The 115,343-nt window shown below is 31.4% G+C and carries 91 protein-coding genes, 1 tRNA gene and 2 other RNA genes (1 of these 94 running past the window's edge); 59 read left to right on the top strand and 35 right to left on the bottom strand.

The annotated features are described in order from the left end of the window. Positions 1 to 352: 352 nt before the first annotated feature. The 6 genes from T329_RS0101650 to T329_RS0101675 all read right to left on the bottom strand — a co-directional run bounded on the left by T329_RS0101650 (position 353) and on the right by T329_RS0101675 (position 7,104). The gene (locus T329_RS0101650) at positions 353 to 1,537 is read right to left on the bottom strand and encodes a phosphoglycerate kinase (protein ID WP_029608707.1); all 1,185 of its coding nucleotides are present in this window, start codon (positions 1,535 to 1,537) and stop codon (positions 353 to 355) included. A gap of 129 nt (positions 1,538 to 1,666) precedes the next feature. Next, positions 1,667 to 2,416 (bottom strand): triose-phosphate isomerase, encoded by a 750-nt coding sequence (gene tpiA / locus T329_RS0101655; protein WP_029608708.1) that lies wholly within the window; start codon positions 2,414 to 2,416, stop codon positions 1,667 to 1,669. A gap of 26 nt (positions 2,417 to 2,442) precedes the next feature. After that, positions 2,443 to 4,416, bottom strand: coding sequence for an NAD-dependent DNA ligase LigA (gene ligA / locus T329_RS0101660; RefSeq protein WP_029608709.1), 1,974 nt, complete (start codon positions 4,414 to 4,416; stop codon positions 2,443 to 2,445). A 56-nt stretch (positions 4,417 to 4,472) separates the two neighbouring features. After that, positions 4,473 to 5,339, bottom strand: a complete 867-nt coding sequence (locus T329_RS0101665; protein WP_029608710.1) for an energy-coupling factor transporter transmembrane component T family protein — start codon at positions 5,337 to 5,339, stop codon at positions 4,473 to 4,475. After that, positions 5,339 to 6,316, bottom strand: coding sequence for an energy-coupling factor transporter ATPase (locus T329_RS0101670; RefSeq protein WP_029608711.1), 978 nt, complete (start codon positions 6,314 to 6,316; stop codon positions 5,339 to 5,341). The genes T329_RS0101665 and T329_RS0101670 overlap by 1 nt, the downstream gene beginning before the upstream one ends. Then, positions 6,307 to 7,104, bottom strand: a complete 798-nt coding sequence (locus T329_RS0101675) for an energy-coupling factor transporter ATPase (RefSeq protein ID WP_029608712.1) — start codon at positions 7,102 to 7,104, stop codon at positions 6,307 to 6,309. The genes T329_RS0101670 and T329_RS0101675 overlap by 10 nt, the downstream gene beginning before the upstream one ends. 229 nt (positions 7,105 to 7,333) lie before the next feature. On the opposite strand from T329_RS0101675, the gene T329_RS0101680 reads away from it, so the two are divergent. From T329_RS0101680 to T329_RS0101805, 27 genes are all read left to right on the top strand, one after another. Then, entirely contained in the window at positions 7,334 to 9,286 is a 1,953-nt protein-coding gene (locus tag T329_RS0101680; RefSeq protein WP_029608713.1) for a transketolase-like TK C-terminal-containing protein, read from the top strand. Positions 9,287 to 9,374: 88 nt separating this feature from the next. After that, complete coding sequence (gene secY / locus T329_RS0101685; RefSeq protein ID WP_029608714.1) at positions 9,375 to 10,850, top strand: preprotein translocase subunit SecY; 1,476 nt, start codon at positions 9,375 to 9,377, stop codon at positions 10,848 to 10,850. Next, complete coding sequence (locus T329_RS0101690; protein WP_029608715.1) at positions 10,844 to 11,500, top strand: adenylate kinase family protein; 657 nt, start codon at positions 10,844 to 10,846, stop codon at positions 11,498 to 11,500. Before secY ends, T329_RS0101690 begins: the two co-directional genes overlap by 7 nt. 266 nt (positions 11,501 to 11,766) lie before the next feature. Then, positions 11,767 to 12,516 (top strand): type I methionyl aminopeptidase, encoded by a 750-nt coding sequence (gene map, locus T329_RS0101695; protein ID WP_029608716.1) that lies wholly within the window; start codon positions 11,767 to 11,769, stop codon positions 12,514 to 12,516. Further along, positions 12,517 to 12,732, top strand: coding sequence for a translation initiation factor IF-1 (gene infA / locus T329_RS0101700; protein WP_029608717.1), 216 nt, complete (start codon positions 12,517 to 12,519; stop codon positions 12,730 to 12,732). Between the two features lie 9 nt (positions 12,733 to 12,741). Beyond that, positions 12,742 to 12,855 carry a 50S ribosomal protein L36 gene (gene rpmJ / locus T329_RS0101705; protein ID WP_029608718.1) on the top strand — a complete coding sequence of 38 codons (114 nt, stop codon included), beginning with the start codon at positions 12,742 to 12,744 and terminating at the stop codon, positions 12,853 to 12,855. Between the two features lie 9 nt (positions 12,856 to 12,864). Continuing rightward, positions 12,865 to 13,230, top strand: a complete 366-nt coding sequence (rpsM, locus tag T329_RS0101710; protein ID WP_029608719.1) for a 30S ribosomal protein S13 — start codon at positions 12,865 to 12,867, stop codon at positions 13,228 to 13,230. A 13-nt stretch (positions 13,231 to 13,243) separates the two neighbouring features. Continuing rightward, positions 13,244 to 13,645 carry a 30S ribosomal protein S11 gene (gene rpsK, locus T329_RS0101715; protein ID WP_029608720.1) on the top strand — a complete coding sequence of 134 codons (402 nt, stop codon included), beginning with the start codon at positions 13,244 to 13,246 and terminating at the stop codon, positions 13,643 to 13,645. 26 nt (positions 13,646 to 13,671) lie between these two features. Then, positions 13,672 to 14,691, top strand: a complete 1,020-nt coding sequence (locus T329_RS0101720; RefSeq protein ID WP_029608721.1) for a DNA-directed RNA polymerase subunit alpha — start codon at positions 13,672 to 13,674, stop codon at positions 14,689 to 14,691. Continuing rightward, positions 14,691 to 15,053 (top strand): 50S ribosomal protein L17, encoded by a 363-nt coding sequence (gene rplQ / locus T329_RS0101725; RefSeq protein ID WP_029608722.1) that lies wholly within the window; start codon positions 14,691 to 14,693, stop codon positions 15,051 to 15,053. Before T329_RS0101720 ends, rplQ begins: the two co-directional genes overlap by 1 nt. An 85-nt stretch (positions 15,054 to 15,138) precedes the next feature. Beyond that, complete coding sequence (locus tag T329_RS0101730; protein WP_029608723.1) at positions 15,139 to 17,586, top strand: MAG1360 family OppF-related protein; 2,448 nt, start codon at positions 15,139 to 15,141, stop codon at positions 17,584 to 17,586. Positions 17,587 to 17,685: 99 nt separating this feature from the next. Beyond that, on the top strand, positions 17,686 to 20,190 hold the full coding sequence (locus tag T329_RS0101735; RefSeq protein ID WP_029608724.1) for a valine--tRNA ligase: 2,505 nt from the start codon (positions 17,686 to 17,688) through the stop codon (positions 20,188 to 20,190). Further along, positions 20,178 to 21,041: a bifunctional 5,10-methylenetetrahydrofolate dehydrogenase/5,10-methenyltetrahydrofolate cyclohydrolase gene (locus T329_RS0101740; protein ID WP_029608725.1), complete on the top strand. Its 864-nt coding sequence runs from the start codon at positions 20,178 to 20,180 to the stop codon at positions 21,039 to 21,041. Before T329_RS0101735 ends, T329_RS0101740 begins: the two co-directional genes overlap by 13 nt. Positions 21,042 to 21,154: 113 nt before the next feature. After that, complete coding sequence (locus T329_RS0101745) at positions 21,155 to 22,141, top strand: phosphotransacetylase (RefSeq protein ID WP_029608726.1); 987 nt, start codon at positions 21,155 to 21,157, stop codon at positions 22,139 to 22,141. Then, positions 22,141 to 23,328, top strand: coding sequence for an acetate/propionate family kinase (locus tag T329_RS0101750; RefSeq protein ID WP_029608727.1), 1,188 nt, complete (start codon positions 22,141 to 22,143; stop codon positions 23,326 to 23,328). Before T329_RS0101745 ends, T329_RS0101750 begins: the two co-directional genes overlap by 1 nt. Then, positions 23,328 to 23,756, top strand: a complete 429-nt coding sequence (coaD, locus tag T329_RS0101755) for a pantetheine-phosphate adenylyltransferase (protein WP_029608728.1) — start codon at positions 23,328 to 23,330, stop codon at positions 23,754 to 23,756. Before T329_RS0101750 ends, coaD begins: the two co-directional genes overlap by 1 nt. Then, positions 23,756 to 24,346, top strand: coding sequence for a ribosome biogenesis GTP-binding protein YihA/YsxC (gene yihA / locus T329_RS0101760; protein WP_029608729.1), 591 nt, complete (start codon positions 23,756 to 23,758; stop codon positions 24,344 to 24,346). Before coaD ends, yihA begins: the two co-directional genes overlap by 1 nt. An 8-nt stretch (positions 24,347 to 24,354) precedes the next feature. Further along, the gene (locus T329_RS0101765) at positions 24,355 to 25,845 is read left to right on the top strand and encodes an MAG1430 family protein (RefSeq protein ID WP_029608730.1); all 1,491 of its coding nucleotides are present in this window, start codon (positions 24,355 to 24,357) and stop codon (positions 25,843 to 25,845) included. Between the two features lie 139 nt (positions 25,846 to 25,984). Continuing rightward, positions 25,985 to 27,415 carry a pyruvate kinase gene (gene pyk, locus T329_RS0101770; protein ID WP_029608731.1) on the top strand — a complete coding sequence of 477 codons (1,431 nt, stop codon included), beginning with the start codon at positions 25,985 to 25,987 and terminating at the stop codon, positions 27,413 to 27,415. Next, complete coding sequence (locus tag T329_RS0101775) at positions 27,415 to 28,170, top strand: thermonuclease family protein (protein ID WP_029608732.1); 756 nt, start codon at positions 27,415 to 27,417, stop codon at positions 28,168 to 28,170. The genes pyk and T329_RS0101775 overlap by 1 nt, the downstream gene beginning before the upstream one ends. Before the next feature lie 11 nt (positions 28,171 to 28,181). Next, the gene (whiA, locus tag T329_RS0101780; protein WP_029608733.1) at positions 28,182 to 29,018 is read left to right on the top strand and encodes a DNA-binding protein WhiA; all 837 of its coding nucleotides are present in this window, start codon (positions 28,182 to 28,184) and stop codon (positions 29,016 to 29,018) included. A 42-nt stretch (positions 29,019 to 29,060) separates the two neighbouring features. Further along, complete coding sequence (gene holA, locus T329_RS0101785; RefSeq protein ID WP_029608734.1) at positions 29,061 to 30,011, top strand: DNA polymerase III subunit delta; 951 nt, start codon at positions 29,061 to 29,063, stop codon at positions 30,009 to 30,011. A 34-nt stretch (positions 30,012 to 30,045) separates the two neighbouring features. Continuing rightward, positions 30,046 to 30,313: RNase P RNA component class B (rnpB, locus tag T329_RS03835), an RNA gene on the top strand. 66 nt (positions 30,314 to 30,379) lie between these two features. After that, complete coding sequence (locus T329_RS0101790) at positions 30,380 to 30,865, top strand: NfeD family protein (protein ID WP_029608735.1); 486 nt, start codon at positions 30,380 to 30,382, stop codon at positions 30,863 to 30,865. Beyond that, entirely contained in the window at positions 30,866 to 31,792 is a 927-nt protein-coding gene (locus tag T329_RS0101795; protein WP_029608736.1) for an SPFH domain-containing protein, read from the top strand. 98 nt (positions 31,793 to 31,890) lie between these two features. Beyond that, positions 31,891 to 32,991 carry a redox-regulated ATPase YchF gene (ychF, locus tag T329_RS0101800; RefSeq protein ID WP_029608737.1) on the top strand — a complete coding sequence of 367 codons (1,101 nt, stop codon included), beginning with the start codon at positions 31,891 to 31,893 and terminating at the stop codon, positions 32,989 to 32,991. A gap of 53 nt (positions 32,992 to 33,044) precedes the next feature. Next, positions 33,045 to 33,118 (top strand) — tRNA-Trp (locus T329_RS0101805). Between the two features lie 390 nt (positions 33,119 to 33,508). Here the strand turns inward: T329_RS0101805 and T329_RS0101810 are convergent. From T329_RS0101810 to topA, 9 genes are all read right to left on the bottom strand, one after another. Next, on the bottom strand, positions 33,509 to 33,904 hold the full coding sequence (locus T329_RS0101810; RefSeq protein ID WP_029608738.1) for a hypothetical protein: 396 nt from the start codon (positions 33,902 to 33,904) through the stop codon (positions 33,509 to 33,511). A gap of 53 nt (positions 33,905 to 33,957) precedes the next feature. Continuing rightward, positions 33,958 to 34,836, bottom strand: a complete 879-nt coding sequence (locus tag T329_RS03770) for a ribonuclease III domain-containing protein (RefSeq protein WP_051630128.1) — start codon at positions 34,834 to 34,836, stop codon at positions 33,958 to 33,960. A gap of 227 nt (positions 34,837 to 35,063) precedes the next feature. After that, positions 35,064 to 36,098, bottom strand: coding sequence for a ZIP family metal transporter (locus T329_RS0101820; protein ID WP_051630129.1), 1,035 nt, complete (start codon positions 36,096 to 36,098; stop codon positions 35,064 to 35,066). Then, positions 36,091 to 36,645, bottom strand: coding sequence for a hypothetical protein (locus T329_RS0101825; protein ID WP_029608741.1), 555 nt, complete (start codon positions 36,643 to 36,645; stop codon positions 36,091 to 36,093). The genes T329_RS0101820 and T329_RS0101825 overlap by 8 nt, the downstream gene beginning before the upstream one ends. A gap of 1 nt (position 36,646) precedes the next feature. Next, the gene (locus T329_RS0101830) at positions 36,647 to 38,545 is read right to left on the bottom strand and encodes an MAG3240 family lipoprotein (RefSeq protein WP_029608742.1); all 1,899 of its coding nucleotides are present in this window, start codon (positions 38,543 to 38,545) and stop codon (positions 36,647 to 36,649) included. Continuing rightward, positions 38,545 to 40,683, bottom strand: a complete 2,139-nt coding sequence (locus T329_RS0101835; RefSeq protein ID WP_029608743.1) for an OppA family ABC transporter substrate-binding lipoprotein — start codon at positions 40,681 to 40,683, stop codon at positions 38,545 to 38,547. The genes T329_RS0101830 and T329_RS0101835 overlap by 1 nt, the downstream gene beginning before the upstream one ends. Next, a complete protein-coding gene (locus tag T329_RS0101840) occupies positions 40,676 to 41,767 on the bottom strand; it encodes an ABC transporter permease subunit (RefSeq protein ID WP_029608744.1) in 1,092 nt (363 codons plus the stop codon). The genes T329_RS0101835 and T329_RS0101840 overlap by 8 nt, the downstream gene beginning before the upstream one ends. After that, positions 41,754 to 42,677, bottom strand: coding sequence for an ABC transporter permease subunit (locus T329_RS0101845; RefSeq protein WP_029608745.1), 924 nt, complete (start codon positions 42,675 to 42,677; stop codon positions 41,754 to 41,756). The genes T329_RS0101840 and T329_RS0101845 overlap by 14 nt, the downstream gene beginning before the upstream one ends. A gap of 89 nt (positions 42,678 to 42,766) precedes the next feature. After that, positions 42,767 to 44,587 carry a type I DNA topoisomerase gene (gene topA, locus T329_RS0101850; protein WP_029608746.1) on the bottom strand — a complete coding sequence of 607 codons (1,821 nt, stop codon included), beginning with the start codon at positions 44,585 to 44,587 and terminating at the stop codon, positions 42,767 to 42,769. A gap of 271 nt (positions 44,588 to 44,858) precedes the next feature. Between topA and rpsF the strand changes: the two genes are divergently transcribed. Genes rpsF through rpsR form a run of 3 tightly spaced genes read left to right on the top strand, consistent with a single transcriptional unit; the run spans position 44,859 to position 46,075 of the window. Next, positions 44,859 to 45,260, top strand: a complete 402-nt coding sequence (gene rpsF / locus T329_RS0101855) for a 30S ribosomal protein S6 (protein WP_029608747.1) — start codon at positions 44,859 to 44,861, stop codon at positions 45,258 to 45,260. A gap of 15 nt (positions 45,261 to 45,275) precedes the next feature. Then, positions 45,276 to 45,776 carry a single-stranded DNA-binding protein gene (locus tag T329_RS0101860; RefSeq protein ID WP_051630130.1) on the top strand — a complete coding sequence of 167 codons (501 nt, stop codon included), beginning with the start codon at positions 45,276 to 45,278 and terminating at the stop codon, positions 45,774 to 45,776. Between the two features lie 14 nt (positions 45,777 to 45,790). Further along, positions 45,791 to 46,075 (top strand): 30S ribosomal protein S18, encoded by a 285-nt coding sequence (rpsR, locus tag T329_RS0101865; protein ID WP_029608749.1) that lies wholly within the window; start codon positions 45,791 to 45,793, stop codon positions 46,073 to 46,075. Between the two features lie 89 nt (positions 46,076 to 46,164). Here the strand turns inward: rpsR and T329_RS0101870 are convergent, their stop codons facing one another. The 9 genes from T329_RS0101870 to T329_RS0101910 form a co-directional block, all read right to left on the bottom strand. Further along, positions 46,165 to 49,110 carry a hypothetical protein gene (locus tag T329_RS0101870; RefSeq protein ID WP_029608750.1) on the bottom strand — a complete coding sequence of 982 codons (2,946 nt, stop codon included), beginning with the start codon at positions 49,108 to 49,110 and terminating at the stop codon, positions 46,165 to 46,167. Between the two features lie 171 nt (positions 49,111 to 49,281). Further along, entirely contained in the window at positions 49,282 to 49,953 is a 672-nt protein-coding gene (locus tag T329_RS0101875; protein ID WP_029608751.1) for a hypothetical protein, read from the bottom strand. Positions 49,954 to 50,105: 152 nt separating this feature from the next. Beyond that, a complete protein-coding gene (locus T329_RS0101880) occupies positions 50,106 to 53,105 on the bottom strand; it encodes a transglutaminase-like domain-containing protein (RefSeq protein ID WP_029608752.1) in 3,000 nt (999 codons plus the stop codon). 9 nt (positions 53,106 to 53,114) lie between these two features. After that, positions 53,115 to 53,573 (bottom strand): L-threonylcarbamoyladenylate synthase, encoded by a 459-nt coding sequence (locus T329_RS0101885; RefSeq protein ID WP_029608753.1) that lies wholly within the window; start codon positions 53,571 to 53,573, stop codon positions 53,115 to 53,117. A gap of 8 nt (positions 53,574 to 53,581) precedes the next feature. After that, the gene (locus T329_RS0101890; protein ID WP_029608754.1) at positions 53,582 to 55,915 is read right to left on the bottom strand and encodes a UU173 family protein; all 2,334 of its coding nucleotides are present in this window, start codon (positions 55,913 to 55,915) and stop codon (positions 53,582 to 53,584) included. Further along, positions 55,884 to 56,729: an MAGa7180 family putative nuclease gene (locus T329_RS0101895; RefSeq protein WP_084273866.1), complete on the bottom strand. Its 846-nt coding sequence runs from the start codon at positions 56,727 to 56,729 to the stop codon at positions 55,884 to 55,886. The genes T329_RS0101890 and T329_RS0101895 overlap by 32 nt, the downstream gene beginning before the upstream one ends. A gap of 99 nt (positions 56,730 to 56,828) precedes the next feature. Further along, the gene (locus tag T329_RS03775) at positions 56,829 to 58,526 is read right to left on the bottom strand and encodes a hypothetical protein (RefSeq protein WP_051630131.1); all 1,698 of its coding nucleotides are present in this window, start codon (positions 58,524 to 58,526) and stop codon (positions 56,829 to 56,831) included. 169 nt (positions 58,527 to 58,695) lie between these two features. Next, positions 58,696 to 59,136 (bottom strand): MAG0130/MAG3770 family membrane protein, encoded by a 441-nt coding sequence (locus T329_RS0101905; RefSeq protein ID WP_029608757.1) that lies wholly within the window; start codon positions 59,134 to 59,136, stop codon positions 58,696 to 58,698. After that, entirely contained in the window at positions 59,129 to 60,469 is a 1,341-nt protein-coding gene (locus T329_RS0101910) for a TrkH family potassium uptake protein (protein ID WP_245595523.1), read from the bottom strand. Before T329_RS0101910 ends, T329_RS0101905 begins: the two co-directional genes overlap by 8 nt. A gap of 257 nt (positions 60,470 to 60,726) precedes the next feature. Between T329_RS0101910 and T329_RS0101915 the strand changes: the two genes are divergently transcribed. The 5 genes from T329_RS0101915 to T329_RS03780 all read left to right on the top strand — a co-directional run bounded on the left by T329_RS0101915 (position 60,727) and on the right by T329_RS03780 (position 65,208). Continuing rightward, positions 60,727 to 61,398, top strand: coding sequence for a potassium channel family protein (locus tag T329_RS0101915; RefSeq protein WP_029608759.1), 672 nt, complete (start codon positions 60,727 to 60,729; stop codon positions 61,396 to 61,398). A gap of 181 nt (positions 61,399 to 61,579) precedes the next feature. Further along, positions 61,580 to 62,011 carry a division/cell wall cluster transcriptional repressor MraZ gene (mraZ, locus tag T329_RS0101920; protein WP_029608760.1) on the top strand — a complete coding sequence of 144 codons (432 nt, stop codon included), beginning with the start codon at positions 61,580 to 61,582 and terminating at the stop codon, positions 62,009 to 62,011. Further along, positions 62,011 to 62,913 (top strand): 16S rRNA (cytosine(1402)-N(4))-methyltransferase RsmH, encoded by a 903-nt coding sequence (gene rsmH / locus T329_RS0101925; protein WP_029608761.1) that lies wholly within the window; start codon positions 62,011 to 62,013, stop codon positions 62,911 to 62,913. The genes mraZ and rsmH overlap by 1 nt, the downstream gene beginning before the upstream one ends. 15 nt (positions 62,914 to 62,928) lie before the next feature. After that, complete coding sequence (locus tag T329_RS0101930) at positions 62,929 to 64,086, top strand: MAG3720 family protein (RefSeq protein ID WP_029608762.1); 1,158 nt, start codon at positions 62,929 to 62,931, stop codon at positions 64,084 to 64,086. A 9-nt stretch (positions 64,087 to 64,095) separates the two neighbouring features. Further along, positions 64,096 to 65,208 carry a cell division protein FtsZ gene (locus T329_RS03780; protein WP_051630132.1) on the top strand — a complete coding sequence of 371 codons (1,113 nt, stop codon included), beginning with the start codon at positions 64,096 to 64,098 and terminating at the stop codon, positions 65,206 to 65,208. Between the two features lie 63 nt (positions 65,209 to 65,271). Here the strand turns inward: T329_RS03780 and T329_RS0101940 are convergent, their stop codons facing one another. Further along, the gene (locus tag T329_RS0101940) at positions 65,272 to 72,456 is read right to left on the bottom strand and encodes a GA module-containing protein (RefSeq protein ID WP_029608764.1); all 7,185 of its coding nucleotides are present in this window, start codon (positions 72,454 to 72,456) and stop codon (positions 65,272 to 65,274) included. Between the two features lie 187 nt (positions 72,457 to 72,643). Between T329_RS0101940 and T329_RS0101945 the strand changes: the two genes are divergently transcribed. From T329_RS0101945 to T329_RS0101960, 4 genes are all read left to right on the top strand, one after another. After that, a complete protein-coding gene (locus T329_RS0101945) occupies positions 72,644 to 73,348 on the top strand; it encodes a 16S rRNA (uracil(1498)-N(3))-methyltransferase (protein ID WP_029608765.1) in 705 nt (234 codons plus the stop codon). Further along, on the top strand, positions 73,348 to 74,169 hold the full coding sequence (gene mutM / locus T329_RS0101950; protein ID WP_029608766.1) for a bifunctional DNA-formamidopyrimidine glycosylase/DNA-(apurinic or apyrimidinic site) lyase: 822 nt from the start codon (positions 73,348 to 73,350) through the stop codon (positions 74,167 to 74,169). The genes T329_RS0101945 and mutM overlap by 1 nt, the downstream gene beginning before the upstream one ends. After that, the gene (locus T329_RS0101955; RefSeq protein WP_051630133.1) at positions 74,169 to 74,408 is read left to right on the top strand and encodes a Smr/MutS family protein; all 240 of its coding nucleotides are present in this window, start codon (positions 74,169 to 74,171) and stop codon (positions 74,406 to 74,408) included. The genes mutM and T329_RS0101955 overlap by 1 nt, the downstream gene beginning before the upstream one ends. An 82-nt stretch (positions 74,409 to 74,490) precedes the next feature. After that, complete coding sequence (locus T329_RS0101960) at positions 74,491 to 75,087, top strand: variable surface lipoprotein (protein ID WP_051630134.1); 597 nt, start codon at positions 74,491 to 74,493, stop codon at positions 75,085 to 75,087. Between the two features lie 78 nt (positions 75,088 to 75,165). On the opposite strand, the gene T329_RS0101965 is transcribed toward T329_RS0101960, so the two are convergent. From T329_RS0101965 to rpoB, 3 genes are all read right to left on the bottom strand, one after another. Further along, positions 75,166 to 75,753, bottom strand: a complete 588-nt coding sequence (locus T329_RS0101965; RefSeq protein ID WP_029608769.1) for an NAD(P)H-dependent oxidoreductase — start codon at positions 75,751 to 75,753, stop codon at positions 75,166 to 75,168. A gap of 95 nt (positions 75,754 to 75,848) precedes the next feature. After that, a complete protein-coding gene (locus T329_RS0101970; RefSeq protein ID WP_029608770.1) occupies positions 75,849 to 80,252 on the bottom strand; it encodes a DNA-directed RNA polymerase subunit beta' in 4,404 nt (1,467 codons plus the stop codon). Next, positions 80,245 to 83,865, bottom strand: a complete 3,621-nt coding sequence (gene rpoB, locus T329_RS0101975; protein ID WP_029608771.1) for a DNA-directed RNA polymerase subunit beta — start codon at positions 83,863 to 83,865, stop codon at positions 80,245 to 80,247. Before rpoB ends, T329_RS0101970 begins: the two co-directional genes overlap by 8 nt. 276 nt (positions 83,866 to 84,141) lie before the next feature. On the opposite strand from rpoB, the gene T329_RS0101980 reads away from it, so the two are divergent. Genes T329_RS0101980 through T329_RS0102000 form a run of 5 tightly spaced genes read left to right on the top strand, consistent with a single transcriptional unit; the run spans position 84,142 to position 89,433 of the window. Beyond that, positions 84,142 to 84,978 carry a deoxyribonuclease IV gene (locus tag T329_RS0101980; RefSeq protein ID WP_029608772.1) on the top strand — a complete coding sequence of 279 codons (837 nt, stop codon included), beginning with the start codon at positions 84,142 to 84,144 and terminating at the stop codon, positions 84,976 to 84,978. 35 nt (positions 84,979 to 85,013) lie between these two features. Next, the gene (locus tag T329_RS0101985) at positions 85,014 to 86,597 is read left to right on the top strand and encodes a ribonuclease E domain-containing protein (protein ID WP_029608773.1); all 1,584 of its coding nucleotides are present in this window, start codon (positions 85,014 to 85,016) and stop codon (positions 86,595 to 86,597) included. Between the two features lie 7 nt (positions 86,598 to 86,604). Then, positions 86,605 to 86,946, top strand: a complete 342-nt coding sequence (locus T329_RS0101990) for a thioredoxin family protein (protein WP_029608774.1) — start codon at positions 86,605 to 86,607, stop codon at positions 86,944 to 86,946. Then, positions 86,946 to 88,664: an excinuclease ABC subunit UvrC gene (gene uvrC, locus T329_RS0101995; protein ID WP_051630135.1), complete on the top strand. Its 1,719-nt coding sequence runs from the start codon at positions 86,946 to 86,948 to the stop codon at positions 88,662 to 88,664. Before T329_RS0101990 ends, uvrC begins: the two co-directional genes overlap by 1 nt. Position 88,665: 1 nt before the next feature. After that, positions 88,666 to 89,433: a hypothetical protein gene (locus T329_RS0102000; RefSeq protein ID WP_029608776.1), complete on the top strand. Its 768-nt coding sequence runs from the start codon at positions 88,666 to 88,668 to the stop codon at positions 89,431 to 89,433. A gap of 56 nt (positions 89,434 to 89,489) precedes the next feature. On the opposite strand, the gene T329_RS0102005 is transcribed toward T329_RS0102000, so the two are convergent. From T329_RS0102005 to aspS, 3 genes are all read right to left on the bottom strand, one after another. Further along, positions 89,490 to 90,185 carry a hypothetical protein gene (locus T329_RS0102005; RefSeq protein ID WP_029608777.1) on the bottom strand — a complete coding sequence of 232 codons (696 nt, stop codon included), beginning with the start codon at positions 90,183 to 90,185 and terminating at the stop codon, positions 89,490 to 89,492. Positions 90,186 to 90,324: 139 nt separating this feature from the next. Continuing rightward, complete coding sequence (gene pip, locus T329_RS0102010; RefSeq protein ID WP_029608778.1) at positions 90,325 to 91,272, bottom strand: prolyl aminopeptidase; 948 nt, start codon at positions 91,270 to 91,272, stop codon at positions 90,325 to 90,327. A gap of 386 nt (positions 91,273 to 91,658) precedes the next feature. Then, positions 91,659 to 93,371 carry an aspartate--tRNA ligase gene (gene aspS / locus T329_RS0102020; protein ID WP_029608779.1) on the bottom strand — a complete coding sequence of 571 codons (1,713 nt, stop codon included), beginning with the start codon at positions 93,369 to 93,371 and terminating at the stop codon, positions 91,659 to 91,661. A 336-nt stretch (positions 93,372 to 93,707) separates the two neighbouring features. Between aspS and tuf the strand changes: the two genes are divergently transcribed. The 13 genes from tuf (at position 93,708) to T329_RS0102080 (ending at position 106,510) form a co-directional block, all read left to right on the top strand. After that, entirely contained in the window at positions 93,708 to 94,898 is a 1,191-nt protein-coding gene (gene tuf, locus T329_RS0102025) for an elongation factor Tu (protein WP_029608780.1), read from the top strand. Between the two features lie 150 nt (positions 94,899 to 95,048). Beyond that, complete coding sequence (gene tsaE / locus T329_RS0102030) at positions 95,049 to 95,444, top strand: tRNA (adenosine(37)-N6)-threonylcarbamoyltransferase complex ATPase subunit type 1 TsaE (protein WP_029608781.1); 396 nt, start codon at positions 95,049 to 95,051, stop codon at positions 95,442 to 95,444. After that, positions 95,444 to 95,998: a peptidase M22 gene (locus T329_RS0102035; RefSeq protein WP_029608782.1), complete on the top strand. Its 555-nt coding sequence runs from the start codon at positions 95,444 to 95,446 to the stop codon at positions 95,996 to 95,998. Before tsaE ends, T329_RS0102035 begins: the two co-directional genes overlap by 1 nt. Continuing rightward, the gene (gene tsaD, locus T329_RS0102040; RefSeq protein ID WP_029608783.1) at positions 95,998 to 96,933 is read left to right on the top strand and encodes a tRNA (adenosine(37)-N6)-threonylcarbamoyltransferase complex transferase subunit TsaD; all 936 of its coding nucleotides are present in this window, start codon (positions 95,998 to 96,000) and stop codon (positions 96,931 to 96,933) included. The genes T329_RS0102035 and tsaD overlap by 1 nt, the downstream gene beginning before the upstream one ends. A gap of 84 nt (positions 96,934 to 97,017) precedes the next feature. Beyond that, positions 97,018 to 97,257, top strand: coding sequence for a YdbC family protein (locus T329_RS0102045; RefSeq protein ID WP_029608784.1), 240 nt, complete (start codon positions 97,018 to 97,020; stop codon positions 97,255 to 97,257). A gap of 60 nt (positions 97,258 to 97,317) precedes the next feature. Beyond that, the gene (locus T329_RS0102050) at positions 97,318 to 98,130 is read left to right on the top strand and encodes a GNAT family N-acetyltransferase (protein ID WP_029608785.1); all 813 of its coding nucleotides are present in this window, start codon (positions 97,318 to 97,320) and stop codon (positions 98,128 to 98,130) included. Continuing rightward, positions 98,123 to 99,481 (top strand): signal recognition particle protein, encoded by a 1,359-nt coding sequence (gene ffh, locus T329_RS0102055; RefSeq protein WP_029608786.1) that lies wholly within the window; start codon positions 98,123 to 98,125, stop codon positions 99,479 to 99,481. The genes T329_RS0102050 and ffh overlap by 8 nt, the downstream gene beginning before the upstream one ends. Next, positions 99,468 to 100,394, top strand: coding sequence for a YwaF family protein (locus T329_RS0102060; RefSeq protein WP_029608787.1), 927 nt, complete (start codon positions 99,468 to 99,470; stop codon positions 100,392 to 100,394). Before ffh ends, T329_RS0102060 begins: the two co-directional genes overlap by 14 nt. Positions 100,395 to 100,508: 114 nt before the next feature. Continuing rightward, positions 100,509 to 102,017 carry a hypothetical protein gene (locus T329_RS03950; RefSeq protein WP_029608788.1) on the top strand — a complete coding sequence of 503 codons (1,509 nt, stop codon included), beginning with the start codon at positions 100,509 to 100,511 and terminating at the stop codon, positions 102,015 to 102,017. Positions 102,018 to 102,938: 921 nt separating this feature from the next. Continuing rightward, positions 102,939 to 104,150, top strand: a complete 1,212-nt coding sequence (locus T329_RS0102070; protein ID WP_029608789.1) for a hypothetical protein — start codon at positions 102,939 to 102,941, stop codon at positions 104,148 to 104,150. Between the two features lie 7 nt (positions 104,151 to 104,157). Continuing rightward, entirely contained in the window at positions 104,158 to 105,417 is a 1,260-nt protein-coding gene (locus T329_RS0102075) for a hypothetical protein (protein ID WP_029608790.1), read from the top strand. 364 nt (positions 105,418 to 105,781) lie between these two features. Then, positions 105,782 to 106,176, top strand: a transfer-messenger RNA (tmRNA) gene (gene ssrA, locus T329_RS03840). 55 nt (positions 106,177 to 106,231) lie between these two features. After that, the gene (locus tag T329_RS0102080; RefSeq protein WP_029608791.1) at positions 106,232 to 106,510 is read left to right on the top strand and encodes a hypothetical protein; all 279 of its coding nucleotides are present in this window, start codon (positions 106,232 to 106,234) and stop codon (positions 106,508 to 106,510) included. 32 nt (positions 106,511 to 106,542) lie between these two features. On the opposite strand, the gene pgsA is transcribed toward T329_RS0102080, so the two are convergent. After that, on the bottom strand, positions 106,543 to 107,361 hold the full coding sequence (gene pgsA / locus T329_RS0102085) for a CDP-diacylglycerol--glycerol-3-phosphate 3-phosphatidyltransferase (protein WP_084273869.1): 819 nt from the start codon (positions 107,359 to 107,361) through the stop codon (positions 106,543 to 106,545). After that, on the bottom strand, positions 107,342 to 107,860 hold the full coding sequence (locus T329_RS0102090; RefSeq protein WP_029608793.1) for an MHJ_0274 family protein: 519 nt from the start codon (positions 107,858 to 107,860) through the stop codon (positions 107,342 to 107,344). The genes pgsA and T329_RS0102090 overlap by 20 nt, the downstream gene beginning before the upstream one ends. 110 nt (positions 107,861 to 107,970) lie before the next feature. Here T329_RS0102090 and T329_RS0102095 point away from each other — a divergent pair, with 110 nt between their 5' ends. Next, entirely contained in the window at positions 107,971 to 109,215 is a 1,245-nt protein-coding gene (locus T329_RS0102095) for a hypothetical protein (protein ID WP_029608794.1), read from the top strand. A 60-nt stretch (positions 109,216 to 109,275) separates the two neighbouring features. Here the strand turns inward: T329_RS0102095 and T329_RS0102100 are convergent, their stop codons facing one another. Beyond that, the gene (locus T329_RS0102100) at positions 109,276 to 110,532 is read right to left on the bottom strand and encodes a hypothetical protein (protein WP_029608795.1); all 1,257 of its coding nucleotides are present in this window, start codon (positions 110,530 to 110,532) and stop codon (positions 109,276 to 109,278) included. A 1-nt stretch (position 110,533) separates the two neighbouring features. After that, positions 110,534 to 112,798, bottom strand: coding sequence for a S8 family serine peptidase (locus tag T329_RS03785; protein WP_029608796.1), 2,265 nt, complete (start codon positions 112,796 to 112,798; stop codon positions 110,534 to 110,536). A 377-nt stretch (positions 112,799 to 113,175) separates the two neighbouring features. On the opposite strand from T329_RS03785, the gene T329_RS0102110 reads away from it, so the two are divergent. Beyond that, on the top strand, positions 113,176 to 115,343 hold the 5' portion of the coding sequence (locus tag T329_RS0102110; RefSeq protein ID WP_029608797.1) for a P68 family surface lipoprotein. The gene runs 88 nt beyond the window's last position; only the first 2,168 of its 2,256 coding nucleotides appear in the window; it begins with the start codon at positions 113,176 to 113,178; its stop codon lies beyond the right edge, outside the window.

Consider the following 115,343-nt stretch of genomic DNA (forward strand, 5'->3'; position numbering starts at 1 on the left):
ATTTCAATGGATTAATCAGAAGAAAATATAAGAAAGGATTTGACTTTAATCTATTGTCTGAAGAAGAGCTTAACGAGTACATCGATTCAATAAACAATATGCCAAGAGAAATTTTAGGTTGAAAAACATCCAAAGAAGTTTTTCAACGTTATTCTTCTGTTAGTGTGTAAGCACACTAAGAAAATTTGTTGCACAAATTTATGTCGGTTTTACAAACCGAGAATTTTCTAATTAAAATAAATAAAAAACAACGTGCTCAACCATGAGTTTGCACGTTGTAATATAATAAAAGTAAGTGTTGCACTTGAACCTTCATTATAGGAAAATCCAACATTAGTCGTTGGATTTTTCTTTATTTGTCTTGAATAGCATCAATAGCTGGTAATGAATGTTCTAATAGATATTGTTGACTAGCACCACCGCCTGTTGAAACGTGGTTTATATTTGCTTTAAAGCCGAATTTTTCACTAGCCGAAATAGTATCACCGCCGCCTATAATTGAATAAGCATTTGAATTTACAATTGCTTGCCCTATTGATTTAGTTCCTTGTTCACCAAAACCTAATTCAAATACACCTAAAGGCCCATTTCAATAAATCAGTTTTGCTTGAGCAATAATTGAGCTATATAAGTCTATTGTTTTAGGACCAATATCAATACCCATTTTGTCTTTAGCGATGTTTTGATCTTGAGAATAGGTAGGCTCAACATCTTCAAAATTATTAACTAAAGCATGGTCAAGTGGGAAAAATAATTGAGCTTTAGAGTTAGCAATTAATTCTTTAGCAAAATCAATTTGGTCATCTTCAACTAATGATTTACCAATTTGATAGCCTTGAGCTTTTAAGAATGTATATGCCATTGCTCCACCAATTAAAATTTGGTCAGCCTTTTGACTTAATTTAGTTAGATATGAAATTTTATCTTTAACTTTAGCTCCACCAACAACCGCAACAAAAGGTTTAGTTTCGCTAGCAAAAGCACTATCAAAGGCATTTAGTTCTTTTTCAACTAAAAAACCTACTCCGCTTTCAGTTATATTTTGGCTAATACCCACATTTGAAGCGTGTGAACGGTGAGCGGTAGCAAAAGCATCATTGATAAATACATCAGCTAATGAGGCTCATTTTTGACCTAGTCACGCTGCATTTTTACTTTCGGCTTTATCGTTTAAATCTTCATAACGAGTATTTTCAACTAAAATTACTTCGCCAGGTTGCAGTTGGTTAATTGCATCTTTTAAAGTATCATCACTTGTGGCTGCACTAAAATATACTTTTTGGCCTAATAATTTAGCTAATTCTAGAGCAATTGGCTGCAGTGATTTTTTAGCTTTATCTTCATAAGTTTTAATTCTACTTAGGTGTGAAAGTAAAATTACTTTTGCGTTTTGCGCTAGTGCATACTTGATTGTTTGTAAAGCTGCTTCAATACGTTCATTTGATTGAATAATTCCGTTTTTAATTGGAACATTAAAGTCAACTCTAATTAAAACTTTTTTATTATTTAAATTAATATCTTTAATTGTTTTTTTCATATTTTTAGCTCCCTTAATACATCTATAATTATATTAAATTCACTCATTTTATAGGCAAATTAGTAGCTTAAATAATTGTTGTGTAAGCAAATAAAAAAACTTAAACACTCATTAAGTGTTTAAGTCAAATTATTCAACTGCAATAACTTCTAGGAATGTATCTAAATCTAAAGTGGCATTTCCTATTAAAAAGCCATTGATGTCTTTAATTTTAGCTAATTCTTTAATGTTTTGAGCATTGACTGAGCCACCATAAATAATTCTAGTTTCAGGCGTAGTAATTGAGCGAATGTAATCAGCCATTTCTTTTAAAAAGGTTGGACTAGCACTATGCCCTGTACCCATTGCTCAAATTGGTTCATATGAAATAATTACTTTACTAAAATCTAAACCTTTTGATGAATCCATAATTTTAGTTTTAACCACTTCTTTAGATCTTCCTTGTTCATATTCTTCTAAAGTTTCGCCAAAACAAATTAGTGGTGTAATGCCATATTCTAAGGCAATTCTAGCTTTATCATTAACATCTGAACAAGTTTCGTAGTGATATTTTCTTCTTTCAGAGTGGCCTACAATTACATATTTGATATCAAATTCACTTAACATTTCAGCTGACACATCACCAGTGTAAGGACCTGCGTGAAATGCAGATACATCTTGGCCAACTAGCAACAATCTTTTTTCCTTGTTGAAGGCAATGTGCGAAGCTAAATTAATTGGTGGCATAGCAATACCGAATTGATTTGATTCAGTAGCTTCTTTATAAGCACGATCTGCTTTAACTCTTTTTTTGTATTCTTTATTGAATTTAACAAGTCATTGGGCACTTTCATCAAAAGTTTTATTCATTTTTCAGTTGGCAATAATTATTTTGTTCATCTCATCTCCAAATTAAATAGTTATTATTATTTTAATAGAAAATTAAATTTTTCTTCATCCAAAATTTGTATGTTTAATTGCTCAGCTTTTTCTTTTTTGCTACCAGCATCTTCTCCACACAATAAAAAGTTAGTTTTTTTACTTACGCTTGAAAGGACTAGGCCGCCATTTTTTTCGATTAAGTCAGCAAAATGTTCTCTTGGTTGACTTAATTTACCAGTTATAACAAAGCTTAATCCTTGCAACTTATCACTCGTGGCAACTACATTTTTGCTATATTCAAACACTGAGTCAAAATAGTCAATTAGCTCAACATTTTTTGAATTATTCAAGAATTTTTCAATACTTTCAATGATTTTAGGGCCAATATTATCAATGTGTTTAATTTTAATTAAATCTTTATCTAATATCATTTCACTAAACGTTGAATATTGTTTTGAAATTAGCTTAGAAGCTCTAATACCAACGTGTTTTAAACCTAAGGCAAACAATACCTTGGCAAAATCATTTTTCAATGATTTTTCAATACTGTTTAGCAAATTATTGACTTTAGTTTCACCATAACGCTCGAGCTTAATAATTTGATCAAAATGATTTTTTAAAACAAAAATATCTTCAATCTTAGTTAAAATGTTCGCTTTAAACAAGTCTTTAACTGTGTTAATTCCTAGCCCCACAATATTTAGTGCTTTACGTGAAGCAAAATGAGCTATTTTGTTAATAATCATCTCTTCACAGTTGTCATTAACGCAGTATTGATCAACTATATCGCTAAATTCAACTAAATCATGTTTACATGAAGGACAAAGCAGTGTTTTAGGATAAATATTGGCTGTGTTTTTGGTAGCTAAAGCTATTACTTTAGGAATAATTTCACCAGCTTTAACAATCGTTACTTCATCGCCAATATTAATATTCATTTCTTGAATGAAATTGTAATTGTGTAAGGTTGCATTTTGCACTGTTGTTTGATTTAATACAACTGGTTCAATATTTGCTACATAGGTGATTTTGCCACTTCTCCCTACAGTTGTAATAATATTGATTATTTTACTTTGGGCTGATTCAACTTCATATTTGAACGCAATTGAGTGTTTAGGAAATTTGGCAGTTTTGCCCATTTTTTCTCAATAATTTAAAGCATTCAGCTTAATAACTAGTCCATCAGCGTCAAAATCTAACTTATTTTTTACTTCAGCAAAATCTTCAATTTCTTCTTCAAGATCTTCTAATTCAACAATGTTAATTTTGTCATTAGTTGGAATTGAAAGCGATTTAATAAATTCCAAGGCTTGTTTTTGTGTGCTGATGTTATGTTTAGCAGGCTCAACTAATTCATAAAATATTCCCTGTAGACCACGCTGGGCTACCACATTTTGATCTAGCTGTCTCAATGTGCCACTGGCAGCATTACGAGGGTTAGCAAACAACTTTTCGCCTTTTTTACTCATTTTATCGTTTAACTCGGCAAATGCTTTTTTAGGCATGAACACTTCGCCACGCACTTCTAAATCATTTGTATAGGGAATAATTTTAGGTATTTGACCTATTTGACTTATATTTAAAGTTACATCTTCACCCTCGCTGCCATCGCCTCGAGTTAAAGCCTGCACTAAATAACCATTTTTATAATGCAAAGCAATTGACAAACCATCAATTTTGGGCTCTAAACTAAAGCTAATTTGTTCAATAGGTACTACTTTTTCAATATTTTCATAGTATTTTATTACTTCATCAAAATTATAAGCCTTAGCTAAAGACAGCATTGGCTGAACGTGTTTAACCTTGCTAAAGGAGCTTTGATACATGTTTGATCCAAAACCAACTTTATCTGTAGGTGAGTTCGGGTGTTTATGCTCAGGATATTTGAGTTCTAGATGCTCTAACTCTAATAAGGCTTGATCATATTCTAAATCTGACACAGTGGGTTTATTTTCAATAAAATATTCATAGTTTCATTTATTAATTAAGTCTGTAAGTTGTTTAATACGCTCTTTCATAAGTCTCCATTTTAATAATTTTATCTAAAAGCAAAAATAAAAAACTCATAATGAGTTTAATATTTAGCAAATGTTGTTATTTCATATCACGCAGGCAGCGTAATTACACTTTTTTGAATTAATACAGCTAGCACTAGCAGTGAAATTACCACTGTAGCAACAATTAAGTCTCTTCATGTTGGAATTAATAAACGATAACGAGTTCTTTTGGCGTATGGATCATAGCCTCTTGTTTCCATTGCGTTTGATAAATCTTCAGCTTTAGCAAATGAAGTTGAAAACAATGGAATAATTAAAGTTGTGAAAGCTTTAGCTTTGTCTTTAGATTTACCATTTACAAAGTCAACACCTCTCGAAGCTTGAGCTTTCATAATTCTTTTAGCTTCAATCATTAAGGTAGGTATAAATCTTAGCGCAACTGAAATAACCATCGCAATAATGTGAGTAGGAATGAATAAAAGTTTAAGTGGAAACATTAAATCTTCTAAAGCTTTAGTTAGCATTATTGGTTTAGTTGTAGTTACAAATAAACTTGTAGACATAATCATGATATAAATTCTAAACACAAGTGAAATAGTACGCGCAATTACACCATAGCTAAAAGCGTATTGAGAATTGCCAATAAAAAAGATTGGTTTGTAATCTGTTCCAGGTGTAATTTTCATTGTGTAAATGTTGACAAACATAACAATAAAGCCAACAATTAAAGGCATTTTTAGCAGTGAAATTGCACCTTTAAAGCTTTTTGTACCAATTAAATAAGCTATCAATAAAGGAACAAATAAAACTGCTAAGGTTGTAAAGTGCAATGAGATAAAAGTTAAAGCAATATACAAAATATTAGCCACTAATTTCACACGTGGGTCTAAACGGTGAATAAAGCTATCATCATAAATGTAGCTTCCAATTGGTGAAGTATTCACTATTTACCTCCTTGTGTTTTTAACTTATTTGAAATAAAGTTAGCTAATTGATCGATAGTTTTAATAGGTGGAAGTGTTCAACCTTTAGCTTCTAGCTTAGCAACAAAATCTAATAATTTTGGCGCTTCTAGGTTGTTTTTGTATAAAAATTCAGTATCTTTAAGAACTTCATAGGTTGGGCCATCTTTCACAATGGTTCCATTACCCATCATAATTACACGATCACTAACTTGCAACACGTTGTCTAAATCATGAGTGACAATCACAATGGTTTTACCCATTTTGTGTAATTTGGTAAAAATTGAAAGAATTTCTTGTACACCCGCTGGGTCTAAACCCGCAGTAGGCTCATCAGCGACAATAATATCTGGTTCAATGGCTAAAATTCCGGCTAGAGCGACTCTTCTTTTTTGCCCACCTGATAAACCAAAAGGCGATTTATTTAAGTATGAATCATCTAGTCCACATAAATTTAGGTATTTTTTGGCTCTAGCTTTAGCTTCTTGCTTGTTAACACCAAAAGAAATAGGCCCAAACATAATATCTTTTTCAATAGTTTCTTCAAAAAGTTGGTATTCAGCAAATTGAAACGCGATTGCAATTCTACTTCTAATATCTTTAGATCTTTTAACTTTTTTCAGTTTTTGTGTGTGTAATTTGACTGATTTTGTGCCATTTAAGTGTTTAACTTGACTTAGTCATGAAGCTTTAATTTCTATTTGATCTTTAAAAGTTACATATGCTTTTTGTTTGCGATCATATTTTTGATTTGTAAAGTTTCATTGAATTTGACCTTTTGTTGGTAAAAGTAATGCGTTTAAGTGTTCAACAAGTGTAGATTTACCGCACCCTGTTTGCCCAACAATGGCAACAAATTCACCTTGTTTAACGTTTAAATCGACATTTTTTAGGGCTGTATATTCCATCTTTGTCCCAGGGCTATAAATGTGTGAAAGATTTTTTACACTTATTTGCATATTTGCTCCATTAATTCTTTTTCATCGTATGTTGTTTCAATCCCACTGATTTTTTCACTTAATTTATAAATAAAAGGCGAGTCGATTTTTGCAATTTCAATCACTTCTTTGTTGTTTAGAATGTCTTTAGGTGAACCTTGAGCAATGATTTTACCTTGTGAAAACACTAAGCAATAATCAGCCAAAATTGCTTCATCCATATCGTGAGTAATTGAAATCAATGTTTTTTCACGTTTAGCTTGAATTTCACGAATTAGGCTCAATACTTGGCGTTTACCTACTGGATCAAGCATTGAGGTCACTTCATCAAAAATAATAACTTCTGGATCAAGCGCTAGCACTGAAGCAATAGCAACTCTTTGTTTTTGTCCACCTGATAAAAGGTGTGGCTCACGTGTTAAATATTTTTTCATTCCAACTTTTTCAGCTAATTCGTCAATAATTGGCTTCATTTTTTCACGTTCTACACGTTTATTTTCAAGTCCAAAAGCAATATCATCTTCCACGCTCGCACCAACAAATTGGTTGTCTGGATTTTGGAAAATAATACCTATTTTTTGTCTGATTTGTTTTAAAGTTGAAGCTGAAATTACTGTTCCATTAATTTCAATGCTTCCACTTAAAGGTTTGTATAAAGCTACTAATAATTTAGAAAAAGTAGACTTTCCTGAACCATTATGACCTAAAATTGCCACATATTTGCCATCTGGTATCTCAAAACTAATTCCATCAATTGCATTTTTGTCTGCATCTGGATATTTAAAAACTAAATCTTTAACTTTAATCATAATTACATAATTATAAGACACAAAGATGAAAAATTTATCATAAATATTCCACAAAATAACAAGATTATGGATTTATTATTAATATATTAATAATGCACCAAAATCTTTTGTAAAAAGGACCAAAAAATATATAATTAATTAATATAAATAATAGAAAAAACATAAATATATCAAGTTTAAATTAGGCTTAAACGCCTATAAAATGTGTGTATACGTCAAGGAGTAGAATATGAATATAGAACAAAAACTTGTGTCTTCAATGCGTGCTGTAGCATTGGATTCAATTAATTATGCTAAGAGTGGCCACTCTGGCATGAGTGTTGGTGTAGCCGATATAACTGCAACACTGTTTACCAAGTTTTTAAACATTACTAATTTGAACCCAAAATGAATCAACAGAGACAAATTTATCTTGTCCGCAGGGCATGGTTCAATGGGAATATACTCGATTATGCATTTCATGGGTCTATTAACTCTTGATGAAATGAAAGCTTATAGAAAGTTGGGTTGCAAAACTAGCGCTCACCCTGAAGAACACGCCTTTGAATACATTGATGCTTCAACAGGAGCTTTAGGTCAAGGGGTTGCTATGGGTGTTGGTATGGCTTTAGCACGTGATTATTTAGCTAAAAAATTTAACAAAGATAATTTCAATCTTTTTGATCATTCAGTTTATGTATTGCACGGTGATGGTTGTCTACAAGAAGGTGTAGCACTAGAAGCAATTCAACTTGCTGGAACACTAAAACTAAACAATTTTGTATTGATTCATGATTTTAATGGTATTCAAATCGATACTCAAAGCAAGCTAGTTAATAATATTGACTTTAAAGCATTTTTTAAAGCTCAAAACTTTAATGTTGTTGAAGTTAATTCAAATATTGTTGAAATTGAACAAGCACTTGAACAAATCAAACATTTAAGTGGACCTACATATCTACAAGTGCACACAAATATTGCCAAATATACTCCAAACGAAGACACACCTAAAGGACACGCGGGTACCTTTGATGAAGCAACAACTAATCAAATCAAAGAAAAAATGGGTCTATGCAACACAAATCCATTTGAGTATGATCAACAAGTTTATGAATATGCATCTTCATTTTGAAAAGCCAAAAACGATAAATACGCATCTTGAAATGAATTATTAAATGAATACACCAACTCATATCCTGAATTAGCTAGCCAAATCAAACAATTAATTAACGGTGAAATTACATACGATTTTTCAGATGTTGAATTTAGCAAAGACAACCTTTCTACACGTGAATATGCTGGGGAAATTATCAAAAATATTGAGCAAAAATACTGAAGCGTATTGGGTGGTTCTGCCGATTTAGCTTCTTCTACCAAAGTTGGATTTAAACACACAATTCAACAAGGTGGCCAAGGAATTTTATACGGAATTAGAGAACATGCTATGAGCGCAATAAACAACGGTATTTATTTAGCTTCTAAACTAAAAACGCTAGCTTCAACATTTTTAGTATTTAGCGACTATGCTAAAGGAGCGTTGCGTTCAGCTTCATTAATGAAATTACCAGTAATTAACGTATATTCACACGATTCATACGCGATTGGTTCAGATGGACCAACACACCAGCCAACTGATCAATTGCCAATGTTGCGTAGTATTAAAAATATGCTTGTAATTAGACCTTGTGATCAATACGAAACTAAGGCAGCGTTTGCATACTCACTAAACCAAAATCAGGAACAAATTTCTATTATCACTTCAAGACAAGGACTAAAATCTTATCCAAATAATTTAAAAAATCAAGCTTTAGATCCGCTAAGATTAATTGCAAATTACCAAGGTAATTCAGACAAAAACCTAATTATTTTAGCTAGTGGTTCAGAAGTTGAGCTAGCACACAAAGCGGCCGAAAAATTAAATACTCAACACAATGTAAATACTAAGGTTTATTCAGTGCCAGTTTTACAATGAATTGTGCAAAATGAAGAATTAATTAAAGAATTTAAGCTAGATTCTACACCAACACTAGCTTTAGAAGCTTCAAGTGATTCAATGTGATATCGTATAGCTCAATACACACGTTTTGACGCGATTTTAGCTACAGAATATGGCCATTCAGCCGACGGACAACAAGTTTACGAAATGAATGGATTCAACGTTGAAAATGTTATTGATAAAGCTCTAAAATTATTGAATTATTAGGCATATCTTTATCTAATATTAAATACATATCATTTAGACTTTATTTAGTATAATTGCAATATTATTATTTATTTAAGAAAGGGGATGTATGAAGAATTTTTTCACTAATTTGGGCTACAATATCTCAAAATCTTGATACAAATTAAGCCATTGATTAAGATCTTTTTGAGAAAACAAAGATGTGACTAAAAAAACACTATTTACTCTAGGTTTTTTAGCAATTTACGTGATTATGACAACAATTGGTGCTCCATTTGTTAAGATCAAAGCTCAAGATTTAATTGAAGAAGATACATTTTTTAACACTTTAAACCTAATCGGTGGGGGAGGGCTAAGAAACTTCTCACTAGTTGCATTAGGTATTAGTCCTTTCATTAACGCTTCCTTGATTATGTCATTGTTACAAACTAGATTGTTTCCGGCAATACATAAACTTAGTCAATCCGGTCCGCAAGGAAGAAGAAAACTAAACATTATTACTCGTGTTTTAACACTTGTTATTGCTTTTCCACAAGCAATATTGCTGTCACAATCATTAGGTTCAGGTGAAAACCCTTTTATTGAAATATTGCCTGTTTATGGCCCTAATTCATTGCAAGTTACAACATATTTAATCGTACCTATGATTTTAATTGCCGGTTCCTTGTTTTCGCTTTTTATTGCCGAACAAATCACTGACCGCGGAATTGGAAATGGTACTTCCTTAATTATTTTCACTGGTATGGCTTTTGCTTTACCAAACCAATTTAAACAAGCAACTGTATTTTTTGTGAGTCAAGATTCATCTTCATCACTATTCATTGGTTCACTTAAATTTATCGCCTACATTTTTATCTTCGCATTAACTTTATTTGTGGTTGGTTTAATTTACAACTCAGAGCGTCATATCCCAATCCAACAAACTGGGGCTGGACGTTCAAGAAACGTTAAAGAAATGGGTAAATTGCCAATCAAATTAAACCCCGGTGGAATTATGCCAATCATCTTTTCAACCATGGTAATTTCTTTCCCAATTATGATTGCTCGAATTTTGCCTACCGGTAATCCCGCTAAAGCTTGAATCAATGAATACATGCAATTTACTTCGCCTTTAGGTTTATCATTGCTAGTTGTTATTACCTTCTTCTTTAGTTATTTGATGGGTATTCAGCAATCTAAAATTGATAAAATTAGTGAAGATTTCGCTAAAAACTCAACATTTATTCCAGGAATTCAACCCGGTGAGCAAACAGAAGATTATTTGTTTGCTACCGTGCTAAGACTTTCTACTTTTAGTGCCTTTTATTTAGTTTTACTAGCTTCATTCCAATACTTACAAATTTTATTACTAAGCTGACCAGCAGTAATTTCATTTGGTGGTACCAGCATTATGATTTTAGTTTCAGTAGCCCTAGAAACCATTGGTCAATTTAAAGCTAGATTAAAAACGACTAAACTTGCTAAACAAAAACAATTATCACGTCAAATTAGTGACCAAATTGTGTATGAAAACTTATACACAGAACATGGTCCTGACAAAAAAACAACAAACAAAAACACAAACGGAGATGGTTTATTATGATAGAGTCACAAAACGCAAAACTTAATATGGTCTTTATGGGTCCTCCAGGTGTTGGTAAAGGGACTGTGGCAGCGCTAATAGCTCAAAATCACGGTTACATTCACTTGTCAACTGGTAGCATATTCCGTGAAGAAATTGCTAAACAAAGCCCATTAGGAATTAAAGTTTCTGAAATTGTTAAATCAGGACAATATGTTCCTGATGACATTACTAACGAAATTGTTAAAAACAAATTAATTGAATTAATTGGTCAAAACCAATCTGTGATTCTAGATGGCTATCCTCGTACAATTAATCAAGCCCAATTTTTAGATTCAATTCCAAACTTCAAATACGCAGTAGTTTCACTTTTTGCTGATGAAGAATTAGTGTTAAAAAGACTTTCAGGCAGAAGATTTTGCCCTGTGTGCAAAAGTGGCTACCACGTTGAATACATGCCTTCAAAATTAGGCGATAAATGTGAAAAAGACGGTGCAGAATTATTCACTCGTGCCGACGATTCTATTGAATCTATTAAAGTGCGTCAAAAAATTTACCACGATTCAACACAACCTTTACTTGATTTTTATCAGCAAGCAGGACGCATTATTGCAATTGATGCTAACGGCAACGCTGATGAAATTGCTCAAAATGTTGTGGCAAAAGTTAAATAAAGTTGGCTTAGCCAATTTTTTTATTGAACTTTTGCAATAAAAATTCAATAAAAAAATAGAGTTGTAAATGCCAAAATATTTAATTTTTTCAATAAAATTCAGTAATTAATGAGTGAATTTGCTAACTTTCATACTTCTATTACAAACAAGCCTATCAAAATCAACATATAAACTCAAAAATAAATTAACTTTTTATTTACGTAAAAAAAATATTTTGATAATATTAAAGCGTTATATTAATATATAACGTATTAAGGAAATGCAAGATGATACATTATAAAAATCAAAGTGAAATTGAAAATATAACTAAATCTTGCCAAATTCTGGCAGAGGTTAAACAAGTAGTTTACGACCACATAAGACCAGGGGTCTCATTAAAAGAACTGGATACAATCGCTTTTAATGAAACGATAAAACGAGGTGCTAAACCTGCCTTTTTAGGATTATATGGTTTCCCTAATACTATGTGCATCTCAGTTAATGAAGAATTGATCCATGGCATTCCTAGTGACTACGTATTAAAAGAAGGCGATATTGTTTCTTGCGATATGGGTTGCATTTACAAAGGAATGAATAGCGATAGCGCTTTTACCAAAGGCGTTGGAGCTATTAGCCCAATAAATGAAAAATTGATCAGAGTAGCTAAAGAAGCTTTTGAAGCTGGCGTAGCTGCGATTAAACCAGGAGCAAGAGTAGGCGATATTAGCCACGCAATTGGTAAAGTGATCAAAAAAAACAAACTTTATACCCCATCGGAATATTGCGGACATGGAATTGGCTATAGTCTACACGAAGATCCAAACGTGTTTAATGATGGCCAACCAGGCAAAGGCCCCTTTTTAAAAGATGGCATGGTAATTTGCATTGAACCAATGGTTATGCAAAAAGATGCTCGTGTAAAAATTAAAGCAGATGGCTGAACTGTTGTTAGCGCTAGCGGTTTGACCAACTCGCATTATGAACACACAGTCTTGATCAAAGATGGCAAGGGTGTAATATTAACGAAAGGAATTTAAATGGCAAAAGATGCTATTAAATTTAAAGCCGTAGTTAAGCAATCATTCTCAACAGACGAGTATGAAGTTGAATTAGAAAACGGCGTGGTAATTAAAGCTCACATCTCAGGCAAAATGCGTGTAAATCACATCAGAATTTTACCTGGGGACACAGTTGATGTAGAAATTAGTCCTTACAACTTAAACTTGGGACGTATTATCTACCGTCATAAATAAGGAGAAAACATGAAAGTTAGAGCTAGTGTAAAGAGAATGTGTAAAGATTGTCGTGTTATCAAACGTAGAGGAATTATCAGAATTATTTGCGTGCAACCAAAACACAAACAAAGACAAGGATAGGAATATTAAATGGCTAGAATTTTAAACGTTGAAATCCCAAACAATAAACGTATCGTTATTTCATTAACATACATTTACGGTATTGGTTTAACATTATCAAAACAAATACTTGCGCAAGCAAAAATCGACGAAAACATTAGAGTTAAAGACTTAACAGAAGAACAACTATCAGCAATTCGTGAAGCTGCTAGAGCATACCAAACAGAAGGTGATTTACACCGTGAAACATCATTAAACATCAAACGTTTAATGGAAATTAAATGCTACCGTGGCATGAGACACCGTAAAGGTTTACCTGTAAGAGGTCAATCAACAAAAAGTAATGCTCGTACACGTAAAGGTCCTAGAAAAACTGTTGCTGGTAAGAAAAAATAATTAGGAGTTAATAATGGCTACAACAACAAAAACTAAAAAAACTAAAAAAAGACTAGTTGTAAGTGGCGTTGCACACATCCACTCAACTAACCAAAACACAATCGTAACATTTGCTGACGAACAAGGTAATGTAATTGCTTGATCATCATCAGGTGCTATCGGATACAAAGGATCTAAGAAAAAAACCCCTTACGCTGCTGGTTTAGCTGCTCAAGCTGCCACAGAATTAGCTAAAGAACGTGGTATGAAATCTGTTAGAGTTGAATTAAAAGGTTTAGGTGCTGGTAAAGACGCTGCACGTAAACAAATCGAAGTATCAGGAATTACTGTTACAGAAATTAAGGATGTTACACCTGTTCCTCACAACGGAACAAGACCTCCTAAACGTGTTCTAAAACGTGAAAAAATGAGATAGTTTAAACAAATTCTAAGGAGGATAAAATGGAAAAAATGACAAAATTAGACTATACACAAGTCGAAAGCATGAATTCAAGTGCTAAAGAAGTTAACACAACTACTTTTGCATTGCAACCTCTTGAAAGAGGATTTGGTCAAACTGTAGCAGTTGCTTTAAGAAGAGTATTGTTATCTAATATTACTTCGTTAGCAATGTGTGCAGTTAAAATTGAAAACGTAGACCACGAATTCGAAGTAATGAATGGTGTAGTAGAAGATGTTACATCATTAATTATGAATTTAAGAAAAGTTAAATTCCAATACAATCCTGAGTTAGTACGTGATGATGAAATTATCAAGGTTACTTTAAAAGCTGATCAGCCTGGAGCTGTAACTTCTCGTAGTTTAGAAGTTGCTAACTCAAATATTGAAATCACAAGCAAGTCAGTACATTTAGCAACTATTAGTGCCAAAGGTAGCTTACATTTAGAGCTATACTTGCGTGCTGGTAGAGGATTTATCTCAAGCGAGAAAAACAAAAAATTCATTGCTTCTCAATCATTCTTATCACAAATTAGCTCAAATATCAAAAAAGGTATTTTGATTGCTACAGACTCAAACTTTAGCCCAATTCAAAACGTTAACTACAAAGTAAGCGAGCTAAACTCTGCTTCAAACGATATTGAAGAAAGACTAGAATTTAACATCACAACAGATGGAACTATTGCTGCTAAAGAAGCTATTAGACAAGCAAGTGAAATTCTAATTGCCCACTTCCAAGTAATTGGTAATGTTGAAGGCATGGTAATTGATTCTGTATTCAAAAAAGAAGAAGTTGAAAAAGAAGAAGAAAAAGAAGAAAACGATTTAGATATTTCACTATTAAACTTATCTGTTCGTTCTTTAAATGCCTTGAGAAAAATTGGCAAAAACACTTTATCAGAAGTTGCTGAAATGACTTATGAAGAACTTGAAAACACTAAAAACTTAGGTAAAAAATCTCTAGATGAAATTGTTGCAAAACTAAAAGAATATGATTACGAATTAACTAAAGGAGAAGAATAATGGCTAATCCAAAACAAATTTACAGTCGTGATACTAAATGAAGAAACGGTGTAATTCGTACTTTAGTGAGTGAATTATTTGCTCATGGTCGTATTACAACAACTCTAACTCGTGCTAAAGAATTGCGTCGTCACGCAGAAAAACTTATCACTAAAGCTAAAAACCCAACTCTTGCAAATCGTCGTGCTGTTGCTTCAGTACTACGTCCTACATTAGTAGATGGCAAAGATAATGTTTTAAAACATCTATTTGATACAATCGCACCTAAATACGCTGAAAGAAACGGCGGATACACACGTATTTACAAACTTGTAGCACGTCAAGGTGACTCAGCACCTATGGCTATTATTGAACTAGTTTAATTTATTTTCTCACTTTAATTACCAATCTTGAAAACAACTTGCGAGTTGTTTTTTTATTGCAAAAATACACGTTTTAGTACGCAAAATGTTATACTTTATTGATATGCCAAAAAATAAAGACCACTTAATTATTGATTTAGCTTTTGCACCTGTTGATACTCAAAATTATATTGATTTACCTCAAATAAAACTTCAAGCAAAAAGCGCAAATGCATTCTTAATTTTAGACCCAGGCTCTACACTTATGAATGAAGGCTTTAAACACTTGATTTTAAGTAAAAATTGTATAAAAACACTTAATTTTACTGATGAAAATACATTATTTACTCACGAAAGCATTCAAAATAAACCCATCAATAAAGCGATTTCTTTTTACAATCTTGAATTTTTAAATAATGAATCCAAAATGGCTCCAATTGCCCAAGAGTACTGACACATCAAAAAAAATTATGTGCTTGATAAAAACCGAATCAAAAATATTAGCACAATGATGCTAAATAATGAATTCAAAATCAAATACAACACACTTGCAGCTTTTAAAGAAAACATTAATATTATCTACTCAGAACTAGCAGATTTTAAACGTGAACACGAATATTTATTTAAAGCATTGAACACTTCAATTGAAAACTCCAATATCAGCGAGGCGGAACTAAATACAGTCAAATTAATTGACAATTATGAATGATTTAGCGAAAAAATTGTCTATGAATTTTTAGAACTTTTTGAACGTATTTTTAACTTTGCCAAAAACTTGCTGCGCAACTATCACGCCAGTGACGACTTTAACACTTTAGCCAAAACCGAATCATTGCGCCGTCGGATTGAATATGTAACCTTGATGCAAAAAACATCTAAAGAAATGGTTAAACGCCAAATTTACTTACGTGATTTACACACTGAATTAAATGAGAGCATCAAACTAAAGGATAGATACCGTTCAAATACTCAAAATAAACTTAATAATGTGATTAATTGATACCGTAAAGGAATAAAATTGCTTAACCACAAGGCTAACTTTTTTCCAAAACACTCACTTGAACAATTGCAAATATACAAAAGTGTTTTAATTTACAAATATATTATTAAACTGCTATTTTTAAACAAAAATAAACTAAAAGGTTTAAGCGTAGAAAATATAGCTGAACTAAAAGTGGATCTAGATTCACGCTCAAGCCTGTTTATTGCAAACAATTTAGCCAAAAACTCTCTTTCAGGTGAAGCTCTAAATCTTAAAGGCATTAAAAAAACAATCAGAAAAGAACTTTACCTAGAAATAGATCAATATATTGAACTTTCCCGTTCAAATACTGAAATTTTAAACGAACACATAAAATATCTAAAAAATCGTATTAAAAAAGTTAAAACTAAAAGTTTAAATGTTTTTGGCATTGAAAATTACCATAGCGATATTAATAAACTAAAAAGCAAAATCACCTTAACTCAAGCAGAACTTAATTGACAACAAGACAACGTGCGTAATGAATTTAAAAATGAATCTGCTATTTCTAACCAATTTAACATTAATGCTAAACGTATAATTAAAACCTATTCTGCACTGTTAAATTTCAACTTAATAGAGTTCAATAAATTGTCTCATTCAATAGCAAATATAGGTTCACACGATCAAGAAATTTTCAAAAAACTAATAAATATAAAAAACCAAATTGATACAGTGTGCAACTTACTTTCATCAATAGAATTTTTATTCAACTACATTGAATTAATCAGGTCTTTACTGTTTAATAAATACGATTTAAGCCATAAAAATATTGAACAAATTGATATTTTCTTTAAATTAATGCAAGTTTTAAATAATGTTTCATTTAGCGCTTCTAGTTTAACTAAGCCAATAAATAATCTTTCGAATATTTCACGCCTAAAAATTGGCTTAGTATCTGAGCTAATGAATGGTGCAAAAGTTTGTTTTATTAACGACGACATTAACAACTGTGACAGTAGACTAAAAAATGAATTTTTAAGAATTGCCAACGATTTTTGTTCTAAACAAGAAATAACATACACATTTATAACTAACGATATTGACTTAGTTAGAGACAACAGTTTTGATAATTTATACGTTTTTTGTGACAATAAATTAATAGAATATGGAGCTAGCTATAAAGTATTAAATAATCCTTTGCACCCATTGCTTAAAGAATTTTTATCTAAGGGCCATGTAGAAAATAGCGAAAAATTTACTGGTGCTAACTACATTTTTACTGAAGATTTTGAATTTAGTGACAACCACAATATAGTTGCTTCTAACACACTGGTAAAAAATTTAAGTGCTGACAATTTAAGTGAGATTCAAACTGAAACTTTTGATGATTTAGAAACTACTACTATTTATGATTTGCAAAGCTATGGCAACAATGAAGATACAATGATTGTTAATTTAGACACCCAAAATATTGACACAATTGATCTAGAACACTCACAACAATTAACTTTAGAGTTGCACGCCTTAAACAGTGAACAAGAAAGTGCTCAAACAGACACAATATTTATTGCTCACGACGACGCATATTAATCAGCGAACCACTCGCTGATTTTTGTTGCCTAGCTTAAAAGTGTACAAATTTGATATAATTAATTAATATTTAACACACAAGATATCAAAGAGGTGACTATGGAGTTAGAAAAAAACTATCAACCAAGCAAATATGAAAGTGAAATTTCAAAAAAATGACGCCAAAATAAGTATTTTAGTCAACATGATGAAGCAAAAAGACCTTTCACTATTTTGTTGCCCCCTCCAAACGTTACAGGTAAATTGCATATTGGCCATGCTTTAAACACCGCAATTCAAGACACTTACATTCGTTATAAAAAGCTAAAAGGCTATGATGTGTTTTACATTGCGGGTATGGATCATGCTGGAATTGCAACACAAACACGTGTAGAAAGCAATGTTTATAAGCAAACTGGAAAAACTAGACACGATTTTGGTCGCGAAGAATTTATCAAAAAAATTTGAGATTGAAAACACGAATATTCGCAGTCAATTCATCAACAATGAAACACATTAGGGTTAGCTTTAGACTATGAACGTGAACGTTTTACGCTAGATGAAAAATCTAATCGCGCTGTCAATGAAGCTTTTATTAATTTTTACAACCAAGGTTTAATATACCGTGGCGTAAAGGCGATTAATTGAGATCCAAAATTAAAAACAGCTCTTTCAAATATTGAAGTTATTCCTAAACCAACTGAGCAAAAAATGCTTTACATTAAATACCCAATTGCAAATTCAAATGAGTATTTAACTATCGCAACCGTTAGACCTGAAACTATGCTTTCGGATGTGGCAGTAATTTATAACCCTAAAGATAAACGTTACAACAAGCTAAAAAATATTGAAATTATTCATCCTTTGACTAAAAAAACCATCCCATTCGTTGCGGATGAATACACACAAATTGATTTTGGTAGTGGATTAATGAAACTATCAGCCCACGCAGAGGTTGATATTGATATCATTAAAAAACACAATCTGCAAATCAATGAAACCATTGATCAAAATGGCTTTATCAACGCTCCCGACTCACAATTCCATGGTCTAGATCGTTTTGAGGCTAGAAAAGCAATTGAAAAATATTTAAGCGAGAATGATTTATTAGTTAAAGTTGAAACCACAGTGTCTAACGTTGGTTATTCAGAACGTAGTGGCGAAGCAGTTGAAGTTTTAGTGATGCCTCAATGATTTGTGAAAATGGAAAAATTAAATGAAGCAATTTTAAAACACCTTAAATCAAAAAAAGCCGTTAAATTCTTCCCAAAACGTTTTAAATCAACACTAAAAACATGAATGGAAAACGCGTACGATTGAACCATTTCGCGTCAACTTTGATGAGGACACAGAATTCCAGCCTGATACAAAGATGAGCAAATTAAAGTTCAAGTTGAATGTCCAGGCGAAGGCTGAATTCAGGATAATGATGTTTTAGATACATGATTTTCTTCTGGTATTGCTCCGTTTTCATTCTTGGGTTGACCTGACGAGGATGCTAAAGATGTGTTGAAACGTTACTTCCCAACTTCTTTACTAGTAACTGGCTATGACATAATCTTTTTCTGAGTAGCTAGAATGTACTTTTTCTCGTTAGCATTCCAAAACGATAAACCTTTTGATCACTTACTGCTTACTGGACTAATTCGTGATGAACAAGGTCGCAAAATGTCTAAATCACTTGGAAATGGTATTGACCCTATGGACGTAGTTGCCGAATATGGAGTTGATGCCTTAAGATGATTCTTAATCACTAACACAACACCAGGCTTAGATATTCGTTATTCAACTGAAAAAATGAGGGCAGCATGAGGATTATGTAACAAAATTTGAAACATTGCTCGCTACATTCAATCATTGCCTGAAGATAAAATTAAAACATTTAGTCCAGCCGACAAATGAATTAATAATCGTTTAGCAAGCCTAAACAAAACCATCAATAAAGTCTTTGATAAATATGAACTAACCATTGTTGGTTACGAGTTAAATAAATTCATTTACAATGATTTTTCTTCTTGATACATTGAATTGTTAAAGATTTTACCTAACAAAAAGGCGGCTTTAGCAAACTTTAAAAAACTTTTAATCATTTTACACCCTATCATGCCTTTTATTAGCGACTACTTATACACTCAACTTTATGGTGAAGAATTACTCGAATCTAAACCATTGATGCTTAAAACTCAAAATGATCAAGCAAGTGGTCAAATTGACACAATTATTAAAATAGTTAACATTTTGCGTAGATACAGAGAAGACAAACAAATTAGTAAAAAAGATCTATTGCATTTTGATACAAACCTTGAATTAGATAACTTTGCTGTTGATTCAATTGCTAAATTAGCTAATGCTACAATCACTAAAAACACTGATACAGTTTTTGTTGATGGTGATATTAAAGTATTTATTCAAGAAAGTCAAGACTTAAAACAAGAATACATTGAGCAATTAAAAGCTAAAATTTCACATTTAGAAGCCGAAATTGCTCGTGCTGAAAACATGCTAAATAATCCTAATTTTGTTGCCAAAGCACCTGCTGCCAAAATTCAACAAGAACAAGAAAAATTAGCAAAATTTAATACTGAAATTACACAGTATAAAGAGGAATTAAAATGAAAATCTTAGAGGGAAAAAGTGTTGCTGAATCATTAACGCAACAATTAAAACAAGAATTTGCACAAGTTAGTGCTGAATTAGGTCGCAAACCGATATTGGGAATTGTTCGTGTTGGCGATAACGAAGCTAGCTCTAAATATATTGCTAAAAAAGTTGCCAAAGCTCAAGAGCTAGGCGTGGAAACCAAAATTTATCACTTCCCTGAAAAAATAAGATACAAACAATTATTGAAAAAAATGGACGAAATAAACGAAGAAGCAGATGGAATTATTGTTCAATTACCACTGCCCGCTTCAATTAACACCTATACTCAACCTATTCTAGACGCTGTGAGATTTGAAAAAGACGTAGACGGGTTAAGTTCGCGCAACACCTTCAATTTTTATAACAAAACTGAAGATTTTCACTTCACGCCTGCTACCGCACAAGCTGTTATGACACTAATAGATCACTACAACATTGACGTAACCCATAAACGTATTGCCGTAATTGGTCGCAGTACACTAGTTGGTAAACCAACCGCAACATTATTCAAAATGCGTGATGTACAATTAGTTTCAACACACAACCGTGAATCCGGAATCAAAGGCGTTGAAAACGCGGATATTTTAGTTGTTGCTACTGGTGTACCTAAACTAATCAACAAAGACAACATCAAAGAAGGTGCAGTGGTTATTGATATAGGAACCAGTTGAATTGAAGAAAATGGCGTTAAATACCTAAGCGGAGACGTTGACCATACAGGTTTGGATGGCTATATTAGTGCCATCGCCCCTACACCTGGCGGAGTAGGTCCACTTACTGTTGTTTGTTTGTTCAAAAACTTGCTAAAAGCAGTAAAAAACAACAATGATATTTAATTAAAGCACGCTGTGCTTTTTTTCTAAAAACAGCATAGATAATATTAAAAAATTGTTTACTTTATTGTAAAATTATTTTTATATATTCAACATTAACAAACATAGGAGAAAAAATGGAATTTACATCATTAATCCAACATACTGTTAACAACATTAAACAAACTAAAAAAATTGTGATTGTTGACGGTGACGATGCTCGTGCAATTGAAGCTGCACAAATTTTAGAGCAATATCCAAACTTAGAGTTGATTTTACTTACTGAAAAAGATACTCAAATCAACACAAAAGCTCAAGTAATTAACATTCACGCAGATGAAGATAAAAAACAAAAACTTGCTTTAGAAATGTTTAATCAACGTGAAGCTGCCGCTAAAGCTAAAGGCAAAGAAAACAAAGATACTTTAGAATTATGCCAACAAGCTTTAAACCAAAGAACTTTCTACGCAATGATGCTTCTACAAACTGGCGAAGTAGATGGTGTTGTTGGTGGATTATTCTACTCAACAGCAGACATGCTTAGAGCCGCTTTTAAAGTTATTGGTTCAGCTAAAGGAATTAAAACAATTAGCTCAGTTATGGTTATGCACCGTGGCGAAGAAACTTTATTCTTTAGTGACATCTCAGTTAACCCAAAACCTGATCAAGCAGGCCTAACCGATATTGGTTTAAACGCTGCTAAATTTGTTCAAGGTTTTGGCATTGATCCAAAAGTTGCATTTTTAAGCTTTTCAACAAGTTTTAGTGCTAAAACACCAGAAACAGAAATGGTAAGAAATGCAACTTTAGACTTTAACGCAAAATACGAAGGTGTTAAAGCAATTGGTGAAGTGCAACTAGACGCTGCTTTAGATTTAGGCGTAAGACAAGCCAAATATAAAGATGAATCATTCAATGAACCAGCTAACACACTAGTGTTTCCAAACCTAGAAGCTGGTAACATTGGCTACAAACTAGTTCAACGTTTAGGTGGTTTTGGAGCTATTGGACCTATCATTGTTGGTACAAACAAACCAGTTAACGATTTATCAAGAGGTGCTAAAGTTAACGATGTTGTTAACACAGTGCTAATTACTGCAATTCAAAGTGAAGGAGCAAAATAATGTCTAAAAAAGTTTTAGTTATTAACGCAGGATCAAGTTCAATTAAATTACAATTACTTGAAAAAAGCAATTTAAATGTTGTAGCTAGTGGTCTAGCTGAAAGAATTACTTTAGCTGATGGTATTATTACTATTAAAGCTAATGAACAAAAATATGTAAAAAATGTTGATTTACCAAACCACACTGTGGCGGCTGAACACATTTTAGCTTTACTTTCAGAAGCTAAAATTATTGAAAATGTAGATGACATTGAAATTATTGGCTTTAGAGTAGTGCACGGTGGTACTTACTTTAACAAAACAGCGCAAATTAATGATGAAGTTATTGCTGTGATTGAAAAATGTGCTGACTATGCACCTTTACACAACCCAGGTGCATTGCAAGCTATTAACGCTTTTAAAGCAGTTGTGCCTCACGCTAAATTAGCTGCTGAATTTGACACAAGTTTTCACACTACAATTCCAGATGTAAATGCTATTTATCCTATTCCACACGAGTGAACTGAAAAATTTGGTATTCGTCGTTTTGGTTTCCACGGAATTTCACACCAATACATTACTGAAAAAATGCAACAAATCTTAGGTAAAGAAAAAGTTAACATCGTTAACGCACACGTAGGAAATGGTGCAAGTATTTGTGCAATTAAAGATTCTCAATCAATCGATACCACAATGGGTCTAACCCCGCTAGCTGGTATTATGATGGGGACTAGATCTGGTGATGTTGACCCTGCTTTAATTGAATTTATCTGCTCACACACAGGACTAAGTGTAAACGAAGTAACAAGCGCGCTAAACAAAAAATCAGGTCTATTAGGTGTTTCAGGTATTTCAAGTGACATGCGTGATATTGAAAAAGGAATTGCTGAAAACAATCCTAAAGCAATTTTTGCATGAAATCTATATGTACAAAAAATCGTTGACTTTGTGGCAAACTATGCTAACAAAGTTGGTGACTTAGACGCTATTGTTTTCACCGCCGGTGTTGGTGAAAACGCTCCTGAATTACGTCGTGATGTGGTAGCAAAAATTAACTTTGCACACATCGAATTAGACGAAAATGTAAACTTTGCTAAAATTGCAGATTATGCACTAATTTCTAAACCAGAAAGCCAAATTAAAGTTTACGTAATCAGAACTAACGAAGAGCTTTTAATTGCTCAAAACGCTCTAAAATTATTTAGCTAATGCGTAAGGCTATTTACGCTGGTTCATTTGATCCCTTGCACAGCGGTCATCAAGCTGTAATCACCAAAGCGCTTAAACTGGTGGATCATTTAATCATCGTAGTATCAAATAACCCTGACAAAAATAATTTAGACAACATCAACGAGCGCTTTGAACATATTCAAAATGTTTATCAAACTAATCCAAATGTAACTGTTTTGTGTAATAAAAACGAGTTAATTGGCAACATTGCCAAGCGCGAAGGTGTTAACTTTTTAATTCGTTCGGCACGCAATAATGTTGATTATCAAATCGAATTAGATATAGCTGCTGGTAATCATGAAGTAAATCCAGATTTAGAAACGATTTTAATCATTCCTGACTATGACATGATTGGCATTAGTTCAACACTAATTCGCCACAAAAAAGCTTTGATCAAGGAGAATTAATGTTTAAATTCATCACAAGTGCCCTTGAACCAGGCACTTGACCAGCAACTAAAGAACCTCAAGTCATTTTTTGAGGTCGCTCTAACGTTGGCAAATCCTCGCTTTTAAACGCTTTAACTGATCAAAAATTAGCTTTTGTGTCCAAAACTCCTGGTCGCACCCAATTAATCAACTTTTTTAGCGATAATAACGGTAAATTTTTAGTCGATTTACCAGGTTATGGCTATGCACAAATGAGTAAAAGCCAACAGGATAAAATGCTTTGAGCAATTAAACAATATCTTTCATTTAATGCTGGCACTAAGCACTTATTCATCCTGCTTGATTCACGCACTGGCATTACCAAAATTGATCTTGAAACAATTCATTTTATTCAACAATTAGGCCTAAAATACTCATTAATATACACAAAATTAGACAAATTAAACCAAAAAGAAAAATCCGCTTTAATCAAAAAACACTCTCAACACATTGAAGCAAACTTAATTAGTGACAATGTAAACGTGTTTTTAGTATCAGCACAAAAACGTATTAATCTGGATGAATTAACTCAACACATCAGCGATATTTTATATCCAAACGCAGAATAAGGAGGCATATGAAAAAGAAAAAAGCTTTATTGACAGCTGGCATAACTTTAGCTAGCACCAGTGCAATTATTGCTGGTATTGCTTTAATCTCTAAATACACCCACCCTCAACTTGATGCCATTAAAGAAATTGGTCAATATGAGTTGATTAAAGGGCCTAATGAAACAGATTTTGCAAACCATTACGCTTCCGAATTTGCTTATGCATCTTATTATGATTCACGGCCAACTTATTCATCAAGCACAATTTTTCAGCCAGAATTAAAAAACCAAAGCAATAAAGAAAATAAATTCTGATCATACCAATTAGAAATTAGCTACGATTACAAAGATAGCTCTGTTGAAGAATACAAAGCACGCCATAAACCTTTATTTACTTTGCGCCACGCTCGCACTAAAGCACCAATTGATGTATTAAAATCAACTCACAACATTTATTATCATGCTTATGCTAACGACATAACTGGTGAATTGTTTTTAAATGTGCTTTTAGAAGACAAAAATAGCGATGAAAAAATCTTACAAAAATCTACTTCCGATGCTGAACGTATTGACAAATGAGCGTTTAAAACGTTCAAAATTGGCGGGTTTAAAAAACTAGATTTAAACAACCAAAACGAATTAATTCGCTCAAAAAGCAATAAAAATTCAACAATTATTGGTAGTTTTGGTGTTAATGATACCAAAAAATTAACCGATACTTTTGCTACTAGATCTCATGGCCAAGATGAGCAAAAAGTAAGCATTAACAGCGTCAATGATTTAATTGATACAAACGTATTACCTTCTATAGCCCAAAGCGAAGAAGCCAAAATTAAAGCTAATAATGACAAAGTTAAATCTTTACTATCAATTAGTTCATATAATCGTTCAAACCCATTGGTTTCAATTGATTGAGACTCGCCAGTGTATTTTACTAAGTCAAATCACCCTGACAAGCTTATAATGCACTATTTTGTTAAACGTTATGTAGCTAATGCAACGGAACGTAAATTATCTGGCTTAGAACAAGTAAAAATCAAGCAAGAACAAACACAAATTGTCTACTTTAACTACTTTAACCTTGAACGTATAGCAAAACAATTTGTTGAAGTGATTGGTAAAGAGGGCATTCAGCTAAATCAATATAGTCAAAGCGGGCCTAACGCTTTAAGCTTTAGTCAAAACTCTTCTTTAAGCGAATTAAACTCATCAAGAGGCTACTTTAGAGAATTAATTTTGCGCTTTAAAGAAAACTCCGACTTTACCACCTTAGCTAATTATTCAAACCTTTCAGCACAAGAAACTAACTTAAATAATTACACACTGTATTTTGAAACCGATAAATACTTCAAAATTCATGATGATGCTAATAAAGATTCAGATCCATACATTGGTAACCAAAACGCTGATACAATCAATTTTGCTTACACACTTAAATTTAATGAAAACGGTTCTTCAAACGGAATCAATAAATATTATGGTAGCTTTAAATTGAGCGGATTTAAACCATTAGCTTAGAAAACTTTGATCACTTCAGATCAAGGTTTTTTTACGGAATACATTCCACTTTTTTTCTCCATTGCATTGAAAAGTCAGTGTATTCGTCGTAGATTGTAATATCATTTAAATAGATAATTATACTTTGTTAGGAGTTAAGATGAAATTAGATAATCATAAACAAAAATTAACAATTACTTGCGGTCCAGCTAGTTCCACTTTAGAAATAATGAAGCAAATCATTGCTGCTGGTGCAACCGTTATTAGAGCAAACTTTAGCCACGGTACTATTCAAGAACAAGAGTTTAAATTAAACTTAGCTCGCCAAGCAGCACAAGAATTGCAAGTTAATGTTTCTTTAATGTTAGACACTAAAGGCCCTGAAATTAGAGTGGGCCAAATGCAAAATGGTGCTGTAGCAATTGAAGCTAACCAAGAATTAACCATTCTAACCGATTCACATTCTTATGACAACGTAATTGGCGATAATACTCAAGTTACAGTACTTTACGACATGAGCAAAGACCTAAAAGTAGGCGACAAAGTGCTTTTTGATGATGGTAAATTGACTTCAGTTGTAACTCATGTTAGCGAAGGCAAAGTGGTTGTAAAAACAGTTAACTCGCACGTTTTAAAAACAAACAAACGCATTAATTTACCAAACGTTGACTTCTCGTTACCATTTTTAAGCCAAAAGGATATTGATGATGTAATTTTTGGTGCTCATTATGGCGTAGATTACGTAGCCGCTTCATTTGTTAATAGCGCTAAAAATGTACGTGAACTGCGTTCACTTTTAGACGCAAATGGCGGACAAAGAATTCAAATTATTTCTAAAATTGAATCACAAATGGGCATTAATAATATTGACGAAATTATTGAAGCTAGCGATGGCATCATGATCGCTAGAGGCGATTTAGGTCTAGAAATACCATATTACGAAGTTCCATATTGACAAACACAAATTATTCGTAAATGTCGCAAAGCAAACAAAGTTGTTATTGTAGCAACTCAAATGCTAGATTCACTAGAAAACAACCCTCAACCTACTAGAGCAGAAGTTAGTGACGTTTATTGAGCTACAAATTCAGGAGCTGATTCAACTATGCTTTCAAATGAAACAGCGGCTGGTAAATATCCTGTTCGTGCTGTCGAAGTAATGAGAACAATTAATACTAAGGCAGAAAACGACTACTTCAATAGCTACAAATATGACAAAAAGATTAAAAAATTACTCGCAAAACTAGATAAAAGCAATGAATTTGACCAAAAAATTTCTAGACTTGTTAATCTAACAAGAGATGGCGAATTCAAGTATGTCATTATTGCTACTCCAGATCCAAAACTATTGCACAAACTGTCTAATTTTAGGTTAAATACAACCTTTATTGCGGCACTGCCCCAAGCTAGCGAACAAACAAGTTTTGGTTTAACTAGTGGAGTTAAAACGCTGTTTAATTCTGCTAAACATTACCAGGAATTAATCAAAAACACTGGTCACATTAATGAAATCAAATCGCAACTAGTTTTCAATCCAGGTGATAAATACTTATTAGTAATTCAAAACGAAATAACTCAAGGCACTTTATAATGAAAAAAATCAATTTAATTTTAACCCCAATTGTGGCTTTGCCGCTTAGTGCAGTTAGCTGTATAAATTTCAATGATAAACAAACTAAACCCAAAACAAGTCCAGGAGATCAAAAACCTGCTGATACTGATACTAAAAAAAGAGATACTGAAAAATTTAATGCAACAGTATCAAAATACAATTTACGCTTACAAACTAAGCTTCCATATCAAATTAGCAAAACATTAACCGCAAATAAAGCAACTCTAGCACTAATTGATAACATATTTGATGGCGATACCTTTTCTTTTAGCATTGAAGGTGGCTTTCAAAGTTATCGTTCTCGTTTTTCCGGTGTCGATACACCAGAAAAAACAGTTAACAGCGAGCATGGACGCGTGCCTAGTCAAGGTCAACAACACGAATATGCCCTTAAAGCATCCGCTTTTACAAGTGAATTATTAGACTTACCTGGCATTAAAGTATATGTTGTGCCGCAAAAAACGAAAAATGGCTCAAGTGATATTACTGACCGTTACGATCGCATTGTCTCAATAAACTACATCGTTTTTGATGACAAAGTAATTAATTTAAACTCCGAATTAGTGCGCTTAGGTTTTGCACGTATGCACTATATTTCTCAAAACGAACGTTCAACTTATTACACAGCAAATGATATTTGGTATTACGAATTAGCTTCAAGCAGTAAAGAAGCAAAAGAACAACAAAGAGGAATCTATTCGACACAAGCAAATATTGATCAAATATACCCTTAACACCGTAAGAAATGAATAAACAAGTAAATTTTTCTCAACAAATTAAAAACGAAATTTTTTTAAAAAAGAAAAATAAACAAGAAATCAATGAATTTATTCGTGGTTTCGTTTTTTCATCAGCCACTATTGACAAAGATATTGAAATCAAAATAAACTCGGACGTAACATTTGCCCATTTTATTGAATTATTGCAAAGCTGCGTTAGTGAATTTAGCATTAAAAATAAGGCAATAATAATGCCTTTAAGCGCTATTGATTTAGAGCTAAAAATTCATCTTCCTTCTGCATTTTTTGCAGGTGTTTTCAGCGCATCGGGATCAATATCTAATCTGGACCAATCTTCATATCATTTACAAATTAGCTCAAATTACACTGAATTTATTGAACTTTTTCAACAAAAATTGAATGAATACTATTTTGGCTTTCAAAGCATTCAACACAAAGGCAAACATTTAATTTATTTAAAACGTCATGAAAAAATATCTGATTTTTTAAAAGCTATTGGTGCTATTGAGTCAATGTTTGCTTTTGAAGATTCGCGCATTCAGCGTGATTTCGATAACTCTCTAAATAGAATTAACAATGTTGATGTTGCCAACATTAAAAAAATAGTCAACTCGAACCAAAAACACATCAAAAATATTAATTTCATCTTTGAGCATAATTTAGCGCACTTATTCAATGATAAACAGCTTAAATTGTTTGATTTAATGCTAAAAAGCCCTGAAGAAAGCCTAAACACATACTCGGAAAAGTTAGCCGAAGAACAAATTTTTATCTCCAAATCTGGCTTAAATCATTGGTTAATTAAACTTGGCAAAGTTGTTAACGAGCACCTAAATAAATAGGTGTTTTTTAATGCCAATTTAGATAATAAGTATAATTAAAACATGTATATAATTTATGGCCCGGAAAAATATTTTATTAATCAATACACTCAGCAAATTATTAACTCGCAGCCCAACTGTGAAGTTATCAATTTTGACTGCAATGAAGCAAGCCTAATTGAATTAGAAAATTTAATAGCTTCTAATTCAATATTTGATTCTGGTCGAATAATTTTTATTCACGATTGTACATATTTAGAGAATAAAATTGCGAAAACAGATACAAATAATGCCCAAATAATTTTAGATGCATTGCAAGCCAACACACTCGATACAATTGTGTTTGTAAACACTAATATCTTAAGCAAAGAAAGTATTGCAAGCAACTTTTTTACCAATAAATTAATGCAATACAATCCTACTTTACTCTTTGCTAATTCGTTAAGCGGTATTGAGTTAAATCGCAAAATTCAACAAATAGCCCAACAATATGGGGCAAAAATTGATAATTTAGCAATAAATACGCTAAATCAAAAATTACCCAATGATTTATATTTGATTGAATTAGAAATTGCTAAACTGGCCAACCTAGACTCAAACATTAGCTCACAACTAGTACAACAAAATGTAACGGATGCATATATAGAAGATACTTTTGGCTTTGCTCGTTCAATCGAAAGCGGCGATTTTGGCTTGATTTGGCGCAAATATAAACAAAAAGTAGCTGAAGGCATTGAAATTAATGCTTTAATTGGGCAACTGGCTCAACAATTGGTATTAGCTAACCAAATCCACACTTTTTTTAAATTAAACCTTAGTCTTGAAGATGTTGCAACATCATTAAAATTAAATCAATACCGCGTAAAAAAGGTTTATTCACTGTTGCGTAATTTTGGTATCAAAAAAATCAACTCAATGCTGCAAGAATTAGCTGATTTAGACAAAGACTTAAGCAACTTTCAAGTTGATGCACAAATAGGTTTTGAGCAATTTTTACTGAATAATTTCAATTAATTTAGCAATTTTTAAAAACGTATTATAATTCATTTGCATTGGCCGGTAGCTGCCAGCAATGGTAGAGGAAAGTCCACGCTAGCACTTGCTGCGATGCAAGTAGTGTTCATGCTAAGCCCAATAAGCTTAGGCCTAGACGACTAGTGCCACAGAGACGAGAATTGTGAAACGCGGTAAACTCCATGAGCTAGAAACCCAAATTTTGGTAGGGGAATTTTTTCAAAGTAAATGAACTGCGAAAAAAAATCATTGATTAGATAAATTACCGGCACCCGCAAGGGTACAGAACGTGGCTTATAGATGCAATATGCGCTTGCGCATATTTTTTATTGCTTAAATTGTATAATTTAATCGATGAAAGGAGGATTATGACTTTAACTAATTATGTTTTGATTGCTCTATATATTGGGATCTTTTTAGTTTTTGCGTTAGCAGAAATGTTAACTAGCGGAATATGGCTAGGTTTAACCTCACTTGCTAGCGTGCCTTCAATATTTATTAGTGCTTTTGTTAAAAATTCAACACTAAATATTGTGCTGGGTTTAATTATTTTTGCAATCAGTTGAGTTATAGTTTATTTATCATTTTACAGGTTGCTCAAACGTAAATTTGGCAAAAGTAAAGAAAATACTGACAGAATTGATTCACTTATTGGCAAAAAACACTTAACTTTAACTACAGATGCTTATGAAAATAGTGATCAAAATGACCAATATGGTCAAGCTAAAGTTAATGGCGTAATTTACCGTGTAGCATCAGCTAAAGGTTCGGGAATTATTGCCAAAGGCTCAAAAGTTAGAATCATCAAAATTGAAGGCAACATTATTTATGTTGCTCCAGAGGAGAAAAATTAAATGCATTCATCAGATAAATTCGCAATAATTTTAACTGTTATTATAGCCATAGCTGTTGTTTTATTTATCTTACTACCACTAATTTTTTCTATTAAAATTGTGCCCCAAAATGAGTTTGCGGTTGTTGAAAGATTGGGTAAATACAACAAAACATTGAAAAATGGGGTTAACTTCGTTGTTCCTTTTATTGACAAAATCGTCAAAAAAGAAAACTTCAAAGAGAAAGTACTTGACTTCCCCGAACAAGATATTATCACTAAGGATAATGCAGGTATTAGAGTTGATACAGTCGTGTATTTAAAAATTGTAGATCCAAAATTATTCGTTTATGGCGCTGAAAACTCAATGAAAGCGATTGAAAATCTTTCAGCTACCACCCTTAGAAACTTGCTGGGTGAGTTAGAGCTAGATGAAACTTTAACATCTAGAGACACAATTAACTCGAAACTAACATTAATCCTTGATGAAGCTTCAGACTCATGAGGAATTAAAGTTCACCGTGTTGAAATTAAAAACATAATTCCGCCAGTTGATATTCAAAGTGCAATGGAAAAACAAATGCGCGCAGAACGTGAAAAACGTGCAAGTATTTTAGAAGCGGAAGGTAAAAAAGCAGCCAGCATTTTAATAGCCGAAGGGGAAAAACAATCAAGCATTTTACGTGCAGAAGCACATAAACAAGCACAAATTCTAGAGGCAGAGGCACAAAGAGAAAGTGAAATTTTACGTGCCCAAGGTAAAAAAGAAGCTATTGATTTATTGAATAATTCTGATATAAATCAACAAATTTTAACACTTAAATCAATTGAAGAGCTAGGGAAAATGGCTGATGGTAAAGCAACTAAAATCATAATTCCGCCTAACTTAGCATCAGTTGCTTCTTCTATGTCACTAGCAGCAGAAATGTTTGATAAAACCGATAAATAACATTGAATCAGCAATGCTGATTTTTTGTTTTTGCAACGTTTTGCAACAAAAATACAATATTTTTGCTAAAATTAATTTATTAATTTTTAGGAGGTCAAATGTCATTAAAAGCAGGTATTGTAGGGTTGCCAAACGTAGGGAAAAGTACTTTATTTAGTGCTTTAACCAAATATCAAGTTGAAGCTAGCAACTATGCCTTTACAACTATTGAGCCAAACGTGAGTTCAGTTCCTTTAAAAGATAAAAGATTATATGAATTAGCTAACTTAGTTAAACCAAACAAAATTGTGCCAGCAACATTTGATTTCGTCGATATTGCCGGTTTAGTTCAAGGAGCTTCTAGAGGTGAAGGACTAGGAAATAAATTCTTAGGCAACATACGTGAAGTAGACGCAATTATTCATGTTGTTAGATGCTTTGAAAATAAAGACATTATGCACGTTGCTAATGAGGTTAATCCAGTTAATGATAAAGATGTAATTAATATGGAGCTGATTTTAGCCGATTTAGAAACTGTTAAAAATGTTTTGAATCGTATTGCTAAAAAGGCTAAATCAGGTGATAAAGGTGCAATCTTAGAACAAAATTTATGTCAAAAATTGCAACAGCTTCTTGAACAAGGTATTGCTGCTAGAACGTTAACTAATTTAAACGATGAAGAGAAAAAAATTATTAAAGGTTACCACCTTCTAACCTTTAAACCAATGATTTATGTAGCAAATTTATCAGCCGAACAAATTGCAAATTACGAAAATGACCCTCTATTTGTGAGCTTTAAAAATTCTTGTCAAAATGGCGAAAAGATTTTGCCTATCTGTGTTCAACTTGAAAGTGAAATATCACAAATGGGTGAAGATGAAGCTCAAGAATGATTGCAAAGCTATGAAATCAAATATAGTGGTCTTGATTTATTAACACGCGAAGCTTTTGATTTATTGAGCTTAAAAACATATTTTACCGTCGGCCAAGTCGAAGTAAGAGCTTGAGTTTTTAATGATGGCATGCATGCACCTCAGTGTGCGGGCATAATCCATAGTGATTTTGAAAACAAATTTATTAAGGCTGACGTTATTGCATATGATGATTTTATAACATATGGCTCAGAAGCAAATGTTAGAGCTGCCGGTAAAATTAGATCTGAAGGAAAAAACTACTTAATGAAAGATGGTGATATTTGCCATTTTAAATTTGGAAAATAGTCGTAATCAATTATAAAATGAGTATTTAGGTCAAAATATTGACCTAAATAAATGGGGGTTTAGTATAGTGGTAGTACTGCAGTCTCCAAAACTGCTTGCAAGGGTTCGATTCCTTTAACCCCTGCCATATGGTTTATAACCCAATATTAAAACTTAAAAATATAATAGCTCTTTGGAGCTATTATATTTTTCATAAATCAATATACATTATTAACTGATTATCAAGTGTCATATTGATACATTATGATTATTGACAGAATGGTAAAACCGGTATTTATTCTTTTTTTGTATAATTCACTGATTTATAAATTATCTTTTCTTTGTTTGGCTTATCAATTGAACTTAAATCATAATTTCACCTGTTTGTAAAACTAATTTTTTGGACAATAGTGTTCATTGTTTTTAAAATAAATTTGATTAAATGGTAATTGGATAAGTATTATAAATTGGCAGCATCACATTATCGTAGTTAAAATTAGAAGTGTCTGTACTTATTTGTAGATTGTATAAATATGTTTTATTCATCTTTACTTGTTAAATAAAGATTATAGGAAAGATGCTTATTTAACGAGAATATATCTAAAAAAACACTCATTTTTTCAATTTTTTGCTGCATTTTTTTACCTTCATTAGCATCTGTAATTTCTTTTATTTTTTCTAGTTTCAATATGAATGAGTTCATCACTAAAATCACAATCAATGCATACACACTTATAAAGACAAAAAATACGAGTAGCACAATATATGTAACTAATCAAAATCTAGCGTTAAATGCTTCAGCGCCTACTTCAAAAGGGTAATAATTGCGTGAGAGCATTAAGGCTATAAACACTGTAAAAATTGATCCTAGCGAGCTAGTTCAAAAATATGCTTTAGCGTGATGTTTGTATTTTACAAATTTATTTTTTTCCATATTATTCCTTGTGTTTAAATTATATAAAAATGCCCAAAATGGGCATTAATTTATTAAGGCAATATGCATTTTGATTTATTGTATTTTGGAGTTGTATTGGTTAATTTACATAGCACTAAGTAGGCTAAAAAATTAGTTAAATCTTTTTTATTTCCTGCTTTTGCACTGAATTGGATTTTTTCGCTAGCTAACTCAATATATATATGACCTTTTCATCAAGTTAGTGAGCTTTGTTCTGGTTTAGGATCGATTTCAATAAAGGGTGGTCGTAGCTTATTTTGTGAGCAAAAATTTTTGAGTTTTTGGAAAGAATTGTCGAAAACAAAATCTTTGGCTTTGTCGAAATTGTAAGAAAAAGTGAAAGAAGAATTATTAGTTATAATTTGTCTATTTTGCTCTATGAAATCTAGGTTGTCATTAATGTTAAGCATTATTTTGATTGAATGCACTATTTTAGGTAAATTTCAGTTTGAATCCAGTGTAATGGCAGCTACAATTGCTTCAAATAAGTCAGCTTTTTTCTTTTTGGATGCATCTTTTAATGAATCGTTTCTCCCTAACGATACATATTGGTAAAAATTTAATTCATCAATTCGTTTTGCTAAATACTCATTTGATAAAATTTGGTTTTGAAACTGTGAAAAATCAGCTTCGTTAATTTTATTTTTAATAAAGTATTCGCGTGCAAAATTAAGAGGATTAAAATGTCTGTCAGATTCATCTTTAATTTTGCCATATTTATCATAAATTAATTTAGTAACACAAAATTTTAAAACAGCATCACCATGAAATTCTAAAACTTCATTGTCTTCGCCGCCATATTCAGCAGAATAGGATTTACGAGTAAAAGCTTGGTACAATAAATCTTCATTATTAAAATAGTAATCTATTTTATCTTGGATTATTCTTTTGGGTTCTTGTAATTGTTTCATTTTGTACAGAAAGGAATAGTATCATGAATAAACGGAATAGAGATTTCAGAGTTGGAAGTAATTAAACAAACAACAGCTAATGGATTCAAGGTTGTTGACAGTTTGATGGAGCAAAAGTCAAATCAAGCTTTCTGTATTAGGTGCGAGTGAGTTAGCTACTTCCACTATAATTTTAAAACATTTTTGGCTATTGAGGTAAAAATAAAAAAGCCCAATAGGGCTTAAAACTAAGAAAGCTGTGCTCCATGTTGGTGAAATGACAAGATAAATAAGGTGAAAACTATACCTAAAAAGAACATAAATAGAGTAATAAATCAACGTTTTTTACCCAAATTATGGTGATAAAACTCTGGTAAAAACTCAACAAAGGATGTAAATATCATCACGCTACCTACAATTGCCATGATTAATGCTTTTAAAGCTGGATAAGCTTCAATAATAGAACCGCCATATAAACCAATAAAAATAAAAGGAATAATTAATGAAAGTGCAAATATTGAATTTAAACTTGCTCTAAATGCGCTTATGCCCATTTCTCTTTGACGGTAGAAAAAGACAATTTCTTCTGGTATTGTATGCAACACAAACGAAACAAAGAAGGCAACAGAAATTGCTGAAACGTTATTGTTGACTGTCAAACTACGCAAGCTTAAACCAATTAACAATCCTTCTGGAATACGGTGTGCAAGAAGCAAAATTAAAGCAGTTAATTTGTTTTTAGTTTTAAGCGAGTTTTGACCTTGAACATCTGCTAAATCGTTAGCGTTTCAGATATGGTCATGATGCTCATGCTTGTGCTCTTGTTCGTGTTCGTGATGTCCCGCTTCATGCGTGTGAACAAAGATTGAGTTTGTTTGATATTTACTTTTCATTATCTTATAAACAATTGCCTTGATACTAAAAGCACTTAAAATTCCTATCAAAGCACCACCAACTATAATAAAAATATTATAAGTATAAATTTGCCAGGGCTGAAAATTTGTTCCACGCAAGCCTTTACCAGTTCCTGTAATTTCAATTGCTTCTCTTAGATAGCCAAAAGAACCTAAAATAATGAACATTCCAGTAATAAATGAGTATAAATAGATTGAAAATTCTTTTTTGGGTTTTTTGATAATTAAAGGAACTATTGTGGCTACAACAACAGGAATAGACAAAAGTAAAAAACTTACGATTAAGCCAAAAATAAATTGTGCCACATAAGGATTAACGCCCTGTGAATTCACCATCCAATTATATAGTAAGAATAATTGATTATTCATTTTGCGATCCTAAATCGATTTCAAAATTATGGTCTAAATAATATAAAGGTTTTTGCTTGTTGGTTTGATCAAAGTTTTTACTTGCTAATTGGGCATGGAATGAAAGTTTGTTTTCGTTTAAATTAATTAGTTTTGGTTGTTGAATTAAATTAATTTCAAAATGTAACACTTTATCACTATCCACAAACACATTAGATATATTTTCTTGGTGAATATGGCTAAAATTATTGCCCGCATCTCAACCTTGGTGTGGTCTTAGAGCGATTAAGGAAAGGTAAAAGTATTTTTTGATAAAGGAAACAGCTTGCTCTTGATTGGTAATATTTTTAGCTTCTTTAGCAATGACATCGTGTTTAAATTTAGGCGAATAACCTTCTTTAAAGCTAATTTTTACTGAACTTTCACTGATATTTTTGTAATTTTGCACATCTTGCAATGTACTAAAGTCTCAGTTTTCTTTACGTTTGTTAAACTCGCCATCTAAAAAGCAAGAGCTAGTAGCTAACACCGGCATCAATGACAATGAGATTAAACCTAATTTTTTCATGCTAATCCTTTCAAAATACATAGTCAACAACATTATTTTTATCTTTTAATTTTAAACCATTATGTTGCAATAAATAATCTAGAGCAATTTCTTCAATATTATATTTGTTTATTTGATTATTGATACGTGAATAATCAGTACCATTAAAACCGCTTAATTTTAAAATTTTGCTGCGATTTTGTTCATTTAATAGTGAATTTTTATTATTATCCAGTAAGTCAGCTTTAATTAAAACCGTGCCTGGATCTTTATCTAAGCCAACAACTTGCAAACTAATATCTTCAACTCAATAATTTTGTTCTAAGCTATTGCCAATTAAATATTTAAAAACATCCAAACCTAAACGTGTTTTGAATTGATTCCAAAAACCATGGTTCGTTAAAACTAAATGCGCTTCATATTTGTCCATTGTACGGTTGTTAAATAAGGACAAATTATTTCTTAATTTATAAACTTGCAAACTCATTAATTTAGGTAAGATTAACTCAAAAAATTCGTTTGTGTCAGTAATTTGAGTTGGTTTTATTGTTTGACTTTTATCAATATTAGGTTCTCAACCATATAAATTTGGATCATGCCAGTTTAAATCCGGACTAATTTTATAGCGCGCAAAAGTATGATAGTGAGCATTAATATCTATTGAATACCATTTATATATTTTTTTATCTCCTGATTGCTTAGTAACTTCAATTTCTAGTTCAATAAGAGATTCGGTGCCATTTAAATAATCATTATTTATAGAAATATTTTTGAGTCTGTATTCTTTATCAATATCACGTCGTCATGAAGGCACTTCAATAATAAAATCTTTATATGCAGTCTTTAAAAATCAAGCAAAAGATCTGGCTGTTACATGATTAAATTCATATGTTGGATTGACATAAACTTCATACTGATTTTGATTAAGCGCAAACTCATTAACATATTTTAAAATAGTTACATCACCAAAATATGGGTTAACATATTCATTAAACAAAACGGTATCGTCAGATATATCTAAAGTGTGATTAAAATCGCTTTTTGAATTATAGTTTCTGAAAACAGATGTGTATAAATTACGATTTTGCTCAGTATTTTTCAATAAAAATTCTTCATTATTTTGACCAATAATTCATTCTTGATCACGTATAGATTCGCTTAAAAGACTTCTGTTCTGTGAATCAAGAAAATCAATTTTAATAATTGGTGTATTTTTATAGATAGATTCATCTACTGAATCAATATAGCTAACTGGCGTTATTTTTACCTTATGAATCGGGTTTAAGTCACCAAAATCGAAGCGTTTTAGTTCGAGTAATATAAAGTCTTCTCAATAACTTATTTGCTCTTGATTTTTGATTCAAGCTTTTGCTCTTATTCAACTTGAAGGAATGAAATTTGGATTCAAAATATTGTAGCTATCATTTAATTCAACTGAAATTAGGCGTTTAAAAATACTGTTTATACTTGGTCAATCAACGTTTTCTGTTTTAAATAAGTAATCAATGTTATTGAACAAAACATCATAACTTGCTAAATTTGTTTTGTCAGCTTGTTTAATGTATTCAAAACCGTTTTCGTTTACTAATTCTAAGCTAATTGGAGCAGCTGGGATATACCCTTGACTTTTCAAGTTAACACTAAAATTATTTGAATTTGTGTTAACTTTTAAAATGTTATCTTCATACGAAGAATTTTTAGTGCTGAGTTCAACATTGTTAACACGGCTAAAAACAGGTTGGTATTGAGCAATAATTTTCAATTGTTCTGCGGTAAAAATATCAAAATATGACTGATTATTATTGATTTTATAGACAATATTTTGATTTTTTTGTAAACTAAAAGAATTGTTGCATGCTAGTGTAGTTGCAGCACTTAAAACACTTAGCGGTGTAAGTAAACTCAATGTTTTAAATTTCATTATTCCTCTTTTAGTTTTATGTCTTCAAAATAAGTTAAATTATCTGCTCTAGTAGGTTTAATAAATCAAGGCTGAATTAACTCATATTTGAATGAATCTAAATCAACATTTGAATTTAAATTATAGGGTACTGAATATAATGTTTTTATTTCATTTATTAAATTAATTATCTCAAAATAAGTAAATTTTGAATGTAGCTTAAAAACAAACTCATTTACCTTATTTAAATACTCAATTGGTTCGCTATTCATTAATTTGTCCATGTCTTTTACGGATTTTGGTGCAAAAAATTCAATAAATTCTGTTTTAAATTTGGCTAAATAAGCGAATTTGTGCTGGTCAATATGTTCCAACGCATAAATTAGATTATTATCCGAAAGGTTCAATAGCTCAGTTAGGTATTCAATTGTGTTTTGTCCTTTAAAATTATGTTTTACATAATATTTATTTGCTTGCGGTGAATTTAAATCGACAAGTTTAACACTAAGACGTTTATCAATTGAGTTAAAAAGCTGCGAAATGATTTTTTGTAAATTTGTATCAATTAAGCCTAAATTTAAAGGAACATAAAAATCAACAGTTTTTAATTCATCAATGTTGTTTAATTTATAAAATTCATTCAGTAAAGCAGTAATTTCTTGAGAAATTAGGTCAAAATTATCAGTTTTTAATTGCTCAAAAATATCTAAAAAACTTTTGCTATCAAAATATTTATCTCTATGCTGGTGTGAGTAAATTAAAGAGCTGGAATTATTTAAATACAGAGTTTGTTTATTGAAATGATCAATAGCATCAACAACACGCTCATAATTTGTTTGTTTTGCATTTGATATATTTGCGTCTGGCGAAATAAAATCATCATAATAATGCGTTTTGAGTGCAATGTAGTTTAAACTGTACTTATTCAAAAGTTGACTTATCAAATTTCTAAACCTAAAGCCAAAACCTGTATAAAAAGTGTTGTAATCAGTATTTTTGTCATCAGATCCATACATAAGCGATTCGTAAATGTTGTTTATATTTTTGTGTTCAAGTTTGTCTTTAAACATTAATTTTTCTTGATTTGAGTCATTAAAAGTGCTGATAATACTCAATTTAGTGTTATTTAATTTTGATTTAAAATCACTTATTAATTGTTGTTGCTGGTAATTATTAAACAAACTTATTTCTTGAGAGCTTATTAATCCTTGCGAATATTCATTTAATATATGTAAACGATGGGTCTGCTCATCTACTTTCCCAATTGGGTTATATTTGATTATCACTTTTGCTATGTCATTTTTTTCAACAGAAACATATTCACTATGTTTTAAATCATTGGTCTTCAATACATACGAACCTATAGAAAAATTATCAGGATTATAAGCACTAAAAATTTTGTTTTCTATAATTTCTTGAAGCAATAAATCAGTGTTTTTGTTGTCATTAAGATTGAATTTTATTGAATTTTTCTCAAAATTTGTTGGATTAATGACGTTGTTAAAGCCAATAAGTGAAAGATTATTCAGTTGAGTTAAAGTTAGGTTGGCTTGAATGAATGAGTTAGCAAAATCATTTCCTTGCAGTGCAAAATTAGTTTTTTGAGCATTGCCATCATATCAGTGTTTATTGGTATTTAAGTTAAATTTGATAGTTTTAGCATTGGCTAAGACTGCCTTAAAATTCAATGAATTTATAGATTTTGGGTTTTGCGAAACTAAATCATAAATATAGTTTTTGTAACCACGATTTATGTCTCTTTTTACAAGATCGCTCGGATTAATAAATTCATCTGAGCTATCAGTATCAAAAACATGCGATTGGTTTTTTGAATCAATTAATTCAATTGAATTAATCAAGCCAAATTTCAAAAATTTACCACTGATGCCATCTCTTTGGAAATAATTATTCAAATAATCAAATTTTGATTCGCCGACATAAGCATAACGTAATAAATAATTACCACTCAAAGTATCGTGTAAACTATTACGTTTTTCATAAACGCCACTTAACATTGGCAGTGCATTTAACGTCGAATTAGACTCATTTTTTTCAATAATAAAGATGTTTTTATTGGGTTGAATGTACGAGCAACTCACGCTTGCTATAGGCAACAAAATACTAGAGGAAGCGATTAAATTAAGTCAAAATTTACTCATATTCCCCCTTTATATTTATGTAAGCATTATTTAGTCCAAAACTTATAGTTTTTAAGCTAAAAATAATAAGCGTTAGTGTCAAAAGAATAAATCAAAAATAAGCTGAATTTGTATTAAATAAATTAAGAGCTTCTTTGATTATAGTCCCTAGTGTTAGTGATGTTAAATTGATATCAAAAATAGATAAAGCTGCTAGCGAGATAAGCATCAAACTAATGTGTTCATTGATTTGAATTAGAGAATGTAATAAAACTGGTTTAAATAGTGATTTTGTCGCTAAGTTTCACTTGCTATACCCAAGCGAAACTTCCGCAAGAATAAACTCTTGTTGAAGCAAGTCTACGCTCTTTTGGTATGAACTAATTAAAAATATTAAAAATGAAAGCAATGAAAAAATTAGTATTGAGTTGAGCACATTAAATTCAACAAACAAGTATAGAACTATTGATATAAGTAAATATGGTATTAAAGCAAAGGTTGTGAGTGTTTTTTCAATAAATTTACTGATTTTTTTGTTAATGAACAAGGCAAAAAGCACTCCAGTTAGCACCCCTAAAATCAAAGCAATTATAGAGCTTGCAAACACAATAGCAAAGCTACTTTTGTACACAGAAAGTACACGAGCAAAAATGTCAATACCTTGTGAATTTGTTCCTAGTAAATGTGTGCTAGTTGAATTAAAAATTAAGTAAGCATTGAAGCGAACAATATAAGTTTTTAAACCGTCATTGCCATCTATAATTTCTTGAATTATAACTGCATCATTATTGGCATTTTGTAGATTTTGGTACACCTTAAACTCTTCTCCATAAGGCAAAATTATGGTTTTTCAAGGAGATAAACTAGATGGTAATTCAGTGTTTAAAGCATAAGCATTATTAATTGGATTTGAACCACTTTTTGTATAAAAAATGAATGAAAATACGAAAAAAAGAACTAATATAGATAAAACAACTACAGCTGCGATATTTACCCACGAAGACGCAAAACGCTTTCAATACCTTTTAGATGAACTTAAAAAAACTGTTGGCGAATTTTTGCTCACATCTTTTGAGTTGGCACGAACAAAATTATGCTTTGACATTTATTCTCCTTCTCAAGATAAAATGTGATTGCTTTTCCAACTTAGCATCAAGTAAATAATTTAATAATTCGCCAGCACTTTTAATTGTAAAAATTGTGACCATGTTCAATAAAATTGCGTACATTAACAACGAAAAATAAGATTTATTTGTTAAATATTGAAACACAAATGATTGGCCTGGAATATAGAAAAAACGTTCCAAAATCATTGTGTATGACATTAAAAATAGGTAGATAAATACAATTTTTGTTGCAAATTCACCTATAAAATTGCGTATTAACACAGTTCAAAATATTTTTTGTTTACTAAAGCCATTAGCTTTTGCTCATAAATAATATTCAGATTGTACTATTGAGCGTAGCGTTGGATAAAACAAAGCAACGCACAGTGGCAACACCAAAATTATTAGTAACAAAACGGGTGTAATCAATGATACAAAACTCAATCAAAATGAACCATAGTATGAATCAATATATGTAATAGGTAGCGAGACATTTTTGTTTAAAATTATTGCTAAAGCGCCTAACAAAAATATTGGGATCGAACTCAATACAAAAAATGTAGTGTTTGATAATTTTGCAAAGATAGATTTAGGTTTAATTGCTAAATAATATGCAATAACAAAACCAAATAAAATCGCAAATACAAAGCTAACCAGACTCAGGCTAAACGTGAATGCAAAATAAGAATTAAAAATGTGCTGCGTAGGTAGTGCAGTATTTGATAAATTTATGCTCCCATATTCAAAAATGAATAAATTTAACACATATTTGATTGAATCAAGTAGATTTGAATCAATTTGAAATGTTTGCGAAAGAGCAAAATGAAGCAAAAATATAGTGACGCAAGTAATCACTAAATTAATAAAAATATTTTTAGCAAGGTACATTAAAACATTTAAAAACTTCATAAACTCATTTCTACATGTTTATATGTCAATCGTTTTAATTATAAATTAAAAAAGCCGCTATAGACAAAAGAAAATCCACGCAAGTGGATTTATTTTGTATCTAAACTGCGAGTGTAACGGCATTTTGGAAAGTTCATACATCCCACAAATTTGTTACCGTTTTTCTTATTAACTCTAATTACCAATTCACCACCATCAAGCTCGCATTTTTCATCTAAATATTCATGCTCAATTTGTGTATGTTGCATTGTAACTTCAGCAGCATCATAAACCTTATTGAATTTGTCTCAAAATTCTTGCATAACTGGTTTAAGTGATACAGCACTTTGGGCAATTAAATCTAATTCTTCTTCAACTCTAGCAGTATAACCTTCCTCAATAATGTTTGGGAAAGAAGCAATAAGTTTATCTAAAACTATACGACCAAATTCAGTAGGGTGTAAAGCACCGTTGACATTTTCAGCATATAAACGCTCTAAAACAATTTTTACAGTTGAAGCAAAAGTAGATGGACGACCAACTTTGATGTTATCTAAAGCCTCAATTAAACTACCTTCTGAATAACGTGCAGGAGGTTGAGTTTGATGAGCGCTTAACACAAATTCATTCACATTTACTTCTTGACCTTCGCTAAAGTTGGGGTCTTTAACCTCTTCTTTTTCGCCTTTTACAACGTAATATCCATCAAAAAGGATTTTACTTGTTGAATATCTAAATTGTAATTCACCCTTTTTGAACTTGTAGGCTTTACTCATTCTAACAGGTGGGGTAATTAAGGCTTGTAAAGTGTGTTCATAAATTAGTTTATAAATTTGATATTCATAATTATTTAAGTTAAATTTAGCTTTAGCCATTTCAGGGGTAAGTGAAATGTCTGTTGGTCTGATTGCTTCGTGGGCATCTTGATCGCCTGAAAAACCCTTAATTTCTTGCGAAATATACTCATTTCCATATTTTTGAGCAATATAGCCTCTAGCATTGTCGATAAAATATTGACTTAATCTAGTTGAGTCTGTACGCGGATAGCTAATTAAACCACCATCGCCATAACCTTCATATAGGTTTTGGGCGGCACGTTGAGTAGAACTTGAAGAAAAAGGTGATTTTTTATACAAAGCCGCTTGTTTAAGTGGCGTAATTGTTGGCATTGTCTTTTTAGTTTCTTTAATGCTTTCAACGATCAAAGATTTATGTGGTAAAGACAATAAATGCTCAATATTTTCTTTTTGTTCTGGGTAAATTCAATCTTTTTCGCCACTTGGGTTGATATCGTTATAGTAGTCCGCTTTTATATCTTGACCTAATAATGCTTGAGCTTTAAAGTATTCACGTGGTACAAATTGTTCAATTAATCTTTCACGATCAACGATCAATTTTAAAGCTATAGATTGTACACGGCCAGCAGAAGGCTTAGTTGGCGAATTTGACAATTTTTGTTTCATTAACTTACTTAACTTAAAGCCAATTATTCTATCTAACATACGACGCGCTTTTTGTGCATCAATTAAAGCTGCATCAAGCATTCCAGGTTTAGCTACAGCGTTTAAAATCGCATCTTTAGTTATTTCATTATATTTAACACGTGCATACTTATCTTCGCATTTTAAAAACTTAACCAAGTGGTCACCAATTGCCTCACCTTCACGGTCGGGGTCAGTTGCAATTAAAACTTGTTCAGCCTTTTTAACAGCGGCTGAAAGTTTTTTAACTGTTGCTTTTTTATCTGTATCTAAAACATATACTGGCTCTCAGTTTTCAATGTCAATACCCATGACAATTTTTGAGCCCGAATTACGTGTTGAAAGTTTTGTTATGTGGCCTACTGATGCCATTACTTCATAATCTGATCCTAAATATTTTTGTATAGTCGCTACTTTGTTAGGCGACTCAACGATCACTAACTTACTCATAAGATAAAATTTACCACATTAAAAGCAATATTTAAACAAAAACACGCATTTTTTGTTGGTTTAAGTTTTTAAATATTATTTAAAATTTCAAAAAAATTACTTTATAAAATTGCTCAAAATTCATTGAAAATATGAATGTTTTTATATAAAAAATTGTCATTTTTACAATCTTTAGATTATTGCTTGCCAAAAATATTTTTTTGTTATAATTTCAAACGAGTAATTTATTACTCCTTGGTCAAATGACCCTGAAGTCCATAAGGAGGATAACATGCACAAATATGAAATCATGATGATCCTAGACCCTAAATCAGAAGCTAAAGTTGGTTTCGATTTAGTTGAAAGCGTTTTTGGAAAATCAAATATTACAAAAGCAGAAGAGTTAGAAAACAAAACTCTAGCTTACCCAATCAACCATTCAACACAAGGTAAATACCTACTAGTTCAATTAAACGGAGAAGCTTCTTTAGTTCCTGAATTTGTACGTCGTGCAAACATTTCTAAAGAAATTTGAAGACAATTAGTAATTAACTTAGACTCAGAAAAAGGTTTAGGCAAAGAAAGAAAACAATCATACAAAAAATTCAAAGATTCAGCAGACAAACCAAGAAGAAAACCTTTTGACGCAGACGCTAAAGTTGAAAGAAGACCAAGACCAGCTAAAGCTGAATAATTTAGGAGGTTAGTTATGAATAGAGTAATACTAATTGGCCGCATTGCTGGCGACATTAGATCTTTTGCTACACCAAGCGGAATTAATTATTGTCGAGCAACGATCGCGGTTAATCGTAGAAGCACAAGCGTAGAGCCTGTAACTGATTTTATTCCAGTTGTTGCCTGAAGAGGAAACGCTGATTACATGAGCAAATATTTATCAAAAGGTGCATTAGTTAGTGTTGAAGGCAGTTTTACAACTGGTCAATACAATAATGCAAACGGCGAAACTGTTCGTACTTACGAAGTTACTATTGATTTTATTAGCTCACTTGAATCAAGAGAACAACGCGCTAGACGTGAAGGTGCTCAAGCAAACCCAACTAGTTCATATATACCAAAACAACCTAAATTTACTGGTTCAACAACTCCTGTTGTTAACGAACCATCATTCACTCACAATCAAGAAGTTAAACCATCTGCTCCACAACACAATTTTGTTATGGATCCATTCGAAGATGATGATGACTTATAATTAAGGAGAATATTATGGCTAAAATTCGTTCAAAAAAATCTGCTTTTAACAAACGTCGTAGAAGTCTTATCGCTGAATTAAACCTAAACTACATCGACTATAAAGATGTTGACTTACTAAGTAAATTCGTTACCGGAACTGGTCAAATTAAAGCACGTGCTTTAACAGGATTATCTGCTAAAGACCAAAGAAAAGTTGCAATGGCAATTAAAAGAGCACGTTTCATGGCACTAATGCCTTATTCAAAAGAACGTGTTCGTGTAGTAAGCAATACAGCTCCATCTACATCAAACAACTAATACACGCGAGCGTGTATTTTTTTATATATTTATTGATTTTTGTATGAATTTGCGTAAAATAGCATAAAAAAACCGCAACGCGGTTTTAATTATGAAGCAAGATTTATTAAACGCTCAATTTTGACAAAATCATATAAATTCATAACTCGATCTAGTTGTTGAATTAGTTCTTGCTTTTGTTGCTGACTAAATGATGATGAATTATTAATTAAGTCAAAGTATTTTGCTTTGCGTTCAATAAATTTAGCAATATAAGCAGAGATTTTATCTAAATAAGATTGCGAATCAACGTTAGTTAGCGTTGTTATTAACATATTTTTAAACTCTTGACTTAGATTTTGGGATGCTTTCAACTTATCAATAACTTGTGTTTTTGAAGCATTTAAGCTAGATTTAGAATTGCTAAATGTTTCGATTTCATTTTCAACATCAATTTCACTCATTGAAGTAATAATAGCCTCATATGTTGATTTTAAATCATTTGAAGCATTGCTTAATTGTGATAAAGAAGCTGAATATTTAGTTCGGTTTTTAATTAACCCATTGTACCAATGCGCGTTTGCTAAAATCGTTTTAGAATCTAGTAAAGTCCTTGATTTAGCTGTCATTTCATTAAATTGAATCTTTCTTTCAGCGCTAATGAAACTATTTAATTCGGCTAAAATAGAATTTACTTCACTTAAATTGACTGCTACATTTACTCTATTTCAAATTTCATTATGTTGCTCAATACTATTGATTGCATTTAATTCAGCATTAAAACTATCTTTTTGCTGCTGTGAAAGTTTTTGCGAGTGTTGAATAAATTCTTGAGTTGCATCAAAAGACGCTTTGATTTCAGTGATTTTGCCTATTAATTGTTCAATTTTGCTTGAACTATCAACATTTTTAACATATTCCCTAAAATCATTTTTAGCTTGAGCAGGCATTAGTGTAAATCAATTTATAACAGTTAAGGCCAAATCAACATTATTATTTTGTTCTCTAATCGAATTTAATACGCTGTTGTATTCATCTGCAGTTTTAGCGTTCAAAAATTCATATTTATAATGTGACAAGATAAATTTATTGAAGTTAGATTCATTGATGTTTAATTGCTCTCACAGAGATTTTTTAGCATTGTTTAATTCTGTTAGCTCTTGCAGCTTAGCATTAAATGTGTCTTGAGAATTTTGTGTATTTAAATATCTATTCGTCTCATCTTTAATTGATTGAGAAATATATTCAAGATTGTTAATATTTGATTGTGCTGTGTATCTCATTTGGTCTTTAGAGTTGACCCTATCATTATCTTGTTCAGCTATTTTAATTAAATATATATCTTTGGCTTGCTCAATATTAGTGATAATTCGTTCTTTTTTTCCGCTTTCTGGATAGGAATTGTTTTGAACACGAGCTTTTGCTTTGTTTCTTTCAGACTCGGTTTTAAAATCAAACTGAACTTTTAATAAATCATCAATACTTACAGCTTTAGCTAATTTTGCTAGCACTTTTTGTTTTTGCTCTTGTGAAAGTGGAGTTGAAGTTGTGCTATTAATTTTATTAATTAAATCATTTATTGTGCGAGCATAAACTTCAAAATTAATAGATTGTTTGTAGCCTTCAACATTCGTATTTTTTACAAAATTATTAATACTTTGTTTAGTGGCTGCATCAAAACTTGCTTGCTCAAGTGCATTATTTACTTGGTTTAACGTATTTTCCATAGCGTCGGCAGTATTTTTTATTTTTGTTAGTTCGCGTGTAACAGCATTGGGTTCAGTTAGATTAGAAATTTTGCCAATAATTTCACTTTTTTGAGTTTGAGATAACAAAGTAATGGCATTTATTTCATTAGTTGCTTCTATAATTTTTTGATTTAATGATTGTGCGCTCGCAACAATTTCAGCATAATTATCATTACCTTCAGCATGCACAATTAGATTCTCAAAATGACTTAGCACATTATGTGCTAATGAATTGAAACCATGAATAGCCTCAAGTGCTTGCAATTTGTTGTTATAATCATTTCTAATTACGTTTATAAGCGCATCTGCACCTTGCTCAATAATTTGATTCTTATATTTATTTTTTATTTCGACTGAGAACAAATTCAAAATTCATAAATCATCAATTGCACTAGCTTTAAATGAGATATTGGTCAAAAATTCCTTGTAGACTGAATTAATTGCTTCAATATCATTTGCTTGTGTTAATTTATTAATAAAATCTGTTTTTTGCTGTGTAGACAATAGACTTGATGCGTTAATAATTATTTTAATTTCTTCCTTGTTATCATTCAATTTTTCTAGATCACTTGACAGTTTATAGGCTTGCTCAGGTAGTGTTGTGGAATCTAATGTTGCATAGTTTATGTTTTTAGAATCTGTCGAAATTAAGCTCAGTGCATTAATTTCATTTCTCACTAATTCCTTAATTCTATTCAATGAATTTGTGTGTGTTGAATTATTTTTCGCACTTAAAGAATCAAAACGTGTTTTAATTTGTTGATTATTGGAATTTGATACAGCTTGACGCAACGATTCAATATCGTGTTGATTTATTTTTTTGACCGAGTTAAAAACATCTAAATAAGCTTTTGCAGAAGTTGCAGAAGAAAGTTTTGCTTGTTGAGCGTTAATTTTAGCTTCTAATTCGTCTAATTTTGAATCTATTGGACTATCTACATTATTTTTATGTTTAGAGTTGGCAAGTTTAGCTTCAAGTAATTTAATTTTTTGATCAAGTTGTTGTAATTTAGCCGCATTTTGCGCTGCAAAAGCATCTTTTGAACCGGTAAACTTAGCATGAATTGCTTTAGCATTTTGCAAATCTTGTTTGAACTGATCACTTTGTGCCTCAGAAATATTATTGCTATCAACAAAAGCAATATCTTTAGTTAGTATTTGGATATGTTTATCTAATTCATTTTGATTATTTTGTCTGGCATTAATATTTAGCTGTGATTTTGTTGCGGTTGTTAATAAAACCGCTGTGGTTGTCAAAACCGATGCCGCAATCGATAACACAAAAATTGTATTGTATTTTTTACTCATTTTATCTTTCCTTAAATTTAAAAGATTGTTCAAATTTATTCTTTAAGTATTTTGCGCGTAATGGATAAGAAAATTATGCCACAAAAAGCTTTTTTATGTACATATTTACACAGCGAAAAAACTTATTATAAAGCTAATAAAAACTTCACAATTTGTGAAGTTATAAATTAATTAATGAGTAGTTTTTGAGCATTTGCTTTTGCTTTTTTCAGGGGCTACAAATACTGGGTTTACTAAATCATATTGTCTTGACATTTCAATTAGCTTAACATAATTTTGTTTAACTCATTCAGCATCTTTTTTGTCTCAAACAAAGTGATAGTCATTAATGAAGATAAAATCTAAATCTGCGGCGTTGGCTGGTAAAGCATCATAAATTCTTTTTAGTTTAGCTTTGTCTTGTTCACTCACATCATTTTTTCTAATGCTGTTGTCAGCACGGTAGATTTTATTTTTTCAAAAGTCAAAATCGTGCATTTTTTCAATAAAATCAAAGTTTTTGCTTGTACTTACATAAAAGAATGCTTTTTCTAAGATTTCATAACTTTTTGGATTTTTAGCATCGCTTGCACGTAGGATTTGGTCTACATAGTCTTCATCAATTTTTGTTTGAAAGTCTCTGTATACTCCTGCATAGATTGCGCCGTATTCATAAGCTCTAAGCTTGTTAAAGTCACCGATAGCATCGTTTGCCAATCTAAATAAATTAACCATTACTAAAAAGTTTGATAACTTAATAGAGTGTTTTTTAATATATTCAATTAGACCTAGTTTGTCTAATTTTAGTTTTTTCATATATCACTTAATATATCTAGCTTGTCATTGGTTTGTTTCTAGTTCCATTTTAATTCCTTAACTTATTTTATTTATATCTTAATTATAAGTTAAAACAGCTAAATTTAAAAACGGATAGACAATAATGAGCAATAAAATTGACACTGGTTAAGTGTCAATATAATTTATCGATTTAAATGAATAATTAAATTGCAAAATTATTAATAAAATTTATCCAAATCAGAGTTGTTTAAATCTGCAACTTCAAAATCAAGAAAATGTTTTGAGTTATAGACCAATGTTTCATTGTTATGGTTAAATGTTAGTTCTAGATAATATGAACCAGATGTTCTTTGGCTTTTATCAACATTAACTTGTATTGAATTAGACTCTTGAGCATTAATAGAGCCTTGTTGTACTGTTTCAATTTTTGAGCCATTTTTATAAATAACTTTATATTGAATAGGGTTGCTAATATTATTGTAATTTTTAATGTTAAAAATGAATTTAAAGCTGTAGTTATTATTCAATTCACTTTGTTGCTCATTTTTGTATAAATTGTGTCATTTATAGTATTTATTGCTTGGGCTTTCATTAAATAAAGTGAAATGAGTTTGATTTTGATCAATTACAACCTGGCTTGCCTGTGATCAAATTACGTTTTTGTTTTCATTGCCACGGTAGTAGGCCTTAATCAAAATATAACCGTTGTCACTTGCGTGTATATTATTTTTAGTTAATTTTAAATCTCGTTTTAACACCCCTTTTAGTATTGGGGTCAAGGAAGTTACACTATTTGTATCAATAGCTGAACTTGAATAGTAAACATCGTAGAGCATATGTTGAAGTTGATTTTCTGAGTAATCAAAACCATTAGCAACTTCAAAAGGAATTGGGTAACCATACTGATCTAAGTGTGTTTTATCAATATACATTTTCATTGGCAATTGCTGAGTTATTTTTAGTTTATTAGACTCAATAATTCATTGGTTTTGAGGGATTTTAGCAATAATTTCGTCAAGTTTTTTGTAATATTGTTCAATTTGCTCTTTAGTGTAACTTTTACGGTTAGCTTGAATTTGCTTTTCAAGAGTTTTGAATTCTTCTCTTAGGCTGGATTTGTGAGTGTAAACTTTAGCGCTTTCACTAAACATATATGTGCCAAGTGTAGCTCGAGTTGAAATTAGCTTACGTCATAAATCATCACTATTGTGTTCTTTTTTGCTTGTATATGACAATTTTTCATTAACTTTTGCATCTAAAAGATTTATTGAAGTGGTGTGTTGAACATTACTATTATCTTTAGTTCCTTCCGCCATAAAATGAAGCTGTTGACTTAACATATCCAATCTAATCTGAGTCATTGTCGTAATTTTGTCAAATTTGGATTTATCTGTTTCACTTAGTAAATCAGGTATTTTAATGTCTTTAAGTACTGATTTTTGTTCAACTAAATCAATAATATCAATGACTACTTCACCATCAGTATTTTTATGAAATAAGTATAACAAGCCGTTATGATCATAAGTTCGGTGGAAAAAGCCATCTAAATTGATTAAATCAGCGAATTTATCACTTTCAATTAGCTTATCTTTACCTCTTTTTACAATTTCTAGCTCAGTTGAATTAGATTTGATACGGTAAAGGTAATTTTGCTGGTTGTATTTGCCTTCCATTTGACGATTAGTAATCATGTATCAATAACCATTACTGTAGAAATATCTTGCAAGTTTTTCTTGATATGATGGTCTATCAGTTAATTTCAAAAAACTTTTGTTAAAAAAATCTTCTTTAGCAATTTCATTGTTTTTAAACATGAAATCTCATGGTAAATAACGCAATAAATCATACCCAACATCAGTATAGGCGGAAATACCAACATGTGGAGCAGCTAATGAATCAATGTAGTTACGTGTATTTTTATGAATAAAAATGTCTTTGTTTGTTTCTTGGCTTGCGCGTCCATCGTCGATGAAAGCACCATCAACTCTATATCATTTTTTATCATTTCCGCCGTTAGGATCAAAATAAGCGAACGCATATTGGTGCAACATATTGCCAGAAGGTTTGGGAACAGCTTGAACGCCTGCTAATTGAAGCAATAAGGCTATAGAGGTCCCATATTGTTGACATACTCCTTTACGAGTATTCATGGCGTGTTGAAGATCTTGATAGGCTGCTAGATCATCGTAAATAATGTAATCGCAAACATAACGGGTGATGGCGTAAACTTTGTCCAAATCGCTCATACCTTCGCTAATTTGTGCTAAACCATTTTTAATAAAATTTAAGTAATTATCTTTATCAATGCCTTCATTTACTCAGTCGATTTTGATGCTACTTGGTAATTTTTCAATTGTTTTTAGTCTAATGAAACTATCTTTATGTGTTTTTGAATTGGGGTTGCTTAAAACTTGGTCACCATTTGCAGTTTCAGTTTCAAAATAAATTGATCTTAGGCTAAATTCAACATATAAATGATCAATTCAGCTTTCTTGCAATCATTCTAGCAATGCCTTAGTCATATTACGTGCATCAAAATTTAACTGAGCTACGTTATAAGCATATATGTCGTTACTTTGAATTAATTGCTGGAATAATTTTTTTAGCTCTTTAACTTCCGCTTCACTATCGCCTATTTTTGATTCTCTGGTAGTTAAAACAATTTTTTGATTTTCAAGTTCATTGTAAAAAACACTGTTTTTATTGTAATTTTGCACATTATTTCAATCAATTATGCTTGCATGATTGATGCGTTCTTTAGTGGTTGGATTTAAATCATAATCAATATCATCTTTATAATGCTCATTTTTTTCTAATTGATATTGATCATTAGGCTTGAATGTAGATTCTGTGTTTTGATGCGAATTATCTTGATCATTTTTTGGAAGTTGACTGTTCCCTTGAATGTTATTTTCATTTTTTGGATTTTCGGGCTGAGGTTGCGATGGTTTTTCGCTTTCTTTGTCGCCATCTTTAGGTGCTTGCTGATTGGGCTTTGTTTCTGGCTTAATTTGTTCTTTCTCTTTTGTGGGAGGGGTGATGGGTTTGGGGTTAATTGGGTCTGGAACAATAGGTTTGCTTGGAGCTATACCTCTAGTATCAGCTTCTTTTTCCTTTTTAGATTCTTGGGGAGTGTGTTTTTGAACACAGCTGGTTGAAAATAGTGTAATTGTTGATGCTGATAAACATAAATTCAAAAATAATTTGCTTTTTTTCATGTTGACTCCTTATCTGATTCAACTGTTAGTTTCTACGCAATATATCATGCTTGCTTGACCGCTGGGTGTGCCAAAATTAAGTACTTTTTTAACTTGCGGAAAGACTTGGCTAGCTTGATTAATGTCTATAGGTGTTTGACCAGAAATGTTAGCACTAGTCACATACATTGGGCCATTAGCTAGTAAAAATTCAATCAACCCTTGTTGATTAGGCATTCTAAAACCTTGATCATTAACCACCACGCTGTATGGTCCTGGTCAATGTTGTAGAGCAAATTCATCTGCTTGCTCATTTCATTCTTTAAACTGGCGAGCTTGCTCTATAGAACCAACTAGTATCATAATTTTTTTGTGCAATGGACGCTGTTTTAATTCATATATTTTTTGGAGCGTTGTTGAGTTAATAGGACCACCTAAGCCACAAACTGTATCAGTGGTGGTGATAAATAAATCATCATAATTTGCCATATTTTTCCTTATTTTAGTGTTAATTTTTTGGTTTCAAAATCAACAACAAATGTTTTTGAGTTTGGTATTTTGTACTCTAAATCGTGTATATTGGTAAAAACATTGCCAATAAAACCTAGGATAAATTCATAAACTACTATCATTGCTATCACATCATTGTGACAGTATTCTTTGAGTTTTTCAACTTTGGCGTTTCATTCTAAATCACCAGTTAAACCAGTGCAGCGATTAGCTGCTAATTCCAAGGCCATCGAACCATTTTTGATTTCTAAGCCAGCATATTCTTTAATTTCATTGCGATATTTGTACCCGCTTTTAGAAATTAATTTTTCTAATTTTTTAATACTGGTGTAGCCTAATAGCTCCATAATACGTATTGATTTTAGATCTTTACTAGCAAATGTTTGCAAGCGATATGAATCACAAAGCTGTTTGTATTCATCTTTAGTGCCACTAAAATTTGCAAAATCTAGCTCAAAGCTAGGTTTGTGCATTAGTGAGTGTTTAACATAATTAGACACGTAAAATACTTGGTTATCAAGTTCACATTTTTGGGTAAAAAAATCTAATAAATCAATAGTATGATCACGAATGTGCAAAACAATAGACTCAAAATCCAATAGATTATGTATATTGCGTAATTTTAATTGCTCAATAAATTGTACATCTTTTTGTTCAAAACGTTTAGCAACTAAATCCCTTATTTCTAAATTACGTGTGTTTTCGTAACTTTTATTAAACACAACATACTTATCCGCTTTATTGTGATACACTGCCAAAATTACATCAACTAAATCTATTAAGGTAATATTTTTGGGGTCTTTTAAGATGTCTTCTTGATAAATGTGTTCACCGTTTTGGGTAACAATTATTGAAACTTGGTGTGCGATTTGGCGATATGATTTTAAGCCATCAAATATTGTTAAAATTGAACTCACACCTTCATAGTCGTATCAAACAATAATTTCATCTTGACGCATTAATTCACTCAACAATTCTAGTGATTTATCAGTAAAATAGTTAGGAAAAGCATATAGTTTTTTAACTTCTTGCTTATGGGTGTTAATGAATTTTTGATCCAGTATTTTTAGAGCATTACCGGTACCACCATAACCAGTAGAATAAAGATATTGCTCACCTAAAATTAATGAAGTAATTCTTTTTAGTTCGGGATTTTTGCCTCATGAACTTGTATCTAAAGGCATAGACAGTTGCCATTTATTTTGTTCGTTAAGTTCAGAATATATTGGTAAAGACACAGAATAAGCTTGAATAATATTATCAATAGTTTGGTCAAAATCATTGAATTTATGTTTAGCTTCTTTTAGATCAATAATTTTATTTTCTTGCTGTCATTTTGCCACTTGTGACACGTTAGGATTAGATCAAACTTTAGAATATTTAACTGAGTTAAAAATTGTAGAAACCAAATTTTCACAGTATGCATTTTGCGAGGCCAAACCAGAAGATATCAAGTTTTTATAATACACTTCTTGATCATTTTTAATTGCGCTTATACCCTCGCGCTTTACTGATCCCGCAGTATTGCTTGAAAAGCAACCTTGTGAAATTAAAAATGGAATTGAGCCTTGTTTATAAATATCAGCATCATAATGAAACAAAATAAAAGCAATATTTTTGACTTTTACACCCATTTTTAGCGCAGTATTATAAATAAAATATGCTTTTAAATAATCATCCAGGCTAGTGCTAGATTTAGCTTTTTGCAAATAAATTGTTGAGCTGGTTTTATCGTAGGCAAAAGCACTAGCTTTAACCACAAAATCAATTTGTTGTTGGGTGTTTGCTAAATAAGTAAAAGTTGGATCAATTAGCAATGTTTTTGCGTTATTTTCAATAAATTCATTGAATAAATCTGGTGCATTGTGCAATAAGTTAGTTGGAAAAATGCGTGTATTAAAACTCACTTGCTCAAGATCAATGTTTAATTCTTTAATTAAAAAATCCACAGCTAATTTATAAGCTAAAGCAAAAGAATTTTTGTTTTCGCTAGCATAGTTTCAATCACTGCTCAAAAACTCACCTAGTGTTTTTTGGTAGTGTTTATCATACATTGTGGCTTCTTCATCTTCTTCGTCGCTGGTGATTTGTTCTAAAAAATCAAAATTGTGACTTACTGAATCGTTTTGTTGAGTTGGGGTGTAGGCTGGATTAAGGCTAAAGCCATTAGCGTCAGTGTTAGGAATAAACTTAACCTCACCATTAGCATCTTTTTCAGCTCAAATAAAATAAGGCTGGCATGTATAGCTTGATTTAAAATGACTAAAGCTGATAACTTTAGTCTTATCTTTATCTAACTTCTTCAAAGGTAATATCTGCATCTACTTCTCCTAAACGTTTTCATTTTTCAAACACTTCTCTTCATTCATCTTCATTGTGGCAGTTTAAATACTCAACAACTTTTGCATCGCGTCTAGCATCATAAACAGGGCTGATACCAATGCGAGCATAATAAGTTCAAAACTCTACAATTTTATTTAAATCATCTTTGGCTTTATTAACATCAACTTTGTAGCTGTATTGAGCAATATTGCGTTGGTTTAAATCTATGTTTTGCGGATCCAAATAATCTTCTTCTTGCAAGTAAGTAGCGACTATGGCATAAATTGGATAACCTAATAAATAAGCGTATAGCTCTGCTTGCTTGCGGTAGTCTAAAGGAACGTCCATATTATTGTTTTGTTCTCATTGAGCTTGTTTTTTAGCTTGCACAGCTTTCATCTCTAACACGATTTTTTTAGAAGGGATTAAGCCATCTGGCACTCCACCAACGATTTGGTGCGTGTTTTTAAAATAATCATAACCTACTTTAGCGGCTTCAATATGTTGAATATCAAGGCTAGGAAATTTTTGTTGCATTAGTGCAAACACTTTTGGCTCTACCGCTTCACCGGCTTTAACATATTTGCGTTGCAAAATTGGTGGAGTTAAACGAGCCATGTGTAAAAATGCTAAAAATTGGCCCTTGAATGCATCTGTTTCAAAAATATTGCCAATTGAAGAACCACCAAATTTTTTAAACCCATTACGCGAGCCTGCGGGATTGGCTAAAAGTTCTTCGTGATAAAAGCTTTTTAATTTTAAAGTTTGACTTTTTTGATCTAAATCATAGTGTACACCGTTGTATTTACGCATCTTTGCTCCTTGCATATATATTTTATTACATAAAATATAATACTTTTTTACAAAAACGTAAATAAAAACTCGCTAAAAGCGAGTTTAAATGTAATTACATTATCTTAAAAAGTAAAGAATAATAACGATGATGTCAATAATAATGATTGCTGAAAGAACAAAGATTAATAATCATTCAATAAAACCAATACCTTTTTTAGCTGGTTTAGCATATTTTTTAACTTCAACTGGTTTAATAACTGGTTGTGTTTGTTCAACAACTTCTGCTTTAGCTTCTTTGACTTCTTCAACAACTTCGGGTTGGCTAGCAACTTCTTGTTCAACTTCAACTGTGTTAGTGTCTTGAGCTTCAACAAATGGGTTTAATCTAGTTGTATCTGCTGTTACAGTTGAAAAGTCAAATAGAACTGTGGCTGAATTACTTCTTAGACCAGAAGCGCTTAAGTAGTAAGTTACATATACATGTAAATCTGAAGTAACATTAATTTCTTCAACGTTTACTGATAAAGCTGAATCTGTTTTAACATGCAAGCTTCCTACTTCAATCAATGCTGGTTGGTCAGTAATATCTAGATAAATTGAACTTGTTTGTACTAATTGTACAAATTCTTCTTCGCTTAAAATTGAATCTTGAGCTCATAACACAGAATTTGTTAAATCACGACCTCTAAAGTCAAAAGCAACAGTTTGTGATTGTGAAACAAATGAATCTTTTGCGTAGTGGTATGTAACAAAAGCAACATCTTTGCTTGATACGTTAACTTGTTCAACAACTAAATCTAAGTCAGTTGTGGTTTTTAGAACGTGTGAACCTAAACCTAAAGCTGTTGAATCTTGTTCAACTTCAGCATAAACTTTAGCGTCAGCAACTAGCAAGTAAAATTGTTCTTGTGTTAAGTAATCTGTTTTAACTTCTCTAGCGTAAAGTCTATCTAATGTTAAATCTCTATCTGTAAAGTTAAATTCTTTAACGAAAAGTTGTGAAACGTGTCCATCTCTTGTGAATTTGTAAGTTACGATTGCTTTATCTTTGCTTAAAACATTGATTTGTTCAATTAATAATTCAACTTCTGCATCTGTTTGAATTTGAGGAGCAGATAGTGTTAGAGCTGAAGAATCTTTGTCAACTTGAGCAAAAATTAATGCGTTTGAAACAATTGAACCAAAACCAAATGAGCAAATAGCTGGTTCAGATGGGCTTAAAATTGTTGAATTTTGAGCTAATTTTGCGTAGTTAAATCTCGCAACTCTTGAATCTGAAACTTCTTTGCCGTTTGTGAAGTGGTATGTTACGTATGCGTTAGCGTCACCTGTTACATTGATTTGTTCAACTTCAACATCTAGATCAACTGTTGCATGAATTCTGTCAGCTGATAATTCTTTAGGTGTTGGTTTGTCTTCAATATCAGCGTAAATTGAAGCATTTTCCAATAGTTTAAAGAATTTGTCTTTTGAAGGTTGTTTTTTCGCAGGTGCTTTGTCAACTAAGTCTTCTTTGTTGATGTATTCAATTACGTCTTGATCTTGAACTTGATCTTGTTTAATACGTTTTAGAATAATTTCACATTGTTCAACAGTTGCAGTACCTCTGAATGCTCCATCACGGTGGAATCATACTCTTGTAGGTGCTTTAGTTGCTAATGATTTTTCAATGAATGAAGTTAAGGCTTTTTCGAATGTTTTAAAGTTTTGGTGTGTTTTTAGACCTTGTTTTTTAAGGTTGAATGACATGTTTCTGTCTTTGTCAAATTTTTCAGCTAGGTAAAATTTAACTAATAATTGTTTGTTTGTTGCCATTATTTTTCCCCTTTACTAATGTAATTTATATATCTAATGATATATTAAAAAAGAAAATTTGTGAATTAAAACAATAAAAATATTCAACTTTTTTGTCTTGTTTTATTGAACCTGTTTTAAGTGTGTTTATTGAGATTGTTTTTGCATCAATAAACAAATAAAAAATTAGCTAAATTACGTTAGCATTGGCTAAGTAATTGCTAATTTTTTCGCGTTGATGTTGAGTAATTTTGTATCCTTTGGCATATGAAATGTTGTATGTTATAAACGCAATATATACATCCATACTAATTGAATATGCTTGGGGAATTGCTTTAGTTCACACTTTATCATCAGAGCTTTCATAACCATTTTTTAGAAGAATACATATACGTGAATAATAAAGCTCAAACATAACAATTATCATGATTAATAGCTGTGCTACGAATATTCCCAAACCTGCTTCTCAAGGAATAAATTTTCTTGGAACCATGTGCACTGCAACACTTAAGATTATAAGTATGCCAATTGTTATTAAAAAAGCGTGTAATTTTTTGTTTTTTCCCCGTTTAAGGATTTTATCCAATTGGCTTTGGCTTAAGCCAATTGCATTGAAATTTTGACTAGCCAATCATCACCTCCTCGTGAATATATTCATAGCTAAAGGCATTATTTTTCTTACTTCCTCATACAAGCACTGTACTGCTAATGCCGAATTGACCAATAAACATAATGATAATAATAAAGATTTTGGAAACAATATTTAGTTGCGACGTTACGCCAACGGTGAGCCCAGATGTACCAAACGCTGAACAAACTTCAAAAACTAAGTGAGCAAAGTTAAAGCTAGAAGCGTTTAATTTGCCGCCATATGTAGATAAACTTGAAGCACAAATTAAAGACCAAACAAACACTAAAAGTACTGAAATTGAGAAAATTATTGAACTCATTTTAACAGTATCGTCAGGAATTCGGCGTTTGAATGCTCTTACCGATGATCGACCTGTAATTTTATTAATTATTGCCATTACCAAAATGGCAATTGTGGTGGTACGAATACCCCCACCCGTCGAAACAGGACCAGCACCAATAAACATCAATATAGCCATCATGATAATTGAACCATTACTTAAGTGTTCAATGTTAATGGTGCTAAAGCCAGCTGAGCGCGTAGAAATTGATAAAAAGAACAATTGTCAAGTTTTTTGAGCTCAATTACCATAAACTTCTTTGTTGAAAAATAGTTCTTGTTTAGCAGGCATTTCAAAACACATCAAGGCTACAAAACCGATTAAAGTTGTTATAGCATAAGTGGCAGTTGAGAGTTTAGTGATTAATTTAAAAACATATTTGGAGTGATTTTTGCGGTTTTTGATTTTGTGTTTAACAAAGCCAATTAAATCGTAAATAACTGGAAAACCTAGCCCACCAATGATGAATAGGAAAGCAAAATAAAGTTGTAATTCAATGTTGTTATAATAAGCCAACAACGAATTTTGGCCAATAATGTCAAAGCCAGCATTGTTAAGAGCTGAAATTGAGTGGAAAAAGCCATATCTAAAGGCCAAAGCTCAGTCATATTGAGGTGAAATATATTCGCCATGAAACTCGCTTGAACCTATGGTTCGTGGAGCTGCTAAATAAAAATAAAACGATAAAAAGATTCCTGAAATTAAAGTAATGATTAAAAGTGTGGCTACGGAATTAAAAATTATCTTTTTAGTGGTTCCAAACTCATCTGAGCCACGTTCGTGGGCAATAATCCCCATTTCGCTGATTGAATTTTTAGCTTTTGGAAAAAGCAGTGTTATAAAAAAGATTTTTAAAGCAAAAATACCAATTCCGCCAGCTAAAATTAAAAACGCAATAATAGCTTGACCAAACATATTTCAAGTATTGTAGGAAGCTACCGTAACTAAACCTGTATCACTAAAAGCTGAAGCGGTTGTAAAAATAGCGTCCATATAGCTCACTTGCACTTTACCACTTTGGCTGAGCGGACTGACTAAAAATAAACTTGAAATTATAATGATGCTTAGATAAGTGATAAAGATAATACGAACGTTTGAAATTTTTTTAATTCAATGCATTGACGAAGCAAAAAAAGATCGAAATCTTGAATCGCGCCATCTTTTGCCGATATCATTTTTTCTCATGCTCTAAATTTTAATACATTATATTTTTATAATATTATAATTATTAATAAATATTAAGGAGTTATATGCGCAAAAATTCAATCCAAAATATTGCCGTTATTGGTGCAGGCCGTTTTGGCCAAGCCGTAATTAAACAACTTTTAAAAATGAAGGTATCTTTACTAGTAGTTGACAAAGATGAAAAAAACTTAAAAGTTTTTGCCGACAGTGTTGACAAACTAGTTTTAGCAGATGCAGCTGACACTAAATCATTAAAAGCTTTAGGAATTAAAGATATGGATATAGTGGTAGTGGCAACCAATGATAATATTGAAATTGTAGCTGCTTTAACTGAACTTAAAGCTGATAATATCATTGCACGTGCCCAATCTGATCGTCACGCCAATGTGTTGCAACAAATTGGCGTGAAAGTAATAATTAGACCCGAGCAAGAAGCTGGAATTAGAACTGCTTTGCTAGCAGCTAATCCTAACTTTGCTAAATATTCATTAGGTTTACAAGAGTTAGGTGATGGTTTTGTGATGGGAACAACACTTTTAACTAACTCAAAATTTGTTAATAAAACTTTAAAAGAATGTAAATTTGTGGAAAAAGGCGTAAGCATTGTTTTAATTAAAAGAGGTGCTGAAAGCATTTTACCAAGTGGCTTTAGCATTTTGCAACAAGGTGATTTAATCACAATTTTGGGTAAAGTTAGCGACGTAACTCATGTATTTGGGGTTTTGAACAAAGAATAGTGGTAATTTTTACCACTTTTTTATATTTTTTTAATTTTAAAAAAACGCTATTTTTTGGCTTTAAAAATGCCCAAAATTGCGTTTTTATTTTTTTGATTTTTTTACTTGTAAAATTATCAATTTTATTGCTATATGCGTGCGTGAATTGTTGTACAATAGTGGTGGATAGTGGAGGAAAGTGGTGTACGGACAATATGAAAGATCAATCGATGCCAAAAACCGTGTAGCATTACCAGCAAAGCTGCGTGATGCCTTAGGTAGCAAGTTTTACTTGACTGTTGGCATGGACAATATTATCGAGCTGCGTGATGAAAATGAATTTGCTAAATTGACTGCAGATTTAACATCGCAAAGCATTTATGATAAAAACGCCAGATTGTTAAAAAGATGATGACTAGGTAACACTCACGATGTAGAACTAGATTCACAATCTCGCTTTATTTTGCCCAAACAAGTACTAAGCAAAGGAGCTATCCAAAAAGACGTAATTTTTATCGGTGTAGGTAACTCTGTGGAATTATGAGGTGCAGAAAACTATGAAAATTACACCAACTCAATTAGTGAACAAGAATTAGCACAAGCTGCTCAAGCACTAGCAAATAGGGAGAAATAATGAAACAAGATCATTATTCAGTACTGCTTAATGAAACTATAGATGCATTGAATATCAAACCTGATGGCATTTATGTTGATTTAACGCTGGGAATGGGCGGGCACAGCTCAAAAATTTTAGCTAAGCTTACAAGCGGACACTTAGTTGCTTTTGATAAAGATGCTTTCGCGATAGAGAAAAGTCGCACACTTCTAAGTCAAATCAGCAACAATTTCACATTAGTACATTCAGACTTTAAAAATATTACTGAAGAGCTAAATAAACTGGGAATTAAACAAGTGGACGGTATCATAGCTGATTTAGGAATTTCTTCGCCACAAATTGACAATGCCATTCGTGGCTTTAGTTATAACAAAGATGCCAGACTTGATATGCGTATGAATCAAGAGCAAACATTAGATGCTCACTATCTTGTTAACAATTACAGTGTTGATCAAATTAGACAAATTTTAATCGATAACGCAGAGGTAAAGCTAGCTGGTCTAGTTGCGAATGCCATTGTGCAAAATCGTCCAATTGACACAACATTGCAATTAGCTGACATTATTAGAAACTCTTTGCCAGCCAAAGTTGTTAAGGCAAAAAATCCTTGCAAAGCAATTTTTCAAGCAATTAGAATTGAAGTAAATAATGAACTTGAATCATTGCGTGAATTATTAAGTCAATGCACTGAGTTAATCAGTAAAAATGGCTCAATCGCCATCATTACATTTCACTCATTAGAAGACCGCATCGTTAAACATTTTTTTGGTAATTTAATTAAAGATAAATTACCTGCCAAAATGCCAATTAACGAAGCCAAAGAATACAAAGTTAAAGTTATTGACCCAAGTAAAAACGAACTTGAAGAAAATGCACGCTCAAGAAGTGCACGCCTAAGAGTTTTAACCAAATTAATCTAGCGAAAGGAGTGCTAAATGAAAAATTTTGTTGTTAATTACTACATTACTAAAGCTAAATTTGAAGCAAACATTGTTTACATCAATAATGCTACATTTAGCACAATCTTTAGCACAAGCGTAGATGCAAATAAATTTGCAGCACTTAACGAGTTAATTGATCAAACCAAATCTTTTGTTAAAAAACACTTAAACAATAAAAAATATACACTGCAAAACGCACTTATTTTTGATGATGAGCTATTGCAACACCATATCTTAAGAAATTCATGAGAATTAAAAGTTAATGGGCAAGTTAACGCTTTACATCAACAAGCTTTTGAACAATATTTAAATTCTTCAAAGCAAAATAAAGACTTTTTTACCTTAAATCAGCAAGCATACATGTATGAGTGCTTAAATGAGTCGCAAATAAAAAGATATAGCGTTTTTCCCATCGGTAAAAACGCATCAAAAATCACTTTTTATCATTCATTAACCATAGTAAGTAAACAAGATGCTCTTTATACCAATGTAATTAATCTATTCAATGCTAAAAATGTCAATTTAGACAAAGTAATGCTTTCAAGCACTTGCTTAAATGCAACGCAAAATAAAGATGCACACAATGTGCTAGTACAAATTGATTTTAATAAAATAGCAATTAATGGATTTTTCAATAATGTGCCTTTATACAGTGAAATTAAAACTTTAAAATTCGATAGTTTTTTCAATAAAATAGCACAAAAATATGCAATTTCAACTGAGCTAACACACGCATATGTCAATGCGGTGATTGCGAATTGACGTTACCATATAGCTAATTTAAATGCAAACACTAAAGAAACAATAATTTTTATGGCTTTAAGTCAAACCTTAAAAAACATTTTGCAACTGGTGCAAGCTTCACATCAAAACAATTACGAATCAAATCAACAAATTGAGTACGTAATTAAAGGTTTTGATGCTGAGTTTGTTGAGTATTTGCTGGCCACAAATACTAATTTGCAACTTTCAACATTTAGCGCAAATCAACACAATGAACAAATTTTAAAAGCACAATTTTTAGGTTCAGCTATATTAGTGAGCGGAACTAAAGGTGTTGATTTAGTACAAACACTAAACGATATTGACAATTTAAAACCAAAAACATTCATGCAAAAAGTCTTAACCATGTTTAAAAACGAAAATGCCTAAAGGAGCTCAATGCAATCTAATCAACAAATCAAAATTAAAGTTATTGGTGTTGGTGGAGCGGGTAACAACATTGTTGGCTCGCTAGCAAACAAAAACATAGCAAATTTAGACTTAATAGTAGCTAACACAGACTTTCAAATTTTGCAACAAAGCGAAGTAGAAAACAAACTTTACCTAGGTACTTCAACCAATGGCCTTGGTGCTGGTGGTGACCCAAAAATTGGGGCCCAATGCGCTCAAGAAAGTATTGAACAAATTGAAGGAGCAATTTTAGATGCACAAGTGTTAATCTTAATTGCGGGATTAGGTAAAGGTACAGGAACTGGTGCTAGTCCCATTATTGCTCAAAAAGCAAAAGAAAAGGGTATTTTAACTTTAGCACTATTGACTACGCCAATGCAAGAATTAGAAGGTTCACGTGCCAGTGAAATTGCCAGCATTGGCCTAAGACAAATTAAAGAATGCGTGAATTCATATATGGTTATTAGCAACGCAGCATTAATGCAACAAGGTAAAGAATTTCCTTTTGCTCAAGCTTTAAGATTAGCTGATGAAAATGTAGCGAATGCATTAAGTATCATTAGTGAAATAATTAATCAACCAACCTTAATGAATCTTGACTTTAATGATTTTAAAAACATTTTGCAAAATGGTGGCAAAATCATTATGGCGAGTGCAAAAGCAAGTGGCGAAAACAAAGTTAAATTGGCACTTGATTTAGCACTAAATTCATGCTCAATTCTCGAACAACCACAACATTATGAACACTTAATTTTCCATTATTTATTGGATAAATACACTTCTTATGCTGATGTGCTTAGTTTAAAAAATTCGGTGTTAGAACATTTCAATATGGACGCAACAATTGACACTAAACTAGGTATTGGCTCATATAATAGTAAAGATCCTAAATCAGAATGCTTTAAATTTAGCTTTATAGCTACTGAACAGGGTGGTGATAGCGTTGATGATGAAGTGCAACAAAACCAAAATGAGCAAAATATTACACAAGAACAAAAAGATATTGATGAATTAACTAAAGGAATTGATATATTCGGAAGCGAAGGTGAATTCTTTAGCGATATCGATTTGATCAACCGAGACAAAATTCCCAACTTCTAATCTTAACCAGCATTAGCTGGTTTTTTTATTGCGAAAAAATAACAAAAAAATAACGCCGAGGCGTTATGATCTTGTTTTAACATCTTTAACAATGAAAGCATGATCCATTTCATATCTTAAACCATCGCTTGTTGTAAAGACTGCACTACCTTTAAATGTTAGGGCTGTATGGTGCAAGTTTCAGTATAGCCCTTTGTAAATACCGCTAGCATGTTTAGTACTAAAGCTTACTTGCAAGTCTGGGTAGTGTTTTAGGAATTGATTAATATTGGTAATTTGTAATGTAGACAAATCAGTTGGCGTGTTTCTGTGCGAGGTTAAAGTCATCGCGTAAACACGGTAACCGCCTTCTTGACTAACTGGTGTTAATTTAGTATTAAGCACCTCTTTAAATACAAATAGTTTAGTTGAAGCTTCCGCTCCTGTGATTAAATCATTTTTTCGTCTGATGATTTCATCTTTTTTAGTATCCAATGATTTTAGAAGGGTTAGAACATTTCTTCCAAGTGGTAAGAAACCATCTCTTCAAACTGTATTAATTTTATCTCTATCACTAAGTCTGGTTCTTACATAGTTTCTAATTTCATTGTATTTTTTAGAAAATATTTCTGAGGCTTCAGTCATTGCGTTGATCTCATTTAATTTCTGGTTATATGTTTCATCGCTTCAGCTATGACCATTTGTATTGAAGTCGTTTTTGTAGCTTTCTACTATTGAAGTAATTTTTTGTTTGATTAAATTAAATTCACCACTTAATGATGCAACTTGAGGATCATTATACTCTCTAATTTGATCGCGTAATTTATCCAATAATTTGTCAAAGTGCTTTTTAGTACCTCTATTTCTGTCTTCATCAACATAAATTCTACGTTTTAGATCCTCTGCTTGCGCGTTAGTTGCATTCGCATCTGCGTTTAACCTATCGTATTCAGCACGATATGTGTGTTTTTGTTGATCATTTAGTTGGCCAATTTCTAGTATTAGATTTAAACGCAACATTCTTTCAGTAAATTCTAATTGATCTGATGCTTTAGTTTCGAATTCAGTTGCTTTAGCTATAGCTTGATTGAAGTTATTTTCATCAAAGTTGGTTCCTAATGCTTCTTTAAAAGCATGTCTTGTAGACTCAAATACTTTTTTATCAGCTATACCTGAATCGTGAATACCTTGTACTTTTTCGTTGTCATGCAAGTTAGGTGCAGTAGTTAATTCTCTTGCTTTATTTTCAAAAACAGATTTCATTGCATTAACAATATTATTTACGTTTGTACGTTGATTTGATGATAAATTATCGTTTTTCTCTTTAATTCTCTCTAAATTATCAGTGTCAGTTGCAATATTGCTGTTCAGTGTTTGTTTGTAAGCATTAATTGCATTTACTAATTGATGATTATTGGCATTGGTTTTGGCTAAAGCATCTAGTTTTTGAACGGCTTCATTAAAACTATCAACTTTAGTTGCATTTAAATCTCTTTGGGTTACATATTCAGCATCACGTGCACGAGCATTTCTTTCAATTTCTTGAACTCTTGCAGTAGTTTGAGCTGCTAAAATATCACGCTTAAATGCTTCTTTATCTGCGTTTGGTGTATTTTCAAGAGCATCAATTTGAGTTTTTAAAGTTTTCTTACGAGTTTCTAGAGCTTTAAAATTATTAACAACTTGTCTGTAGTCCGAATCACTTTCTTTGTTTTTAAAGTCTTCTTTAACTAGATTTTTAGTAGTTTGATCAAATTCAGGTGAATTTTGTACGTTTGAATTGAATAAGCTGGCTTTGGTGCTATTTTTGGTTACTGATTGATTTTTCAATTGGTCAATTCTGTTTATATCTGTTAAAGAATTAATTTGACCTTTAATTCTGTTTTTCTCAGTTAAACCAATAAATTCTAGAGCGTCAATAGCAGCAATGGCATCACGACGAGCTTTAGATAAACTATCATGTTCTGCACGGTTAACGATTGCGTTAATTTCAGCTTCAGTGTTTGCGTTAGTTAATTCACGTTCATAGTTTTGTTTTTGAGTATTATCTAGGTGTGAAAAGCCTTTAATTCTATTATTGGCTTGTACTTTTTTATCTGATAAAGTTTTTGCTTCATCAAATTTAGCTTGTGAGTTTTGTGTAGTAGTTTGTTTTTTAATTTGTTCATTTATTACATTATTTTTGTAATTTTGATTTAACAGAGGTAATCTGTTTAATTGATCAATTAACTGTGTGTTTTTAGTGTTTAAATCTTTAGCACGTTGCACAAGTTGATTTACAGCCTGTACACTTGTTTGTTGTGCTAATTTATTGACAAATTCAGTATTTTTTGTACCTTGATCAATGTTGGTTAATCTTGCCAATTCATTTTTAGCATTTTTACGTGCTTCATTTAAGCTATTTCATTTGTTTCATACAGCTTCAACTGCATTTGAATCAGCTGCTGACTTAATTTCACGCTCAAATTGTTCTTTTTCGTTTTGAGTTAACTCAGTTAAGCTTGATTTTTGATTTAGTCTGTTTTGACGTGAACTATTTTGGGCTTTAGCATCGTTTAGCAATCTTTCAATTTCAGCTTTAGTTCTAGCTTGATCAATGCTCGATTTAATTCTGTTGATAATTGAAGAATCTAAGTTGGTTAATGCTTCAACATCTTTTTTAGCGTTATATTTAGCTAATTTAAGTTCAACTGCATCTACTTCAGGTTTGTTTGAAGCTTCTAGTAATTCTGCGTTAAATTGATTTCTAGATTCTTGAACACTAACTTGATCAATTTTGGTTTTAAGAGCTTTTTTGTATTGATTTAATTCAATTAATTCACGTTTTTTATCATTTCCAGCTTGAGTACCTTGTGAAGTAATAATAACGTTTTTAGTTTGCAATTTTTGTTTAGCTGAAATCAAATCTAAGGCATTGATTACATCATAGTTTGCTTTTTTGCTGTTATTTAAGTTTGTAGCTTCAGTTGTTTTAGCGTCAATTTGTTGAGTATTATTTGCGTTTTCAACAGCATTACTAAAGCTTAATTTTTCTTCTGGAGATAAAAATTCTAACGCTCTAATTTGGTCTTTAGCTTGAGCTTTTTTGGTGTTTAGAGAAGTTGCTTTAGCATAGATTCTGTCAACTTCTTCATTTGTATTGGCATTAATAATTTCAGCTTCAAGAGCAGCTTTTTCAGAATCGCTTAAACCGCTAAGTCTTTTAATTTCAGTATTTTTAGTTGTTTTATATTGACTTAAACTTTGTGCTTCATCTTTCTTAGCGTTTGATTTTTCAGCACTATCTTGAGCTTTAATTTCATTAACTTTAGTATTTACGTATGTTGGGTTTAGTAAGCCTAATTGTTTAATTGTATCAATGTTTGCTTTATTTACTGAATCTAAGCCTTTAGCTTGATCTAAAGCTTCTTTAACTTTGTCAATATCGTTCGCATTAGTTACTAAGGTTGAATATTTTGTTTTTAAGGTTTGATCAATGTTTGCTAAAGCATTGATTTCAGCTTTTGCTTGAGCTTTTTTAGCATTCAACACTTCGTAGTTTGAAACAATATTTTCAATACTTGCTCTATCTTTTTCTTGCTTGATTTGATTTTCATAAGCTGTTTTTTCAGCTGCGGTTAAGTCGTTTCATGAATTTTTTAGAGCAATTTTTTCGGCTTTAAATTGATTTAATTCTTCAGCTTGACGTTTAACATTTTCAATGTCTTGAGTGCTTAAAGATCTATCAATTGAATCCTTAAATTCAGTTTTGTGTTCATTTGAAAGATTATTTAAAGCATCAATTGCGCTTTTAGCAATATTTTTCTCATTGTTCAACGAGTTAGTTGAATTTGCATTGGCAACAATTTCATCAATTTTGGCTTTGTTAGTTGCGCCTTCAACTTGAGTTTTAAGTGAAGATTTTTCTTGCTCTGATAAATTAGTTAAAGCGTCAATATCGTTCTTAGCTTTAGCTTTTTGATCTTTTAGCAATAAATCATCATAAACATTTTGCGCTTCCTCACGTGTAGAAGCGTTTTTAACCGCATCTTTAGCAGTGTTTTTAGCTTCCGCTGTTACGTTTGTTAAAGCACTAATTTGGTTAATTAAGCCTTTTTTGAAGGTATTTAAACTTTCAGCTTGAGCCTTAACTTCGTTAGAAGATGTTAAATCTTCTTTCGAGGTTAGATCCAGAATAAAGTTTGTTTTATCATTATCGCCTAATGAGTCTAATGCGTTGATTGTGTCTTTAATTTGTTTTTTATTGGTTTCTAAGGCAGTAAATTCGCTTTGAATTCTGTTGTATTCGTCAGCAAGTTTAGCATTGATAAATTGTTCTTTGACTTTTTCTTTGTATTCAGAACTAAATTCAATTGAATTTTTAATTTTTGAGTTAAAAATGTTTTCTTTTGCAGTATTTTTAGCTTGAATTTCGCTTAGTTTATTGGCAACCTCAGCAGTTGAATTTAGATTATTAATTGTGTTTGCTAGTTCTTGTTTTTCAGCATCACCAATTCATGCAGATGAATTAATTTTACTAATTGCTTTAGCTTTTTCAACAGCTAATTCATCTCCACCACGTGCTTCTACTAAAACGACATTAACTTCGTCTGGAGTGGTAGCCGCATCAATTCTAGCATTGTATGCACTGACTTTTTCAGGGGTTAAATTGCTTAGTCTTGAAATTTCTTCTTTTGCTAAGGCTTTAGCTTTTGCTAGCTCTACATCTTTAGCGATTTTATCTACTTCAGTTTGTGTTTTAGCTTTTTGTAATTTATCTTTAAAGCTTTGTTTATCTGTATCACTTAATTTTGTTTGAGGATCTTCAATAATTGCTTTTAGAGTGGCTTTATTGGCATCTAATTGTTTAGCAGATTGAGCAATCACATCACTTAATTCATTTGTATCTGCTTTTTTAATTGAGTCAATAATTTCATTTTTGGTTGCTTCATCAAAATTACTTAGTGCATTAACTTCAGCAATATTAGAAGCTTTGTGATTATTATCGCTTTGGGCTTGAGCTAAAATTGCGTTTACTTGTTCAACGCTATTTGCATTTTCAATTTGGTTAATGTAATCTTGTTTTTGAGTATCAGAAAGATTTTCTAGATCACTTACGCTAGCTTTAGCATCTTTTTTAGCTTTGTTTAAAGCGCTTGCGTCTGCGATGACTTCATCAACTTGAGCTTTTGTGCTTGCTCTATCAATTAATAATGAGAAGTTGTCTTTATCATTTTGGTTTAAATCTTCTAGAGCGTTTACTTGATTATGTGCTTGATCTTTAGAAGCATCTAATTCTTTGTATTTATTAACTGCGGTTTGAATTTGCTCGCTATTTTGAGCATTGAAAATTTCCTCATTTGCACGTTGTTTATCAGCAGTGGTTAAATTAGTTAATTTAGCAATTTCTTCTTTGGCCAATTGTTTTTCATTTTGTCTTGCACGAGCTTTTTCTAATACAGCGTTAGATTGTTCAATGTTTGTGGCACTTAACAATTCATTGTTCACAAAACCATTGATTTCGCTTGGATTTAAATCACCAGACAATGCTTCAATATCAGTTTTGATTGCATTTTTAATAGTATTGAAGTCTGTAGCTGCTTTAACTCAATCGTTTACGCTATTAATGTCGTGCGCTTCAGCTTTCATACTAGAGATTAAGTCGGTTTTTTGGGCAGAAGAAATTAAGTCTAAAGCATTAATTTCTTTAGAAGCTTTTTCTTTGGCGTTTGCTAGTTTAGCTTGATCAAGAAGTGCAAGTAGTTCTTGTGGATGATTTACTTGCGCAACTGAGTTTTTATAGCTTTGAATTTGGGCAGGCGTTAAATCAGTTAATTGATCTAGCTCTGAATTGGCAATTTCTTTAGCTTTGGCAAATGAATTGGTTTTGTTCTCTAGGTTTTTTTGTTTTGTTGCGTTGAATCTATCTAGTTGATCTTGTTCATCTAAATCATCTACATTTATTGCCAGTGTATCAATACGGTTAGCAATAATTGCATTGGCTTTATCAAATTCGCTTGCTAAAGTGCTAATATCTTGTGAATTTGTTACAGTTTCATTTGAAGCGTTAACTTCTTGTTCAAGTTTATTTAGCGAGTCAATAATTTGTGAACGCATGTGAGACAGTTTTTCAACTAATTTATCGTATTCACCTCTTGATTGAACAATTAAAGGTCTTAATTCATTAATATTTTTGTTACTTACTTCTTCATCAATAAAGTTTTCAATTAAAAAGTCAGATGCATCGGTTGATCTAGAAATTTCAGTGTCAAAAGCTTGTGCTTGGACTCTACCATTTTTTAGTGTTGTAACAGTTTTTGAGTTTGCTATTTGTTCATTTAATGCATCAATACGAGCTTGAATTTCGCTTAATTGTCTATTCTTTTTACCATTGGTGTCAAGATTGTCTCATTCGTCAATTAAATCTTGAACTTTTTGTTTTTTATCTAGTACTTTTTTGGCTAATTTTGCAAGGTTATCTTGATGTTGTTTTGAATCAGAAGCAACTTTTCTAGCTTCATTTAGTTCGTTTAATGCTTGCGTTAATTTTTCATTTGCTTCTCTTAAACCTGGAATATTAATTTCACTTGTACGTGTTAATTTGTCTAGAGCGTTATTAACTGTTGTAGTAGCGCCTTCCACCGCATTATTAACAATGTTTGTGTTAGCTGTTAAACGTTGTTTAGCTTCATCAATTTTGGCTTTTAATTCAGCTATTTTTTGTTCTAGAGCAGTTAACGATTGTGCTGCAGTTTCGTTTGATTTAGACTCATTTTGAGCTAAATGTGCATAATTTTGTTCAATTATTACTAGGTCTTTTTCTGCATCATTGATCGCATCTTCAAGAGTGTTCACTGAATCTTTGTTTTGTTCTAGATAATCGATGTGGCTTTGTGATAGTAGAGTATTAGAATCAATAATTGATGTTAAAGCCTTAATATCTAGATCTTTTGTCACTTTTTGCAATTCAGCTAGTGCACGTCTAATATCACGATCACGTTTTAATTCTGTTGTGTTCAAGTTTGCAAAATTTTGTGCTAAAACAGGCAAGTCAGCAATTGCTTGCTTGATTGCATTTTTTAACTCAGCTAAAGTAGTTTTGTTTGAATCTAGACTTTGAATATCGCCATGAGCAACGCGGATGTTTTCATTGATTTGGTCAATAATGTCTAGTTTAGATTCTTCGCTTAGGTTTGATTGATTAGAAATTGCAGTAACAGAAGCAACAGCTGTTGTAACAGCTGCCACACCAGCTAGCGATGCTAAAATCTTAGTTTTTGAAATTGCCATATTTACCTTCTTTGTCAAAATGTATAAATTGTCTTTCAATTATAGTCATAAAATTATAAAATGTATGCAAAAAATCAATATTTTTACTAATATTCTTGAGTTTTGAACATATAACAAATGCATTTATAATATGCACACTAACATGCCTTGATAGGTTAAAATATTAGTTGTAAGATAAAGGAGTTATATGCATAGATTTTTTTGTGATCGAAAAGAAAATGAACATTTTGTATTGGATGAAAGCACACTTCACCACGTTAAAGTAGCTAGATTGCAAAATGAAAATTTTTTAATTAACTATGACAATAATTTTTATGTTTGCAGCCTTGTAAGCAATACTAATTTGGCAAAAATTATTGAAAAAGTTGACATAAATCACGAATTTAGTCAAGATTTAGTTTTATCTGCACCCATAATTAAACCTGATCGTTTTGAGTGAATGCTTGAAAAGAGCGTAGAGCTAGGAGTTAAGCACATTATCCCAATGCGTTCGCAATACGTGAATAATAAACTCATTGAAGCCAACTTCAACGAGAAAAAATATGTGCGTTATAGAACTAAAATTAAAGAGGCTGCCCAACAAAGTTTTCGCAATATTATTCCAACTATATCGCCAGTAAGCTCGCTTAAAGAAATAGTTAATCAATATTTAGCTCAAAACTACACAATTTATGTAGCTCACGAAAAAGTAAATTCGAAAGCACAATTATCTAATCTTAGCACACAAAGTGTTTTGATTGCGGGTCCAGAAGGTGGCTTAAGTGATCAAGAAATTGAGTGGTTAATTTCGTTAAATAACGCAAATGTTAAAATAGTTTCACTAGGCAAAACAATTTTAAGAGCTGAAACTGCCGCTATATCAATGTTAGCCAATGTAAGAGAGGAGCAATAATGCCAGAAATGCCAGAAGTAGCAACCGTTGTCAATTTGCTAAGACCCAAAATAGTGGGTCAAAACATTGAAAATGTTGATGTTTACAATACAAAATTAATCAAAAATATTGATGCTAATTCATTTATTAATTCAATAGTTGGCTCAAAAATTGAAAACATTTTTAACGTTGGTAAATACATTGTTATTAACTTGAATAATGAGATGAGTATTATTAACCATCTTCGTATGACAGGGAAATATAGTTTTTACACTAAGTATCATGAGCCAATAATTCATGACCACGTTGTATTTAAACTAAGCGAAGGTGTATTGTATTTTAATGATGCTAGAGCTTTTGCTACCTTTGAATTGCGTAAAAATGTAGATTTATATTCAACTCCGCCGCTAAATAAATTAGGAAATACGCCTTTAAATACTGATATTGATTGACTTTTTGACAAAATTAAGCGCAAAGCAAGCCCAATTAAAAATGTACTTTTGGATCAATCACTAGTGCTAGGAATTGGCAATATTTATGCCAATGAAGCTCTTTTTAACACCGGCATTCACCCTTCAACTCCAGCAAACAAATTAAGTAAAAATGAGCTTAAAGATTTGATTTTAGCTGCTGGCAACATTATGCAAACAGCCACGCAAATGGGCGGATCAAGTATACAATCGTATACGTCTTTAAATGGGCAAAAAGGTGAATTTCAAAACTATTTGCAAGTGCACAATCGTAATGGTCTTGCGTGCAATAAATGTGGAAGCACAATTCAAAAATACTGAGTCGGTGGGCGTGGTACTCATTTTTGCCCTCGATGTCAAAAGGAAAAATAATGACTTATCGCATAGATTTACACGGATATAATGTTGAGCAAGCTATTAGCAGAATAATTTTGGGCATGCTAAATGCTCAAGACCAAGGCTATGATAATGTGTTAATTATTACTGGCAATGGCACCGGAGCAATGAAGCTAACTGTTGAGGAATATTTAACTAGTGAAAATATTGATTTTGAAATCATTCAAGAAGGCAACTACTTGGTTTGAATCGAATATGAAGATGAATATTACTAATGATTAAAGTGGAAAAAGTTTGGTTTGTAGCTACATTTATGGTAGTATAAAAGTACACCCCTAATTTATTAAAAGGAGATTTATGAAGAAGAAATTTTTATTCTCATTGGGATCAATTAGTGCTTTGGCATCAATGCCTTTAATGGCAGTAGCATGTAAAAGTGAGGTTAAGGAAGTTAGTCTAAAAGCGACTTTATTGCGTAATGACGAGACTAAAGCCGGAACAAAAGCTTCACACGAATCAGATTCAAATTTAATTAAATATGAATCTTTTGATGTAGATATGAGCTCATTTGCGTTTGTGCTAGTTAAACCAGATTTCAAAACTGCAGACTTAATCGCGCCTAAAAAAGATGGTCAAGCACACTCAATTTTCTTTACAGATTATCAAGGTGCAAATACATTCCACGGTAAAAAAGAAGAAAATCAAAAACTTTGAGAAGGAGTTTTGATTGCTCGTGTAGAAAACTTGCCAGCAGGTTACACTTTAGCTAACGAAAATAATCCAACATACAGAGGCAAAGACAAAAAATATACAAATAACTCTGGATTTATTAACGTGACATTAAAAGATGGCACATATACATTTAACTTTAGATTATTCCGTAAATTCAGCAAGGAAGATCAAACTCAGCCAGCTGTATCAACACAAGTATACACAGTCTCATACAAAACTTAAAACTAGTTGCGACTAGTTTTTTTATTGAAATTTTGTGTAAAAAGTCAATAAAAAAGCACGTTAAGTGCTTTGAGTTCGTTATAGAGAATAAAGTATTTTGTTGTACTCTTCCAAACGTGTTTGTGCATAAGCTTTTAGATCTGTTGGTAGCATGCCTGGAACTTTGGTGCCAAAAACTTCAATTGTATTAAAGCTTTTTACACCCATAAAGTTGAATAATAAGCGTAATTGCTCAACTTGTGGTGAGTTGATACCGCCAACAAATTGTGGACTTCCTTGTGAAGCGACAACAATAACGTTAAGGTTAGTTAATAAACCTTTAGGTAAGCCTTGTGGTGTAAGTTCTTTGTAGGTAAAGGTTAAATCAGGAACCATAATACCGTCAATAAAGTTTTTAACATTAGCTGGTAAACCCAAATTAACTAGTGATGTTGAAAGCACAAGTACATCAACAGATTTTAATTCTTCAACTAATTTAGCAGCTTGAACTTGTTCTCAATAAGCTGGGAAATTACTTTGTGATAAATGGTTGTGAGCAAATACAGACTCGTTTAGGTTAATTCTTTTAGCTTGTGGATCTAGTGCGTGGAATGCGTCCATTAAAGTTGTGGTGTATGATGATTCATTAGTAAAAAATGAACCATCTATGAAAAGTTTTTTTAACATACATCTCCTTGTGAATAATCTCTTTCATTATACTCTAAAAATTAGAGTTGTTTGGCTTAAAATGCAACAAAAAACGTGCTGAGCACGTTAATTTGTTATTCATTATCGTTATCATTTTCGTCAGCATCAAAGCTATCTTCTTCAACACTTTCCACGCTTAATGATTTAAAGAATTCTTCCATATCTTCGTCGATTTCATCATGGAAATTAACTTCGCTGGTCATAGCTTCTAAGTCTAAACTATCAATTGCATATTTAGATTTAAAGTAGCTACGTGGATCTCTAATGTCATATTTTTCTTTAAATTCAAAGTTTGAATTGGTTCCAGCTGGAATTTTGTGTCCTAAAATAATATTTTCTTTTAGTCCTTCTAGCTTATCAGTTTGTGAAGCTATCGAAGCATTAACCAAGATTTTTGGAGTTTCTTGGTATGAAGCGGCAGCTAGGAATGAATCTGAAAGCAATGGTGTTTGTTTAGCACCTTTGATTTTAACTTCACCAAAAGGAGGTTTTTTGCCTTCAGCTAATAAACGAGCTGATTCTTTTTGGAAGGTTAAAATATCAACTAAAGAACCTGAGAAGAATTTAGAATCACCAGTGTCGGTAATCAACACTTTTGAAAGCATTTGACGAATAATAATTTCAATGTATTTGTCAGCAATCGAGATACCTTGTAGACGGTACAATTTTTGAACTTCTTTTAATAAGTAGTTTTGTACTGCCCGTGTATCGGCGTATTTTAATAAATCGCCTAGAACAATTGGACCTTCAACAATTTTTTGTCCTGGTGAAAGTTTTTCACCTTCTTTAACAACAATTCTACGGTCCGCTTTAGTATCGTAAGTGATTACTTCTTTTTCACCTTTTTCGTTGTAAACTTCAATTTCAATTAGCTTGATATTACGGCTTGGAGAATCTACTGGTGTAGAAATACTTAATACACGTCCATAACCTGGAGAAATAATAGCTGGACGACCTCATGGTGAATCGTAGGCGTCAATAAGTTCCATCAAACGACCAAAACCACCAGTAATATCTTCAACCCCAGCAACCCCACCGGTGTGGAATGTACGCATGGTTAGCTGTGTACCAGGTTCACCAATAGATTGCGCAGCCACAACACCAACAGCTTCACCAATGTTTACAACACGGTTAAGTGCTAAGTCTTTACCATAACATTTTTTACATACACCATGACGTGTATAACATGAAAGTACTGATCTAATTTCAACAGCTTCAATTCCAGCTTCGCTGATGCGAGCAGCAATTTCTGGTGTAACTAGTTTGTTTGCTTCAATAATCACATTTCCGTTGGCATCAATAACTAGTTTGTTAGTAAATCTACCTTCAATTCTTTCGGCTAATGATTCAATAATTGTGTTGGTTTTGCTATCTTTAATATCTTTAACCACAAAACCATAGTCAGTACCACAATCTACTTCTCTAACGACAATTCCTTGGGCAACGTCAACTAAACGACGTGTTAGATAACCTGACTTAGCCGTGTTAAGAGCAGTATCGGTTAGACCTTTTCTAGCCCCGTGGGTAGAAGAATAGAATTCATAAGCAGTAAGACCTTCCAGGAATGAAGATTTAACTGGAATTTCAACTGTTGAACGAACAACACGTTCGTTTTCAGCATCGGCTTTAAGAATTTTAACGTTGTTGTTCATCAAACCACGCATACCGGCTAGCTGAACAAAGTTAGATGAGTTACCACGAGCCCCTGATGTAAACATCATGAATAGAGGGTTATGAGGGTCAGATTTGGTAACTTTTTTCAAATCGTCCTCAATAGAGTTTTTAATTTCAGCTCATTTTTTAATTGAAAGTGAATATCTTTCATCATCTGTTAGCATACCTTCTTCAAAGAATGCCTTTAATTTTTCAATGTAGCTTTCACCTTCTTTAATTTTATCTTTTGTTGCAGGTAAAGTAATTACGTCACTAACAGCAATTGTAGTACCAGAAATAGTTGAGAAGTGGAAACCTAATGCTTTGATTTTGTCTAGTACATTAGCCACAACGTTAGTGTATTTAAATCATACATTTTCCAATAGTCTGGTATGTTGATCTAGTGTTCAAACTGGTTCTATATCTTCACCTGGCGCTGATAATTCAAAGTTAATTGCGTTAAATTCATCAGTAATTAACTTGGTTAAAATTTCAATGTGAGCAATGTTAATTTCTTCGCCACTGTATGTTTTTAACTGAGCGCATTTATCAAATATTTTGCTTAGTTCGCTTTGTTTAATATCAGATAACACATTAGCTAAATCTTCCATACATACAACACTAACATATTGGTCATATACACGACGAACAATTTTAGCTATATCTTTTTTAGATAAAGGTAAATTAATTGGTGTTTGAGCAATTACTTGTGGGAAGTTAGCTCCTGATGGTAATAAATAGTGAGCTAGCTGGCTAGCTTTGGCAGAAGTGTGAACGTTTTCTTTACCGTCCGCTTCTACATATTTACCAAAAATGAATTCAAATGTGTTTGGAAAGGCACGGTTGAAAATAAATTTACCAACTGTTGAAACAATGTATTTGTTTTCTTGGTCAGAATTAATTCATTTTTTGTTTGCTTGTTCAATAGGCAATACAACTCTAGTGTGTACACTTACAGCTTTATTTTCATAAGCAGTTAGCATGTCTTCATAAGTAGCAAAGAATTTACCCTCACCAACAGCTCCTGCTTTTTCCATTGTTAGATAATATAGACCCAAAATCATGTCTTGACCAGGGTTAATAATAGGTTCACCATCTTTAGGACCTAAAATGTTTTTTGAAGCTAGCATTAATTCACGTGCTTCACGAGTAGCTTCAGGGCTAATTGGCACGTGTACAGCCATTTGGTCACCGTCAAAGTCGGCGTTGAATGGGGTACATGAAAGTGGGTGCAATTTAATAGCCTTACCACGAATTAAAACTGGTTCATAAGCTTGAATACTTAAACGGTGCAATGTAGGCGCACGGTTAAGCAATACTGGGCGTCCTTGGATCGCTTTTTCAACGTAAGGTCAAATAATTGGATCTAAGTTTTCAACTGCTTTTTTACCTGCTTTAATTGAATTAATATTATTTTTATCTGATTTGATTAATTCACGAATAATTCAAGGTTCAAATAATTTAGCGGCCATTTCACGTGGAATACCAACTTGGTGCATTTTCAATTCAGGTCCAACAACAATAACTGAACGTCCCGAGTAGTCAACACGCTTACCAAGCAAGTTTTGACGGAAACGACCTTTTTTACCAGTTAGCGCATCTGAAATCGATTTAAATGGACGACCATCTTTAGATGCCACAGGATTAGGTTTTTTTCTTGCATTGTCAATTAATGAATCGACCGCTTCTTGAATCATACGGTACTCGTTTTGTTTAATCAACATTGGAGCATCGGTTTCTTCTCATTTTTTCAAACGGTTGTTTCTAATAATAATTCTACGGTATAGTTCATTGATATCACTTGTTGAGTGGCGACCACCATCAAGTTGAACCAAAGGTCTTAAATCAGCTGGAATAACTGGAAGGTTATAAATTAGCATTGATTTAGGGTCTTGACCAGATTTAATAAATGAGTTAATAACTGATAAACGTTTGTATAGTTTTGATCTTTCTTGGATTTTACCATTTGCAGAAGGGTTAAGCGCAATTTGAGCATTGATTTCTTCAATTTCCGCTTCTAATTTTGCGGCTTCTTCTTTAGGGTTAACGTGTTCAAGCAAGTATTCGATAGCTTTAGAACCAGTTGAAATTAACGCATCTGAATATTCATGAATAATTTCATTGTATTCATAGAAGTCAATACCATAGTCTTGACCCATTTTCGAAGTGGCTTGTTCTTTTAGATCGTTAATTGCTTCGTCAATAACTTCATACGCTTCTTGGTCGTATTCATCACCTTCAGGATCAAATTGCTCTTTTAGTTCCTTTAGAGCATCATAGTAAACAATAGCAGCATCAGCAATATCAATAATTGTGTTCTTTTTCAGTGATTTTAAACCACCATCTTCTAAAACAATGTGACTTTTGTAGTAAATTAATTTTTCTAGTTCAGATTTAGTTACTGAATGAGAAGAATTTGCTACTTTTAAACCTAGTAATTTAGAGATGATTGAGTGATCTATTTTAAAGAATCAAAAGTGAACAACAGGGTTTTTAAGTTGAATATGACCCATTCTACTTCTGCGAGTAATTTTAGGTAATATTTTTGGTTTGTGTTTAACACACATTGGTGTTCTAACACAGTCTGTGTTTTCATCACTTCTTTTGTATTTGGTGTTACATACTGGACATTTGTAGTCAGTTGTTGGCCCAAAAATTATTTCGTCAAATAAGCCTTCACGTTCAGGTTTATAACTTTTATAGTTAATAGTTTCAGGTTTAGTAACTTCACCATTTGATCAGGATTGAACATCTTTATCGGTAGCTAAAGATAAGGTAATTTTGTCAATTAGAGTTTTTGATTCGTCTTTTTTAAATCTACTCATTTGCACCTCCAAATGTATCAAAGTGTTGAATTGAAGTATCATCTTCATCAACTTCAACATGATCTATGTCTAGTTTCATACCTAAACCTCTTAGTTCGTATTTTAGAACGTTAAATGATTCAGGAACACCTGGTTTAGGTAATTCGCGCCCTGAAGCTAAAGCAGCATAAAGTTGGTTACGTCCAACAATATCGTCAGATTTATAAGTCAAGATTTCTTGAAGAATATTGGTTGCACCGTATGATTCAATCGCTCATGTTTCCATTTCACCAAATCTTTGTCCACCGTTTTGTGATTTACCACCAAGTGGTTGTTGAGTGATCAATGAATAAGGACCAACAGAACGAGCATGCATTTTATCATCAACCATGTGGTTAAGTTTCAACATGTACATAACACCAACTGAAACAGGATTGTCAAATCTTTCACCAGTAATTGGATCAATTAGAATTTGTTTACCTGTGATTGGCAAGTTAGCTTCTTCAATAACATCATAAATAGCTTCTTTTTTAATACCGTCAAATACACGAGTAACAAATTTTGTGTTTAGACTTCTAGCGGCCATTCCTAAGTGAATTTCAAGTACTTGACCAATGTTCATACGTGAAGGAACCCCTTGTGGGTTTAACATTACGTCTACTGGTGTACCATCTTCTAAGTGTGGCATATCTTCTTCAGGTAAAACAATTGAAACAACACCTTTGTTACCGTGACGACCACTCATTTTGTCACCAACTTTAATTTTACGTTTTACAGCAATTGAAACTTTAACAATTTTGTCAATTCCATCTTCTAGTTGATCTTTATTAGCACGGCTTAAAATTTCAACACCAATTACTGTACCACCGTGTCCATTTTTAACTTTTAATGATGTGTCTTTAACAGCTTGTTGTCTTTGTTGCAATACAGCAAGCAATAATTTTTCTTCTTGTGAAGGGTTGTCATCACCTTTAGGGCTTACACGTCCTACAAGCACATCACCTGGGGTAACGTCTGAACCAACACGTACAATACCAAATTCATCTAAGTGTCTAGTTGAGAACTTAGACACGTTAGGAATATCAGCAGTTAATTCATCATCACCTGCTTTAGAGGTTCTAAATTGAATTGTTTGTTCTTCAATGTGAATTGAAGTAAACACATCATCTTTTACTAATCTTTCGTTAAGAATAATAGCATCCTCATAGTTGTAGCCTTTGTATGTACTAAAAGCAACAACAACATTTTTACCTAAAGCTAATTCACCATTATTGAATGAAGAACCATCAACCAATAAATCACCTTTTTTAATTTCTTGGTTTTCTCTTACAAGCGGTTTTTGGTGAATAACTGTGTCTTGGTTTGAACGTTGGAAGTTTTTCAAGTAGTATGTGTCTACACCATTTTTATTATTTCTAATCTTGATTTTTTTACCGTCAACAAATTCAACAACACCATCGTTTTTAGCAACAAAGTTACCTGATGAATATTTAGCAATTTCACCTTCAATACCGGTAGCAACAAAAGGTGCTTCAGTTTCTAATAATGGAACTGCTTGACGTTGCATGTTGGCACCCATCAGTGCACGGTTGGCGTCGTCATTTTCTAGGAATGGAATACATCCAGCAGCAACTGAAACCATTTGGTTAGGTGCAACTTCAATAAAATCAATATCTTCAGCTGAACCCATTTGATAGGTGTAGTTGTGACGAATGGTTAATTGTTCGTCAATAATTTTATTGTTTTCGTCAACTTTTACAGTAGATTGAGCAATTTTATAGCCCATTTCATCGGCTGCTGTTAAATAGACAGGTTCGCTGTAGTCAACAACACCTTTTTCGACACGGTAGTATGGAGTTTCCAAGAAACCAAATTCGTTAACTTTTGCGTAAGTAGCAAAGTTAAGAATCAAACCAATGTTAGGTCCCTCTGGGGTTTCGATAGGACAAATTCTACCATAGTGAGTAGCGTGAACGTCACGCACCTCAAATTGAGCTGTATCACGGTTTAGACCACCAGGCCCTAGCGAAGTAATACGTCTTTCGTTACTAATTTCAGCTAAGGGGTTAATTTGGTCCATAAATTGTGAAAGTTTAGATGAGTTAAAGAAAGTTTTCATCTGGTTAGAAATTAGTTTGTTGTTTGTAACGTTTTTTGGACTAACTTTATCAGGTTCTTTAGCACCCATTCTTTCGCGAGTGGTTTTTTCTAGTTTTGCTAAACCAACTTTTAGGTTGTTTTGTACAAGTTCGCCAACAGCAACAATACGTTTGTTGGTCAATGCATCTGGATCATCGTCTTGGCCAATACCGTCAAGCAAGTTGAAGTAGTAGTTAATTGTTGCAATTAAGTCAGAAACTACTAAGTGAGTTTCTGTCGCTTTAGGGTCAGTACCAATTACTCTAACTGGTTCTTTACCTTTTTCCATTCATTTTTTCGATGGATAGATTTTAATTGAAACAATTTTATCTCTACGTTTTAATGATGCATTAGCTGGATCATTTAGCAATTTAGCATATACAGTTTCAGCTTTAATGCATTTAAGTTTTTCAGAAGGTAATTTACCATTATTGAAGTTTCATTGAATTAAAACTGCAAGTTTGTGGGTAATTTGAGTACCGACTTGAAGATTAATTTCATTTCCTTGCTTGTCAGAAATAACAAGTGGTTGAGCTAAAATAGTTCCTGAAATTCTATCTACTAGGTTTAGTTTAATATTTAACATATAACGACCAGTTTGGCTTAAGTTATAGTGTTTTTTATGGAAAAGTAAACCTGGAATCAAGTTGGCTACAGATTCATCTGAAACACGATCACCTTTTCTAATAGTTCTAAATAAGTCTTCTTGACAATTTCTAATGACCTCTTCAGGTGAAACATCTGTTGTTAGCTTTTTGTCTTTTTTGATTGATTCATTTAATTCATCTGAATTACCAAATAATTCGTGAATATCATCGTGATTTAGACCTAAAGCACCTAAAAATGTAATGATGTTAACATTCTTGTTTTTATCAATTTTAATCTTTACACTATCTGGGTTTTTTGATGTAACTTTGTGTGAAATTTCAACTCATGAACCAACACGAGGTAAAATTTCAACTTTGTTAAATAGGTCATCTGATTGCTTGTTACGAACGCCACGTCCAAAATATGCACCTGGCGATCTAATTAACTGGCTAACGATAACTTTTTCGCTACCGTTAATGATAAAACTCCCACCAGAAGTCATCAAAGGAATTTCGCCTAAAAACACAGTATCTTCTTTAACTAAACCATCATTGGTTGTAGTTGCTCTGAATTTACCGTATAGCTTAGCAGCGTAGTTGGTTCCTTTAACTTTAGCTTTAGTAACTTCTTCATATTCACGTGTTGGTATTTCTAGTGTTGCACTATTGTGAATATATTCAAGAGTAACTTGCTTATTTGAAGATGAAATTGGATAGTGTTCTCTAATCGCTTCTTCGATACCAGCTTTTTTGAATCACTCAAAAGACTCTTTAGATGTTTTTAAAAAGTCTTGAACTTGATAAATGTTTCTTGTTACTGAATAGTCTCTACGTTTAGTTCCAGCACCAAACTCACTAATTTTGTATGGATACTTGTTAACGTATTTATTTGTAACTTTTTCTTCCATAAACTCCTCCATATTTTGCGTGTATTAAAATATAGAAAATGAATTCTATATACAATATATTTAAGTTTACCAAAAAACATTTTTTTCGCAAATAAAAAACCAACTTATTTTATATACATATCTCGCCACTTAAAAAATTTAGAAAAAAAGGAATTTTTTAACATTTTTTGTATAAAAATTCTATTTTTTTTCGCACTATATTTATTTCACTTTTGTTTGCTAGCAAAAAAATCATTGTTATAATTCATTAATACAATATAAACTCAAGGAGAAAATATGATTAAACTTGGATCGCACGTGAGCTTTTCAGCCCCTAATTATTTAGTAGACGCAGCCCAAACTAGCATTGACAATGGGGCCAATACAATGATGATTTATGTAGGTGCACCTCAAACCACTAAACGTGTTAGCGAACTAAAATATAAACTGGATGAATACAAGCAAAAATACGCAAATAAAATTAAGCCTGAAGATATCATCGTTCACGCTCCCTACATCATTAATATGTCCTCAGTTGAAAAAGGCGAATTTGCTGTTAATTTTTTAATTGAAGAAATTAAGCGTGTTGACTATATTGGTGCCAAATATTTAGTGCTTCACCCTGGTGCAAGCACTAAATTTGATGTGGATTTGAGTTTACAAACACTAGTACAAAATTTGCAAAAAGTGTTGCAAAATACACAAAATGTTGTCATTTGTCTAGAAACTATGGCTGGAAAAGGCACTGAAGTTTGTCGCAATTTTGAACAAATTAGATGAGTGTTAAATCAAGTTAATGATGAACGAGTGCAAGTGTGTTTAGACACTTGCCACATTTGAGATGCAGGCTACAATATCCAAGAGTATGAAAACTTCAAAAATGAAATTAAACGCTTTAATTTATTGGAAAATATTAAAGTTATTCACTTAAATGATTCTTTAAATGCGCTTAACTCACACAAAGACAGACACGCTAATATTGATCAAGGCCATATAGGTTTAGCTACACTAGCTAAATTTGTGCATGATAAAGACTTTGACAATGTACCAATTATTTTAGAAACTCCTTGAACACAAAATGGCCCTATTTACAAAGAAGAAATCAAAATGCTTTTAGAAGCTAAAGTCAATTAATATTAATATTAACTAAAAAGTTTATAATTAAATTTATGAATCAAGAAATTGCTACTAAAAACGTTTATAAGCCATATTTTAAAAAGATTGAACGCAAAAAACCAAATCAAATTATCTCAACACAATCATTGAATATTGGTGTTGAATTTTTGAAGTTTTTGCTTTTCGCTTTAATGGTAGTTGGCTTTATTTTTGCTCACTATGGCACCCATTTTTTTGGCGAAAATACTGCAAATTTGTTCAAAAATCTTTATTTATATTCAATTGGCTTGACTTTTGGCGATCTAGCTTTATTTGTAATTATTGGTCTATTTATTTCTTTAATTATTAATTGACTTGAGTCAATACTTAAGCGTTATTATTGCTTTTGATTAAAAAATTATACCCGTGTAGATTATTGATTAATTCGTAAGCGTTTAAAACACTTTATTTGGTTAACTTTATTGAGTGCGGCACTGTGTTATCATTGATATTTAGTGTCAACACGTGAACTTTCTAGTTCACTAGTATATAGCTCTCAAGATTTGCAAGATATTTTTAAACGCGGATGATATTATTCGTTTACTCAAACGGGTGAAAATGCTGCCTTAGCTGTTCCGAATGCCACGAAAAATATTGGTGTATTTATGGACACATTTTTCAATGTTTTTCACGTAATTAGTGTAGGTCCATGATTAGTTTTGGTGTTAATCATTGGCATTCAAATTTTTGCTTGAATTTACTTATTAACCCTTAAACCAATTGCTTATTTTAAAAATTTAACTGGCAAAAGAACCATTCCACAAATTAGAAAATACTTATTGCGTATTGACAGCGTGTTCTATTACACACCTGAATGCGAAAGATATTTAAAATATTTAAGCACCGTAGCCAAAATTTTAGAAGTAGATATAGACTCTACTCCGATTAAAAAACTTTTTAAATTAATCAAGCAAAATGAAGACACATTATCTCAACACCCACTACTAAGTTCATACTTTAAATCTAAACAAAACACCAAAAAACACATTGAAAGCGAAGAAGAAACATTTAGACGTATGGTAGATGAAGAATTATTGCGTCAAAAAGAAAATAATCAATTGCCTACTGAATTGATTCCAGTTGAAGCCAATCGGGAAAACATTGAAACATCAACCCTAAGCGAACCAACCACAGTCGATACTCAACAAATTCAAGAAAATGTACCTGAATTTGTTGAAAATACTGAAGTTAACGATGAAACTAATATTCCAGACATTGACAGAACAGTCGAACTTAGAAGTATTGACACTGTTGAATTGAACAACGCTCAAGTTGAAGATATTGATGTTGATTTAAAAGGCTCAACTCAAACTCAATCTGTAGTAATGAATATTGTTGGCGAGCAAGCGCAAAATGCGCAAGAGAAAGAACCAACTGCTAAAACTCAACCTGGTTTTGTATCTATTGATACACAAGAAATTAATGTTGAAGCAGAAAAAGTTGCGCCTTCAAAACCTGGTTTTGTACAAATAGAAACTCAAGAAATTGACCAAAATACTGAAATTACAGTTGTAGACGAACAAGTAAAAAATGAAAACAAGCAAAATAATAACACTGATGAAATTGACGACTATACTTGAATAAGTCCTTTTGAATAGGAACAAAATGAAAAAATACTCATGGGAAAATGCTCAAAAATTACTCGCAGATAAAACTCAAGAAAATACTATTTTTCTGCTTGTTTTTACCAAAAAAAATGATCTAGAATCTTTAATTATGCGTCAATGTTACCAAGATGTTGATATTCATTTTAAATTCGATTCAAACATTCAAGTTATTGAAGTGGATATTGATGAATCGCAAATTTTTCAAGACATTAATAACAAATACGTTATCATGCAAGTTCCTGCCTTTTTTGTAATCAAAAATAATGAAATAAAGCGTAAAGGTTTAGGTTTTTATCCGCGCGAAATAATGATTGATTTTATTGAGGAAAATATTGAATAATGAGCCAATTAATTCAGCAAAAATTGAGTCAAGTACCAAAAAAACCAGGCGTGTATTTGTGAAAGGATGCACATAATCAAATAATTTATGTTGGCAAAGCCAAAAACCTAAATTCGCGTATGCATCAGTATTTTGAGGGTTCAATTAACTCATACAAAACACACGCAATGGTGCAAAAAATTGCCGATTTTGAAATCTTCATCACGCGTAATGATCGCGAAGCGTTACTGCTTGAACGTCAATACATTGAAAAATATAATCCCGAATACAATATTTTGCTTCTGGACGATAAAAGGTATCCATATATTAAAGTTGAATTAACTGCTAAAGATTTAAAGGTTGAAATAGTACGTAGAATCACTAAGAAAAAAGTCAAACAACAAGTGTTTTACTTTGGCCCTTTCCCAGTTAGCTATGGGGCTGGCGTAATTTTAAAATTACTTCAACGTGAAGCTTTTTATCAAAATGGACTCAAAATTCAATCTAATGACATTGAATTTTGAAAACAAAAATACAATCACCTTAAATCGATAGTTTCATTTCAAAACAAATACATTTTGGATCTAAAAGAAAAAATGTTGCAAGCCAGTGCTAATTTACAATTTGAAATTGCACTTGACATAAAAAATTGTTTGCAATATTTAGAAAAAATTAAACAGGATCAAGTGATCGAGCTACAAGAGTTTGAAAATGTTGATGTATTCGCATGCAAATTTACTGAAAACACTTTGCTTGCTACTGTTTTATTTTATCGTCATGGTAATTTAATTGGCAAAGACAACATTAGTGTAGGTATGCAAATAGATCAAGCAGAAACGTTAAACAACTTTTTTCTAAAATATTATGTCAATAAAGCAATTCCCAACAGCATTATTGTTAATTCTAACTTAGCTCAATTTGAACTGCAAGCAGATTCAGAATTGCCAATAGTTTATGCTAAAACAAGTAAGCAAATTAAAGCTCAAGAAATTTGTGAGTTAAATCTTAATGAATTTATCAATAATGAAGCTAAATTTATGGCCAATTCTGAACAAAAAGCTTTCGAAAACCTAAAACTTTTGTCTGCTTATACAAACTCAATTTGCACAAATATAGTTGCTTTTGACAACTCAAATTATGCAAACACTAATCCAGTAGGTGTAGCTATAACCTACACAAATGGAATCAAAAACAAGTTTTACTACCGCAAGTTTAATCATCAACTAGATCAATCTAGAATGGCTGATGTTGAATATATGCGTCAAAGTGCGCTGAAGTATTTTTCTAATTTAGAAACCAATTTGTACCCTGATTTAATTATTGCTGATGGTTCATATCCGCAAATAAATGAAATCAAAAATGTACTTCAAGAGCTAAATTTAGATATTAAAATTATAGGCCTAGTTAAAAATAATTATCATAAAACGAGTAAAATTATTGATGTGAATGGTAAATTACGCACAATTGAGCCCCAAAACTTAAAGAATTTTTTGACACAAATACAAGTTGAAGTTGATAGATTTGCCAAAAGCGTATTCCACCAAAACAAAAAAATATCTTCTTTAGAAGGAAAACTGCAAAGAATTAAAGGTTTAGGCCCTAGTCTTGAAGATAAATTGTTAAAATATTTTAAAACATATAACAATATTTACAATGCAACCTTGGAAGAATTAGAAAAAGTTGTGCCCAAAAATATTGCTATTAAAATAGTCGAAAAAGAGTATTTACAAGGAGATTAAAATGAATGACACCAGTAAATCAATCCTGTTAATTGATTTTTTCACCACTGCCAATATTGTCAATATAATTAGCGTGTTGGCGTTAATTTCGCCTCTAATTTACCAAATTGTTTTGTGGCGTGGGTTTGTAAAAAAATACACACTATTTGCTGATAATGATATTTATATTGAGCATGTTAAAAAACAAAAATTTGCAACCTTAATCAAATATTTAATTGCTGGAGCAATTGGAGCTAGCATGATGTTAATTTTGTTTGCAGTGGGCGAATTGGCTTTTAAAGCAAACGAAACTTGATTAAATAACCGTATTGGCGTATTAATGGCCTTGGGTATATTAGTGTTAATTACAGCTATAGGCTCAATATTTATGGGTATAAAATACTCATTGATCAAAATTAAACATGAAATTGACTGAGATAAAGTGGGTGAATACTGCTTAAAATACAGTCTTGAATTTAAGGATAAACAATTTCAAATTCGTTGACTAGATTCATATACTCGTGAATATGATGAAAAAAATCAAAAAGATATCGCTTCAGAATGAAAAAAAGATGTCAATTTCCTTTCAACCTTTAGCAAAAAGAATTTATCTTACAGATTGCTAAAAAATTATCTTGCTCGCCTTGAAACATTTTTCTTCACACAATCAAGTGAACCTAAAGAAAAAATTTTGCTAGTGTGCTCAGCAGTTGTTAATATGAGTGTAGATGAAGGGTTATATAGCAACTTAGATCAAGCATTAGCTGATTTAAAATCTAAAATTAAGTAGCAAAAAAACACAAGCCTAAAACTTGTGTTTTTTCAATCAAATTCAATCAATTTTGTTTAAATGTGGCATTTAGGTGTTGCATTACGGCTTTTTCTAATTAAGCTTATTTCACCAAATTGATCTCAACCTTCGGTTGTTCAATCAATTTCTGAAGTTGAATATACATCAACTGTATCGGCAACAATTGTTAAAATTTTTCTTGTTGGCGCAACACCAAAAATTTTAGCTAATCATAATGTTGTTCAAGTAATTGATTGCAAATAATTTTCATAATCAGTTTCGTCCACTGATTCTAAAAATAAAATATTTTTTGCTTGCGCATTGCTTTTTTCAATATTTTGCTTGTAAACTGGAGCAACTTTAACGCCATTGTTTGAGTATACAAACTCACCATCTAAAAAGTCAATATCCAATCTACCAAATTTATCTGATGTAGGCACTAACGAAAGTGTGTAGCCATTTAAAACTGTTAACATATTGATTACATTTTGTAATACATCACTAGTTTCAAATGCGCTAGCTCCTTTAGCCAAAATATCCAAAAATGAGTTTGATTTGTATAGTTTAGATACTAAAGTTGTTTTAAATTCGTCAATTAATTCTTTGTCAGCTAAAACTTGTAAAGCCAATTCTTTCAACTCGTTATATTTTTTTTCATTTTTCACTTCGTTAGTGAAATCTTCAACACGGAATGCGGTGAAAACTGCCCTTGGATTTTGTGATAAAAATCTTCTATTAAATGTAATTAACATATTTCTCCTATTGATTTATGCATATAATCGTGCAATATGACGCGACCTGATGTAAAATTAACCCGCATCCATTTCATGCTGCTGAAATTTTCTTGCATTTTTATTATACAAAGAGAACAAAAAAATAATGCAAAAACGCTTAAAAAGTTATTTTTTGCATTATTTCTACTAGTGTTTTAGAGATTTTTCACTCTCTTTGCGTATGAGCAGTTTTAGTTAGCATATATAGAGTTGAATTAGGCATGGCTTTATGCAATTCATATGCCCCGCTAGGGCGACAATCTAAATCATATTCACCATGCACAATGTATGTTTTAATGTGTTTGATTTTGTCTACATTATCCAAAATATAATTTTCGCTCATAAAACCTTTATTATAAAAATAATAATTTTCTAGCATTGAAATTTCTGAAGTGCCCTTAAGATCTTTTGCTGGATCAAAATTAATTTTATTTACGCTAATTAAACTCATTTCTCAGCGACATCATTCAATAAAAGCTTGGTTTCTAATTTTTTCATCAGATGAATGCATACGTTCATAATAAGCATTAACAATGTTTTTTTGTTCATTTTCACTTAAAAATGAACTGTAACGTTCAAATTCTACAGGCTTTAGATAGCTAGCTCCTTCTTGGAATAATCAATCAATATCGCTTTGGCGATTTAGATAAATACCCCTAAGCACCATTGCCAAAACATTTTGCGGATATTTGATTGCATAACATAAACTTAAAGTTGTGCCTCATGAACCACCAAACAAAATTCATTTATCGATGTTAAGCTCTTTACGTATAGCTTCCATATCTTCTACCAAATAATCAGTTGTATTATTGGTTAATTCAAGCGAAGGTGTGCTGTTACCACAGCCTCTTTGATCAATCAAAATAATTTTATATTTTTGTGGATCAAAATAGCGTCTACATACAGGGCTAGTACCTCCCCCAGGCCCGCCGTGTACATAGACCACAGGAATACCATCAGGATTGCCGCTTACTTCATAATATACTTGATGATTGCTGTCTTTTGGTGAGTAAAAACCAGTTAAATAAGGATTAATTTCTGGATATAAATATTTCAAATAAGTCATGAAAAAATTATACAAAAGTGTAAGTGTTATAAACTTGAAAATAAAGGATTTTAGGTCTATGTTTTGTCTGTTTCTCTAATTAAATATTATTTGATCTGAGTGAATTGGATATCTGATATAGACCACAAACAAAAAGGAACATACCTGGTCAATGAACAAGAATGAAAAGTCGCTTTTTATTAGAGTTGGAGGGATAACACAATCTAATATATTAATAGCAAATAATTATAATTTTATTAGTTTTAAATGTATAACAATGAAGCAAAATTACAAAAATTTAGGGGTTAAATCAATAAATTCATTGAAAAAGTTTAAAAAAATAAACTAAAATCAAAATAACAAAAAAGCTAACACTTTTTCGTGCTAGCTTTTTTGAATTCTTAAAACTAAATATTATCTTCTTTAATTTGAATATGTAATTCGTCAAGTTGTTTTTGCGATACTGAGTTAGGAGCTTGCGTAAATACGTCTTGTGCTTTAGCGTTTTTAGGGAATGCAATAACATCTCTGATGCTTTTTTCATGGCATAGAATCATAACCAAACGGTCCAATCCTAAACCAATACCACAGTGAGGAGGAACTCCATATTGCAATGCATTGGTAAATCAACCGAATTTAGATTCTTGTTGTTCTTTACTCATACCAATTAATTCGAACATTTTTTGTTGAGTTTTAGTATCGAAAATACGGGCTGAACCTGAACCTAATTCAAAACCATTTAACACAAGATCATAACTACGTGCCATTACTTTCTCTAGTGGTAAAGAATCTAATTCGTTTAAATCGTGATCAAATTGAGTGAATGGGTGGTGAGCTGCTTGTCAAGCTTGATTTTCTTCATCATACTCAAACATTGGTCAATCTGTAATTCACGATAAGTGGTATTCATCTGGGTTTGCATATTGGAATAATTCATTTAATTCCACACGCACAGCTCCTAAGGCTTTAGAAGCGTTTTCGTAAGTGTTAGCAACGATAAAGTAAGTTCCATCTGCATGGTTATATGTTTCAAGCAATTTGGCAACACTTTGTGTTACTTTGTTTGCGAAGTTAGTATGCAATACTTCGCCGTTTTCAACTACAAAATAGAATAAAATGTTTGCTTTATTTTTAAGAGCTATTTCTGAAAGGTGTTTAAAGTCTTTTTTGCTAATTTTAGTATCTACACGCAATAATCTTTTACTTGCGGCGTTTTTGATAATGTCAAAATCGCTATCTGAACAAAAATCATTAATATCTTCAATTTTATAGCCAAATCTTAAGTCTGGTTTATCAGTACCATAATCTCTTAGAGCATCAAAATATTTAACTCTTTGTAATGGAGTTACTAATTTAAGCCCTAATGATTCAAAAATGTGTTTAAATAAGCCTTCAATGTAAGCTTGAAAATCTGCAACATTCATAAATGAAGCTTCAATATCTAGCTGAGTAAATTCAGGTTGGCGATCTTTACGTCCATCTTCGTCTCTAAAGCAACGCGCAAATTGGTAGTATTTTTCAAAACCTGAAACCATTAATATTTGTTTAAATAGCTGTGGACTTTGAGGTAGTGCTCAAAATTCATCTTTATTACGAGTTGGCACTAAAAAGTCACGAGCACCTTCAGGTGTTGAGCGAGCTAGCATCGGTGTTTCAATATCAATAAAGCCGTTTTTGTGCATGTATTCACGTACAGCAAACATTAAATTGTTTTTTAAAATAATGTTTTGTTGCATTTTAGGTCTACGTAAATCTAAAAAACGATATTTTAATCTCGTTTCTTCTTTAGCATCAATATCATCTCTAATTGCAAAAGGCAATTCTTCTAAAGATGTTGAAAAAACATTGAATTTTTCAACAATTATTTCAATTTCGCCAGTTGGTAAATCTTTATTCACACTTTTACGTAAAGCCACAAGCCCGCTAACTTCAATCACACTTTCTTTGGCAATGTGTAAATCTTCTTTGAACACACACTGCACAATTCCACTACGGTCTCTTAAATCGATAAAGGTTAGTTCACCAAAACGACGTTTGTTAGCAACTCAACCATGAATTGTAATATTTTCACCTACATTTTTGACTGATAAATCATTATTGTTAATATATTTTGTTTTCATAGATACCTCTAAAATATTTATGTTGTAAATTATAATATTATTTAAATTTTAGCTACACAAATAATGAACATTATTGAATAAATTAAGCAAATAAACTGCATACTAATTAAAAAACAACAATATATATTAATATTAATAGAAAATATTTGGTTTTTTCTTTTTTTAGACTAAACTTATTCAATATAAGTAAATATTTTGTTAAGCACAATACTTTGCTAAAATTAGAATGCTATTTTAATGTTGAAAATAGCCATGGATAGGATGCGGATGAAAGGCCGCACTTAGGTTGGTTTAGCGCTAAACAAATTTTATATTTATGAAAGGAAAATAAATAACATGGCAAAAATTGATTTTAACCGTGATAAAGAACACGTTAACATTGGTACCATTGGTCACGTTGACCACGGTAAAACAACACTTACAGCTGCTATTGCTTCTACACTAGCTAAAAAAGGTCTAGCTGAAGCTCGTGACTATGCATCAATCGACAACGCTCCAGAAGAAAGAGCACGTGGTATTACAATTAATACTTCACACATCGAATACCAAACAGAAGCACGTCACTACGCACACGTTGACTGTCCTGGTCACGCCGACTACATTAAAAACATGATTACCGGTGCTGCACAAATGGACGGTGCTATCTTAGTTGTTGCTGCAACAGATGGTGCCATGCCTCAAACACGTGAACACATCCTTCTATCTAAACAAGTTGGTGTTCCACGTATGGTTGTATTCTTAAACAAAGTGGACATGTTATCAGCAGACGAAGCTGAAATGGTTGACTTAGTTGAAATGGAAGTTCGTGAACTACTTTCAAAATACGGTTTTGATGGTGACAACACTCCATTCGTACGTGGTTCAGCCGCTGAAGCTCTAAAAGGTAACCCAGAATACGAAGCTAAAATTCTAGAACTAATGGACGCAGTAGACTCATGAATCGAAACTCCAGTTAAAGAATTTGACAAACCATTCTTAATGGCTGTTGAAGACGTATTTACAATTTCAGGTCGTGGTACAGTTGCTACAGGTCGTGTAGAACGTGGTAGATTAAACTTAAACGACGAAGTTGAAATCGTTGGTCTAAAACCAACCAAAAAAACAGTTGTTACAGGTATGGAAATGTTTAGAAAGAACCTAAAAGAAGTTCAAGCTGGTGACAACGCAGGTCTATTACTACGTGGTGTTGAAAGATCAGCTATTGAACGTGGACAAGTTCTAGCTAAACCAGGTTCAATCGTTCCTCACACAGAATTCTCAGCACAAATCTACGTGCTAACAAAAGACGAAGGTGGACGTCACACACCATTCTTCAAAAACTACAAACCTCAATTCTACTTCCGTACAACAGACGTTACAGGTGGTGTTGAATTTGAAGCTGGACGTGAAATGGTTACACCAGGTGAAAACGTTGAACTAAAAGTTAAACTAATCGCTCCAATCGCGGTTGAAGAAGGAACAAAATTCTCAATCCGTGAAGGTGGACACACTGTAGGTTACGGTAACGTTACAAAAATTATTAAATAATAATTGAATCAAATTAGATAAGGCTTTGCCTTATCTTTTTTTTATTTCAGTTTACTTTTAAATACTCAAACACACAAACAATAAGCAAGCACTTATTGATAAAAATGGTAAAATTCCTTTATAAATTGCTATATATCAATAAGGAATATTATGACCAAAAAATTCATCACAAAACCAGGCGAAAATATTGCAAATGTTGCTCAATACGTGCTAGATAATCTCACTCAATCAAAAATTATTTTACTAAATGGCGATTTAGGAGCTGGTAAAACTACATTAATTAAATCTTTAGCTAAATTAATCGGTATAAACGAAAATATAACTTCTCCAACGTTTAATTACATGAAGGATTATGATGGCTTAATTCATATTGATGCCTATAATTTAAATGAAGATTTAAGCGAGTTTGAAGACTATTATCAAGACAATATTGTAGCTATTGAATGATCTGACAACATTTATCATTCATACACAAATTACTTGGACATTAGAATCAGTTTTGATGAGCAAAATAACCATATATTTACAATAAGCGAGGTTAAGTAATGAAATTATTCCTGGATACTAGTAACGAATACTTTGTTATTGCCGCCTTTGATGATAACTACAATAAGTTAGCAAGTTATATTGTTAAAGAAGCTAAAAAAGTCCCTTTGATAGTAGGATATACTGAAAAAATTTGTAAAGATTTAAATATAAATATCAATCAATTTAATGAATTTTACACAAATTTAGGACCTGGCATGTTTACAGGCGTAAGAATTTCACTGGTATTTTTACGCACCATTGCTTTACTAAATCAACCAAGTATTAAAACAATAAGTTCTATGCAAATATTAAAACACCAATACCCTAATAAAAATGAGTTTAGAATTAATGCAAGCGGCAATAAACACTACTATTGATGCGACGAAAACACTGAATTTACGATTGAAAAAGTAAAAGTATTGACCAATGAAAGTGCAAATTTTGACATAATAAATTATGATGATTTGCTGAACAATTTTGCAAAGTTTGCGCCTTTATTCAAACAGCATGATAATCTGATGCAAATAAGCCCTTATTACATTAAAGCCCCACAAATTGGAGAAAAAAAATAATGAAAATACTAGGAATCGAAACCAGCCATGATGATACTTCAATAGCTTTACTCGAAGATGGCAAAGTTATTGAGCTGCAAACAATTAGTCAAATAGATGTTTTCAAGGAATTTGGTGGCACAATACCAGAATTAAGTTCGCGTATGCATGTACAAAATATCAGTTTAATTCAACAAATTTTCATGAATAAATATGATTTGAGCACAATCGATTACATTGCATATACTGAAAAACCTGGTCTTATTGGCACACTGCAAATTGGCTATTTATTTGCTCATGCACTTGCGCTTAGTTTAAATAAATCAATTATGCCAATCAATCATTTAGAGGGACATTTTTTCTCAAATGCTATTGAGCAAAAAATAGAATATCCATCTTTATGTTTACTAGTTTCTGGCGGGCACACACAATTAATGTACGTCGAAAACCCCTATAAAATGAGTATTATAGGTGAAACTCTTGATGACGCTGTCGGTGAAGCATTTGATAAAGTAAGCTCCAAACTAGGACTAGGTTTTCCAGGTGGGCCAATAATTGACAAAATTTTCCAAAAATATGAAGGTGAATATATTAAATTCACTCTTCCCCACACTGAAAACAAATATGATTTTAGCTTTAGTGGTTTAAAATCACAAGTCCTTAACTACTACAACACGCAAACAATGAAGGGTGAAGCAATTGACAAGCATAAAGTAGCAGCTAGCTTTGAACACACAGCAATTAAATATTTAATTCAAAAAACTAAGCTTGCATTGGAAGAATTTAAAGTTAACTCGCTCGTGTTAGCAGGTGGCGTTAGCGCAAACAGCGAATTGCGTAAGCAATTTCTTGCACTAAGTCCTAAAGCCATTGTTCCCAATTTAAAATACGCAACAGATAATGGTGCAATGATCGCCATGTGTGCATATGAAAAATTAAAATTCAAAAAGCAATAATTTACCGTCCTGGACGCTTTTTGTTTTCTTATTAGAATATGATATATATAATATTAATATTAATTAAATAGAGTTGGGGGCATAATGGCATTTAAAAAACCAGAAATCACAAACAAAATTGTACGCCACATTGGCAAAATTGCTGAAACTAGCAGTGGTTATACTAAGGAATTAAACTTAGTGTCATGAAACAATGGTGAGGCAAAATATGATATTAGAGACTGAAGTGAAGATCATGCTCGTTCAAGTAAAGGTATTACTTTAACTGTAGATGAATTAAAAGCACTAAAAGCAATTTTGGATGAAGAAATTGGCAAACTTTAATTTGCCAATTTTGTAATAACCTTGCATAAGGTATCTTTTTTATTGAAATAATGGGGAATAATGATACAAAAAGCAAATCTAAGTGAAGTTTTAACGATTAAAGAATTTTTGAATTTAGATAAAGATAATAATTTTTTCTTTATTGGCGACATTGATAATTTTGGTTTACACTCAAATATCCATACTACTCTAATTAAAAAAAATAATGATCAAATTCAATCAGTTTTGATCATTTTTGGCACTACATTGCTCTTTTTTGATCCACACAAAAACTTAACCTGAGATGAAATTAGATCTTTAATCATCGAAAATAATTTAAAAAATATTAACCTTTCAGACAAAATGTTTAGTTTTTGAGCTGATAAATTTCAAGATAGCAATATCTATGAAATTCATAAACAATATTTAGCTCGTTTAGATCAAAAAAACGAGACAGTAGATATATCTGAAGTAATCAAAGCTTCTAAAGAAGATTTAGAATCAATAGTTAAGTCAAGATTAAAAATTGCTGAATTTAGTGGTTTTAGCAAAGATTTTGATTATGAACTTAATATATACACAAATAGCTTTGATTCAAATGTTTTAAACCCTTTTATTATCAAACAAAATGATGAAGTAATTAGCTGTGCTACCGTGGCAGTAGATGCTGGAGAAGTGTCGATTATTGGTGGAGTGTATACGCTAGATACGCACAGAAAGCAAGGTTTAGCATCCAAAGTCGTAACTGCGTTATCTAATTGACTAATTGAACGTCAAAAAACACCATGCTTGTTTTATCATAACCCCAAAGCTGGCTCAGTTTATAGAAAAATAGGCTTTAAAGAAGTAGGAAATTTATACACAATCGTTGTAAAGGAGAATGCAAATGTTTAATTTTTTAGAGAACAAAATTCAAAAATCTATTCAAAAAATGAATAAAAAAACAATGGTTAATGAAGAAGATATTCTAGAAGTTACACGTGAAATTAAAATGGCACTTTTAGAAGCTGACGTTAACTTAAAAGTGGTTAAAGATTTTGTTAAAAATGTAAAAGAAAAAGCACTTGAATCACGTTTGGTGGGTTCGCTTAACGCTTCGCAACAAATGATTAAAATTGTGCATTCTGAATTACAAGAAATATTAGGTGGACAAGTACAAGAAATTAAAATTAACAAACGTCCTTACATAATCATGATGACAGGTTTGCAAGGTTCTGGTAAAACTACTGCCGCAGCTAAATTGGCATATTATTTTAGAAAGAAAAATTTTGTTAATAAACCTTTACTTGTAGCTGCCGATATTTATCGTCCAGCTGCTGTGCAGCAATTAGTAACATTAGCCAAAAGCATTCAAGTGGACTTTTTTGAAAAAGGTATTGATACAAGCGCTCAAGAAATTGTTAAGCAAGCTTTTGTTTATGCTCAAGACAACAAAAATGATTTAATAATTATTGATACCGCCGGTCGTTTGTCAATTGATGAAGCTTTAATGCAAGAGTTGCAAGACTTAAAAGCGATTGCTCACCCTGAAGAAATCTTTTTTGTCGCCGACGCATTGAGTGGTCAAGACATTATTAATGTTGCTACCACATTTAATGAAAAATTAAGCTTAACCGCCAGCGTCATTACCAAACTTGACTCAGATGCACGTGGTGGAGCTGCCTTAAGTCTTACCAAGGTGTTGGGCCTACCAATTAAATTCATTGGTACTGGTGAAAAAATTTCAAATCTGGACTTATTTTATCCAGATCGTATGGCAGATAGAATCTTGGGTATGGGAGATGTATTAAGTTTAATTGAAAAAGCCGAAGAAATTTATGATCCAAATGAAGCTAACAATATGGTAGCTAAAATCTTAAAAGGTAATTTCACCCTTGATGATTTAATGAGCAATTTAGCTCAAATGAAAAAACTAGGTAAAATGAAATCGATTTTAAAAATGGTGCCAGGTTTAGCCAACAAAATCAGCGATGAGAAAATTCAAGAAGCAGAAGATAAAATGGCTTCATATGAAATTTTAATTTCATCAATGACTAAAAAAGAACGTCAAAATCCTAAACTACTTAAACAAGCAAGCCGTAAGGCAAGAATCATTAAAGGTTCAGGACGAAGCGCTTTTGAATTTAACCGTTTAGTAAATGATTTTGAAGCCATGTCAAAAAACATGTCTGAAATGGCTAAAAAAGTTAAATCAGGCAATCTTTCTGATTTAACAAAGTTAGGTTTTGGCAATGGCTCGTTCTAGATTTCATGAGTTTTTTCGCTGACAAGGTGAAGATAAGTTATTTTACTTTGAAGGTGTAAGTTTAGGTTTTTATATTGGTTGTGTCGCCTTAGCCTTTGTAGCTTTAATTTTAATGTGATTTTTTAAACATGTTATTCGCAATTGATTCAACTCTAAAAAAACACATTTACGTGTTTTTAAGCAAAAAGGATTGTTCCGTTTAATTGGCTCAATAATTATTTTGTTCATGATTTTGCGAAGCTTAGTTTTATCAATAGGTCGCTATCCTAGCGAGTGAGAAATTTTACCTTTTCACTTGTGTAGATTAATGCTTGTATTTACTGCTTTATCATTAATTTTTGATGCGCCTCAACTAGTTAAATACTTTGGCGCTATCGGTATGCTAGGAGCTATTGTCGCCTTAGTCAAACCTGATTTAAGTTTTGCTGGCGTAAGCGCTAGCGGAGCGTATAGAGTAGGTTTAGATTCAATTTATTTTTATGATTATATCTTGATTCATACCTTCTTATTATTGGGTATAGCAGCTTTATTTATAGTGCGCAAAATTCAATTTAGAGCAAAAGACTTATTAATAACATTGATCTTTTTCACATTGATAGCTATAGTTATGTTTTTTGTCAACTGAGTTACATTCGTGTATGCTCCAGACAATTGAAAAACAAATTACTTCTTCCTTGGCAAAGATGAAGTTAACACACAAAAAGATGTATTTGGGCCATTGTCGCATTGACCATACAATTTATTATCATGAACTTTTGCAGGTTGAGTGCTAGCAACTATCGCTTCCATGATTTGAATGTTGCAAGACAAAGTGTATTTCAATCGTATAAATGGCAAATGAGTATTCAAAATTCAAAAATCAAACCGTTGAAAAGAATTCATATCTTCATTTAAAAACAAAGTCAACAAATAGCCATATATGGCTATTTTTTGTGTATTTTCGTCACATCTTTATAAAAAATATTTGTGTTTTAGCTAAATAAGAGTAATATTATTTAGCATTAAAAATAATTTTAAGGAGGTTGAAATGAAAAAACTTATACTTTCTCTTTTAACATCAACAGCGTTGCCAATAGTTTCATTGGCTGCAAGTTGTAATTCAAATGAACAAAATGGTGGCACACAAAATAAACCGATTAAACCAAGCGAACCAAAACCAAACCCACAGCCAAAACCTGACCCAGCACCAGCACCTACACCTCAACCAAACCCACAACCTGAACCTTCACCAGCACCTACACCTCAACCAAACCCACAACCTGAACCAACCCCAAATCCAGGTGGTCAAAACGGTAATGGGAATAATGATAATCGTAAACAAAACACAAACGAGCCTACTGAACTAAGTCAGGAATTAAAAGCAATTCAAAGCGAGTTTAAAAAAGTTCTAAATGATTCAATTTTCTTTAATGACGCAACAAAACAAGCAAAATTAAACGAACTTAACATTGAATTAAATAAAAGAGATACAAATAAATCACAACAATTACTTAATCAGTTAAAAGACCTAGACAAAAGTAAAAAAGATTATTTAAAAACAGAAATTAATCCCGTTGTTGTAAACGATTTTAGTCTTAAATTCAGTGCTTTCCAACATATTCAAGATGTTTCAAATACAGATGAGTTAGGCGTGGTTAAAACAAAAATTGCTGAAATCGCTGAGCTTAAAAAAGAAATTAAAAAACAAATTAAACAAGACAAAGATAATAATCAAACGAAAAAATTAAATGTTGGCGAAACAGATAACAAAGAAAGCTCTGAAGATTTTGATTTCTTTGAACTTGTTGCAGCTTATGTAGAAACATATTCAACTGATAAGGATGAAATAAACACATTCTTTGAAAGATACAAAAACGTAGAGACATTTAAAAATAGTGCAACATTTAAGAAAATGATTGCGAAAAAAAATGAGATTTTTAGCATTCTAAAATATCCACAAACTTCTGAGCAAACTAAGCGTATTGATGTTTTTGGCAATACTAACATTTTGTTACAAGACAAAAGAAATGCATCAACAGAATCAACATTGAACATAGATGTATTTTTATGAGACGGCAATCTAGACAATCTTTCTAGTGGTAGCGAAACACCGCAGCGTGTAGGATTAGATAATTTCATTATTAAAATGTTTTTAGCTAAAAATGAACAAGAAGTTGATAAATATTTTGATTTAATTATTGAACTATTTAGATTATGAAACTATAACATAAATAATGGCCCATACATGGAACAATATAAAGCTTACTTTGAACAAACACCTAACCACCGTGAACAAGCTTTTACACGTTATAGATTTATGACAACATTTCTAAAACAAGTTGTGGCAGAATCAGTTAAAAATAAAGAAAAAGCATACGTACCAATCCCAAGCTTATTATATTTTGGTGACTTATTCACCTTTAGAGACAAAACCGAATTGTCAAACAAATTCAAATTATTCTTAAACGTTTTAGATGTTGAAATAGCATCATTTGAAGCAGAGGCTAAGAAAAACCAAAACTCAGAAACTACAAACACTAATAATGCAAATGAGTAGTACGCACAAATTAACATCTTATAGGGTGTTAATTTTTGTTAACCTTAACCAGCTAAACATGAACACAAAAAAATAACATTTTTTATGATTGTAACAGCTTGGCAAATTGCTGAGGTATTTTTTATTTAAAATTAAATTAATAGCGATTCAAATTGTATCAATGTATACAAACACATGAAAAAAGTGATTTCTATTATGAAGTAGTATATACATTCGGATGAAGGTCTTTAAAAAATCACTTCAATAAAATGGATTGTATAATGTTACAAACATTGAGAGTTACACAAACAGTGCAACGTATAACGATCAAAATATTAGAATTAATTTAAACTTTATAACTCAACGATATGTAATAAACAAAGGTGACCTTGCCGTTGTATTAAATGATAAATCACAACACTGAAATATACTTGCGAAATGCTTATATATTGAAGAAAATAACAAATATATATACAATCAACGAACACAGAGGTTGTCTCCTGTCTGAAATCGTCATTTCAAAATTTTTGCACTATTTACGTAATTTTACAGATTTTAGAAACAATTTAATTCAAAATCGACAAGTGAATACTCAAGTTTATATAAATTGAAAAAAATATTGAAAAGTTAAGCACAACATTTCCCAAAAATATTTCAGAGCAATAAAAAATAAGGAGTATTTTTGATGTTATCCTTACTTCAATCTCCCTTCAGCAGCGTAAACTTGAGGGTACATAAAAAGCCCAAACATATTACTTGACAAGATGTTAACTGATCAAAATATATCAATAGTTAAATAGTATTGGGAAATTTACTAACTCTTGAATTTACATTATACGTTGATGAAATAACCTTTAAAAGTATATAAATGATTCGTTTCGCAAAAAGAATATAATTTAGATGAATAAAAATATTTTTTTCTTATTATGCGTGGGGGAATATATGAAAAAAACTAGAGCACTCTTTTATATTATGCCATTTTTGGTTTTACCAATCGCTTCTTCATGTTCTACTCGGCAAACGCAACCAGAATCTCTAATAGAATCAAAACTAGGTGTTAAATTAAGCGAGAATACGCTTGATAGAGTATTTAAACAGCATGCTAACGAGTATAAATCAATGCTGAGCAAGCTTTTGCAAAAAGATACATGAATAGACGGTAATTTGCAAACCAAATTGAATAATTTCATTGCTAGTCTTGCAAATTTTAAGAATGATTTTACCCAGGATAATATAGAAGGTGAATATTTATCTTTAATATACTTAGCTAATAATCATAGTCCATTAAATTTATACAAAGGTGAAAGATTGAGTAACTTTGTTGAAATAAATTCTAACCTAGAGAATTTATTCACTATTGGTGATGAATTTGCATTAAAAAGCTATATGGATGTAATTAAAAAAAATAAAAATGCTGATTTGTGAACTGCACTAACTGATAAGTATAGATTAAATGCTAAAAATAACATAATTGCATTTGATTCATATAGTCAAAACGCCGTGTTTCGAGTAGGAAACAAGGATAGTATTTACGCATATCAATTAAACAAAAATAATAATGCTATATTTAATTCCCGTTTTATATATAATGATAGATTATTTTTAAATAATGTATTTAGTATCCAAAAATTATCTTTGAAAAAAGGGGAAGGAAATACCGATCCATTAATATTAAATTTCAAACTTTCACAGATTTTTGACTGTGACGACATTTATATTAAAGCTAGCTACGCCACGCTGCCAGATAACACTTATCATATAAAATTAAATCTCTTATATAAACCAAATGTAATTGAATACCAAAAATATAAGCTTTTAGTAAAATCGAAAAATCAAAAAGTCATGGATCTAAACGTAAATTTAAGCAACTTCTTGCGTCAAAATAACCTTAAAATTAGCGAAAAATCAATAAAATCCATTGAAATTAATACTGTTAATGTGTTTAAGAACAATTATCGATATGTGCACTTGAACAATAACGAAGAAAAACTTTATAACGGCTATAGAACTATGGTTCAGGAATATAATCCACATAAAATGTTATTGATTCAACCATCGAATTGAGATTTAAACCATCTAAGCCAAAACAGTTGAGAATTTTGATTTAAATATTTACAAACTGGTAATTTAACAGCTACAAGAAAGAAATGGTAACTTAATTATGAATATAATTAAAAAAATATTAGCGTTATCGCTGATCCCAACATCTTTTTGTGTTGTATCGTGTGTCAATACAACCAAATCAAACCAATCAAAATTCACTGGAATAGTTTACAATAAGTTAAAAATCAATATAAATGAGCATAATCTAAGCAAAGTTTTGAGTGGTTATTACTACAAACAAATTTATGCATTTACACAGCTCAATGATAGTAGCAATTATGTGGATCATTTAAAAGATTTTTTAGAAAAAATTAGTTCGAATTCATACTCAAAAAATCAGCAACTAGAAAATATTGAAAATGAATACCTATCATTTTTACGCTTACATCAATATTATTCTCAATTCAATTATTCCCAACTCATACCAATGGTTAATATGAGCACCAAAAATAATCAAGGGGTTTCTGCGTCGCAAAAAACAAAAAAATTTGACCTTTACGAAGAATTAAAACTAGTTAAACAAAAAATGACTTCTGAGCTTGGCCATGGTCCCTACTCAAGTGAAAGAGATAGTTACATATACAGTGTCAATTCAAAAATAAAATTAATGTTTAAACGTAACAATCTAATGAATGAGTCTTATTATCAACTCTATAATTTGTTGGGTTTAGATACTTACAATGGCTATGAAAATTATGTTAATTCAAATCACGTGAGCGAGCAATTAAATTACTCATTCAATAAATATAAACAAAAAAATAAAAATTTTGGTGCTAATGAATTTTGCTTCGATTTACGATCTTTTTCAGTACTTAATCCTGTTATTGCAAATGAAAACAAGAATGGCAAAAACACAGTTTTACTGAATGCGAAAATAAATTCAATATATGATTTAAACAATATACATATCAAAACCCAAACAATAAATGATGATCAAAATAACATGGTTTATACATATATTTCATTCATTTATCTACCTAAAATATTGAGTTTTGATCAATTTGCTGAATTTAGAACAGCAGAAATTAATAATGAAAAGACAAACAATATAAATATTGATTTAAGCTCGATTATAGATGCCAATAATCTGAATGGTAAAAAAAATGTATACATTATTGATTCCCTTGATATGTTTCAAACACTTGAACCAAATTATTTATCGAATCTGAATCTAAAATTTGAATCTTTTTCAAACGATAATAATTACGATACTTTTGTATACTCGAGCGATAATTTTATTCATTCCTTGGACAAAATTATTGCAGAACCACTGAATGAATTTTTCTATTATAAAAAAAGTTTAGTTATTCCTGCGTAACACAATTAAACTGATGCAACACGCAACGTGTTGCATTTTAGCAAAATTACTCAATTAAGCTTTTAGATAAAACTGTTTTTTAAATAATGATGATCAAGATGAAATTTGCACTTAATTTTTCAACTATGTAAATAGATTATGTTTTGTGTTTACCTGCCCACTCTAAACATATCCTTAATGATTACTCTAAAATATACATATATCAGTGATTAATCAATTATATTTATGTGTTTTCTTTAAAGAACAAGTTTAATGGAAATTAGATATTTCGCTTTCCATTGATGATGTTATAGGTATTATAGCTGATTCATTAATGCCAATCAATCATTATTAAATCTATGCTTTTGTGGCATAATTAGAGCATGGGGATGTAACGGTTTCGACATGTAGCGGGTAGTGCTCGTATCAGTGGTGTGGTAGACCATAATTACTTCTAGGCTTTATAGTCGCAAACGAAAAACAACAAGCTCAAGTTGAGCTAAAAGACTTAGTAATTGCAAACCAATTACAAGCACACTCAAACCTAGTTTTTGCTTAATTAAAAACTAGTGCACTACTAATTTTGCCTTGAGTTGGCTAGTGCGGTTAAAGGCTCGAGTTTAATTAGTGCTTAATTAGGCTTTAAATCTCAAAGCACAAACAAAGTCAATAGTTTTGTTTACTTACTTATGATTTTGTTAATATAAGTAAACTAAACTGTAAAAAGTGCGGCCACGTCTTGTTATGTGGACGCGGGTTCGACTCCCGTCATCTCCACCAGATGTAAATCACCAAATGCCCAAGGGCATTTTTTATTTTGTAGTAAAATTTTGTTATGTTGAAAAATAATGACAATTACGCAAAAGATCAAAATTGAACTAGTGAAACTACTGAGTTGCACTTAACTTCATACATGAGCGCAAAAGAGATCAACAATTTGGATCAAAATGAACGTAATTATTTGCTAGCTAAATGTCGTGAAAGCGTAGAAAAAGACTCACGCAAAATCAAAAAAGCACGTTTGAAACGTGTGTTAGCATCTATAACTATTTTAATTTTAACGCTAGCAGTGTTTAGTGCATTATCATATTTACTGTGGGCTGTGTTAGCATAATAAAAAATAATGTGCAATTAAATTGATGCACATTATTTTTGTTGTAGATAATTATCCTTGTTTTTTGTGTCAACTATTTCAGCTTGTTCAGAGTCTTTAAATTTAGCTTCTAAATCTGAAGAATTTTGTGATTTTGCTGTTCTTTTTGCACTAAATTTACTTGTTTTATTGATCACAACTGGTTCAGAAGCCACACGAATTGCTTTTAATGTTTTACGCACATATAAATAACCTGACAATAAGCTAAACACTAAAGCAACTAATAGTGGTAAATTGATTGGTCATCAAATCCCTCACATAGTAGTGTTGTAGCTTAAACCAGCCACTGATAAATAGGTATAGTCCAATGAAGGTCAAACAATATTTAAAATAAATAATCAAATTAAAGCTAATGAAAGGGTGAAGGTTTTAATTTTGCCTCAAATTGATGCAGCAACATCAACTTTGTGTTCTTTCATCACCACTCTGCACCCGTCAACAACTAAATCTCTAACCACAAATAAAGTAACGATTATATATGAAACAAAACCTTTGCTAATTACTGATAAAAAGATTAAAGCGGCTGTTGTAATAATTTTGTCCGCAATTGGGTCTCACAACTTACCAAAAGAAGTAATCATTTTATTTTTGCGAGCTAAATAACCGTCAAAATAATCAGTAATCATTGCTCCAATAAAAATTGCTAGCAACGATGCAATTAAAATTCTTGATAGGATTTGATAGAATCAATAGCTATCACCATGGAATCTATCTAGCACAATATATAGCGAAGCTATTAACAAAAAAGGGACTAATAATTCAATTCTAACCAGAGTTAATTTATTAGGTAAATTAAGATTTTTTCAATTCATTTTTATAAAATTCCTCAATATTTTTAACAACTTTATCAATTAAATCTTTTTGATTTTGTTGATCAATAAGCAAGTATTCATCTTCAATAAATTTTAATGTTTGCGCTTCATTTTTTCATACAGTTGAACGCTTATCTCTAAGAGTTTCATACGAAAGCATAATTTCTTGACCATCAGGATTATTAATCACGTATTCTTTAAAGTCAGATTCTTGCTGTTGGGCCAATAAATAAGCACGAGCACTGTCAACTATTTCTTTCATTTTGTACTCACCAATGCTTGGCTCAAATTCTTGCAACATTTTTTCGTTTTTAGCAACCAAATGATGTAATTTAATAATTAATTCCTGTTTAACTTCTTGGCTTTTTAAACGATATTGAATTTCCTTTTGCTTGCGTTTTTTCTTATTCAAACTGTCTTTGACAGCAGAATAGATGAAAAAAGCGATTAAAATAGCAATTACTGCACCAAAAATTATTCACATTGTATATGATGGCATGTTACCTCCCTTATTATGAATTACATATTAATTTTAATTATACATTAGTTTAGTGTATCTATAGGTATTCATCATATACTATTTTAGGAGTCTATATGTATAATTAAATTATGAAGATTAATAAAATCGTTAAACTTTTGAGCCCGAGTGCACTATTGCCCTTAATTACACTGTCGACTAGTTGCGATGAACGTGATGAGGAAAGTATTTACCAATCATACAAAAACGTGTTTTTGGATATTGATACTTTTGAAATAACTAAAGGAAAAGACTTTAGTATTGAAGATAACAAAATCAATAAAATCTTGTTGGCTAAAGAGTATTTTTTAAATGATCTGATCCTATATAGAGATTTAAAAAACACTAATGATGCGGCTTCAAAATCAATAATGTATGCAAAAATTACTGAAAATTTCAATAAAATTGAGAATTTGTTAGAAGCAAAATTCAATCAAGAAAAATTTAGTTATGAGTTGCAAAACTATGATGAATTATCAGATCAAATCAAGAGTTTATTAAAAAGTGTTAAGACCAATTTTCACCTATTTTTTTATGTTTTAGATAATCTATTCACAGCGACAAATTATTATTATAAGCTTGCTTTAGAAGATAAAAATACCATGGGACTTGAACTAGTTAACTCCCAGCTAAGCACGCTTATAGAATTTAGCAATGCATTAGTAGAAGACAAAAAACTGGAAAATGCTTTTAAAGCAAACAATAAAATAGAAATAATTAAACAAATATACAATGATGATAAAGTGCAGCTAAACGCAAATTTAGCTCAAGTCAACAGCTACTATGAATATGATCTTATAGATCTTGCTAAACAGCTTGAAAAGTATGGAAATGAAGTCAATAATTTATCAAATTATTGACAGCCACATTTTCTAAATATTGAATACAATATACTGTATCAAAAATATTTGTTGTTTTTGTCCAATTTAGCTTTAAAACGTGTAAATACATATAATCAAAATATTGTAAATTTTGAGCTAGATGGCAAAATTAATCAGTATATAGACACAATATATCCAGCTAATTATATAGAGTATCAAAAAGTGTACGATTCGTACCTAAAATTAACTGATTTTATCTACGAAATAGGTCCCCAAAGTTCACTAAATTTAAAAAAATTAGGCTTGCTTGACCAAACAGAGGCATGAACTAAAAACTTGTCAAAAGCAAACAAAGAATTTAAATCTTGACTAAATAAATTAAATAAAAAGGCTTTTATTAGCATCAATGACAATTTTAAACATGAATTACCTTTTCATTCAAGGTTGCATCCAGAAAAAATTATTTGAACCAATTTATACAACGATTTATCAAAACATTATAAAAATTTTAATTAAAAGCAACGCAATATTGAAATATGCGTTGCTTTTTGTTTAATTTCAAATTGTGTATAGCAATTAATCATCCCAGTCGGTTATATAACTTATTATTGAGTTAAACTCTGATTCACTATTTCATTGAAAATCTAGTCCTTCTCTAGTAATTAACAATGGTGTATTAATATTCAATGTATTTTTATAAAAATCAAAATATTTTAGAAAACTTTGGAAATGAAAATTTAAATCAAAATTTATTCAACGATTAAATGGAGTTACAGCGTTAATATAAACAGTGCTTAAATTATTAATTCCTTTTGCTGCGACTTTATCAGTAATATCTAAATATACTTTTGAGCTTTGTGTATTGTTTTTATAGTCAAAATACTTAATAAAATCAATAAAATTTGACAAATCTGTAATGTTTTCAGTAATGTCTAGCTTAATAAAATTTTTATCATTGTGATCGAATACATCAATATCAAACTTTAGATTGTTTAGTGATTTTTTATTAATGGAAATAGAAATGAAATATTTATCATTGTTTTTTATTATCGCTGTATCTTTAAAACGTAAAGATTCGAAATGATCAAATAAGTAATTATTTCTCATAAGCTTATAATTTTGGATATTGCGTCAAGATTTTTTTATCATCAACAAATCACTGGTATATTTTTTTGGAATTTGTTTGGGGTCTTTTTTGGTGGTTGTATTTGTTTCTTGATAATAAATTGGCAAGCTTGGATCAAGCTTATACTTGATTTCAACTAGATTAGGATAAAACGTTTCAACGCCCAATGTATTTTCGTAAGCGTTCAAAACTGATAGTATTTTGAAATAATTTGCATAATTTTGTGTATTTTGTGAGTTATTTTTAAATAAATTTAAAGCATTATTAGATTTGTAATGAGTAGTTTCAACTACTTTAGAAGAATTTGGCGTTTCCACTTGGGCATCAATGTTATGAAATACATAAAAGTTTTTAAAACGTTCGTATTGATCTATGTATGATAAATAACCTCATACTACTTTTTTATCTTGTAATTCTTTCTTATTATCGCCAAATAAAGAATCCAGCATTTTTATGAGTAATTGATCAAATTTTTTATCTTTATGTTTCTCATGCAAGGCTACAATATAGTGACCCAACATATTACTTCCTCAGTATTTATCGATTTCTTTTTTAGTTAAATTGTAGCTTCATTTCTTCATCAAACGGTCAAAAGGAGAATTTCCGCAAGTATTGCAAGGTTTATTATCTTGGTTTGATGTAACACATGATGCCATTAAAGGTTGAATAAGCAATAAAGGGAGTATTTTTAAATAATGATATTTCATTTTATTCTACTCCTATAAACGCCAGCATTGTTGAGTGTTGTAATAAATATTTAAAATATAACTTTCTAATTTGGTCAACATATTTATAGTATTGGCTTGAATTTGTGTTTCTAGATAGAATTTTATCTCTATATCCGTATCATATATAGTCATCTAAATCCCCAGTTGTATATTGCATATAATTTCACAACGCATTACAATAATAATCCAACTCTTTTAGTAGTATAGTGGTTGATAAAGCGACATCATTTTTTTTAGATTTGACATTGAAATATGTTCTTTCAATGTCACTTAATTTTGAATCGCTTCATCTGGACATAGAATGTGTGTCGACAATATTTAACGTACTATTATCAATATGAGTATTATAGGAATATTTTACTTTAGAATGTAATTTTATATTATCTCTATCTTTTGGTGGGAGTAAATGCATTTTTGAATCGCTAGTTGTCTTAGCATAATCAATAGCCTGTGAAATGAGTTGCTCAAAACCATCGTCAATTAATCCGTAGTCAATAACGTATTGTTCAAAAGGAAAATCCTTAACCAAAATTAATGACGTTGTGATATTCTCTGCATTTGTAATATTTTTTTCATTTAGGGCAAATGCACTACCTGGTTCCGATGCGTCTACAACATTTTTAATGTACTTATTAACGTTTATAACTTGATCATTACTAAATATTTTATGCATTTTAAAGTATTTAGGAATGCCAAAACCTGTCTTACTTTTAGACATATTATCGTTAAATAATTCATCAGAGTTAAGTAGGTATTCTATCGAATTTGGGTTTGGGACATTTTTTGTTTTAGTTGAGTATGTAGAAGAACTCATTAATAAAAGTTTTGCTTCGGCTATAGATAGATTTCTATTTAGATTATGTTGTAGCAACGACAATAATCCTGTAATCATTGGTGCAGCTTTGCTTGTGCCATCGAAATGAATTAGATAATTTATTTTATCCTTAATTAATGTGTCTGCATTAATCGCATAAAGATTTCTAATATTACTTTTGTGTTTTTTTGTGGCATCGATACTAGAGCTATCTTTTGACAAAGAATTACCATATGCCGATATTAATGGAAAATCATTGTGTTCTGAATCATTATGTGATGAGAAGTACATTGCTTTATTTTCAAAATCCACTGCTCCAACATAAATGAAATTCTCACAATATGTTAAATTTTGTCACTTCATATATGATTTATTCAAATACTCAAATTTAAATATTTCAGCGAATATTTTGTTTTTATCAAGACTAACCTTTTTATATTTATTTTTCAATAATAAAAATGAAAGAAATTTTGCATCAAATTCATTAAATAATGATTCATTATAGAATCTGTTTTGTGTGTCTTCATGCATAGAATTAAACGTATTAATAAAACTTAATAAACCTTGAATTAATTGGCTTGTATTTAAATAATTATCTTTAAAGAATGAAACATTTTTTATTACATCTTTGAGTCCAAAATTTGAATTTCCAGAACTTTTAACAATTTTGATATCGTTTTTATAAATGTAATTATTAATTAATCTGTATTGTTGTGTGATTTCTGATTCCTTATATAACAAATTAAAATCTTCGTTTGCAACGTAAAGGTAATCAATTATTAATTCACATAAGTAATGAACTGCGTTCAAAAATTCTATATCAAAATTAAATGTAATATCATTTGTTGGTATTATTGGTTCAAGCTTATCGTTAGGAAATATTACGTTCTTGTAGTATAGGTATGGCGTATTAAAATGTGATAAACTCATATTGAATAATTTAACGCCGTGATTCTCATGCATGAATTTAACTTTTTCAAACAAGTGTGTATATTCTCCATTAATTACATTATTTAAATAGTCATAATAAATTATTGCATCTTTATTAATCCCCAAATCCGTACCTATAATAGAACTCACTGCATATCCATGATTTGATCACGAATTATTTTTTGAATTTTCACGAATATTTATATTAAAATTTTTATTTTTAGAAACTAAATAATCCTTATCTATTCCATCAACCTCGATTATTCCGACCTTATCAAATGATGTGGAATAATACTCATTATTTTTTAAGTGTCGTTTTAATCCTAATTTTTCATAGTATGGTAAATAAATTTTTTTTAGTAGTTCATAGTTGCTTTCGCCTAATTTTTCAATAATTGTGTTCTCATAATTAGTGTTTTTCTCTAATTTGGCAGACACCAAAGTCAATGGTACAAATATTGTTCCCAAAGACATGAATTTAGTAGCGTTTTTTAATTTCATTTATCCCCCTTTAATTAAATTATATTCCTTTATAACAAAAGCAAAATTACAGCATCTCTCAAAGTTATTGAATTGCAAAATCTAAAAAAATAAAAACAAATAAACCTAAAGAATAATATTGATAACAAATAATAATTATAGTAATGGCAATAAATAAAAAAATATTGAAGAGGTTACGTAATTAGTTTTTCACTTTCATAAAATGCAATTAATCCGTGCCGATAAATTACTACTATATCCACCCACATATAGCCATAATGAACAGTTATTATAGTATTAATGTTATAATTATTATGCTTATATAGAATGTAGGGAATATATTTTTTGTAAGCATATTAGATATTAATTCTTTAATATTATTTTTTCGAAAGGGAACAATGAAAAAAAATAAATTATTATTAGGCTCATTCGCAGGTACATTTGCTGCTGCTACACCTATGTTTGCAGTATCATGTGGATCTGCTGAATTTGATGATACTAGAGAGGAGTTACTTTTCCACGTAACATTTTCATCAGGTAGGGAACAATTTAAAGCTCTAGAAGGTGTTATTGAAAAATACAACGAAGTTGTAGCTCAAGAAAAAGAGGCAGCTCAAGCTGCAGTTACAGCATTAAAAACTAAGCTAGAAGCTGAAAAAGACAAAACTAAAAAAGCTGAACTTCAAATACAACTTGATGAAGCTGTTAAAAACGTTCGTACATACATGAGAGTTTCTCTAAAAAACAACGGTTCAGGATATGGAGCGGGTCACAACAACCTATTTAGCTCATTGACAAACAAAGATGTTAAAAGCATTCCAAACATGACAATTAACTACGGTTCAACTATTTCAGAAATTGTTGAGCGTGAAAGAGGAGTGGACTTATCAGACGCCAAAGCATTTGGTGATTTAGCGTTGTCAAGAGACTTATTTGAAACAAGATTTGCTTCAACTAACGACAAAATTCAAGGTGTTAAACCAGGCTTAAATTATTCATTACCATTCCTAAAATCAACCGTTGCATTTGGAATTAATGGTCCTGTTTACAAATATGTTCTAAAAACTTTAAAAGATAATGGATTTACAATTGCTGAATCATTACTAACTAAATTTAAAGTTGATGCAGAAGACTTTAATGCTGACGTTGAAATCATTAAAGGCGAAAACTACTTTGGTGCTGCTAAAGACCAAGCTAAAATTAATGAAATCTTTACAGCTAATAAATACCCTAACAAAACAATTGGTGAAAATGTATTTACAGAATTTAAAACATACATTCAATTCATTACAGATGCAATTCAAATTTTCCAAACTTCATCAGATAAAGATAAATCAACAGTTGCACTATTAGGTATTGACGACCCATCTGGTATTTTAAACACAGTTGTGTACTCAAAACTAAGTGGTGACGATTCAAACATGCTAATGGCTGTTGACACAGATGCTGAAGGTAAAGTTGTTGTTAAATTTGACTCAATTAAAGATGCCAACTCAGAAGCTTACAAAGCTAACCAAGAAGTATTTAACCTAATAACCAAAGCTATTTCAGTAGGTGCTATCAAAATTTATGGTGGTGGTTCATACTCATCAACTGACCAAGTAGTTCACAAAACTGGTGCAAGCTTTGGCTCAACCGCAGGTTACAAATACAATTACATCGATGCTCAAAACGTTAAACCAAACGTAGAATTCTTAGATGTATTAGACCAAAAAAGCAAAAAACCAAAACACTCAATTAGTGTTCAAAACGTTGGTACAGTAAAAACCGTAAAAGAGAAAAAAGTTCTTTCATTTGCTTTTGACAACGAATTCATTAAATCAACAGAAACAACAAAAGATAGATTCTACTACCAAACACAAGCTGCTGACGATGCATTAGTAGATACACTTAAGGCTTTACCTGAAACTCAATACTTAATCAAAGTTGACGTTGCTGACACAGCATTACTGGCCAAAGTTGACGAATACGCAGGTACAGAAGCAACTAAATTATTTGAAAAATTAGGTGTGATAACTGAATTTGAAAAAGGTAAAGACGCCCCTAAACAAAAAGCTCAATGAGCAATTTACAAATTCAAAAAAGCTACAGCTGAAAAAGTAGAAGGCAAATACCAAGTAAATGTACCTACAATTGCCGATACATTACAAAAAGATGAATTAATCACCTTTATTCCACCTCAAAAATACGACGCAAGCTCAACTAAGCTAACTTCATTCTTACAAGGTCCAAACCTATACGTAATTAACAACGGTGAAATTCAAAACAAAGCTACTTTAAGATTCTTAAACTTTGTATTTAAAGACAAAACCCCAAGAGATTACAAATTTGGTAAAAAAACTAAACAAGTTTCAAACTTAGCATTCATTTCAGAAACAGCTTCATACATTATTCCTTACAAAGGATTTGCTCAAGACAATGCTCTTGAAAAAGCAAGACAAGAAAATAAATACCTAGATGAAGCATTCAAATTATTTGCTGACGAAAAAGTTACTTGATACGAAGAGCCAACAAGTAAATGATCAAACTCATTTAGAGAAGTATTCAACTCAACTTACCAAACTGT

The organism is Mycoplasma simbae ATCC 49888, assembly GCF_000702705.1.
Classification (GTDB): domain Bacteria; phylum Bacillota_I; class Bacilli_A; order Mycoplasmatales; family Metamycoplasmataceae; genus Mycoplasmopsis; species Mycoplasmopsis simbae.